Raw genomic sequence first — 101,441 nt, 5'->3', positions numbered from 1 at the left:
GGCGCCGCCCGCCGCCGCACCGCAGCGGCGCTTGCGCACGATCAAGGCCCTGGCTGAGGCGGGCGTACCGGTCGGGGTCAGCGTCTCGCCGCTGATCCCTTTTCTGAATGAACCGGAGCTGGAACGCATTCTGGAAGCCGCCGCTGAGGCCGGCGCGAGCAGCGCCTTCAGCATCCCGCTGCGCCTGCCCTGGGAGGTCAATCCGCTGTTCCAGGAATGGCTGCAGCGCCATTTCCCGGAGCGCGCCGCGCGCGTGATGGCGCGGCTGCACGACATGCGCGGCGGACGCGACAACGACGCCCGCTTCGGTACCCGCATGACCGGCGAAGGCCTGTGGGCCCAGCTGATGCAGCAGCGCCTGCGCAAGGCCTGCGAACGCCTGGGCCTGGGACGCGAGCGCCGCGTCGTGGATCTGAGCCAGTTCCGGCCGCCCGTGGACGGCCAGACGCAAGCTCAGCAGACGCTGTTCTGATTACTTGAACAGGTCCTTGACCCGGTCGGTCCAGCTCTTGGCATTGGGCGAGTGGCGCTCGCCGCCATCGCGCAGGCTCTTGTCCAGCTCCTTGAGCAGCTTGCGCTGGTGCTCGGTCAGCTTGACCGGTGTCTCCAGGCTGATGTGGCAGTACAGATCGCCCGGGTAGCTGGAGCGCACGCCCTTGATGCCCTTGCCGCGCAGGCGGAAGGTCTTGCCATGTTGCGTGCCCTCGGGCAGCTCGATCTCGGCCTTGCCGCCCAGGGTCGGCACCTCAATGCTGCCACCCAGCGCCGCCGTCGTGATCGCCACCGGCATCGTGCAATGCAGATCGTCGCCGTCGCGCTCGAAGATCTCGTGCTGCTTGATGCGGATCTCGATATAGAGATCGCCGGCCGGCCCGCCATTGACGCCCGGCTCGCCATTGCCGGCCGAGCGGATGCGCATGCCCTCGTTGATGCCGGCCGGGATCTTGACCTCGAGCGTCTTGCTCTTCTTGACCTTGCCCTGGCCGTTGCAGGCCGTGCAGGGGTCGGGAATGATCTTGCCGGTGCCGTGGCAATGCGGGCAGGTCTGCTGGATGCTGAAGAAGCCCTGGCGCATATGCACCGTGCCCGAGCCATTGCAGGAGCCGCAGCTCTTGGCGCTGGTGCCGGGCTTGGCGCCGGAGCCGCTGCAGGTCTCGCAGCCTTCCCAGCTGGGGATGCGGATCTGGGTTTCCTTGCCGCGCGCGGCCTCTTCCAGCGTGATCTCCATCGCGTAGGACAGATCGCTGCCGCGATAGACCTGCTGGCCGCCGCCCGCACGCCGGCCGCCACCCTGCTGGCCGCCGAAGATGTCGCCGAAGATGTCGCCAAAGGCCTCGGCGAAACCGCCGAAGCCTTCCGCACCGGGGCCGCCGCCGCGGTTGGGGTCGACACCGGCGTGGCCGTACTGGTCATAGGCCGCGCGCTTTTGCGCGTCCGACAGCATCTCGTAGGCTTCCTTGGCCTCCTTGAACTGCTCCTCGGCCTTCTTCGCACCCTCGCCCTGATTGCGGTCGGGATGGTGCTTCATGGCCAGCTTGCGGTAGGCCTTCTTGATCTCATCGTCGGTGGCGCTCTTGGCCACACCGAGGATTTCGTAATAGTCGCGCTTTGCCATGGGCGGGTTCCGGGCCAAAAATCACATTGCTTAAACAACAGCGCCGCGACGCGCTTTTGAGGCTGCGGCGCGGCGACAGCGCCGGACCCTGGTCCGGCGCACCCTGCTGGACTTACTTGCTGTCCTTGACTTCCTTGAACTCGGCGTCGACCACATTGTCGTCAGCCGCCGGCTTGGACGCCGAGGCTTGAGCGGCCTGCGGCTGCTCGGCCGCACCGTTCGCGGCGGCGGCCGCCGCTTCGGCGCCCTGGGCATCGGCGTACATCTTTTCGCCGAGCTTCTGGCTGGCCGTCATCAGGGTCTCGGTCTTGGCTTCGATCGCGGCCTTGTCGTCGCCCTTGATGGCTTCTTCAACGTCCTTGATCGCAGCCTCGATCTTCTCCTTGTCGGCGGCGTCGAGCTTGTCACCATGCTCGGCCAGCGACTTCTGCACGCTGTGCACCATGCCATCGGCCTGGTTCTTGGCCTGCACCAGCTCGACCTTCTTCTTGTCCTCGACCGCGTTGGCCTCGGCGTCCTTGACCATCTTTTCGATCTCGGCTTCCGACAGGCCCGAGTTCGCCTTGATGGTGATCTTGTTTTCCTTGCCGGTACCCTTGTCCTTGGCGCCGACATGCAGGATGCCGTTGGCATCGATGTCGAAGCTGACCTCGATCTGCGGCGTGCCGCGCGGTGCCGGCGGGATGCCTTCCAGATTGAACTCGCCCAGGCTCTTGTTGCCCGAGGCCAGCTCGCGCTCGCCCTGGAACACCTTGATGGTCACGGCCGGCTGGTTGTCGTCGGCGGTCGAGAAGGTCTGGCTGAACTTGGTCGGGATGGTCGTGTTCTTCGCGATCATCTTGGTCATCACGCCGCCCAGGGTCTCGATGCCCAGGCTCAGCGGCGTCACGTCCAGCAGCAGCACGTCCTTGCGCTCGCCGCCCAGCACCTGGCCCTGGATCGCGGCACCGACGGCCACGGCCTCATCGGGGTTGACGTCCTTGCGCGGCTCCTTGCCGAAGAACTCCTTGACCTTCTCCTGCACCTTGGGCATGCGGGTCATGCCGCCGACCAGGATCACATCGTCGATGGCGGACACGGCCACGCCGGCATCCTTGATCGCGGTGCGGCAGGGGGCGATCGTGCGCTCGATCAGCTCTTCCACCAGCGACTCCAGCTTGGCGCGGGTCAGCTTGATGTTCAGGTGCTTCGGGCCCGACGCATCGGCCGTGATGTAGGGCAGGTTGACATCGGTCTGCGAGGAGTTCGACAGCTCGATCTTGGCCTTCTCGGCGGCTTCCTTCAGGCGCTGCAGGGCCAGCACGTCCTTGGTCAGATCGACGCCCTGTTCCTTTTTGAACTCGGTGACGATGTAGTCGATGATGCGCTGGTCGAAGTCCTCGCCGCCCAGGAAGGTGTCGCCGTTGGTGGACAGCACCTCGAACTGCATCTCGCCGTCGACATCGGCGATCTCGATGATGGAGACGTCGAAGGTGCCACCGCCCAGGTCATAGACGGCGATCTTGCGGTCGCCCTTGCCATGCTTGTCCAGGCCGAAGGCCAGGGCCGCCGCAGTGGGCTCGTTGATGATGCGCTTGACGTCCAGACCGGCGATGCGGCCGGCGTCCTTGGTGGCCTGGCGCTGAGCGTCGTTGAAGTAGGCCGGCACCGTGATCACGGCCTCGGTCACTTCCTCGCCGAGATAGTCCTCGGCGGTCTTCTTCATCTTGCGCAGGATCTCGGCCGAGACCTGGGGCGGCGCCAGCTTCTTGCCGCGCACTTCCACCCAGGCGTCGCCGTTGTCGGCGGCCGCGATGGTGTAGGGCATCAAGTCGATGTCCTTCTGCACTTCCTTCTCGGTGAACTTGCGGCCGATCAGGCGCTTCACCGCATAGATGGTGTTCTTCGGGTTGGTGACGGCCTGGCGCTTGGCCGAGGCACCGACCAGGATCTCGCCATCTTCCTGGTAGGCAATGATGGACGGCGTGGTGCGGGCGCCTTCGGCGTTCTCGATCACACGCGTCGTGTTGCCTTCCATGACCGAGACGCACGAGTTCGTGGTGCCCAGGTCAATACCGATGATCTTTCCCATTTTTTAACTCCTGAAGCTTGTGTTTTTGAGTGACAGACCGCCCGAGCGGAGCGAGTAGCTCTGTCACCAACTGACTAAATCAAAATGTGGATAAGTCGCTGCTTTTCAAGGGCAGCGGCTTGTGAATTACTTGGGCGCTGCGACCGTGATCAGCGCCGGGCGCAGCACGCGCTCGGCAATCGAATAGCCTTTTTGCAGCACCATCACGACCGTGTTGGCTTCCTGCTCGGCCGGCACCATCGAGATGGCCTGGTGCTGGTGCGGATCGAACTTGCTGCCGGGGGCCGGATTGATCTCGATGACCTTGTTGCGCTCCAGCGCGGCGGCCAGCTGGCGGCGGGTGGCGTGCACGCCTTCGAGCACGGTCTCGACCTTGGCCTCGGGCATTGCGATGGCCGCTTCCATGCTGTCCATCACCGGCAGCATGGCTTCGGCAAAGCCTTCGACGGCGAACTTGCGCGCCTTGGCCATCTCGTCTTCCGAGCGGCGGCGGATGTTCTCGACCTCGGCCTTGGCGCGCAGATAGGCGTCCGACATCTCGGCCAGACGGGCTTCCAGTTCGGCCAGCTTGGCCTCGGGGCTGGGGGCCTCGGCCTGCTCGACCGGGACTTCTTGGGGGGTGGGGGCGTTGTCGGTAGTCATGGTGGCAAGAGAAGCAATCGCGCCCAAATGGGCGCTTTGTCCTGGATTTCAAGAGGGGGATTGTCGCCGGGATGCCCGGAGAAACCCGAATCAGTCCAGATCGGGGTCCTCGGCCGTGGCCGACCAGCGGTCCCAGTCAGCCAGACGGCGCCGGTCCAGCTTGGTCGGCCGGCCCTGGGCAATGGTCTGGGCCGGCTCCGGCGCGAGCCGGCGCGCCTCGGTCGCGCGCTCGCGCAGCAGCAGGCTTTCCGGTGTTTCTTCATAGAGGGCCTGGGCCTGCGGCGCCGGGCCGCGGATGTGGCTGAGCCCGCGCACCCAGACCTCGCGCTCGACCACGCCCTGGCGCAGCCGCACGCGGTCACCCAGCTTCAGCTCGCGCGAGGCCTTGGCGGCCTGGCCATTGATCTGGACCCGGCCCTTGCCGATCTCCTCGACCGCCAGCGCGCGGGTCTTGAAAAAGCGCGCCGCCCACAGCCATTTGTCCAAACGCAGGCCGGCAGCGGCCTGTTCCTGTTGTCTCATCGTGCGATTTTATCCAGCCGCGGCGCCGCTCAGCCGGCCAGCGGCAGCCGCACACGGGCATCCAGGCCGCTGACTTCCTGCCCATCGAGCCGGTTGTTCAGCTCGATGCTGCCGGCCAGCGACTGCACGATCTCATGGCAGATCGCCAGCCCCAGGCCCGAGCCCTTGCGCGGATCGCCGGCCGCAAAGGGCAGGAACAGCTGGGTCTGCTGGGCCGCGCTCAGCCCGGGGCCCGAATCGGCCACGGTCAGCACCGCGACCCGGGCGTCGACCAGCAGCCGGATATGCAGGCGCCCGCCGACCGGCGTGTGGTGGATGGCGTTGTGGATCAGGTTGCGGGTCAGCTCGCGCAGGGCCCACTCATGGCTGCGTATCGGCGCGGCCTGGGTCTCGATATCGAAGTCCAGCTGCTGCTCGGCGATCAGCGGCGCCACATCCAGCGCCACCGCCCGCGTCACCTCGGCCCAGTCCTGCACCGGCATGGCCTCGACCTGGTGGCGCAGCTGCTCGACCTTGGCCAGCGCCAGCATCTGGTTGGCGACCTGGGTGGCGCGCGCCACCGTGGTGTCGATCTCGGCCAGCGCCTGCAGCGGCTCGACATCGCCCTGGCGGGCGCTCTGCACCTGGGTCTTCAGCACCGCCAGCGGGGTCTTCAACTGGTGCGAGGCGTCGCGCACAAAGCGCTTCTGGTGCTCCAGCAAGGCCTTCAGCCGCGCCACCACCTGGTTGGTCGCATCGACCAGCGGCTGCCATTCGCGCGGCGCGTCGGGCGCATCGACCGGCGACAGATCGCCCTCGGTGCGCTCGCGCAGCTGGGCCGAGAGCCGCCGCACCGGCAGCGTGGCGCGCTGCACCACCAGCACGACGACGATCACGATCACCAGCACCAGCAGGGCCTGGCGCCACAGGGTCTCGGTCAGGATCTGCTGGGCCAGGGTGTGGCGCAGCTCCAGCGTCTCGGCCACCTGGATGGTCGCCATGCCCTGGCCGGCGATGCCGGCCACCGGCTGCAGCAGCACCGCGACGCGGATCGGCTCGCCGCGATAGTGGTCGTCGTAGAAGGAGACGAGCGCTGCGTAAGGACTCTTGGCCGGCAGCTTGCCGTGCCAGGCCGGCAGGTCCTCGAAGCCGGACACCATCTCGCCGTCGAAGCCGCTGACGCGGTAGAAGATGCGGCTGCGGTTGTCGGCCTCGAAGGGCTCCAGCGCCGAATACAGCACGGTGGCGCGCAGCTGGGCGCGGCTGCCGTCCGAGGTGACTTCCAGCAGCTCGCCGATCGATTTGGCCGAGGCCAGCAGGGTGCGGTCGTAGGCGGTGTCGGCGGCGCGCAAGGCCTGCTGGTACAGGCTCCAGCTGTTGAAGGCGATCAGCGCGACCACCGGCAGCAGAATGCCCAGGGTCAGGCGCCGCCGCAGCGAAGAGGGCCGGTGGGGCCGTCTCATGCGCCGGCCTTCAGCAGATAGCCCAGGCCGCGCAGCGTCACCAGCTGCGCGCCGGTATGGGCGATGCGCTTGCGCAGCCGGTAGGCCACCACCTCGATGGCCTCCAGCTGCACGTCCAGCTCACCCGGGAAGACCAGCTCGAACAGCCGCTCCTTGGCGATCGCATGGCCCGGCCGTGCCAGCAGCGCGCGCAGCAGCGCGCTCTCGCGCGGCGTCAGCTCCAGCACCTGGTCCTCGAAATAGACCGCGCCGCTGTCCCCGTCCAGCTGCATGCCGCAGAAGGCGGTCTGGCGCTGCGGCGCCGGACTGACCCCGCTGCGCCGGCCCAGCGCCTGGATGCGGGCCATCAGCTCGTCCAGATCGAAGGGCTTGGGCAGGTAGTCGTCGGCGCCGACGTTCAGGCCGAGGATGCGGTCGCCGACCGTGCCGCGGGCGGTCAGTATCAGCACCGGGGTCTTCTGTCCGTCGGCACGCGCGCGGGCCAGCACGTCCAGCCCGTCCAGCCCCGGCAGGCTGAGGTCCAGCACCACGACATCGGGCCGCCATTGTGCCCAGCGCTCCAGCGCCTTGAGCCCGTCGCCGACCGCCTGCACCTGCAGGCCGCGGCGCTCGAAGCTGCGCGTCAGGCTCAGCTGCATCGCCGGGTCGTCCTCTACCAGAAGCAGTTTCATGGGGCGCGAGCCTAGCATTTTCCCTAGGTCCCGCGACAGCGGACTGACAGCCTTGACAGCGAGGATCGCCACTGTTCACTCAAACCACAATAGGAGACAAGACCATGCGTCGTGACGTCTTTCTGAAGTCCCTGGCCGCCCTGGCCGCCGCCGGCGCGCTGCCGCTGTCGGCCCGCGCCAGCGCCAACCTGAAGATCATGGTGCCGGCCAACCCGGGTGGCGGCTGGGACAGCACCGGCCGTGCGCTGGGCAAGGCCTTGCAGGATGCCGGCGTGGCCTCCTCGGTCACCTTCGAGAACAAGGGCGGCGCGGCCGGCGCCATCGGCCTGGCCCAGTTCGTCAACGCCAGCAAGGGCGATCCGAACTCGCTGATGGTGATGGGCGCGGTGATGCTGGGCGGCCTGATCACCGGCAAGCCGCCGGTCAGCCTGAGCCAGGCGACACCGATCGCGCGCCTGACCAGCGAGTACAACGTGTTCGTGCTGCCGGCCAGCTCGCCGCTGAAGACCATGAAGGACGTGGTCGAGCAGATGAAGAAGGACCCGGCCAGCGTCAAGTGGGGCGGCGGTTCGCGCGGCGCCACCGAGCACATCGCGGCGGCCATGCTGGCGCGCGAGGCCGGCGTCGATGCGGCCAAGATCAACTATGTGCCCTTCCGTGGCGGTGGCGAGGCCACGGCCGCCATCCTGGGCGGCAATGTCACGGTGGGCGGCAGCGGCTACAGCGAATTCCAGCAGTACATCGAGAGCGGCAAGATGCGCGCGATCGCGGTGACCTCGGCCACCCGGCTCAAGGGCCTGGACATCCCGACCCTCAAGGAGATGGGCTACAACGTCGAGATCGGCAACTGGCGCGGCGTCTATGCGCCCCCGGGCATCACGCCCGAGCAGCGCAAGGCCCTGACCGATATGGTCATCAAGGCCACCAAGAGCAAGGCCTGGGCCGAGGCGCTGGAGAAGAACGGCTGGACGCCCGCCGTGATGGCCGGCAAGGAGTTCGAGGATTTCGTCGACCGTGAGTTCGCCAGCCTGCGCGCCACCATGGTCAAGTCCGGCATGATCTGAGCGGTCTGACCGCTGTCTGCGAGGGGCTGGCTGCCTGCGGCCGGCCCCCGTTTCATATGGAGTGGCCGATGGCTGACTCAGTCCAACACAAGTCCCTGCATCAAAGCCTGGTCGGCATCGGCGCCTTGCTGGTCGGTGCCGTGATGGCCTATGGCGCGACCTTCATCTCCTCGGACGCCGGCTATGCGGGCGTCGGCCCGAACGCCTTGCCCTGGGTGGTCGCGGTCGTGCTGCTGATCTGCGGCGCCTGGCTGATCTGGGAGGCCCAAAGCGGTGGCTACCGCCAGATGGACGAGCCCTCGGGTGCCGCGCGCGGCGACTGGCGCGCGGCCGCCTGGGTGGTGGCCGGCGTGATCGCCAATGCCAGCCTGATCACCAGCCTGGGCTTCATCCTGGCCTGCACGCTGTGCTTCATGCTGGCGGTGCGCGGCATGCGCATGTCCGAGGGCAAGGCCGGCGGCGGTGCGCGCCAGATCCTGGTCGATGGCGTGACCGGCATGCTGATCGCCGCGCCGGTGTTCTGGCTCTTCACCAAGCTGCTGGCCATCAATCTGCCCGGCCTGACGGCCAGCGGCTGGCTCTGAGGAGAGACCATGCTCGATCTCTGGAACAACCTGCTGGGCGGCTTCGCGACCGCCGGCACACCGATCAATCTGCTGTGGGCTTTTGTCGGCTGCGCGCTGGGCACGGCCATCGGCGTGCTGCCGGGCCTGGGCCCGGCGGTGACGGTGGCGATGCTGCTGCCGATCACCTCGCAGGTCGAGCCGACGGCCTCGATGATCTTCTTCGCCGGCATCTATTACGGCGCGATGTATGGCGGCTCGACCACCTCCATCCTGCTGAACACCCCGGGCGAGACCGGCACGATGGTGACGGCGCTGGAAGGCTTCAAGATGGCCAAGAGCGGCCGCGCCGGCGCTGCGCTGGCGACCGCCGCGATCGGCTCCTTCGTCGCGGGCACCATCGCCACCGTGCTGGTCACGCTGTTCGCGCCGGTGCTGGCCGACTTCGCCGTGCAGCTCGGCCCGCCGGAGTATTTCTGCCTGATGCTCTTGGCCTTCACCACCGTCAGCGCGGTGCTGGGCAAGAGCACCTTGCGCGGCATGACGGCGCTCTTCATCGGCCTGGCCATGGGCCTGATCGGGCTGGACCAGATCACCGCCCAGGTGCGCTACACCATGGGCATCCCCGAGTTCATGGACGGCATCGAGGTGGTGCTGGTCGCGGTGGGCCTGTTCGCGGTCGGCGAGACGCTCTACAACGCGCTGTATGAAGGCCGCAGCACCCAGGAGCTCAACAAGATGAGCTCGGTGCACATGACCAAGACCGAATGGCGCCGCTCCTGGCCGGCCTGGCTGCGCGGCACCTTCATCGGCTTCCCCTTCGGCACCATCCCGGCCGGCGGCTCGGAGATCCCGACCTTTCTGAGCTATGCGACCGAGCGCAAGCTCTCCAAGCACAAGGACGAGTTCGGCACGAGCGGCGCGATCGAAGGCGTGGCCGGCCCGGAGGCGGCCAACAACTCGGCCGTGACCGCCACCCTGGTGCCGCTGCTGACGCTGGGCATTCCGACCTCGGTGACCGCCGCCATCCTGCTGTCGGCGCTGCAGAACTACGGCATCCAGGCCGGCCCGCAGCTGTTCCAGACCTCGTCCACCCTGGTCTGGGCCTTGATCGCCTCGCTCTACATCGGCAATGTGATGCTGCTGGTGCTGAACCTGCCGATGGTGGGACTGTGGGTGAAGCTGCTGAAGATTCCCAAACCCCAGCTCTATGCCGGCATCCTGATCTTCGCGACGGTGGGCGTCTACGGCATGCGCCAGAGCGCGTTTGACCTCTACCTGATGCTGGCCATCGGCCTGCTGGGCGTGGTGATGCGGCGCTTCGACTTCCCGACCGCGCCGGTCGTGGTGGGCATGATTCTGGGCCCGCTGGCCGAGGCGCAGATGCGCAATGCGGTGTCGATCGGCGGTGGCAGCTGGAGCGTGTTCTGGGAGCGGCCGATGTCGCTGGGTCTGCTGATCCTGGTGGCCCTGATCCTGGTGCTGCCGCGGCTGCTGCGCTGGAGTCGCCGTCCCTGATTCCGGCTTCAGGCCTCGAACGATTGAGGGATGCATTGTGGCCGGCCGAGCGGATACTCGGCTGCCGTGAGCGTCGCTTCACGGCGCCTGAGGTCCGGTCATGCAGCATTGCCGTGTTCCCTCCACCCTGCGGCCCCTGGCGGTCGCAGCCCTCTTGGTCCTGGGGGCGCAGGCGCCGCTTCGGGCCGACATCACGACCCTCGGAACCGTCTCCACCGGCCCGCTCAATCTGCCTATAGGCCCCGGTGACACGGATCTGGGCAATAACGGGCTTTATGTGGGCAGCAGTGCCTACGGCCGCCTCGATGTCGGCGGTGGCAGCCTGCTGCGCACCGGCAGTCTGCTGCTAGGCCCTGGCGGCAACGGGGACGGCAGCGGCTGGGCCTATCTGGACGGAGCAGGCAGCCGCATCGAGCTGACCGGCGACGGCTTTTCCGACAGCGTGCTCAACCGCTTCGAGGTCGGCGCCTGGGGCCTGGGCGCGATGACCATCTCCGGCGGTGCCGTGCTGGACGGTCGTGCCAACGCCGCCGCCTGCCTGGGTGCGAACCACTACTGCAACAGTTTCATCGGCAATGCCGCCGGCTCCACCGGCCGCTTCACGGTCACCGGGGCCGGCTCCTCGGCCTCCTTCCTGCGCGGCTTCATCGTCGGTGGGCTGGCGGTGTTCCGTCCGCCGATCGACGGCTTCACCTTCGGCACGCCGGGCGCCAGCAGCAGCGGCACGGTCAAGGTGCTGGACGGTGCATCGCTGCTGACCGACAGCGCCACGCTGGGCGTGGGGCCGGGCGGCAGCAGCCCGCTGGGCAGCGAGCGCAGTTTTGCCGACGCGCTGATCGACGGCACCGGCTCGGTCTGGCGCATCAGCGGCGGCACCCTGGAGAACACCGGGGGCTTCTTCGCGCTGGGCACGCATCGCAACTCCTGGGCCTCGGTGGCCATCCGCAACGGCGGCCAGCTGCTGATCGAAGGGCGCGACGGCCTGTACAACTCGGTCGGGCTGAGCACCGGCGGTGGGCGCAGCGACATGATCGTCAGCGGCGCCGGCTCCAACATCCTGTTCACCGGCGATGCGGGCGTGCTGAACATCGGCCGCAGCGGCGCTTCCGGCAGCGGCAACCTTGTCATTGAGGCGGGCGGCCGGGCCAGCGGCATGTTCTATGTCGGTGTCGGCCGTGATGGGGCGCTGGGCCAGTTGAGCGTCCAGGGGGCAGGCTCTGAGCTGCTGGTCAACGGCAAGGCCTCGGCGGCCGCCAATGGCTCGGCGGCGCTCGCCAGCCTGGACATCGGCCGCAACGGCGGCTATGGCCAGGTCACGGTGGGGGCGGGCGGCCGCATCCATCTACTGGCCGCGCAGGGCCTGCCGGGCCTGAGCCTGAATCTGGGTCGCGATGCCAATTCGGCCGGCACGCTGAACATCCACGGGTCGGGCTCGGTGCTACTGATGGAATCGATCTCGGTGCTGCCCGGCGGAGGGCCGGGCGAGGCGCCGAATCCGGTGATGCGGGTGGGGCGCGACGGCAGCGGCACCCTGAATATCAGCGATGGCGGCAAGCTGCTGCTGCAGGGCGGGGCGGTCTCGACCCCGGCCGACCGGCGCAGCACCTCGCTGATCATCGGCGGCTTCAACGACAACACGCCGGGCGGCCACGGCATCGCCACGGTCAGCGGCGCCGGCTCGGAGATCCGGCTGAGCGGCACGGACACTTTCATCGGCGTCGGCATCGGCCCGCAGAGCAGCGGCCAGCTGAGCATCAACAACCAGGCCCTGGTCAGCGCGATCGGGCTGAGCGTGGGGCGCAGCGGCGGGGTCGGTGTACTGAAGCTCGATGGCGGGCAATTGCTGCTGTCGGGACAGCAGACCGCCGGCAATCTGTCCGGCGGCTTTCTGACCGTTGGCACCGGCGCCGGCATCGGCGTGGCCTCGGTCGACAAGGGCAGCCTGGTGACGCTGAGCAATATGGGCAGCGCCGGCGCGGGTCTGAGTCTGGGCGGCAGCGGGGCCTTCCCCGGCGGCGAGGGCAGTCTGGCCCTGGCGGGCGCTTCCCGCATTGTTGTCGAGGCGCAGCCCGGCCTGGGTGCCGTGACCATAGGCCGCGAGGGCAGCGGCTTCATGCGCATGCGCGGCGCCAGCGAGCTGGACAATGCGGGTGGCAACCTCTATCTCGGCCGCTTCGCCGGCAGCGATGGCACCTTGATCGTCTCTGAGGGCTCCAGCGTCACGGCCGGCTGGGTCGGGGTGGGGCGAAACAAGACCGCCACCGGTGATGCCGACGGCGGCACCGCCACCATGGTGCTGATCGACAGCACGCTGACGGCCCAGGACATCGTGATCGGCAGCAAGGGCTTTCTGTGCGGCACCGGCAGCATCAGCGGCAATGTCGTCAACCACGGCATCTTCTGCCCCGGCAACTCGCCGGGCACGCTGAAACTGAACGGCGACTTCAGCGCGATGTCCGGCAGCCGCATGATTCTCGAGGTCGAGGATGACGGCGCGGGCGGCTACCTGACCGATGTGGTGGTGTTCGGCGGCGCGGTGGCGCTGGGTGCGATGGCGGTCGAATTCCGCTTCCTCGGCGCGACCAATCCCGCCGCCTTCCAGAGCAGCGGCCGCTTCGACATCGACACCTTCCTCGGCCGCAGCGATGGCGCCGGCGGCATGGTGGCGCTGGCTGATCAGAGCTTTGCGGGCGTGCAGTTCAGCGCCCGGGCCGATGCCTATGTGATCAGCAACTTCAGCTTCAGCGCGGCCGACGGAGCCGCCTTCAGCGCACAGCCGGTGCCCGAGCCGCAGACCTGGGCCATGCTGCTGCTGGGGTTGCTGGGCCTAGTCCTTGGCACCCGCCGCCAGCGCGGCCTCGCGCTGCCGGGCTAGCACGTCGGCGTCGGCCGGCCGCCGGGTCGGCCAGCCTTGCAGATGCCGCTCGGCCAGATCGGCCAGCATGGACATGCCGGCCGGGCTGTCGTTGAGGCAGGGGATGTAGGCGAAGTCGCGGCCGCCGGCGCTCAGGAAGGCATCCCTTGCCTCCTGGGCGATTTCTTCCAGCGTCTCCAGGCAATCGGCGCTGAAACCGGGGCAGATCAGGTCCACCTTCTTGAGCCCGGCCGCAGCGCGCGCCTTCAGGGTCGGCTCGGTATAGGGCTCCAGCCACCGGGCCTTGCCGAAACGGCTCTGGAAGGTGACCAGGTACTGCTCCTGGCTCAGGCCCAGCGCCTCGGCCAGCAGGCGGCCGGTCTTCAGGCATTCGCAGTGGTAAGGGTCGCCCAGGGCCAGGGTGCGGGCCGGCATGCCGTGAAAGCTCATCATCAGCAGTTCGGGTCGGCCGTTGGCGGCCCAATGGGCTTTGACGCTGGCGGCCAGGGCCTGGATATAGCCGGGGTCGTCGTGGTAGCGATTGATGAAGCGCAGCTCGGGCAGATGGCGGGTCTGCAGCGACCAGCGCGCCACATCGTCGATCACGCTGGCCGTGGTCGCCGCGCAATACTGCGGGTAGGCCGGCAGCACCAGCACGCGGCTCACGCCCTCGCTGCGCAGTTCGCTGAGTACATCGGCGATCGCCGGCGTGCCGTAGCGCATCGCGTAGCGAACGCTGATGCTGTGGCCGCGCTCGCCGAGATAGCCCTGCAGCAGCTTGGCCTGGCGCTCTGTCCAGACCTTCAGCGGCGAGCCCTCGGGCATCCAGACGGTGGCGTACTTGGCCGCCGACTTGGCCGGGCGCACCCGCAGGATGATGCCGTGCAGTATCAGCTGCCAGACCAGCTTGGGGATCTCGACCACGCGCGGATCGCTGAGGAACTGCGCGAGATAGCGCCGCGTGGCCGCTGCGGTGGGAGCATCGGGGGTGCCCAGATTGCAGAACAGCAGCGCGGTCTTGGCCGCGCTGCCATGGCTGAAGCTCGCTTCGGCTCGATAGGGCATGGAGAAGGGGGGTCAGCCGATCGAACGCCGGCCGCCGCTGGCCAGGGGTTCGGTGTCGGCGAAGTGCAGGATCTCGAAACGTACCGAGGGGGACAGGGCGTCGACCGGCGGGCTGCCCAGGCCGATCACGCCGCTGCCATGCAGGGTACAGCTGCCGCGGCGCAGGCTCAGGGTCTCGCCGGCGCTGCCGAAGCGCACGAAGGTGCCGTTGTAGCTGAGATCGGTGAGAGAGAAGGAGCCGCCATGCCAGTCGATGCGCGCATGCGAGCGCGAGACCCGGCCGTCGGTGATGCAGTAGGTCGCCTGCACGCTGCGGCCGAGGATGACGGGCATGCTATCGATGTCGAAGACGCGGTCCAGATCCAGCCAGATCAGGCGGATGCCGTCGGGCTCGGTCGAGGCATGGATGACCTCGCCGAACTGGGTGGCCGCCATATCGCCCTGGGTCGGCTGGTCCAGCACATGGACATGGACCGGCTCGGCGCGGCCACGCACCGCGATCAGGTCCAGGCTGCGAAAGCGCAGCTTCTGCGCGCTGGGCAGGCCGGACAGGACCTCGGCGGTGATCAGGGTCTCGTTGTCGCCCGCATGGTCGAGCAGTCGGGCCGCGACATTGACGGCATCGCCGAAGCAGTCGCCGCTCATCTCCACCACTTCGCCGCGCGCCAGCGCCACCTGCATGCGCAGCGCCCGCAGGCCTGGCGACGCGCCGTGCTGCTTGCCGCGCGAGACCACGCGCTCCAGCAGCTCGTGCATGCGCATTGCCGACTTGACGCCATTGCGCGGCGAGTCGAAGACCGCCATCAGGCCGTCTCCCAGCGTCTTGATCAGATTGCCGCCGCACTCGTCGACCGCCTGCCCGATCAGGCTGACCGTGTGGGTGACCACCGAGGTCGCCTCGGCATTGCCCAGGGTCTCGAAAAGCGCCGTGCTGCCGCGCAAGTCGGCAAACAAAACGGTGCGTTCCCGGATATGGGTCATGTGTGCTGGCGGGGGAGCTGTGAATTAATTCTCAGTGTAGCCGCGCCCTGTTGCGCTTGATCGCCGCATAAACGCCGAGAAATCCCCAAGCGGTGCGAGGAGCGCAAAAAAAGGCCGGAGGGTGACTCCGGCCTTGGCTGCGGTGGCGGGATTGCCTCAGAGGTTGTCGAGGTAGGTGCGCAGCTTGTCCGAGCGGCTCGGGTGCTTGAGCTTGCGGATGGCCTTGGCCTCGATCTGGCGGATGCGCTCGCGGGTGACGTCGAACTGCTTGCCGACTTCTTCCAGCGTGTGGTCCGTGCTCATCTCGATGCCGAAGCGCATGCGCAGCACCTTGGCCTCGCGCGGGGTCAGCGAGTCGAGGATGTCCTTCACCACATCGCGCAGACCGGCCTGCATCGCGGCCTCGATCGGTGCGGTGTTGTTGGTGTCCTCGATGAAGTCGCCCAGGTGGGAGTCGTCGTCGTCGCCGATGGGCGTTTCCATCGAGATCGGCTCCTTGGCGATCTTCATGATCTTGCGGATCTTGTCCTCGGGGATCTCCATCTTCTCGGCCAGGGTCGGCGCATCCGGCTCGAAGCCGAATTCCTGCAGATGCTGGCGCGAGATGCGGTTCATCTTGTTGATGGTCTCGATCATGTGCACCGGGATGCGGATCGTGCGGGCTTGGTCGGCGATCGAGCGGGTGATGGCCTGGCGGATCCACCAGGTCGCGTAGGTCGAGAACTTGTAGCCACGGCGGTATTCGAACTTGTCCACCGCCTTCATCAGGCCGATATTGCCTTCCTGGATCAGGTCCAGGAACTGCAGGCCGCGGTTGGTGTACTTCTTCGCGATCGAGATCACCAGGCGCAGATTGGCCTCGATCATTTCCTTCTTGGCGTCGCGCGAGGCCTTCTCGCCCTCGTTCATCTTCTTGTTGATGTCCTTCAGGTCCTCGATGGGCACGACGGCCCGGGCCTGGATGTCGATCAACTTCTGCTGCAACTCCTGCACCGGCGGCAGATTGCGCGCCAGGATGGTGGAGTAGGGCTTGCCGGCGGCCACTTCCTTCTCGGCCCACTGCAGGTTCAGCGCATTGGGCGGGAAGGTCTTGATGAAGTGCTCCTGCGGCATGCCGCACTTGTCCACCACGATCTTGCGCAGCTCGCGCTCATAGCGGCGCACATCGTCGACCTGCGAACGCAGCAGATCGCACAGCTTCTCGATGGTCTTGACCGTGAAGCGGATGGTCATCAGCTCCTGGCTGATGGCCAGCTGGGCCTTGTTATAGGAGGCCGACTTGTAGCCGTCCTTCTCGAAGGCCTTGCGCATCTTGTCGAAGTTGCTCGACAGCGAGTCGAGCTTGACCAGGGCGGCGTTCTTCAGCTCTTCGAGCTTCTTGGTCAGGGCCTTGGAGCCGCCATTGCCGTCGTCATCGTCCTCTTCGTCGAATTCGTCGAAGTCTTCCTCGGCCACATAGTCGTCGGCCTCGTCGGCTGCGACGAAGCCGTCCACCACCTCGGAGATGGTCATCTCGCCGGCGCGGATCTTGGTGGAGAACTCCAGGATGTGGGCGATCGTGGTCGGCGAGGCCGAGATCGCCAGCATCATGGCCTGCAGGCCGCCTTCGATGCGCTTGGCGATCTCGATTTCGCCTTCACGGGTCAGCAGCTCGACCGTGCCCATCTCGCGCATATACATGCGCACCGGGTCGGTCGTGCGGCCGAATTCGGAGTCCACCGTCGACAGCGCCGCTTCGGCGGCTTCTTCGGCTTCTTCTTCGGTGGCGGTGCTGGTGGTGTTGCCGGAGATCAGCAGCGTGGCGGCGTCGGGTGCCTGCTCGTAGACCGCAATGCCCATGTCATTGAGCATGGAGATGATGGCCTCGAGGATTTCCTCGCTGACCAGCTTCTCGGGCAGGTGGTCGTTGATTTCCTGATGGGTCAGGAAGCCACGCGTCTTGCCCATCTTGATCAGGGTCTTCAGCTCATGGCGACGCTTGGCGACTTCTTCCTCGGTCAGCGCGGTTTCGTCCAGGCCGAATTCACGCATCAGCGCGCGCTCCTTGGCGCGGCTGACCTTCATGCGCAGCGGCTTGGCCTTGGGCTTGTCCTCGCCGGCCTCTTCGACCTCGGCCTCGGGCTCGCCCTCAAGATCGGCCTCGAGGTCGGACAGATCCACCTCCTCGACCTCGGCCGCAGCGGCCTTCTTGGTCTCGGTGGCGGCCTTGGGCTTGCGACCGCGCTTGGGCTTGTCGTCCGCGCCAGCGGCGGCCGTGGCTTTCACGGCCTTGGCTGCCTTGGCAGCGGGCTTCTTGATGTCTTCAGCCTCGGTGGCGCTAGCCTTGGTCGCGGTCTTCTTGGCAGTCATGCAAATCCTCGGGTCGATGTTGGGCGGAGCAATGCAGCGGCCGCCTGGGGCCCCGTACATTGCATTCAAGCAAAGCGTGGCCCAGGCGGCATTCAGGCGGTTCGGCCATCCTGCCTTGAGAGCAAGATGGGGGCGGACCGTGGCGCGTGCAAGCTGGCGTGAACGTTTGAGATTGCAGCTCTTGGCGGTAAAGGTGGCCTTGATACCTCGATGGGTGCCCATTTTCGATGGGTGGCCGGGACCGGAAGTGGCTGCCGTCACTCTTGACGCGCGCGAAAACCCTTAATTATAGGCTAAATCGGCGGAACATCTGCCGGGCTTCAGCCGGAGCTGACCAGCATGGCCTTCTTGAGCTGATCGATTTCCTGGCGCAGGCGGGCAATCTCGCGCAGCTGCTCGCCCTGCGGGTTGCTGGCGATCAAGGCCTGGATCTGCTTGGCGAGCGCGTCGATCTGGAGCTGGCGCAGCACATGCTGCAAATCCTCGAACTGCGGCTCTTCCTCGCCATACAGGCTGCTGGTGAGCCGCCGGGCCTGGTCCAGCGGGCCGTCCTCCGCCTGCAGCGTCGCCTCCAGCACCGACCAGGGCGCCGCGCCATGATTGACCAGGAATCGCTCCAGCCAGCTGACCAGCTCGCCCTGGCGGCCCGGCAGCTCATGCAGCAGCTGTTGCTGATCCAGGCTCAGCCGCTCCCACCAGTCGCTGCTGAGCAGCAGCATGCGCAGCGCGTGATCGGTCGGCGAGATTGGCTGGCGCCGCGGCGTGCCCATCGTTTCGTCAACCGGCTCGCCGCGGCGCTTCCAATCGCCCTTGCCCGACGGCTTCCAGTCTTTCTTCCATTCGCGCCGTGCCGGCTTGGGCGGGCTGGCCTGCTGTTCGTAGTCGGGCGGAGGCGCATCGTCGGGCGGGCCATCGAAGACGCGCTCGCTGCGACTCGGGCCTGGGCTGCCGCCACCGGCGTGCCACAAGCCCATCAGCTCCTGATCCGGAAGCTGGGCGCGGCGCGCCAGATCGCCCAGCAGCTGACGCTTCAGAAGGCCCTGGGGCAGGGCATTCCACAGCGGCCTGGCATTGGCCAGCAATCGGGCACGTCCCTCGGCGCTGCCCAGGTCGCAGCCTTCGGCCGCCGTCTCCAGCAGCTGGCGTGACAGTGGCACCGCCTCGGCCACGCACTGCTCGAAGGCCTCGGCGCCGAGATCACGCACATAGGAATCGGGATCGTGCTCGGTGGGCAGGAACAGGAACTTGACCGAGCGGGTGTCGGTGGCGTGGGGCAGGGCGGCCTCCAGCGCGCGGCCGGCGGCGCGCCGGCCGGCGGCGTCGCCGTCGAAGCTGAACACCACCGATTCGGTGAATCGGAACAGCTTTTGCACATGCTCGGCCGTGCAGGCCGTGCCCAGCGTGGCGACCGCATTGTTGAAACCATGCTGGGCCAGCGCCACCACATCCATATAGCCCTCGACCACCAGCGCATAGCCGCGCTGGCGCAGTCCGGTGCGGGCTTCGAACAGGCCGTAGAGCTCGCGGCCCTTGCTGAAGACCGGGGTTTCCGGCGAGTTCAGGTACTTGGGTTCGCCCTTGTCGAGGATGCGGCCGCCGAAGCCTATGGTCTCGCCCTGCACATTGCGGATCGGGAACATCACCCGATCGCGGAAGCGGTCGTAGCGTTTTTGCTCGCCGCCTTCTTCTCCGGAGCTGATCACCATGCCCGACTCGGCCAGCAGCGGGTCGTCATAGCTGGGGAAGGCGCTGGCCAGCGCACGCCAGCCCTCGGGCGCATAGCCCAGCGCGAACTGGGCGGCGATCTGGCCGGTCAGGCCGCGGCCCTTCAGATAGGTCACCGCGCGCGGGCTCTTCTTCAGCTGGGCGCGGTAATGATCGCTGGCCCGCTGCAGCACCTCGGTCAGGGTGGCCTGGCGGACTTTCTGTGCTGCGGCGCGCTCGCGCTCCTCGGGCGAGCGCTCGTCCTCGGGCACCTGCATGCCGGTCTGCTGGGCCAGGTCCTGCACCGCCTCGACAAAACCGGCGCCGGTGTGTTCCATCAGAAAACCGATGGCATTGCCATGCACGCCACAGCCGAAGCAGTGGTAGGTCTGGCGCGTCGGGCTGACGGTGAAACTGGGCGACTTCTCGCCGTGGAAGGGGCACAGCCCCTTGTGGTTGATGCCGGCCTTCTTGAGCTCGACATGGCGCCCCACCACCTCGACGATGTCGACGCGGGAGAGCAGGTCCTGAATAAAGCCGGGTGGTATCACCGGCGAGAGTCTAGTGCAGGCCTGGCACCGGCTCCTGCCGGCCGGCCAGCACCGGGCTCCGCTCGAAGCGCGCCACCCAGTCCGCCACCTGCTCGGCCGGCATCGGCAGCGCGATGCCATTGCCCTGGCCATGGTCGCAGCCCAGCGCCAGCAGCGCACGCGCATGCGAGGCGGTCTCGACCCCCTCGGCCACCACGCTGCAGCCGAAGGTGCGCGCCAGCCCGATCACGCCCTCGACCAGGGCCTTGTCCTGATCGTCGATCAGCATGTTCTGTACAAAGGAGCGGTCGATCTTCAGCGTGTCGACCGGCAGGTGCTTCAGATAGGTCAGGTTGGAATAGCCGGTGCCGAAATCGTCCAGCGCGAAGCGCACGCCGAAGGCGCGGCAGCGCCGGATCAGGGCCTGGGTGGCGTCGATATCGGCCAGCGCGGTCGACTCCAGCACCTCCAGCACCAGGTGCTCGGCCAGCGGCTCGCGGTGCCGGGCCAGCAATTCCTTCAGGCGCTGGGCGAAGTCGTCGGCCTGCAGATGACGGGCCGCGACGTTGACGCTGACGCGTAGATTCAGGCCGCCGGCCAGCCACTGGCTGGACTGCTTCAGCGCCTGCTCGATCACCCAGTCGCCGACCTGGACCGCCAGGCCGGTCTGCTCGACCACCGGCAGGAAATGGGCCGGCCCGAGCAGGCCGCGCTCCGGATGCTGCCAGCGCAGCAAGGCCTCGACGCCCAGCACCGTGCCGGCCCGCATATCGACCTTGGGTTGGTAGTAGAGCTGCAGCTCGTTGCCGTCCAGCGCCTGCTGCATGCGGCCCAGGGCCAGCACCCGGGCATCGCTGCGCAGGCGCTTCTCGGTGTCGAAGAACTGGTAGCCATTGCGCCCCGAGCGCTTGACGCGGTAGAGCGCATGGGCGGCATGGCGCTGCAGGGTTTCGCCGTCCGAGTGGTCCTGGGGGAAGACCGTGGCGCCGAGGCTGGCGCTGAGTTCCAGGGTCTGCCGGTGGCCGTCCAGGTGGTAGGGCGCACGAAGCACATTGAGCACCCGCTCGACCGCCAGCTGCGCCTCCTCCACGCTGCGGCAGCGCAGCAGCAGGCCGAATTCATCGCCGCCCAGGCGGGCGACCTCGTCCGACCACTCGCGGCCGCTGCGCAAGGCGGCCTGCAGCCGCGCCGCGACCTGTCTCAGCAGCTGGTCCCCGCCGTCCGCGCCCAGCCGCTCGTTGAAGGTTTTGAACTGGTCCAGATCCAGGCAGCACAGACACAGCAGGAAGCCCTCGCGGCGGCTGCTCTGCAGGGCCAGCTCGATGCGCTGCTTGAACTCGTTCTGATTCGGCAGGCCGGTCAGCCCGTCAAACCGGGTCTGGCGTGCCAGCAGGTCTTGCTGGCGACGCTGCTCGGTCTGGTCGGACACCGTGACGACATGAAAGCGCACCGGGCCGGCCGGTTCCGGAATCGTCGACACCGTGATCTGCAGGTGGCAGCTCTCGCCATTGCCGCGTCGGCATTGCAACAGGCCTTGCCAGTGGCCATCGCCGAGCAGCGCCTGGCGCAAGGCCTGCGGGTCGTGGCCGCTGCGGCGCAGGCTCTCGAACGTCAGCGGCGCGGCGATCTGGCCGCACAGGGCCTCGCGCGGCAGGTCCATCAGCCGGCAGTAGCTGGGGTTGGCATCCAGCACCCGATGCTCGGCATCGGTGACCAGCAGGCCCTCGTGCAGATGCTGGAACAGGCTCACGCTCATGCGCTGGCGCTCCTCGGCGCTGCGCTGCCACTCGGCGCGTTCGACCGCTATCGCCGCCAGAGCCGCCCGCCAGCGCCGGGTTTCGCGTCGCCGCAGGCCGGTCAGGGTGCCGAGCAACAAACAGACCGCCAGGGCCGTGAGGCCCAACCCCAGCAGCCAGTCGCTGGCCCGCGACGGCATCGGCAGGCTGAGCAGCAACACGATGCTCAGCGCCGCGCCTGCCGCGAACGGCACGCGGCCCTGCCACCAGCGGGGCGAGGCTTCGGCAGCAGCAATGGGAGGCGACTGGGGCATGGGCGCCTGCGGGAGAGGTAGTGATTCTGGCCGCGGGTGCAAACCCCCGGGCAAGGGCCGCGAGATGCTAGCAGTGCGGCGACCCGGCGGCCTTGAGTTTGCCCCCGCAAATAGATGGCTCGAAAACCCCGCCTCAAAACAAAAAAGGCTGCCTGAAGGCAGCCTTGGGTATTGCTGGCCGAGAATCTCGGCCGTGCCGCTAGGGCTCAGACGTTGAAATCTTCCAGCTTGGCGCCGCCGCCGATCGCCGCCTTCAGCCACTTGGGCTGCAAACCGCGACCGCTCCAGGTTTCCCCGGTGGCCTGGTTGCGATATTTGACCGCCACCTTGGAGGTCTTGCCCGCCTTCGGTACCCGCACGCTCAGATCGGCGACCGTCAGGCCATATTCGGACATCAAACTCTTGACCTTGGCAACGGCATCGGCGCGTTCGCGATCCTTGGTTTGGGCGATTTGTTCGTCGAGTGCGGCCCGTTGAGCCAACAGGTCTTTGAGTGATGCCATCTTTGCAAATCCTCGCTAGGTTTCAAGTTCAAGCATGGGGGACGCGCCGATTATAGGCATGGGCCCGCAAAACTCTCTAGCGACCTATTATGCGCAGATGCCGCGCCGCTCGCAATATTCGTTGAAATGGGCTGTTGTCGTGGTGCCGACATATTGACGCGGGGCCGCCACAAACCCGTGCGGGCGGCGACCCCGGCGCGCTTTACTTGAAGCCGACCTTGTCCAGCAGCTGCTGCACCTTGGGCAGATTCGCGCCCACCGAGGAAACCGGGATGGTTTCGCTCTTGAATTCACCCATCGCCTCGAGTGCCGGATTGGCCGGGCGCACACCGACCACCACCGGCCATTCGTTATTGCCGTTGGCGAAATAGATTTGTGCTTCCGGCGAACTCAGGTACTCGAGGAACTTGACCGCGTTGTCGCGATTCTTCGCATGCTTGGCCATCGCACCGCCGGCGATATTCATATGGGTGCCCCAGCTCTGCTGATTGGGGAAAACCACGCCCAGGCGCTCGACCACCGCGCGGTCTTCCGGCTTGCTGGAACGCATCATGCGGGCCAGGTAATAGCTGTTGGTCACGGCGATCTGGCATTCGCCGCTGGCGGCCGCCTTGATCTGGTCGGTATCGCCACCCTTGGGGGCGCGCGCCATATTGTCGACCACGCCCTTCAGCCAGGCCTCGGTACGCTCCGCTCCCATATGCTCATACATCGCACCGAACAAGGACAGGTTATAGGGGTGCGAGCCGCTGCGCAGGCAGACCTTGCCTTTGTTCTTCGGATCGGCCAATTCCTCGTAGGTATCGACGTCCTCTTTCTTGACGTTGATCTTGTTGTAGACGACGACGCGGGCGCGGGTCGACAAGCCAAACCAGGCCGAACCCTGGCCGCTGTCCTTGGCGCGCAGATGGGCGGGAATGCGCTGCTCCAGCACGGCCGACTTGACCGGTGCGAACAGGCCGTCGGTTTCGGCCAGCCACAGGCGTGCGGCGTCGACCAGCAGGATCACGTCGGCGGGGCTGGAGCTGCCCTCGCTTTTCAGGCGCGCGATCAGACCGGCGTCATCGGTGTCGACGCGGTTGATGCGGATGCCGGTGGCTTTCGTGAAATTCGCGTATAGCGCTTCGTCGGTCTGGTAGTGACGGGCCGAATACAGATTCAGCACCTGCTCCTGAGCCAGCGTGGCCGTGGCCACACCGGTCAGCAGGCCGGCGGCGAGGGCGGATTTGACGAGACGGGAAATTCGCATGGGGTCTCCAAGCCAAGTAAGGTGGCTGGGAGTTTACCCCGTGAACAAGAATAATTCTTGTTTGAGCTCAATCTCAGGCCGTCGGCGGCACATAGCCCGCCACCGCTTCGGCGCCGGCGCCGAAGAAGAATTGCTCCATCTGCCGGGCCAGGTATTGGCGGGCGCGCAGATCGGCCAGGTTCAGGCGGTTCTCGTTGACCAGCATCGTCTGATGCTTCATCCAGGCCGCCCAGGCCTCCTTGCAGACGTTTTGATAGATGCGCTTGCCCAGTTCGCCGGGATAGGGCGCGAAATCCAGGCCTTCGCCTTCTTTCTTCAGATAAACACATTGCACCATGCGTGCCATAACAACCTCTATTTGCTTGAGTGTGGAGGGGAGGCCTGGATTCAGGCCAGCTTCTTGACCAGCACTTGCGAGCGCCGGTCCCAGTTGTATTTGCGTTTGCGTTCTTCGGGCAGCCACTCGGGTTCGACCGGCGAAAAGCCGCGCTTGATGAACCAGTGCATCGTGCGTGTGGTCAGCACGAAGATGCTGCTCAGGCCCTGCGCCTTGGCGCGCTGTTCGATGCGCTTGAGGATGCGGTCGCCGTCGCCCTGGCCCTGCACCTCGCTGGAGACCGTCAGCGCCGCCATCTCGGCGGTGCGTGCCTCGACATAGGGGTACAGCGCCGCGCAGCCGAAGATCACGCCGTCGTGCTCGATCACCGTGTAGGCCTCGATATCGCGCTCGATCTCGTTGCGGTCGCGCTTGACCAGGGTGCCGTCGCGCTCGAAGGGCTCGATCAGCGCGACGATGCCGCCGACATCGTCCGGGCTGGCCTCGCGCAGGCTCTCCAGCTTCTCGTCGACCACCATGGTGCCGATCCCGTCATGGGTGTAGACCTCCTGCAAGAGCGCGCCATCCACCGCCAGCGGCAGGATGTGCGAGCGCTCGACGCCGGCCTGGCAGGCCTTGACGCAGTGCTGCAGATAAAAGGCCACATCGGTGGGCTGGGTCGGGCGCGGCAGGCTGGCCAGCATGCGCTTGGCGTCGGCCAGGGCCAGCTCGGTGTCGATGGCGCTGTCCGGGTCGTCCGGGTTCTCGCGCACGCCGGCCACCTCGGTCATGAACAGCAGCTTGTCGGCCTGCAGCGCGATTGCGGCGCTGGTCGCCACCTCTTCCATCGTCAGATTGAAGGCTTCGCCGGTCGGCGAGAAACCAAACGGCGACAGCAGCACGATGGCGCCGCTGTCGATGGCGCGCTGGATCGCCGCCGCATCGACCTTGCGCACCAGGCCACTGTGCTGGAAATCGACGCCGTCGACGATGCCCACCGGCCGCGCGGTCAGGAAATTGCCCGACACCACCCGCACCGTCGCATTGGCCATCGGCGTGTTCGGCAGACCTTGCGAGAACGCGGCCTCGATCTCGAAGCGCAGCTGGCCGGCCGCTTCTTGGGCGCAGTCCAGCGCCACCGCGTCGGTGACGCGCACGCCCTGGTGGAACTTCGGCGTCTGGCCCTTGGCTGCCAGCTGCTCGTTGACCTGGGGCCTGAAGCCGTGCACCAGCACGATCTTGATGCCCATCGCATGCAGGATGGACAGGTCCTGCACAAAGGCGTTCAGCTTGCCCGCCGCCACCAGCTCGCCCGGCATCCCGACCACAAAGGTCTCGCCGCGGTAGGCGTGGATATAGGGCGCGACCGAGCGGAACCAGGGCACGAAGGTGTGGGGAAAGACAAGGCTCATGTAGCGGGAGGGCGGTTGCGGCAGCAGGACGGGACGGAATGGGCCCCGATTGTGCCGCAGCGCCACCCGCTCGGAGTGCCGCAAGGGCACTCCGCGGCCAGGCCGCTCAGGCCTGCGGGCCGCGCCGGCGCCGCAGCTGCCAGCTCAGCAGGCCCAGACCCGCCAGCATCAGCGCGTAGCTCTCGGGTTCGGGCACGGCGCTGATGTCCAGGCGGACGCTGCCGTTGTCATAGAACAGCGCGCTGGTGTAGCCCGCGCCCAGGCCGCTGACCTGGACCGACGCGAACTGGCCCATGAAGTTGCCGGCGCTCATCAGCGTGAAGCTGGCCTTGCCGCTGAGCGAGAAGCTGTCCAGCAGGGTCAGCTGCAGGCTGCCGCCGAGAAAGGCCGTACCACCGATGGCCAGCAGATCGGTGCCGCCGGCGCCGATCTCCAGGTCCAGCCAGCCGCTCGGGAACTGGGCGAAGTTGCCCAGCACCGTCAGCGTGCCGATCGAATCCTCGCCGGGAGCGATATGGCCGGCCTCGTTGAGCAGATCGCCCAGGATGATGGCGTTGCCGGCCAGCGTGCCGCCGTGCACCGTCACGTCGCCACTGCCGAAGGCGCTGGCCGAGCGGCCGACCAGGGTGCCGCCGAACAGCTCGGTGCCGCCGGAATAGCTGTTGTCGCCCGCCAGCACCAGGGTGCCGGCACCGGACTTGGACAGGCTGCCCTCGTAGACACGGCCGTCGCGGGCTGCCTCCCGGGCCACACCCATCGCGTACTCGGTCTGCTCATCGGCGCTGGCGCTGCCGGGCAGGCCGTTGAGCCAGCCCTTGGCCGTCTTGGTGGCCTGCCAGCTGGCGGCCTCGGCCTGGTCCTCCAGCTTGCGCGCCTTGATGGCGGTGTCGGAGATGCTGTTGCTCCAGGTGTCATTCTGGCCCTGCGTGTTGACGGCGAACTTGCCGAGGAACTGGCCCGGTCCGTTCATCGCATGGCGCAGGCTCACCGTGCCCCAGCCGTTGCGCTCATCCGGCACCGCGGTCAGCTTGCCGGCATTCGGGTTGACGATGGCCGTACCCGAGGCATTGTTGATCGTGCCGTTCTGCACCGCGGTGGTCTTCATCACCTCCAGGGCCTGGGCATTCGTCATGTAGCCGTAGCGCTCCATGATGACGGCCAGGGCGCCCGAGGCATGCGGGGCGGCCATCGAGGTGCCCGACAGACTGGCATAGCCGGCCGTTGTGCCGGTTACCGAGCTGCCGTTGATGGCATTGCCGGGGGCCGTCACACAGGCCCATTTGGACAGGCCGCACTGGTTGTACAGCTGTGCACCCGGCACGTTGACCGAGCCGTCGCCGTTCAGCGACTGACCGGCTGCCACGCCGCCGACCACCAGGTTCTGACGGATCGCGGCCACGGCCAGCCAGCTGCCTTCCAGTTCCGGCATGAAATAGGCCATGCCCGAGCGGGCGCTGGCATTCGTGAAGCCGGTGTTGCCGGCGCTGAAGACCATCACCGTGCCGGTCTTGGCAGCATCGACGGCGCCCTTGATCCAGGTGTCGTCGCGCGACAAAAAGCCCCAGGATCCGATCAGGCCGGCCACGCCGGTGGGGCTGGGGCCTAGGGTGTTGTATTGCTCGCTATTGGGCTGGCTGCCCCAGCTGGTGCTGATGATGCGCACGCCCTGGGCGTTGACGCCGCGGTAGACATCGGCCACATGGGCCTGGTCGATGGTCTGGGCGGCGGTCTGCGTCACCTGCGGCATGCCGAACAGGGCGCCGTCGGTCTTGCCGGTGTTGCCGACGTAGACATTGGCATTGAAGGCCACGCCATGGAAGTTGTTGCTGCCGCCGATGCTGCCGTCGCGCGAGGCGCCGATGGTGCCGGAGACATGGGTGCCGTGTCTGTCGTTGTAGGCCGGGTTGTAGCTGCCGGCGATGCCGTTGACCGTCACCTGGTGGTAGCGATCGCTGCTCAGCTGCGGGTGCAGGTCGAAGAAGCCCGAATCGACCATGCCGACCTTGATGCCGGCGCCGCTGTAGCCGGCCGCATAGGCGTACTCGGCGCCGATGGACAGCAGGCCCCAGTCACGCCGGAACTCGGCGGTTCGCCAGCTGGCCGGATCACCGAGCATGCCGGGGTCGCCGTCGTAGGTGGTGATGGCGGCGGCCTGCTGGGCGGCCAGGCCTGCGAGCAGCAGGACGGCCAGGCGGGTGGGGCTCAGGTGAGACGGGGTGCGCTTCATCGGTCGATCTCCAAAGGGGTATGGATGACGAGATTGGTGACCGGCCGGGAAAGGGCGCAGAGGCAAGACCTGACCCGTCTGCCGATCAAGCGCCCGATGCTAGTGTTGCTGTTTCGTGGAGAAGTACCGGTTTTCCCGCGCTTCTGGCGATGGCGGGCGATAGGCGTTCCTTAGTTCTTGGGGGTGTGCGAACAGCGGTCCGACAAGGCCCGCCGCGCCGGACCTGCAAAGACACCGATAATCCTGGGTTCGTGAATCCATCGTCTTCCTCCCCCAGGCCGCCAAGGCCGCAGCAGTCGCCGAAGGCGAACACCGGCCGGCCCGCGCCGCCGCCCGCCAACCCGCTGCCGCCCATCAGCTTCCCCGAATCGCTGCCGGTCTCGAGCCGGCGCGAGGACATCGCGCGCGCGCTGGCCGAGCATCAGGTCATCATCGTCTGCGGCGAGACCGGTTCGGGCAAGACCACCCAGCTGCCCAAGATCGCGCTGGCGCTGGGCCGCGGCCGGGCCAATACCGGCAAGCTGATCGGCCACACGCAGCCGCGCCGCATCGCCGCGTCCAGCGTGGCCAAGCGCATCGCCGAGGAACTAAAGACGCCGCTGGGCGAGATCGTCGGCTACAAGGTGCGCTTCCAGGACCGGCTGCAACCGGGCGCCAGCGTCAAGCTGATGACCGACGGGATTCTGCTGGCCGAGACCCAGACCGATCCGTTGCTGAAGGCCTATGACACCATCATCATCGACGAGGCGCACGAGCGCTCGCTGAACATCGATTTCCTGCTCGGCTATCTGCGCGAGGTGCTGCCGCGCCGGCCGGACCTGAAGGTCATCGTCACCTCGGCCACCATCGACGCCGACCGCTTCGCCAAGCATTTCGAGTCCGCCAAGGGCCCGGCGCCGGTGCTGATGGTTTCGGGCCGGCTGTTCCCGGTCGAGCAGCGCTACCGGCCCTTCGAGGAATCGCGCGAGTACGACGTCAACAACGCCATCGTCGACGCGGTCGACGAACTGTGGCGCGAGGGCGGCGGCGATGTGCTGGTCTTCCTGCCCGGCGAGCGCGAGATCCGCGAGGCGGCCGAGGCGCTGCGCAAGCACCACCCGCCCGGCGTCGAGGTGCTGCCGCTGTTCGCACGCCTGTCGCAGCAGGAGCAGGACAAGGTCTTCGATCCGCATGGCCAGCGCCGCATCGTGCTGGCGACCAATGTGGCCGAGACCTCGCTGACCGTCCCGGGCATCCGCTATGTGATCGATCCGGGCCTCTCCCGGGTCAAGCGCTACAGCTACCGCAACAAGGTCGAGCAGCTGCAGATCGAGGCCATCAGCCAGTCCAGCGCCAACCAGCGTGCCGGCCGCTGCGGCCGCGTCAGCAACGGCATCTGCATCCGCCTCTACGACGAGAAGGACTTCCTCGCCCGCCCCAAGTTCACCGATCCGGAAATCCTGCGCAGCTCGCTGGCCGGCGTGATCCTGCGCATGAAGGCCTTGCATCTGGGCCAGGTCGACGAGTTCCCCTTCATCGAGCCGCCGCCGCGCAAGGCCGTGGCCGATGGCTACCAGCTGCTGGGCGAGCTGGGCGCGGTCGATGACTTGAACGAGCTGACGCCTATGGGTTGGGAGCTGGCCAAGCTGCCGCTGGACCCGCGGGTCGGCCGGATGATTCTGGAGGCCAGGAACCGCGAGGCGCTGACCGAGATCCTGATCATCGCCAGCGCGCTCAGCGGCCAGGACGTGCGCGACCGGCCGATGGAGGCGCAGCAGGCGGCCGATGAAAAGCACAAGAAGTTCGATGACGAGAAGTCAGAGTTCCTGGGCTACTTGAAGCTGTGGAAATGGCTGGAAGAGAGCAAGGGCGGCTCCGGGGAACACAAGCTCAGCCACCGCCGCTACGAAGCGCTGCTGCGTGAGAACTTCGTCAGCCCGCGCCGGGTGCGCGAATGGCGCGACATCTATTCGCAGCTGCACACCGTGGTCGCCGAGCATGGCTGGCGCATGAACGGCAGCCCGGCCACCTACGAACAGGTGCATCTGTCGATGCTGGCCGGCCTCTTGGGCAATATCGGCCTGAAGAGCGACGAGGACGAGTGGTATCTGGGGGCGCGCGGCATCAAGTTCTGGCGCCACCCCGGTGCGCATCTGAGCAAGAAGCCGGGCCGCTGGATCGTCGCGGCCGAGCTGGTGGACACGACCCGGCTGTTCGGCCGCGGCATCGCCGCGATCGAGCCGCAGTGGCTGCCCTCTATCGCCGGCCATCTCATCAAGACCCAGCTGATGGAGCCGCACTGGGAGAAGAAGGCGGCCGAGGTGATCGCGCTGGAGCGCGCAACGTTGTACGGCATCGTCATCTACAGCAACCGGCGCGTGAACTTCGGCAAGGTCGATGCGGCCGCCGCGCGCGAGATCTTCATCCGCGAGGCCCTGGTCAACGGCGAATGGGAGACCCGTCTGCCCTTCCTGGCCCACAACCAGAAGCAGATCGCCAAGGTCGAGGAGCTGGAGCACAAGTCACGGCGCCAGGATGTGCTGGTCGACGACGAGCTGATCTACGCCTTCTACGACGCCCAGCTGCCGGCCGAGGTGTGCTCGGGCGCGACGCTGGAGCGCTGGTACCGGCACGAATCCAAGGCCGAGCCCAAGCTCCTGCAGCTCAGCCGCGAGGAACTGATGCGCCACGAGGCGGCCGGCATCACCGGCAGCGCCTTCCCGAAAACGATCAGGCTGGGCGGGGTCGACTGCGCCGCCACCTACCTGCACGAGCCCGGCGATGCCCGCGATGGCCTCACCGTCACCGTGCCCATCTATGCGCTGAACCAGGTCAACGAGGAGCGCTGCGAATGGCTGGTGCCCGGCATGCTGGGCGCCAAGGTCACGGCCTTGCTGAAGAGCCTGCACCAGCGGCCGCGCTCGCGCCTGGTGCCGCTGCCGGACTTCGTCGCCGAGTTCATCGAGCTCAACCCCTTCGCCCAGGGCAGCCTGGTCGAGGTGCTGCTGAAGGCCGTCAAGGAGCGCAGCCAGATCGCGGTGCAGCGCAACGATTTCAAGCTCGAACAGCTGCAGGCCCATCTGTTCATGAACTTCCGCATCGTCGACGAGCACGGCCGCCAGCTGGGCCAGGGCCGCAATCTAGCGGCGCTGAAGGCCGAACTGGGCGGCCAGGCGCGCAGCGCCTTCCAGGCCCTGGCGGCGCTGAAGCTGCCTGCGGCGCATGCTTCGCCTATTGCCGAGCCGCCGCCGGTCGCGCCCGGGGGCATTCGGGCCGAGATCGTCAAGCCGGCCAGTGCACCGGTGCGCGAGGCGAGCAAGAGCTATACCGGCTGGACCTTCGGCGAGCTGCCCGAGCTGATGGAAGTCAGGCGCGGCGCCCAGACTCTGATCGGCTTCCCGGCGCTGATCGACCGGGTCAGCCATGTCGAGATCGAGGTGTTCGATGAGCCCGATGTCGCCGCCGCCAAGCACCGTCTGGGCCTGCGCCGCCTGGTGGCGCTGCAGCTCAAGGAGCCGCTGAAGTATCTGGAGAAGAACATCCCGGATCTGCAGAAGATGTCGGTGCTGTTCATGAGCCTGGGCACGGCCGAGGAGCTGCGCGACCAGATCATCGGCGTCGCGCTGGACCGCGCCTTCCTGGCCGATCCGCTGCCGGCCGACGAATTCGCCTTCAAGGCCCGCATCGAGGAGGGCCGTGCGCGGCTCAATCTGATCGCGCAGGAGGTGGCGCGCCAGACCGGGGTGGTGCTGATCGAGCTGGCGGCCGCGAGCCGCAAGCTCAAGGACGCGCGTGCGCCCAAGGAGGTGGGCGAGGACATCACGGCCCAGCTGCAGCGCCTGTGTCCTAAGCACTTCGTCACCGCCACGCCCTGGGCCCAGCTGCAGCACCTGCCGCGCTATCTGAAGGCCATCACCGCCCGGCTGGACAAGCAGCGTGCCGACCCGGCGCGCGACGCCAAGCTGCTGGCCGAGCTGAAGCCGCTGGAGCAGCGTTTCCTGCGCCGCCTGGCCGAGCTCAAGGGCACGACGGACGCCCGGCTGGTGGATTTCCGCTGGCAGCTGGAGGAGCTGCGCGTCAGCCTGTTTGCACAGGAGTTGCGCACGCCGCAGCCGGTCAGCGTCAAGCGGCTGGACAAGGTCTGGGCCCAGCTGAGCGCCTGAGTTGTCGCGCCCGCGCCGAATGCCCCGTGAATCGAGGCTTTATTGCCGCATCGCCAGGCGCACAATCTGGGTCAAATCACACTTTGTTTCATCAAACTCCAAGGTCCGCACGCATCGTGCCGAATGCTGAACCGACTGCCAGTCCGCCCGACGCTGGCGCCAAGACCGCCGCCGCCGTGCGGCGCTTTGGTCGTTTTGAACTCCGGGCGCTGCTGAACAAGAGCACGCGCAGCATGCTGTGGCTGGTGCTGGACACCCGCAGCCAGCAGGAGATGCTGATCTGCATGCCGCGGCTGGCGCCCAACAGCCCCGAGGCCTTGGCCCACTGGCTGAAGACCGCCAACGCCGGTGCCCGCATCCAGCACCCGAACCTGGCCCATGTGGTCGAGGTCGGCCAGGTCGAGCACTGGCCTTTCATCGCCTATGACCGGGCGCTGGGCGAGACCCTGGATGAGCGGCTGGCACGCCACAACGCGCCGCTGCCGCTGGATGTGGCGGCCTGGACCTGCCAGTACCTCGAAGGCCTGGCCTTCGCCCATGAGGCCGGCCATGCGCATCGCGATGTGCAGGCCGCCTCGATGCTGATCGACAGCCTGGGCCATGTGCGGGTGCTGGGCCTGGAGGTGGCGCAGGAGGTGTTTCCGGCCACTGTGGATTTCAATACCGTGACGCGGCGCGCGGTGCGCGAGGCGGCCCAGGACGATGTGCTGTGCGTCGGCCTGCTGATGCACCGCATGCTGACCGCCCGGCCGGTGCTCGACGAGGCCGATCTGCTGCTGGTGATGCAGCGCATGCAGCCGCAAGGCCATGAGTTGCTGCGCCTGGGCTGGGAGACGCCGCACCCGATTGCCGAACCGCTGCGCGCCATCGTCAACCGCGCCACCGACCGCCAGACCGGCCACCGCTACCATCTGGCGCGCAGCTTCTGGCGCGCGCTGGAGGGCTGGCGCAGCGCCGCCAATGACCAGGGCGGCGCGATCGCGCAGCTGATGGACAAGCTGCAGCGCGTCGGCCATCTGCCGATCGCCTCGCTGCGCCTGCAGCGCATCGCCCAGTCGTCCAGCATGGAGGGCCAGCACGCCAGCGAGCTCTCCGGCCTGGTGCTGCAGGACATGGCGCTGAGCCTGGAGATGCTGCGCCGTGTCAACAACGCGCTGAAGCAGCAAGGCATAACGGCCGGCGGCGGCGCCATCCTGAATATGCAGCGTGCCATCGCGATGCTGGGCCTGAACGGTGTGCAGCAGGCGGCCCGCGCGCTCAAGCCCTGGCCCGGCCCGCTGTCCGAAGCCAATGCCGCGACCTTGCGCAGCCTGATGGGCCGGGTGCAGCGCGCCGGCCAGGTGGCGCAGGCGCTGCGCCCGGCCGGTTACGACGCCGAGGTGGTCTATCTGATCACCGTGATGCAGAACCTCGGCCGCCTGCTGCTGCAGTACCACTTTCCCGATGATGCGCAGCAGATCCGCCAGCTGATGCGCCCGTCCGAGCCGACCGCCGACAACCCCAAGCCGGTCGGCATGAGCGAGCAGTCGGCCGCCTATGCGGTGCTGGGCTGCGATCTCGAAGCGCTGGGCACGGCGGTGGCGCGCTACTGGAGCCTGGGCGACGAACTGCTGCACATGATGCGGCGCCAGGCCATCGAGGCGCCGGTACGTGGCGGCGGCAGCGATGCCGAGCTGCTGCGCCTGACCTGCAGCCTGGCCAATGAAATCGTCGATGCGCTGGCCCTGCCCGAAGAGAAGCGCCAGGCCGGCGTCGAGACGGCCACGCGGCGCTATGCGCGGTCGCTGGGCCTGGGCCTGCGCGAGGTCTACGAGGCGCTGAATCCGGCCGCAGCTGCGGCAGCCCATGCCGACCATCCCGACCACGGCGCGCCGGCCGCAGCGCAGCCCCAGGCCTCGCCGCTGCGCTCGCGCTTGCGAGGCAAGACCGAGAGCGAAGACCCGGTCTCCCCGCCGCCCATAGCGCCGAGCGGCTGATTCGCCCGCTCGCCACGATTTCTAGAACAAGGTCCCCATGCTTCCCTCCACACCCACCGCACCGCAGATGCCGCCTGCGCTGGGGCGCTTTCGCCCCTTGCGCCGGCTCGGGCAGGGCGCGCAGGCGACGGTCTGGCTGGCGCATGACCCGCGGCTGGACCGCGAGGTGGCGCTGAAGGTCTTGCTGGCCGGCGCCACGCCGGCCAATGTCGAGGCCTGGCTGCACGAGGCCCGCGCCGTCAGCCGCCTGACGCATCCGAATATCGTGCCGGTGTTCGAGGCCGATATGCAGGGCGGCCAGGCCTATCTGGTGTTCGAGTATGTGGCCGGCCCGACGCTCAGCGAGCGCCTGCGCAGCGGCCCGGCGCTGCGCCCGCGCGACGCGGTGGAGCTGATGCTGGGCGTGCTCGACGGCCTGCAGGTCGCGCATGCCGCCGGCGTCGTGCACCGCGATCTGAAGCCCTCCAACATCCTGCTCGACGCCAAGGGCCGGGCGCGGGTGATGGACTTCGGCATCGCTGCACGGCTGACGGACGCCGGCAAGCCGCAAGGCATCGTCGGCACGCCCGGCTATATCTCGCCCGAGGCCGCGCGCGGCGAGGCGCCGAGCCCGCAGATGGATGTGTTCGCGGCCGCGGTGATGCTGGGCGAGCTGCTGTCGGGCCAGCGTCTGAACGCCGATCCCGATCCCTGGCGCGCGGTGCGCCGCGTCATCGAGCAAGACCTGGCCCTGCCGCCGGGGCTCAATGCCGAGGTCGACGATGCGCTGCGCGCCATCGTGCTGCGCGGCCTGGCGCGCGATGCGACGCGACGCTGGCCCACGGCCAAGGCCTTTCACGATGCCCTCAACGAATGGCTGCACCCGGCGGTGGCGCCCAGCAGCGAAGCGGGCGACACGGCGGCGCTGGAGTTCCTGCTGCGCCGCATGCGCCACAAGACCGACTTCCCGGCCATGTCCGATTCGGTCGGCCGCATCCAGCGCCTGACCCTGTCCGAGAACGAGAGCATCACCAGCCTCTCCAACGAGATCCTGAAGGACGTGGCGCTGACCCACAAGCTGCTGCGCCTGGTCAACACCGCCCAGTTCAGCCATGCCGGCGGCGGCAGCATCTCGACGGTCTCGCGTGCCGCCGCGCTGATCGGCTTTGCCGGCATCCGCAATCTGGCGCTGTCGCTGATCCTGCTCGAGCGCATGGAGAACAAGGCCCATGCCCAGCTCTTGCGCGAGGAGTTCCTGCGCTCGCTGATGGCCGGCTCGCTGGCCCGCGAGCTGTGCCTGGTGCAGCGCGAAAACGAGGAGAGTTTTCTCGCCGCGATGTTCCAGAATCTGGGCCGTTTGCTGACCGAGTTCTACTTTCCCGAGGAAGCCCAGCAGGTGCGCCGCATCACGCGGCCCGAGCGCCGCGCCGGTGGCGACACGGCCGGGCCCGCTGCGCCGGTCAGCGAGGCGCTGGCCTCGGCCCAGGTGCTGGGCCTGAGCTATGAGCAGCTGGGCCTGGGCGTGGCCAAGCAATGGGGGCTGCCGGACAGCCTGCAGCGCAGCATGCGCCGGCCCGACGGCGATGTGCCGACGCGGCTGCAGGACAACCCGGCCGAGCGCCAGCGCTGGCTGGCGCGGGCGGCCAACGAGATGTCCGACGCGATCCTGCAGACCGAGCCGGCCGAGACCCATGCCAAGCTCAAGGCGATGGCGCAGCGCTACTCGCGCGCGCTGGGGGTGCCGGTCGAGGCCTTCGATGCGGCCGCCGATCAGGCCCGCCAGCGCCTGGCCCAGCTGGCCCAGGCCATGGGCATCAGCCTGGCCAAGAACTCACCGGCCCAGCGTCTGCTGGCGCCGCTGACCCCCACCGTCGATGACAGCCTGTCGCCGCACGAGCTGCATGCGACCTTGCTGGCCGAGCCGACCCTGCAGCGCAGCGAGGCCGAGGTCTCGCGCGAGCAGGCCAGCGAGACCCTGGCCGCCGGCATCCAGGACATCACCAATGCGATGGTCGAGAACTTCAAGCTCAACGAAGTGCTGCGCATGATTCTGGAGACCATCTACCGCAGCCTCGGCTTCCGGCGTGTGGTGTTCTGCCTGCGCGACCCGAAGACCGAAACCCTGACCGGCCGCTTCGGCCTGGGCGAGGGGGTCGAGGCGGTGGCGCCGCTGTTCCGCGTGCCGCTGCGCGGCACGCCCGGGGTCACGGCCGATCTGTTCTCGGCGGTCTGCCAGAAGGGCGTCGACACGCTGATCGCCGACGCCTCGGTGCCCAAGATCGCCGAGCGCCTGCCGGCCTGGTTCCTCGGTGCGCCGAAGGCGGCCAGCTTCCTGATACTGCCGATGGCGGTCAAGGGCGCGCCGTTCGCGATGATCTATGCCGACAAGGCCCGGCCCGGCGGCATCGATCTGGGCGAGAAGGAGCTGTCGCTGCTGCGCACGCTGCGCAACCAGGCGGTGATGGCCTTCAGGCAGGCCAGCTGAGCCTGCCCTTCAGCTGAACACGCTGACCGCAGCGACCAGCTGCTGCGACTGCTGCTGCAGCGAGGTGGCGGCGGCCGAGGCCTCTTCCACCAGCGCGGCATTCTGCTGGGTGGCCTGATCCATCTGGGTGATGGCCTGGTGGATCTGCTCGATGCCGGCCGTCTGCTCGACGCTGGCGCTGCTGATCTCGCCGACGATGTCGGTGACCCGCTTCACGCTGGCGACGATCTGCTCCATCGTCGCGCCGGCCTGGCCGACCAGGGCGCTGCCGCTGTCGACCTTCTCGACCGAGTCGACGATCAGGCCCTTGATCTCCTTGGCCGCAGCCGCCGAGCGCTGGGCCAGGCCGCGCACCTCGGAGGCGACCACCGCGAAGCCGCGGCCCTGCTCGCCGGCCCGCGCCGCTTCGACCGCCGCGTTCAGCGCCAGGATATTGGTCTGGAAGGCGATGCCGTCGATCACACCGATGATGTCGACGATCTTCTTCGACGAGCCGCTGATCGAGTTCATGGTCTGCACCACCTGGCTGACCACCTCGCCGCCCTGCACGGCCACGGCCGAGGCCGACATCGCCAGCTGGTTGGCCTGGCGGGCGTTGTCGGCGTTCTGCTTGACCGTGGCGGTCAGCTCCTCCATCGAGGCCGCGGTCTGCTCGAGCGCGCTGGCCTGGGCTTCGGTGCGGCCCGACAGGTCCAGGTTGCCGGCGGCGATCTGGCCCGAGGCGGTGGCGATGGTGTCGGTGGAGTCGCGGATCTGGCGCACCGTGCCGGCCAGGCTTTGCTGCATCTGCTGCATCGCGGCCAGCAGGCTGTGCTGGTCGCCGGATCGCAGCAGCACCTTGACACCGAGGTCGCCGGCGCCGATGCGGCGCACGATATCGGCCGCGTAGTCGGGCTCGCCGCCGAGCTGGCGGTAGATATTGCCCATCATGCGCCAGCCCAGGCCGCCGACCACCAGCATCAGCACGCCGCCGACCGAGAGCAGCACGGTCGCGCTGCGCCAGAACGCGGTGTCGATGTCGTCGATGTAGTCGCCAAAGCCGATGATCCAGTCCCAGGGCTCGAACTTGATCACCGCGTAGAGCTTGTCCACCTTGCCCTCGGTGCCGGGCCGGGTGCCCGGTGCGATGACCGTGCCTATGGTCTGGCCGGCCAGGGCCTTGCGGTAGCGCTCGCCGGCCTCCTTGCCGCCCTTGGCGTCGACGATGCCGATGCGCTTGGGGTTGGGGTGCACATGGTTGATGTCATCCGAGTAGCCGCGGACGAAGAAATAGAGCTCGTCCTTGCGGAAGCTGCCGATGATGCGCTTGCCTTCCTTTTGCGCATCGGCCTTGGAGATCTCGCCGGCTTTTTCCTGGGCATGCAGCTTTTCCAGGGCCGAGTGCGCCAGCAGCACCAGGGTCGAGAGCTGGGCGGTGCGCTCCTTCATCATCGACTGCTTCAAGGTGGTCAGCGAGATCGCGGCCAGCAGCACCACGCCAAGCAGTGCGGTGCCGCAAAGCAGCAGGATTCGTGTGTTGAGCTTCATGCGAGACCAGACATCGGGAGGGAGGAAACTGGCCGAACGCGGTGCCGTACAGCCATGGCGGGCACCGCCGGGCGGCGGTGATGGCTGTTTATCGGCGCAAATCGGCCGAGCTTGAGCTGACGATATCTTGGGGAGCGGGCGCAGCGCCAGAATGGCGGCGCGAAGAGAGGGGGAAGAGGGAGGTTGACGAGCCTTACCCCCGGCACTGGTCACAACAGTTAGGGCTGCTTGGTTCCCCATCTGACCCGGTTGGCCGTGCTTCCATGCGAGGAGGCCCGTCAGCGAGCATTGTATGCGATGCGCGCCGGCCTTCTCTGAACATGGGGTGCGCCGACTACAGCCCCAGCGTGGCGGAGCGCGTCATCGAGGCGCCGATGGCATAGCCCAGCAGGGCCAGCGCACCGAGATAGGCGGGCAGGCGGTAGTCGCGGCTCACGACGGTCCAGTGGGCGCAGGCCGCATAGGCGCACAGCGCCAGCAGCTTGGCGGCCAGCCAGCTGTCACGCAGCAGGTCGTAGTGCAGCAGCCCCCACAGGCTCAGGCCGGAGACGGCCAGCAGAAAGTGCAGGCCGAAGGAGATCGCGCGCAGGCGGTCGTCATCACCCCATTCGGCCTTGACCTGGGCGGCCAGGCCGCGGGCAAAAAAAAGCACGAGGCTGGCCCAGGCCAGCAGCTCGTGCATTCGCAGCATCCCCGAGTAGAACCAATCCATCACCGCCCCCTGTTGGGGGCAAGCTTGGTCGGCGCCAGCGAGGCTGTCAAGCCCGGTCGGGGCTCAGCGCAGCTGCAGATCGTCGTCGCTGAAGCGGATGTTCAGCGGCTCGATCAGCAGCTGCTTCTCGCCTTCTTCCAGGCTGCCGGCCACCCAGGCCTCGATGCCGCAGGCCTTGGCCACCTCGACGGTGCGCTGGGCATCGGCGGCCGGCACGAAGATGGCAAAACCTGCCCCCATGTTCAGGGTCGAGTAGGCCTCGCGGTCGTCCTGCTTGGCCTGTTCCTGCATGAACTTCAGCACCGGCGTGACCGGCGGCACCGTGTGGATGCGGTAGCTGAATTGGGCCGGGTGGCGCAGCAGCTTGCGCCAGCCGTGACCGGTGATGTTGGCGCAGTAGTGGGGCTGGATGCCGGCCTTGAAGAGCGCCTCGGTAACCGGCGAATACAGCACGGTGGGGGCCAGCAGTGCGTCGCCGTAAGTGAGGCCTGGTTCGATCTCGGTCAGGTAGCCCTTTGGCAGACGCTCCACCAGCTTACGCGCCAGGCTCAGGCCGTTGGCGTGGATGCCGCTGGAGGCCAGGAGCACGATGGCATCACCGGCGGCCAGATCGTCGCCGACCGACAGCCGGCTCTTGGGATTGATCAGGCCTGTGCAGGAGGCAGCCAGGTCGATGCGACCGTCCTCGACGATGCCGGCCAGCGCGGGGGTCTCGCCGCCGCCCCAGGCCACGGCGCAGGTGTCGCAGGCCTTCTTCCAGCCCTCGACCAGGGCTTGCGCGCGGGCCTTGTCGCCGAACCAGTCCGAGCCGCCGGCGGCCCAGTAGGCCTGCACCACCAGCGGCGTGGCGCCGACGGTGATCAGGTCGTTGACGGCCATCGCGATGGTGTCCTGGGCGATGCCGGCGTAATAGCTGCTCTTGCCGGTCAGGCGCGCCATCTCGTCGGCCACCAGGGTCTTGGTGCCCAGGCATTCGACGATGGAGGCGATGTAGAAGGGCCCGACATCCACCACATAGGCCGACTCGCCGCGCGAGGCCGGCACCTCGCTGAAGCCATGGCCGCCCAGATGGGCGCCGGTGGCCGCCGCAGCGCGCTGGGCGGCGATCTTCAGCGGGTCGATCAGGTCGTAATTGACACCGGCCTGCTCGTAGCTGAGGGTGTCGGGAGAGGAGGGGGCATGCGTGCTCATGGGGCGGGATTATCGACCATGCGCCAGGCCTGTGGCGGGGCTGGGCGCGCCCGTAGAATGCGCCCCCATGAGTTACCAGGTCCTCGCCCGCAAATACCGCCCCCACAGTTTCGAGGAACTGCGGGGCCAAGAGCATGTGGTCCAGGCCCTGGCCAATGCGCTGACCCAGCAGCGCCTGCACCATGCCTATCTGTTCACCGGCACCCGCGGCGTCGGCAAGACCACGGTGTCGCGCATCCTGGCCAAGAGCCTGAACTGCACCGGCGCCGATGGGCAGGGCACGATCACGGCCCAGCCCTGCGGCGTCTGCGAGGCCTGCCGCGATATCGATGCCGGCCGCTTCGTCGACTATGTGGAGCTGGACGCGGCCTCGAACCGGGGCGTCGAGGAGATCTCGCAGCTGCTCGATCAGTCGGTCTATAAACCGGTGGTCGGGCGCTTCAAGGTCTACATGATCGACGAAGTCCATATGCTGTCGAACACCGCCTTCAACGCGATGCTGAAGACGCTGGAGGAGCCGCCGGACTATCTGAAATTCGTGCTGGCGACGACCGACCCGCAGAAGGTGCCGGTCACCGTGCTGTCGCGCTGCCTGCAGTTCAATCTGCGGCCGATGGCGCCGCAGACCGTGCTGTCGCACCTGAGCGCGGTGCTGGAGGCCGAACAGGTGGCGGCCGATGCCGGCGCGCTGCGCCTGCTGGCGCGCGCCGCGCGCGGCTCGATGCGCGATGCGCTGTCGCTGACCGACCAGGCGATCGCGTTTGGCGCCGGTGCCCTGGTCGAGGCCGGTGTGCGCCAGATGCTGGGCACGGTGGATCGTGGCCATGTGGTGGCCATCCTGGATGCGCTGGTGGCCGCCGACGGTGCGGCCGTCGTGGCCCAGGCCGATGGCTTGCGCAGCCTGGGCCTGTCGGCCGCCGGCACGCTGGAGGACCTGGCCAGCCTGCTGCAGCAGACGGCGGTGGCCCAGGCCGCGCCGAAGGCCGTGGACGATCAAGACCCCGACAGCGCCGAGGCCCGGCGCCTGGCCGGCCTGCTGCCGGCCGACGAGATCCAGCTGATGTACAGCATGGCCCTGCATGGCCGGCAGGAGCTGGGCCTGGCGCCGGACGAGTACGCCGGCCTGACCATGGTGCTGCTGCGCATGCTGGCCTTTCGGCCCGGCGGCATCGCGACGAACCCGGCACTGAACCAGGCAGCGGCCCCGCCGCGCAAGCCCGAGCCGGCTCCGGCACCTGCGAGTGCGCCCTTGCTGCGGCCAGCGGCGCCGAGCCTGGTGGTGCGTCCGCCCGAGCCCAAGCCGAGCCCGGTGCAGGAGTTTTCAAGCGTGCCTGCGAGCGAGCCCGCAACAGCGCCTGCCAGCGAGCCGCCGCCCAGCCCGGTGGCCGTCGAGGTGCGCGAACCTGCGCCGCCGCCGGTGGCGCAGCCCGCGCCGATGTCCCCGCGCGCCCAGGCCGAGGCCGGCAGCTTGAGTGCCCGGCTGCGTCCGCGCCCGGTGGTGATCGACGAGCGCGGCGAGGCCGACGAGCCGCCGCCCTGGCTGGATGCGCCGCCCGCCGATGAGGAGGGCGGCAGCCAGCTGGCGCAGGCCGGCGAGGATGGCCCGGCGGAGTCGGACAGCCCTGGCGGTGTCTACGCCTCGACCGCCGGCAGCGATGTGCAGCTGTCGCCGACGCCGCTGGGCGAGCGCTGGGCCGGCCTGGTCAAGCGCCTGAGCCTGGTGGCGCTGGCCCGCGAGCTGGCACTGCAGGCCGAGTGCATCGTCTTCGACGAGCAGGCCGAGACAGCGCTGATACGGCTGAAGGTCGAGCGCGAGTCGCTGCGCCAGCCGGCGCTGAAGGACAAGCTGCAGGCGGCACTGGCCGCGGTGCTGGAGCGCCCGGTGGCCATCGAGGTCGAGCCCGGCGTGGCACAGGACTCGCCGGCGCTGCGCGATGCCGCGGACGTCCAGGCACGCCAGCGCCAGACCGAACAATTCGTTTTCCAAGACCCGCTGGTCCAGCAACTGCTGGCCCAGTTCAAGACGGCGCGCATCGTGCCCGGGTCGATCAAACCCCACTGAACATCTTTAGGAGATACGCACATGATGAAGGGTCAACTCGCCGGCCTGATGAAGCAGGCCCAGGCCATGCAGGACAACCTCAAGAAGGCGCAGGACGAGCTGGGCAATATCGAGGTCGAGGGCCAGTCGGGTGCCGGCCTGGTCAAGGTCACGATGACCTGCAAGCATGAGGTCAAGCGCCTGACCATCGATCCCAGCCTGCTGGCCGATGACAAGGACATGCTGGAAGACCTGGTCGCCGCAGCCTTCAACGACGGCCTGCGCCGCGCCGAGGAAGTCAGCGCCGAAAAGATGGGCAAGCTGACCGCCGGCATGCCGCTGCCCCCGGGCATGAAGTTTCCGTTCTGAGCTTGAACACAGCTCTAGACGATTTGATCGAGGCGCTCAAGCGCCTGCCGGGCGTGGGCCAGAAGTCGGCCCAGCGCATGGCCTACCACCTGCTGCAGCACGACCGCGAGGGCGCCCGCCGCATGGCGGCCTCGCTCACCGCGGCGATGGCGCAGGTGGGCAATTGCCAGCGCTGCCACACCTTCAGCGAGGCGCCGGTCTGCGCGATCTGCGCCGATGCCCAGCGCGACGCGCGCCTGCTCTGCGTGGTCGAGAGTCCGGCCGACCAGGCCGCGCTGGAGCGCACCGGCTCCTACCGCGGCTATTACTTCGTGCTGCAGGGCCGGCTGAGCCCGCTGGACGGCCTGTCCACCCAGGCCATCGGTGCCGAGCAGCTGCTGCTGCGCGCGGCCGAGGCGGCGGTCGAGGAGGTGATCCTGGCCACCAGCTTCACCGCCGAGGGCGAGGCCACCGCCCATGTGCTGGCCGAGGCGCTGCGCTCGCGCGGCATCCGCGCCACGCGGCTGGCGCGCGGCGTGCCGGTGGGCAGCGAACTCGAGTATGTGGATCTGGGCACCATTGCCCATGCTTTGACCGATAGGCGCTGAGCGAATGACTGTTGCCAACTACTGCATCATCGCGGCCTGCGTGCTGCCCATCCTCTGCGCCGGCATGGCCAAGTCCAAGGGCTTCGGCAAGCCGCGCCGCGACGGCGGCTTCGACAACCACAACCCGCGCGCCTGGCTGGCCGGCCTGTCGGGCTGGCAGGCCCGTGCCAACGCGGCCCAGGCCAACAGCTTCGAGGCCTTGCCGCTGTTCATCGCGGGGGTGCTGGCGGCACAGCAGATGGGGGCGGTGCAGGAGCGCATCGACATGCTGGCCCTGTCCTTCATCACCTTCCGCCTGGCCTATATCGGCCTGTACCTGGCCGACCAGCCGAATCTGCGCTCGCTGGCATGGTTTGCCGCGCTGGGCAGCGCGGTGGCCTTGTTCTTCGCCTGATCGATCGGCGCTGTGATCAGCCCTGTGATCAGCGTTTAGCTGCCTTGCGCGCCGCCGAGGCCACCCGGGTGCTCTTCGCGGCCGGGCGGCCCGCCTTGACGGCCTTGGCCGTGCGCGCCGCTGCGGCCACGCGCTGGCTATTGGGCGTGTAGACCACCAGGGTCTGGCCGGGCTTGAAGGCGGTCTTGGCCGAGACCTTGTTCCACTGCGCGACCTGGCTGGCACTGACCTTGTAGCGCTGCGCGACGCTGGCGACGGTCTCACCCTTGCGTGCCTTGAAGCTGACACGGCGCAGCGCCGGCACATCGGGCGCGAGGCTGATGCTGGCGTTGTCGGCCAGATGTTCGGAGACATCCTGGTCGCGCTTGGCGCTGCGCTGCACCAGCAGGGTCGAGCCCTGGCGCACCAGCATGCGCGGCGGGATCTTGTTGATCTCGCGCAGCGCGGCCTCGCTCATGCCGACCTGCTGGGCGGCATCGGCCGGCTTCATCGTGCGCGGCACCACCCAGGCGGTCCAGCTTGCCATCGCGCCACGGTGGGCGGCCAGATTGCGGGCGAAGGCATCGGCGTTGTCGTAGGGCAGCAGCACCTGCTCGGTGGCCGCAGCCAGCATCACCGGCTTGTTGACCTGCGGGTTGAACTGCTTGAACTCATCGACCGTCATGCCGGCAAAGCGCGCGGCGACATCGACATCGATGTCGCGGTCGATATTGACGCTGAGGAAGTAGGGGTGGTTGGCGATCTCGGGCAGGGACAGCGCAAACGCGTCGGGGCGCAGCACGATGTTCTTGACCGCCTGCAGCTTGGGCACGTAGTAGCGCGTCTCGTCGGGCATGCGCAGGCTCTCGTAGTCGGTCGGCAGGCCGGCGCGCTCGTTGCGCTTGATGGCGCGCTGCACATTGCCCTGGCCCCAGTTGTAGGCCGCCAGTGCCAGATGCCAGTCGCCGAACATGGTGTGCAGACGGCCCAGGTAGTCGAGCGCGGCGCGGGTCGAAGCCAGCACATCGCGGCGGTCGTCGCGGAAGATGTTCTGGCGCAGCTCGAAATCGCGACCGGTGGCCGGCATGAACTGCCACATGCCCGAGGCCTTGGCGCTGGACATGGCTTGCGGATTGAAGGCGCTCTCGATGAAGGGCAGCAGGGCCAGCTCCATCGGCATGCCGCGCTTCTCGACCTCGACGACGATGTGATAGAGGTAGCGGCCGCCGCGCGTGGTCATGCGTGCCACATAGTCGGGGCGCTGGCTGTACCAGGCCTCGGCACGGCGCACCAGATCGTTCTCCAGCGTGGGCATTGCAAAGCCGCCGCGCACCCGCACCCACAGATCGGCCTTGGCCTTGGCGTCGTTGAGGTCGACCGTAACGCCGGGCTGCAGCGCGTCCTCGACCTGGGGCAGGGCGGCGAGGGTGCCGGGCGCCGGCAACTCGGCCACCGGCGCGGCAGGCGGCGCGGCGCTGAGTTGCGGTGCCGGGGCGGGAGACTCCATCGGCGGCAGCGGGGTGCTGGCGCAGGCGCCCAGCAGCAAGGCCAGCGCCAGCATGGAGAGTGTGGGCAGGGGGGTGTTGATCATCATCGGAAGTCGTTTTTCCATTGCCGCAGGGTGGCGAACACCGCGACGGAGTCGGTGTCCAGGGGCTGCGGCTGGTAGGCCAGGGCGGCGGCCCGCACGGCGGGCTGGTCGCAGCGCAGAAAAGGGTTGATGGCTTGTTCCTGGCCTATGGTCGAGGGCAGGGTCGGCAGATTGTCGTGGCGGCGGGTCTCGCACCAGGCCTGGTAGGCGAGCAGCGCCGGATTCGCGGGCTCTATGGTCCGCGCAAAACGCAGATTCGACAAGGTGTACTCATGCGCGCAGCAGACCCGGGTGTGGCCGGGCAGCGCGGCCAGCGCCTGCAGCGAGGCATGCAGCTGCGCCGGTGTGCCCTCGAACAGGCGGCCGCAGCCGCCGGAGAACAGCGTGTCGCCGCAGAACAGCAGGGGCGCGCTGGCATCGCCGGGCGCCTCGATCAGATAGGCGATATGGCCGGCCGTGTGGCCGGGTACATCGATCACGCGGATTTGCTGGCCCAGCAGCTCGAAGCACTGGCCGCCGCTGCAGGCCTGCACAGGCCCGGGAATGGCCTCGCGCGCCGGGCCGAAGACGGGTCCTTGCAGGTGAGGGCGCAGGCCGGCCAGGCCGCCGACATGGTCGCCGTGATGGTGGGTCACTAGAATGCCGGCCAGGCGCAGCGAGTAGTGGTCCAGCGCGCGCAGCACGGGTTCCGCCTCGCCAGGATCCACCACCAGGGCTTGAGCACCGTCGTGCAGCATCCAGATGTAGTTATCGGTAAAGGCGGGCAGTGCGACCAAATCCATGCAGCGAGTTCTTGTGACGCGTGAAGCCTCGATTGTAGAGTTGGCCGCCTGGCTGCAGACACCGCCCGGCCGCTATCTGCTGGCCTGGGAGCAGGCCCAGCTCGATGCGGCCGTGGTCGACCTGTTCGGCTTCCATGCCCTGCAGCTCGGCCTGCCCGAGCTGCAGGGGCTGCGTGCCAACCGCATGCCGCACCGCTGGCTGGCGCTGGACAATCTGGCGCAGAACGCGGCGGACTGGCATGCCAGCGTGCCGGCCGATGAGGAGGCGCAGGCCGGTTTCAGCCAGTTCGGCCTCGACACCCAGCTCGCCGACCGGGGCGTGGCGCTGTTCGGCGAGTTCGATGCGCTGCCCTTCGAGGCCAACAGCCTGGACCTGGTGCTGCTGCCCCACACGCTGGAGCTGGCGCCGGATCCGCACCGCACGCTGCGCGAGGTCGAGCGGGTGCTGCGGCCCGAGGGGCGGCTCGTGATCTCGGGCATCAATCCGGCCAGCGCCTGGGGGCTGCGGCAGAATCTGGGCCGGCTGGTGAACCGCCTGCCCGGCAGCGGCGAGCGGCTTTATCTGCCGCGCGCTGGCGACTTCATCGGCTACTGGCGGCTGCGCGACTGGCTGCGCCTCTTGAGCTTCGAGGTCGAGGGCGCACAGTTCGGCGGCTATTGCCCGCCGCTGCGCAGCGACAAATGGCTCAAGCGCTGGGACTGGCTGGAGGGCGTGGGCTCGCGCTGGTGGCCGGTGCTGGGCGCGGTTTATTTCCTCACTGCGGTCAAGCGCGTGCACGGCATGCGCCTGATCGGCCTGGCCCGCCAGCCGGCCCGGCCCGCCAAGGCGCGCGCGGCCGTGGCCTTGCATCAACATCACAAGCACCGAGAAACGAACGAATGACGACAGAGAACAAGCCCGCCGCCACCATCCAGAAGCCGGTGGTGACGATTTACACCGACGGGGCTTGCAAGGGTAATCCCGGGCGCGGCGGCTGGGGCGCCTGGCTGAGCTCGGGCGGCCACGACAAGGAGATGTTCGGCGGCGAAGCCAACACCACCAACAACCGCATGGAACTGACCGCGGTGATCGAGGCGCTGGCCTCGCTCAAGCGCAGCTGCAAGATCACGATCTACACCGACAGCGAGTACGTGCGCAAGGGCATGACCGAGTGGATCAGCGGCTGGCAGCGTCGCGGCTGGAAGACCGCCGACGGCAAGCCGGTCAAGAACGTCGAGCTCTGGCAGCGCCTGGACGCGCTGCGCAAGCTGCATGAGGTGGAGTGGCGCTGGGTCAAGGGTCATGCCGGCGACCCGGGCAACGAGCGCGCCGATGCGCTGGCCAACCGGGGCGCTGCCAGCATCTGAATGCCTGCCGGCGGCGTGCGCTGTGCGCCCGGCGGGTGCGGTTGACGCCTCTGCCGCCGTGTTTCAGTGCCGTAATGCCGCAGCGCCGACTGCAACAACATGTGTTCGCCGCTACAGTGCGCGGTCGGAGAAAAATGCATGAGCTTCAAGAAACTACATAGCGTCGTTGCGGTTGTTGCGTTGGTCGGGCTCAGTGCGCTGGCCTATTGGTGGCAGCACCAGCCGGGCAAGGCCCAGGCGGCGGCCAAGTCCGGCCCGCCCGCGCAGCCGGGCGGGCGCGGCCCGCTCAGTGTCGAGGCCGGCCGGGTCCAGGTGCAGAGCCTGGCCGACGACGCGCAGGCGGTCGGTGCGCTGCGGGCGCGCCAGTCGGTGATGCTGCGGCCCGAGGTCAGCGGCCGCATCACCAAGCTCGGTTTCACCGACGGCCAGCGCGTGCGCCAGGGTCAGCTGCTGGTGCAGCTGGACGAGGCCTTGCAGGCGGCGCAGCTGCAGCAGGCCGAGGCCCAGGCCGGCATTGCCCGCACCCAGCTGCAGCGCAACCGTGAGCTGCTGGCCCAGAGTTTCGTCTCGCCCAGCGTGGTCGACCAGGCGGAGGCGACCCTGAAGGTGGCCGAGGCCCAGGTATCGCTGGCCCGGGCCCAGCTGGCGCGGTTGCAGGTGCGCGCGCCCTTTGACGGCGTGATGGGCATCCGGCTGATCAATCTGGGTGACTATGTGAAGGACGGCGCCGATCTGGTCAGCGTCGAGGATGCCTCGTCGATGTGGGTGGATTTCCGCCTGCCCGAACGTTTCGTGCCCCAGCTGCGCCTGGGCCAGGATGTGTCGCTGGGCCTGGATGCCTTGCCGGGCCGCGAGTTCAAGGCCCGCATCGAGGCGCTGGACAGCCAGCTGGACACGGCGGGGCGGTCGATGCTGGTGCGCGCGCGCCTGCTGGGCGACACCAGCATGCTGCGCTCGGGGCTGTTCGCCCGCGTGCGGGTGGTGTTCGCGCTGCGCGAGCAGGCCCTGGTCGTGCCCGAGGAGGCGCTGGTTCCGATGGGCGGCAAGCAGTTTGTCGTCAAGCTGGTCGAGGGCGCCGATGGGCGCTTGATGACGCAGCGCGTCGAGGCGCAGCTGGGCATGCGGGTGCCGGGCAAGGTGGAGCTGCTGGGCGGCGTCAAGGCCGGCGACCGGGTTGTCACCGCGGGGCAGGGGCCGCTGATGCGCGGCGAGTCGCAAGCGGTCAAACTGGTGGACCTGGACAAGCCGGCCGCCGCTCGCGCGCCCGCGCCGGCCGCCTCGGCCGCCAGCCGCTAAGGAGGGTTGCCTCATGCGCATCTCTGAAACCTCGATACGCCGTCCGGTCTTCGCGACCGTGATGTCGCTGCTGCTGCTGCTGGTGGGCATCGTGTCCTTCGACAAGCTCTCGCTGCGCGAATACCCGCGCATCGACGAGCCGGTCGTGACGGTCAGCACCCGGCTGGTGGGCGCGTCGTCGGAGGTGATCGAAACCCAGGTCACCAAGCCGATGGAGGACTCGATCGCCGGCATCGACGGCGTCGACATCCTGACCTCGATCTCGCGCTCCGAGCAGAGCCAGATCACGGTGCGCTTCAAGCTGGAGAAGAATCCCGACGATGCCGCCGCCGATGTGCGCGACCGCGTCTCGCGGGTGCGCGGCCGCCTGCCCGATGCGGTGGACGAGCCCATCGTCGCCAAGGTCGAGGCCGATGCGACGCCGACGATCTGGCTGGCCTTCACCAGCGAGACCCTGGACCCGCTGCAGATCACCGATCTGGTCAACCGCGTCGTCAAGCCGCGGCTGCAGACCGTGCCGGGCGTGGCCGATGTGCAGATCGGCGGTGATCGCAAGTATTCGATGCGCATCTGGCTGGACCCGGACCGGCTGGCCGCCTACAAGCTGACGGTGCAGGATGTCGAGGACGCACTGCGCCGCCAGAACCTGGAGGTGCCGGCCGGCCGCATCGAGAGCCAGCAGCGCGAGTTCAATGTCACCGCGCGCACCGACCTGAACACGGTGGCGCAGTTCGCCGAGGTGGCGCTGAAGCAGGCCAGCGGCTTCACGGTGCGGCTCAAGGATGTGGCGCGCATCGAGGAGGCCGCCGCCAGCGAGCGCTCGCGGGTGCGGCTGAACGGGGTGCCCTCGGTGTCGCTGGGCGTGATCCGCCAGGCCACGGCCAATCCGCTGGATGTGTCGGCCGGCGTGCAGGCCATGCTGCCGCGCATCCAGCAGGACCTGCCGGATACCGTGACGGTGCGGCCGGCCAATGACAACTCGGTCTTCATCGACCGCTCGATCAAGTCGGTCTACACCACCATCGCCGAGGCGGTGGTTCTGGTGGCCCTGGTGGTGTTCGTGTTCCTGCGCACCTTGCGGGCCTCCATCATCCCGCTGGTGACGATCCCGATCAGCCTGATCGGCTCGTTCGCGCTGATGGCGGCCGCCGGCTTCACGATCAACACGCTGACCCTGCTGGCCCTGGTGCTGGCGATCGGCCTGGTGGTGGACGATGCCATCGTCGTGCTGGAGAACATCTTCCGCCATATCGAGGAAGGGCTGGAGCCCTTCCAGGCGGCGTTGAAAGGGGCCAAGGAGATCGGCTTCGCGGTGGTCGCGATGACGCTGACCCTGGTGGCGGTGTTCGCGCCGCTGGCCTTCACGCCGGGGCGCACCGGGCGGCTGTTCGTCGAGTTCGCGCTGACGCTGGCCGGCGCCGTCGTGGTGTCGGGCTTTGTTGCGCTGACGCTCACGCCGATGATGTGCAGCAAGCTGCTGCGCCACAACAGCAAACCGACGCGCTTCGACACCGGCATGGAGCGGGTGCTGGTCTGGATCAGCGATCGCTATGCGGGTGCACTGCGCTTCGCGCTGCGCACCCGCTGGCTGGTGGTGGCGGTGATGGTGGCCTCGGGCGCCTATAGCTGGTGGCTGTTCAGCCATGCCAAGAGCGAGCTGGCGCCGCTGGAGGACCGGGGCGTGATCTTCATGCCGATCAGCGCGCCGGATGGCTCGACCCTGGAGTTCACCGCGCGCTATCTGGATGCGATCGACCGGGTCGCGGCCGGCTATCCGGAGTTCGACCGTCGCTTCATGTTTGTCGGCGGCGCGACCGTGGCCCAGGCCACCGGCATCCTGCGCACGGTCGACTGGGTGGACCGCGATGTCAGCACCCAGGAGCTGGCGCGCCGGCTGCAGCCGCAGCTGGCCGGGCTGCCGGGCGTCAGCGTGTTCGCGGTGACGCCGCCCAGCCTGGGTCAGGGCTTTCGCGAGCGTTCGATCAACTATGTGGTCCTGACCAGCGACAGCTACGCCAATCTGGCCGGCGTGACCCAGCAGTTCATGGCCGCGCTGGCCAAGAATCCCGGCTTCGTGCAGCCCGACAACGATCTGCGCCTGAACAAGCCCGAGGTGTTTCTGGAGGTGGACCGCGAGCGCGCGGCCGATCTGGGCGTCAATGTCGACCAGGTGGCGCGCACCGTCGAGACCATGTTGGGCGGCCGCAATGTGACCCGCTACAAGCGCGACGCCGAGCAGTACGACGTGATCGTGCAGACCGATGCGGTGGGTCGCACCACGCCCGACCATATCGAGAAGCTGTTCGTGCGCGGCCGTGGCGACGCGATGATTCCGCTGGCCAGTCTGGTCAAGGTGCGCGAGGCGGTCAGCCCGCGCGAGCTGAACCACTTCAACCAGCGCCGCTCGGTGGCCATCACGGCCAATCTGGCGCCGGGCTATGCATTGGGCGAGGCGCTGGAGTTCATGGACGCGACCGCGCGCGAGATCCTGCCGATGGGCTATGCGACCGAGCTCAACGGTGTCTCGCGCGAGTTCCGCTCGTCCAGCGGCGCGCTGGGCCTGGTCTTCGTGCTGGCCCTGCTCTTCATCTTCCTGGTGCTGGCGGCGCAGTTCGAGAGCTTCATCGATCCCTTTGTGATCATGCTGGCGGTGCCGCTGTCCATGGTCGGTGCGCTGGCGGCGTTGCAATGGTCGGGTGGCACGCTCAATGTCTACTCGCAGATCGGCCTGATCACGCTGGTGGGGCTGATCACCAAGCACGGCATCCTGATCGTCGAGTTCAGCAACCAGCTGCGCCAGCAGGGCAAGGACGTGATGGAGGCGGTGATCGAGGCCTCGGCACTGCGCCTGCGCCCCATCCTGATGACCACCGGCGCGATGGTGCTGGGCGCGATCCCGCTGGCGCTGGCCAGTGGCGCCGGCGCCGAGAGCCGTCAGCAGATCGGCTGGGTCATCGTCGGCGGCATGAGCTTCGGCACCTTGCTGACCATCTTCGTCGTGCCGACCATGTATACGCTGTTTGCGCGCAAGAGCACGCCCGGCGAGATCACGACGCCGGCGCTGGCGTCCTGACCGATCAGCTGGGCGGGCTGGCGTAGTCGCGCAGGCCGGCCAGGCTCAGCACCTCGATGCCGCGCCGGCTGATGCCCAGCAGGCCGGCGGCCTCCAGGCGCTGCAGCGCGGCATTGGCGCGCTGGCGCGAGATGCCGGCCAGCTGGGCGACCTCGACCTGGCGCAGGTCCAGGAACAGGCCCGGCTCCGGGTAGAGCTCGGGGTTGTAGAGCGCGGCCAGGCTGCGCGCGACCCGCGCCGTGCAGTCCAGCAGGCGCTGGTTGCACAGCTGGGCGATGAAGCTGCCCATGCGGGCATTCATCAGGTGTTGCAGATAGTGGTTGAAGGGCAGGCTGGTGGCGCGCAGCCACTCGAAGGTCTCGCGCGGCAGCAAGGCCAGGTGCGAGTCGCGCAGGGCCACGCCCTCGTACTGCCAGCGGCCGCGCTTGATCAGCGTGCCTTCACCGAACCAGCCGCCGGGCGCGGTGCCGATCAAGGTGGTCTCGCGGCCGTCGGGGCTGGAAACGCTCATCTTGCCGAAGCCGCTGATCAGCCCGACCCAATGCTCGGCCGGCTCGCCCATGCGCACCATCGCCTGGCCGGCCGCCACCCGGCGCTCGCGGCACTCCGCTTGCACGCGCTGCATTTCGGCGGGGCTGAGGTTGCGGCCCCAGATCGACTTGTCCAGCATCTCTTGCAAGCTCATGCGGCGATTCTAGGAGGCGGCCCGGTACAGTTCGGCTCAGCCTCCAACATCACCGCAGCTATGACGAAGAATCAGCCCCTGATCCGATGGCACTCCATGTTCATGGGCGTGGCCCTGCTGGCCGCCGCGCGCTCCAAGGACGAGCGCAAGCGCAACGGCGCCTGCATCGTCAGCGCCGACAACAAGATCCTGGGCGTCGGCTACAACGGCCTGCCGCGCGGCTGCTCGGACGAGGATGCCGGCTACTGGGCCGATGACGATTCGGATCCCTATCAATCGCGCCACAGCTACATCGTCCATGCGGAGGTCAACTCCATCCTGAACTGCGTCGTGCTGCCGCTGACCGGCAGCACGATTTATGCAACCCAGTTTCCCTGCCCGCGCTGCGTGCAATCGATCATCCAGGTCGGCATCCGCCAGGTGATCTATCTGGAGAAGAAGCTGCATCACTCGCGGGCCAACGAGGCCGCCAACAAGATGCTGGCCGATGCCGGGGTTCATATCCATTCGCTCGAAGCGTTGGAGCCGCCGTCGGCGCAGTGGTCCGAGGCCTTGGCGGGCTTCATCACGCAGCAGGCGCTGGTTGATGGCGCGACTAAGGGCGCGACTTGAGCCGAATCAGCGGGTGAAGCGCCGGCTTTTTCTCGCTTAAGTTGTGCCGGCTCCCGGCATCATCCGAGCCATCAACCCGCCGGTTCGAGGAGTTCGACGATGATGATCCCGCTGCACCTGATTCCCGCCCAGAGCCGCCCATCGCTGGAATTTTTCGATGCCGGCGTCGCCGAGGTGCCTGATCTGGGCCTGTCGATTGCCGGCCCGGTGGACGGCGCCCAGCTGCAGGCCTTCCAGATCCTGATGCAGCAGGCAGGGTTGCGCCTGCAGCCGACCCGCATGCTCTACGACCGGCTTTACGCCTTCGAGCGCCTGGCCGACGCCCATGCGAGCGGCAGTCAGGCCTTGCGCGAACTCGCGATGCAGTTGTTCGACAGCTACCAGCGTGCCGGCGAATGGATCGCGTTGATGCACTGAAGCGCCTGCCGCGTTTCGCCGAACTCACAGAGCGCCCCGCGAGGGCGCTTTCTCATTGGCGAGTTGAGGGTTCAGAGTGCGGTCAACCAGTCGCAGCGCAGCCGTCCGAGGCGATGCAGGCGCCGGCGTGCCCAGGCATACAGGGTCGGCAGCAGAAAGGCCGCCAGACTCAGCGGCAAGGCCAGCCAGACCTCCAGCAGCAGCAGGCCCGGCACGCTGATCCAGCCCAGCACCCAACAGGTCAGAACGAGGTCCCAGGCCTGCGATTCCACCGGGTGGCGGCCGCCATGCAGGATCAGCCAGTGCTTGACTTGGGTCAGTTGCTGCAGAGTCATGATCAAACTCCTTGCGCCAAGTTGTCAGCTTCGCGTCAGCTTGTTTATCGCTCAACTGCGACTGAAAAGCCAGCGCTTTGAAGCGTTCAGGCCGGCAAGGGCCTGGCCCGCCAGCAAAGCCGGGCGCGCATCGCCGCTGTTGTTTTTGCGTGCATCGGCGCACGGCCTCAGTGCATGTCATCTGGCCTACATATCGCGTCGCCAAACTGTCATACGGATAACTTGATCGAACTGTGCTCATGGGCTGCCCTGCACGGGCGCCGATGGGGGCGGTTCCGGGCCTCGCTGGCACCGTCTTTGCTAAACGAATTCGGGTAGATGAGGCACGAGCGTGGTGCTTTGCATCGCAATGGTGCAAGTTCGCTCGGCGAGGTGGGCGGGCGAGGCGGGGCAGCACAAACAGCAGCTTCTTTCAAGCCGTAGTTCCTCGGTGTGGGAAAACCGCGATCCCAAACGTTTGCGGTTACCCCGGGTGCTACATTTTTTTACGGTGGGCGCTGGCATGCGCCGGTGTGGGAAGTCTTTGAGGAGTCACAGCATGAGTAGCAATCGTTGGAGTTTTACGAGGACCGCGCTGAGCGCGGCGGTCGCCATCGTGGCCGCAGCGCCCGTCATGGCGCAGAACACGACAGCCGCCGTGAGCGGGCGTGTCACGGGCACGGACGGCAAGGCTATTGCGGGCGCAAACGTTAGCGTTTTGCATCGCGAGTCGGGTTCGGCCAGCAATCTGGTGACCGATGCCGATGGCCGTTATTCGGTCCGCGGCTTGCGCGTTGGTGGCCCCTATGTGATCACCGTGGTCAAGGGTGCGGACAAGGAAGTTCGTGAGGACATCTACCTGGCTCTGGCCGAGAGCCTGAGCCTGGATGTCAGCCTGGGTGCGAGCAAGCTCGAGACCGTGGTGCTGACGGGTTCCAGCACCGGCGGCAAGTTCAATAGCGGATCGATGGGCGCCGGCACCAGCATGGGCCGCCAGGAGCTCGATGCCTATGCCTCTGCCGCACGCAGCCTGCAGGATTACGCACGTACCGATCCGCGCCTGGCGCAGACCGACAAGGACCGCGGCGAGATTTCCGCCCTGGGCCAGAACTCGCGTTTCAATGCGATCACGGTCGACGGCGTTCGCATCAACGACACCTTCGGGCTCGAGGGCAACAATCTGCCGACCATCAAGCAGCCGATCTCGATCGACGCGATCCAGGCGGTGCAGGTCAATATCTCGAACTACGATGTCACGCAGCAGGGCTATACCGGCGCCAACATCAATGCCGTGACCAAGTCCGGCACGAATGACATCAAGGGCAGTGTGTACTTTGTGTACCGCGACAGCAGCCTGGGCGGTCAACGCTATGACAATGTGCGCGACACCTACTCCAATCCGCCCAATTTCCACGAAACGACCAAGGGCGTCACGCTCGGTGGTCCGATCATCAAGGACAAGCTGTTCTTCTTCGCCAGCTATGAAGAGTTGCGCAGCGACCGCGATGTGCCGCAGTTCGGCCCGGTGGGCAGCAGCCTGATCAATGTCAACATCACGCCCGCGCAGATCGCTGCCGTCCAGCAAGTCGCCAAGACCAAGTACGGCATCGACATCGGCGGCATCCCCGGCCCCGAGGAGCTGCTCGTCAAGGACACGCTGCTGAAGCTGGACTGGAACATCAACGACAACCATCGTGCCAGCCTCCGCTACTCGAAGACCGAGCAGTCGCAGCCGATCGCTCCGGGCTTCTCGGCCACCTCCTTGTCGCTCGACTCGCGTTTCTACACGACCGAGAAGACCATTGACTCGCTGGTCGGTCAGTGGTTCGCCGACTGGACCGATGTGTTCTCGACCGAGCTCAAGCTGTCCAAGCGCGACTATCTGAGCGTGCCGCTGAACAAGTCGGACATGCCCGAGGTGGTGTTGACCTTCACGGCCCCCAATGCCAGTGATCGCATGCTGCGTTTCGGTACGGAAGAGACCCGCCACTTCAACCGCCTCGAGACCGAGACTACCAATGCCTACCTGGCCGGCAATCTCTTGCTCGACAACCATGAGCTGAAGTTCGGTCTGGACGCCGAGCGCAACGAAATTTTCAACGCCTTTGTGCGTCGTGCGAAGGGTCAATACACCTTCACCGATGCCGATCCGATCGCTCGATTCCTGGCAGGCACGCCCACGGCCTTCCGTATCCAGACGCCGCTGCCGGGCAAGACCTTCAACGATGCTGCGGCCGATATGAGCTTCAGCAATCTGGGCCTGTTCCTGCAGGACACCTGGACCATCAGCAAGAGGCTGTCGGTCACTGCCGGTGTGCGTCTGGACCGTATCAGTGTCGGCAACAACCCGCTGGCCAATCCCGGTGTTGCACAGCCGGTGACGTTCGCGGCGGCGACCGGCCGCCAGACCGGCGGTTTCGGCTACGACAACTCGCGCACCATCGATGGCGAGAAACTGGTGCAGCCGCGTCTGGGCTTCAACTACGCCTTCGAGTCGGCAGACAAGCGCAAGTCGCAGCTGCGTGGCGGCATGGGCCTGTTCCAGGGCGCGGCCGCCAGCGTCTGGCTGGCCAATCCCTACCAGAACACCGGCATGGTGGTGTCTGACACCTCCTGCAGCAACACCGGCACGCCTTGCAACACGCTCACCTACAACCCGGACCCCAATAAGCAACCGACGCTCGTGGGTGCCGCCGCTCCGAACATCGACATCATCGCGCCCGGCGTGACCCAGCCCTCGGTCTGGAAGTTCAATCTGGCCTATGACACCGAGCTGCCCTGGTTCGGTCTGGTCGCTGGTGCCGAGTGGGTGCACACCAAGGTCAAGGATGGCTTGTTCTACCAGCATCTGAACCTGGGTCCGGCGACCGCGACCAGTGCGCTGGACGGCCGCCAGATGTTTTGGAATGCCGCAGGCCGGAGTCCGAATTGCTGGACGGCCGGTGGTTCGAGCGTGACCGATGGCTGCGGTGCAAGCGCCAAGGATCTGCGCAATCGCAGCTACGGCGACGTCACCCTGGTCGAGTCCACCAGCAAGGGCGGCGGCAACACGCTGACCTTGTCGCTGGGTCGTCCGGTGCGCACCGGCTTCGGCTGGTCGGTGGCCTATACCCGCACCAGCGCGACCGAAGTCAGCCCGCTGACCTCGTCGACCGCCTTCTCGAACTTCGCCAACCGCGCGGTTTTCAATCCCAATGAAGAGGTGAATGCCAACTCGGCCTATCTCGTCCGTGATCGCTTCAATGCATCGCTGAACTGGTCCAAGGCCTTCATCGGCAAGTACAAGACCACGGTGGGTCTGTTCTATGAAGGCCGCGAGGGCAAGCCCTTCAGCTGGACCTATGGCAATGACATGAACGGTGACGGCATCAGCGGTAATGACCTGATGTACATCCCCAAGGCGCCGGGATCTGGCGAGGTGCTGTTCCGTCTGCCGGGTCAGACCGTCGCGGCATCGGGCTCGGCTGCCGAAGCCAAGTTCTGGAGCATCGTCGACGCCAGCAGCGCGCTCAGCGCTGCCAAGGGACGCGTGGTGTCGCGCAACAGCGCGTTCTCCAAGTTCAGCAACAGCTTCGATCTGCGCATCAGCCAGGAAGTGCCCGGTCTCTTCGCCGGTCACAAGGGCGTGGTGTCGCTGGACCTGATGAATGTCGGCAACTTCCTGAACAAGCGCTGGGGCCGCATCGACGAGATCAGCTTCCGCGACGGCTCGGGCGGCAATGTGCGTCGCTTCGCCAACTTCGCCGGTATCGATCCCGCGACCGGCAAGATGATCTATTCGGTTGCCGATCCGGATACCTATACCGTCAAGCAGAACAAGGGCGAGTCGCAATGGGCTGCCCAGATCACCGCTCGCTACGAGTTCTGATCTGAGCAAGTCCGGCGCCTGAGCGCCTCCAGAAACCGCCGCATGACTCGCTCATGCGGCGGTTTTTTCATTGGGTGGCCGAGGTCACAGCCCCTTGAACAAATGCGCAAACATGCGGCTGACCGCCAGCCGCTCCGGCCGTTCGCGCAGATGCAGGCTCAGCCTGCCGGCCTCGTCGCGCACCGCGCGGGTGATTGCCTCGGTGCGCACCACGACGCTGCGGTGCACCTGCCAGAACTGTTGCACGTCGAGCTGGGGCAGCAGCTCGCGCAGCGAGGCGCGTACCAGATGCTCCTTGTCGGCGGTGACGACGCGGACATACTTGTCCGCCGCCTCGAAATAGATCACCTCGCTGACCGGCACCATATGGATGGTCTGGCCGACGCTGACCTGCAGCAGGCGCAGCGGCTGGGCCGCAGCCCCCGGCAGCCCCAGCGCCTCGGGCACGCCGGGCGCTGACAGCAGTTGGCGCAGCTGGGCCACGGTCGCCATCGCGCCGCTGTCGGCCGGGCGCTGTGGTGCCGACGATGCGGCCTCGCGTTGCTGCAGGGCCATCTGCAAACGGCCGCAGGTCTGCGCCAGGCGCTCGCGCTGCACCGGCTTGAGCACATAGTCCAGCGCGGCCTGCTCGAAGGCTTTCAGCGCGTACTGGTCGTAGGCGGTCACGAAGACCAGCAGCGGGAAGGGCGTGCAGTTCTGATCGCCGTCGGGCCAGTCCTCGGCCAGCGCCTGCGCCACTTCCATCCCCGTCATGCCCGGCATGCGGATGTCCAGGAACAGCACCTGGGGGCGCAGCCGCAGCGCGGCCTCCAGCGCGGCCTCGCCATGAGCGGCTATCGCAACAATCCGCAGCTCGGGCCATAGCACGGCCAGGTCGGCGCGCAGGCTCTCAGCCAGCAGCAGTTCGTCTTCGGCAATCAGGGCGGTGCAGGCGCTGTTCATGGCGTGGTGTCGGTGAGGGGCGGGGTGAGGGGCAGGGTGATGCTGACCAGGGTGCCGCCGCGAGCATCGTTGGCCGGCTCGATACGCAGCGTGGCGGCGCTGCCGTACTGGGCCGCCAGCCGAGCACGCACCTGCTCAAGGCCGAAGCCGGTGCCCGTCGACGGGGCGGCCTGGCCCAGACCGGCGCCGGTGTCCCGCACCTGCAGCAAGAGCTGACCCCGCCCGGCTCTTGCCGCGCTGATGATCAGCTCGCCACCCTCGATATGGGGCTCCAGCCCGTGCTGGATGGCGTTCTCGACCAGGGGCTGCAGCAGCAGCGGCGGGACGGGCAGCCCCGCCAGCGCCTCGGGCAGTATCAGCTGCGGCCGCAGCCGCGCGCCCATGCGCACCTGCATCAGCGCCAGATAGTCGGCCAGCCGGGCGAATTCCTCGCGCAGCGGGTGGGCGCCGCTGCGCGAGGCGTTCAGTGTGGCGCGCAGAAAGGCGATCAGCTGGTCCAGCATGGCCTGGGCGCGCGTTGCGTCCAGCGCGATCAGCACGCGCAGATTGGCCAGGGTGTTGAACAGCATATGCGGCTCCAACTGCGACTCCAGCAGGCGCAGCTGCATCTCGGCGGCCTGGCGGCGCGCCTGTTCGGCCTCCACCTGGCTGGCATGGAGGCGACCGCGGGCGTAGAAGAATCCGGTGGCCACGATGGAGGCCAGCAAGGAGACCAGCAGCAGGCCGGCGATCTCGCGCCACTGGCTGTTCCACAGGCTGCGCGTGCGGTAGCCCAGGAGCTGGTCGGCCAGCCCGCTGCCCAGGCTGTAGGCCAGCGGCACGCTGAGCGCCACGCAGCCCAGCATCGCCGGCCAGCCGGGCCAGTCATGCCGATGCGCCTCGCAGCCGGGCCGCAGCCGCCGCATCACGGCCGCGCTGAGGGCCCGCGAGGCATCGATCAGTGCCCAGCACATCAGGCCTATCGTGATCGAGTAGACGAGGCTGGCCAGCAGCTTGTTGCGCGTGAAGCCGTAGACCAGCAGGCCGATGCCGGCCGAGAACAAGGTCGTGATGCCGGCCATGCGCAGCGGGTAGGGCAGGCGGCTTGAGAGTCTGTGTATCAAGGGAGGCAGCGGCATGGTGGCCATTGTCGAGCAGGCGAGGCCGGCCACGGCCAGCGCTGCGACGACGCGCATGGACAGGGCGCGAGCCGCACCGGGCGGGCGCGAGTGGCTCGGCGCCTCACGCACAATGCCGCCCATGCAAGCCTTTGTCCTGACCCCGCCCAGCGCCCCGGCGATCCCGCTGATCATCGACTCGCCGCACAGCGGCCAGCACTATCCGGCCGACTTCGGCAGCCGCCAGCCGCTGAGCGTCTTGCGCGAGGGCGAGGACGCCTTTGTCGAGCGGCTCTACGACGGCGCGCACAGCCTCGGCGCCACGCTGCTGGCCGCGCAGTTCCCGCGTGCCTATATCGACCCGAACCGGGGTCTGGACGATATCGACCCGGCCATGCTGGACGCCGACTGGCCCGGCGCCGTCTCGGCCAGCCGCAAGACCGAGCTGGGCATCGGCCTGATCTGGCGCACGATGGGCCAGGGCCGCGAGATCTATGACCGCCGCCTGACCGTGGCCGAGGTGCAGGCCCGCATCCGCGACTGCTACCGGCCCTACCATCTGGCGCTGCGGCGCCTGCTCGACGACGCCTTGGCACGGCATGGCCGGCGCTGGCATTTGAATGTGCATTCGATGCCCGACGATTCCTATGCCCAGCTGGGTCTGCCGGAGCGTCAACTGGCCGACTTCGTGCTGGGCAATCTGGACGGTGCCAGCAGCGATGCCGCGACCCTGCTGGTGCTGGCCGAGCCGCTGCGTGCGGCCGGCTATAGCGTGGCCTTCAACGAGCCCTTCAAGGGCGTGACCCTGATCCAGCGCTCCGGTAACCCGGCCGCGCTGTGCCACTCGGTGCAGATCGAGATCAAGCGTTCGCTCTATATGGATGTGGCCAGCCATCAGCCCAACGAAGGCTTTGCGCGCGCCCAGGCCGCGATCCAGGCCATGCTGGCGGCGCTGGCGCGGCACATCAGCGCGTAGGCGGGGCTTCGAGGGCCGGGTGCTCGCGCAGCGCCTCGCCCAGATAGTCGATGAACAGGCGCAGCGGTGCCGGCATCTGGCGACGCTCGCGCCAGCAGGCGAAGAACTCGAGCGGCTCGGCCACCGCCTGGGCCTCGTCCTCGGCCAGGAACAGCGGCAGCAGCAGGCCCTGGCGCAGCGGCTCCCGGGCGACAAAGCTGCCGAGCCGGGCGATGCCCATGCCGCCGATGGCCAGCGCGGCCAGCGCGTCGATATCGTTGGCCAGGCAGCTGATCTTCAGCTCGGGCACGATGCGCTCGCCCTCGCGCGTGATGAACGCCCAGGGCAGCAGCCGGCCGTCCACCGGCAGGCGAAAGCCCAGGCAGTCATGCTCTTGCAGCTGCTCCGGCCGGGTCGGCCGCCCGGCGCGCGCCAGGTAGTCGGGCGAGGCGCAGAACAGCATCGGCGCGGTCGCGATGCGCCGCGCGATCAGGCCCGGCTCCAGCTGGGCCCGGAAGCGGATGCTGAGGTCGAACTCCTCGCGCACATGGTCGACGCTGCGGTCGGCCAGCGTCAGCTCCAGCTGGATGCGCGGATGGGCGCGGGCAAAGGCCGGCAGCAGCGGCGCGATCAGGTGCCGACCGAAGGCCACCGAGGCAGCGATGCGAAGCCGGCCACGCGGCTCGCCGCTGAAGGCGGTGACATCGGCGCGCGCCTGCTCCAGCTGCGCCTGCAGATCGCGCACGCGCTGGAAATAGAGCTCGCCGGCTTCGGTCAGCGCCAGTGCCCGCGTGCTGCGGGTCAGCAGCCTTGTGCCCAGCGAGGCCTCCAGCCTGGCGATGGCCTGGCCGGCCGAGGCCGGCGTGATGCCCAGCTGCCGGGCGCTGGCGGCGATGCTGCCGGCCTCCACGGCCTTGACGAAGGCGGCAATGCCGCTGAGGGTGTCCATGCGCCAGATTATGTTGGATAGTGGCTATTGGCGGAGGTTGATTCGATGCTTTTGACATCGAGTGAGCAGGGCGCCGATGGGCTTATCAGCCAGGCCCTGCGTGCCTACAGTGGCGTCAATCCCATTCCATTCATGCCCACCTGAGCACTATGAATCAGCCCACCCTGTCCAAGCCCACGGCCGCACGCGGCCTGCCCAAGCGCTTCACGCCGGCGGTATTCGCCTTCTATATGGCCGGCATCATGGCGATGCTGATGTGCCTGGTCATCGTCGGCGTCAACACCGGGCTCGGCCCGGGGTATCTGAGCCGGGTGCTGGGCACTTATGCGCTGGCCTTTCCGGTGGCGTTCTGCTGCGTGATGTTGGTGCGGCCGCTGGTGCTGAGGCTGGTCGCCGCGACGGTGGCCGACTGAGCTCAGCGGCGCTTCTTCGTGCCGCCGCCCAGGATGCTGCCCAGCACGCCGCGGATGATCTCGCGGCCCACCGTCGAGCCCATGGTGCGCAGCGCCGACTTGGCCGCTGTCTCGGCCAGGCCCTCGCGACGCCCGCCGCGCGGGCCGGTGGAGCCGAACAGGATGTCCTTGAGTCCGCCCATCAGGCCGCCGTCTTCGGCCGCCTGCCCGGCCTTGCCCTGGTTCGTCGCGGCTGTTGCCTCATCGGCCATCGTCGCCTCGGTGCGACCCTTGAGTTTCTCGTAGGCCGATTCGCGGTCCACCAGCTTCTCGTAGACGCCGGCCACCAGCGAGCCCTTGAGCAGGGCGGCGCGCTGTTCGGCCGTGATCGGCCCGATCTGGCTGCCCGGCGGCAGCACGAAGACCCGCTCGGTGATGCCGGGCCGGCCTTTCTCGTCCAGCAGGCTGACCAGGGCCTCGCCGACCGCCAGCTCGGTGATGGCCGCGGCTATGTCCAGCCCTGGCTTGGGCCGCATCGTCTCGGCGGCCGACTTGACGGCCTTCTGGTCGCGCGGCGTGAAGGCGCGCAGCGCATGCTGGACCCGGTTGCCCAGCTGGCCCAGCACCGTGTCCGGGATGTCCAGCGGGTTCTGGGTCACGAAATAGACGCCGACGCCTTTGGAGCGCACCAGGCGCACCACCAGCTCGATGCGTTCGACCAGCGCGTCCGGCGCCTCCTTGAACAGCAGATGCGCCTCGTCGAAGAAGAACACCAGCTTGGGCTTCTCCAGGTCGCCGACCTCGGGCAGGGTCTCGAACAGCTCGGACAGCATCCACAGCAAAAAGGTCGCGTACAGCCGCGGCGCGTTCATCAGCTGGTCGGCCGCCAGGATGTTGATCACGCCCTGGCCGGCCTCGGTCTGCATGAAGTCGGCGATATTGAGCATCGGCTCGCCGAAGAACTTGTCGCCGCCCTGGGCCTCGATCTGCAGCAGGCCGCGCTGGATCGCGCCGACGCTGGCGGCCGAGACATTGCCGTACTCGGTGGTGAACTGCGCGGCGTTGTCGCCGACATGCTGCAGCATCGCGCGCAAATCCTTCAGGTCCAGCAAGAGCAGGCCGGCGTCGTCGGCGATCTTGAAGACCATCTGCAGCACGCCCTGCTGGGTCTCGTTGAGCGCCAGCATGCGGGCCAGCAGCAGCGGGCCCATGTCGGAGACGGTGGCGCGCACCGGATGGCCCTGCTCGCCGAACACATCCCACAAGGTGGTCGGGCAGGCGGCGGGGGCGGGCGGCTCGATGCCGCGGTCCTTCAGCGTGGCCAGCAGCTTCTCGCTGGGCTTGCCGGTCTGCGAGATGCCGGTCAGGTCGCCCTTGACGTCGGCCAGAAAGACCGGCACGCCGAGCTTGGAGAAGTTCTCGGCCAGCGACTGCAGGCTGATGGTCTTGCCGGTGCCGGTGGCGCCGGTGATCAGGCCGTGGCGGTTCGCCAGCGCGGGCAAGAGCTGGCATTCGGTGGCCGCGTTGCGAGCCAGCAGAATCGGGTCGGCCATTGGGGTTCTCCAGGAGATATGGTGGCGGCGGCTAAAATCGCAGTCTATCCAACAAAACATGGAGCCGCCCCCGGCATGCGAAGGGGTGCGCTCGCCAGGAGAAGCAGGCAATGGCAGGGCATTCCAAATGGGCCAATATTCAGCACCGCAAAGGTCGTCAGGACGAGAAGCGCGGCAAGATCTGGACCCGCATCATCCGTGAAATCACCGTCGCGGCCCGCCAGGGCGGCGGTGATGTCAAGGAGAACCCGCGCCTGCGCCTGGCCGTGGACAAGGCCAAGGCCGCGAACATGCCGGCCGACCGCATCAAGTACAACATCGACAAGGCCTCCGGCGCCCTCGAAGGCGTGAACTACGAGGAAATCCGCTACGAAGGCTACGGCTTCGGCGGCGCGGCCATCATCATCGACACGATGACCGACAACCGGGTCCGCACCGTGGCCGAGGTGCGCCACGCTTTCAGCAAGTACGGCGGCAGCATGGGCACCGAGGGCGCGGTGGCCTTCCAGTTCAAGCACTGCGGCCAGCTGATCTTTGCCCCGGGCAGTTCGGAGGACAAGATCATGGAGGTGGCGCTGGAAGCCGGCGCCGACGATGTGCTCACCGACGACGATGGCGCCATCGAGGTGCTGACGCCGGCACCGGCCTTCGAGGCCGTCAAGAACGCGCTCGAGGCCGCCGGCCTGAACCCCGAGGTGGCCGAGGTGACGATGCGGCCGGACAACACGATTGAACTGACGGGCGAGGACGCCGAACGCATGCAAAAACTGCTGGATGTGCTGGAAGACCTGGACGATGTCCAGGATGTGTTCCACAACGCAAGCATCGAGGCCGCATGAAAGTTCTCGTGCTTGGCAACGGCGGCCGTGAACATGCCTTGGCCTGGAAGCTGGCCCAGGGTGAACGGGTCAGCCAGGTCTTTGTCGCTCCGGGCAATGGCGGCACCGCCCGCGACCCGCAGCTGAAGAACATCACTATCACCGATGTGAAGGCGCTGGCCGACTTCGCCGAGGCCGAGAAGATCGCGCTGACCGTGGTCGGCCCCGAGGCCTATCTGGCCGCCGGCGTCGTCGACGAGTTCCGCGCCCGCGGCCTGCGCATCTTCGGCCCGACCAAGGCGGCCGCGCAGCTGGAGAGCTCCAAGGCCTTCGCCAAGGACTTCATGAAGCGCCACGGCATCCCGACGGCGGCCTATGAGGTCTTCAGCGACGCGGCGGCGGCCCATGCCTATGTCGAGGCGCAGGGCGCCCCCATCGTCATCAAGGCCGATGGCCTGGCCGCCGGCAAGGGCGTGGTCGTCGCGACCAGTCTTGAGCAGGCGCACGAGGCGATCGACTGGATCCTGGCCACGGATGAAAAAGGCGGCAAACTGGGCGTCGTGCACAACGAAGGCGGCGCGCGCGTCGTCATCGAGCAGTTCCTGAGCGGCGAGGAAGCCAGCTTCATCGTGCTGTGCGACGGCAAGAACGTCGTCTCGCTGGCCACCAGCCAGGATCACAAGCGCTTGCTGGACGGCGACGAAGGCCCCAACACCGGCGGCATGGGCGCCTACTCGCCGGCCCCGGTGGTGACGCCCAATGTGCATGCGAAGGCGATGCACGAGATCATCATGCCCACCATCCAGGGCATGGCGCGCGACGGCATCCCCTTCACCGGTTTCCTGTATGCCGGGCTGATGATCGACGAGCAGGGCCAGCCGCGCACGGTCGAGTTCAACACCCGCATGGGCGACCCGGAGACGCAGCCCATCATGATGCGGCTCAAGAGCGATCTGCTGGAGGTGCTGCTGCAGGCCACCGACGGCACGCTGGACCAGGTCGAGCTGCAGTGGGACCGCCGTGTGGCGCTGGGTGTGGTGATGGCCGCCCACGGCTATCCGCTGTCGCCACGCAAGGGCGATGCGATCACCGGCCTGCCGGCCGACGCGGAAGATGCGATGGTCTTCCACGCCGGCACGGCCGAGGTCGACGGCCAGCTGCAGACCTCGGGCGGCCGCGTGCTGTGCGTGACGGCGCTGGGCGAGTCGGTGCGCAAGGCCCAGCAACTGGCCTATGACAGCCTGGTCAATATCCAGTTCGAGGGCAAGCAGTTCCGCCGCGACATCGGCCACCGGGCGGTGAAGCGTTGAGCGCGAGCTTTCCGGCCGGGCCGCAAGCCATCTCCGGCGCGATGCCGGTGCAGCCGCGAGGCCATGCGCTGGCTCGCTCGCTGCTGCGCCTGGCCGGCTGGCGCTTGCTGTTCGACGGGCTGCCGGGGCCGCAGGGCGTGATCCTGGTCTATCCGCACACCTCGAACTGGGACTTTGTGCTGGGCCTGATGTCCAAATGGGCCTTGGGGCTGGAGCTGCGTTTCTGGGTCAAGAACAGCCTGTTCGGCCTGCCACTGTTTGGCCGCTGGCTGCGCTGGCTGGGCGGCGTCGCGGTGGAGCGGCGCAGCAAGCAGGGCCTGGTCGGCGGCACGGTGGCGCAGCTGCAGGCGGCGCGCGCCGAGGGGCGCTGCTTCTGGCTGGCCGCCGCGCCCGAGGGCACGCGCTCGCTGAGCGCTGGCTGGCGCTCCGGCGCCTACCAGGTGGCGGTGCAGGCCGGCGTGCCGGTGGGTCTGGCCTATTTCGATTTCGCCAGCAAGACCGTGGGCCTGACCCAGTTCGTGCAACTCAGTGGCAATGCCGAGGCGGATTTCGCGCTGATGGCGCAGTATCTGGCCGGCAAGCGTGGCAAACGGCCCGAGCTGGCCAGTCCGGTGAGGCTCAATCCATGATGAATACCTTGGCGGTCCGCGAGTATTTGCTGGGTCTGCAGCAGACCATCGTCTCCAGCTTTGAGGCGGCCGATGGCCAGCCCTTTCTCAGCGATGGCTGGGAGCGCGAGCCCGGCGGCCGGCTGGAGGGCGATGGCCTGACCCAGCTGATCGAGAACGGCGCGCTGCTGGAGCGCGGCGGCTGCAATTTCTCGCATGTGCGGGGTCGGGTCTTGCCACCCTCGGCCACCCAGCACCGGCCCGAGCTGGCCGGTTCGCCCTTCGAGGCCATGGGCGTCTCGCTGGTGATGCACCCGCACAACCCCTTTGTGCCGACCGTGCATATGAATGTGCGCATGTTCGCGGCGCTGCCGGCGGACCGTGCGCCGGTGGTCTGGTTCGGCGGCGGCATGGACCTGACGCCCTACTACGGCTTCGAGCGCGATGCGCAGCATTTCCACCGCAGTTGCGAGGCGGCCTTGAAGCCGCATGGCGAGCAGCTCTATCCGCGTTTCAAGACCTGGTGCGATGAGTATTTCTTCCTGAAGCACCGCAACGAGCCGCGTGGCATCGGCGGCATCTTCTTCGATGACTATGCGGACGGCGGTTTCGAGGCCGCGTTCGCGATGCTGCGCTCGGTCGGTGACGCCTTTTTGCCGGCCTATATGCCCATCGTCGAACGCCGTCAGGGCTTGCCCTATACCGAGCGCGAGCGCGACTTCCAGGCCTACCGGCGCGGCCGCTATGTCGAGTTCAATCTGGTGTTCGACCGTGGCACCTTGTTCGGCCTGCAGTCGGGCGGGCGCACCGAGTCGATCCTGATGTCGATGCCGCCCATCGTCAAATGGCGCTATCAGTACGCGCCCGAGCCCGGCACCCTGGAGGCCAAGCTGTACACGGACTTCCTGCGTCCGCGCGACTGGGCCCATGAGCAGGCCGGGCATCTATGGCTCTGAAGACCGGGCTGTTCGGCGGCAGCTTCGACCCGGTCCATCTGGCCCATCTGAGCCTGGCGCGCTGCGCGCTGGAGCAACTGGGCCTGGACCGGCTGCTGTGGCTGCCGGCCGGCCGGCCCTGGCAGAAATTGCAGCAGGGGGCGGGGCGGGGCCTGGCCTCGCCCGCACACCGGCGCGCGATGGTCGCGCTGATGGTGGCGGGTGAGCCGCGTTTCGCTGTGGACGACAGCGAGCTGGAGCGCGACGGCGCCAGCTACACGATAGACACGGTGCGCGCGCGGCTGGCGGCCCGGCCCGATGAGCAGCTCTTCCTGCTGATCGGTCAGGACCAGTATGCGCGGCTGCACACCTGGCGCGAGTGGCGCGAGTTGCTGGGCCTGGTCACCCTGGCGGTGGCGGCGCGCGACGGCCAGGCTATCCAGGCCTCGGCCGAGCTGCAGGGCCAGCCGCACCGGATGCTGAGGCTGGCGATGCCGGCCCTGGCTTATTCATCAACCCAAGTGCGCGACATGGCGTCGCGTGGCGAGGACATACGCCCCATGGTGGGCGAGGCGGTAGCGGGTTATATTGCCCTCCATCGTCTTTACGAGGCTGCGGCCCAAAGAAGCGAGAACTGAATGGACATTCGTAAACTGCAACGTGCCATCGTCGATGGTCTGGAAGACGTGAAGGCCCAGAACATCGTGGTCTTCAACACCGAGCATCTGTCACCGCTGTTTGAGCGCGTGATCATCGCCTCGGGCACCAGCAACCGCCAGACCAAGGCCCTCGCGTCCAGCGTGCGCGTGACGGTCAAGGAACGCGGCATGGACGTGATGCGCATGGAAGGCGAGGAGAACGGCGAGTGGATCATCGTCGACTGCGGCGCCGCCGTCGTCCATGTGATGCAGCCCGCGATCCGCGACTACTACCACCTCGAAGAGATCTGGGGCGACAAGCCGGTCAAGCTCAAGCTCGGCGACAGCGAGACCAAGCTGGTCAAGGCCTCCGAAGACGAGGCCCCGGCCAAGAAGCCGGCCGCGAAGAAGACCAGCACCAAGGCTGCGCCTGCGGCCGTCAAGAAGCCTGCCGCGAAGAAGACCTCGGCGACTGCCAAGCCTGCTGCCAAGAAGGCTGTGCCGGCGAAGAAGGGCGTGACCCGAACCGTGGGCGTCAAGACCGCAGTCAAGGCGCCGGCCGTCAAGACCATCAAGGTCGGCACGCCCAAGCCTGCCGCCAAGAAGACCGCGGCGGCTAAGCCGGCTGCCCGCCCGGCAGCAAAGAAGGCCGCCCCGGTGAAGGCTGCGGCCAAGAAGGTCGCCCGCGCCTGATGCGGCTGCTGCTGGTGGCCGTGGGCCAGCGCCAGCCGGCCTGGGCCGACACGGCTTACGAGGACTTCGCCAAGCGCTTCCCGCCCGAGATGCGCCTGGAACTGAAGGCCGTCAAGGCCGAGCCGCGCAGCGCCGGCAAGAGCACCGAGCAGCTGATGGCGGCCGAAGCCCAGCGTTTGGAGGCCGCGCTGCCCAAGAGCGTGCGCCGCGTCATCCTCGATGAACGCGGCGACCGTGTCACCACCGTGCAGCTGGCGCAGCGCCTCGAGCGCTGGAAGGGCGATGGCCGCGATGTGGCCATCTTCATCGGCGGTCCCGACGGCCTCGACCCGGCGCTGAAGGCCACGGCCGACGAGACGCTGCGCCTGTCCGACCTGACCCTGCCGCACGCTTTTGTGCGCGTGCTGCTGGCCGAGGCGCTGTACCGCGCCTGGTCGGTGATGGCCGGCCATCCTTATCACCGTGAGTGAGCGCGCCCCGATGATCTACCTCGCTTCGCAAAGCCCGCGCCGCCGCCAGTTGCTCGATCAGCTGGGCGTCGCCCATGAGCTGCTGCTGCCCGGCGCCGACGAGGATGCCGAGGCGCTGGAGGCCGAGCAGGCCGGCGAACTGCCCGAGGCCTATGTGCGGCGCGCGACGCAGAACAAGCTCGACGCTGCGGTGCTGCGGCGCGCCGCGCGGGGTCTGCCCGCAGCGCCCATCCTCTGCTCGGACACCACGGTGGCGCTGGGCACGGTCATCCTCGGCAAGCCGGCCGACGCCGAGCATGCGCTGGCCATGCTCAAGCGCCTGTCCGGCCACACGCATCGCGTGCTGACGGCGGTGGCGCTGGCCTGGGGCGATGGTCAGCGGGCGCTGAGTGTCAGTGTCTCCCATGTGCGCTTTGCCGCCGTGCCCGACGCGCTGCTGCAGCGCTATGTGGCCAGCGGCGAGCCGATGGGCAAGGCCGGGGCCTATGCGATCCAGAGCCAGATAGCAGGATGGATCGAACACATCGACGGCTCATATTCAGGCATCATGGGTCTGCCCTTGTTCGAGACCGCCCAGCTCTTGCGCGGCGCCGGTTTCGAGCTCTGAGGACCGAGTCTTGTCGCCAGGCCGCGCGCCTGCCGACAGTGCTTGACCGGGGACACAGAGCCCCGGTTATGGAGACACGAGCTATGGAAGATATTCTGATCAACTGGTCTCCGCAGGAGACCCGGGTGGCCGTGGTCGAAAACGGCTCGGTGCAGGAACTGCACATCGAACGCACGCTGGAGCGCGGCCTGGTGGGCAATGTCTACTCGGGCAAGGTCGCCCGGGTGCTGCCGGGCATGCAGTCGGCCTTCATCGACATCGGCCTGGAGCGGGCGGCCTTTCTGCATGTGGCCGATCTGCATGTCGCCGGTGTCAGCCCGCGCAGCCATCATGCCGAGGCGGGCACGGCGGTGCCGATCGAGCGCCTGGTGTTCGAGGGTCAGGCCTTGACCGTGCAGGTGATCAAGGACCCGATCGGCACCAAGGGCGCGCGGCTGTCGACCCAGATCAGCATCGCCGGCCGCATGCTGGTCCATCTGCCGCAGGACGACCATATCGGCATCTCGCAGAAGATCGGCTCGCCCGAGGCGCGCGAGGCTTTGCGTGCGCGCATGCAGGCCCTGGTCGGCACGCCGGCCGACAACGGCGGCGGCAGCGGTGGCGGCGGCTTCATCCTGCGCACCAATGCCGAGGACGCCTCCGACGAGGAGCTGGCCACCGACATCGCCTATCTGCGCAAGACCTGGGCGCTGATACGCGAGCGCGCGCACCGCTCGCCGCCCGGCACCTTGCTGCACCAGGACCTGAGCCTGGTCGAGCGGGTGCTGCGCGATCTGGTCAGCGAGCGTACCGGCTCGATCCGCATCGATTCGAAGATGCAGTACGAGGTGCTGCATGCCTTCGGCGAGCTCTATATGCCGGCGGCCACCGCCAAGCTCGAGCATTACCGCGGCGAGCGGCCGATCTTCGATCTGAACAATATCGATGCCGAGCTGGTGCGGGCGCTGGCGCGCCGCGTCGATCTGAAGTCGGGCGGCTATCTGATCGTCGACCAGACCGAGGCGATGACCACGGTGGATGTCAACACCGGCGGCTTCGTCGGCGCGCGTAATTTCGACGACACCATCTTCAAGACCAATCTTGAGGCGGCCGGCGCGATCGCCCGCCAGCTGCGTCTGCGCAATCTGGGCGGCATCATCATCGTCGACTTCATCGACATGACGCGCGAGGAGCACAAGAGCGCGGTGCTCAGCGAGTTCCGCAAGCAGCTCAGCAAGGACCGCACCAAGGTCACGGTGGGTGGCTTCACCCAGCTGGGCCTGGTCGAGATGACGCGCAAGCGCACCCGCGAATCGCTGGCCCGCATGCTGTGCGAACCCTGCCCGACCTGCGAGGGCCGCGGCCAGATCAAGACCGCGCGCAGCGTCTGCTACGACATCATGCGCGAGATCCTGCGCGAGGCGCGTCAGTTCTCACCCAAGGAATTCCGCGTCGTCGCCGCCGCCAATGTGGTCGAGATGCTGCTGGACGAGGAGAGCCAGCATCTGGCCGGCCTGTCGGACTTCATCGGCAAGCCCATCTCGCTGACTGCCGAGCCGGCCAACCAGACCGAGCATTACGACATCGTGCTGCTCTGAGCATCGGGCGATGCGACTGAAGGCCATCGAGGTATTCAACGCGGTGATGCTGACCGGCACGGTCAGCGGCGCCGCACGCCTGCTGCATGTGACCCAGCCGGCGGTCACGCAGGCGCTGCAGCATGCCGAGCAGCAGCTGGGCTATGTGCTGTTCACCCGCCAGCGCCAGCGCCTCGTGCCCACGCGCGAAGCCCTGGCGCTGTATCCCGAGGTGCAGCGCCTGATGTCGCAGCTGGAGTCGGTGCGCCGGCTGGCGGTGGCGCTGGGCGGCGGGGCCGACAGCGAGCTGCGCGTGCTGGTCGTGCCTTCGCTGGCGGTGCGGGCCTTGCCCGATGCCTTGCAGCGTTTCCGGGCCCGCTATCCGGACATGCCGGTGTCTATACGCAGCCTGCACTCCAATGAGATCGCCCGCGCAATCGCGCTGCAGGAGGGCGATGTGGGCATCGTCTACGGCAGCCCGGGCCATGCGGCCGTGCACGAGGAGCTGGTGGCCACCGGCCGCCTGGTCTGCGTCTCGCGGGTCGGCGGTGCCGGCACCGACAAGCGCGCGACCGTGACGATGGAGGAGGTCTTGCGCGCGCCGTTGATACGCATTGACGAGCGCGATCCGCTGGGCGCGATGCTGGCCGATCAATGGGCGCGGCTGGAGATGGCGCCGCAGGCCGGCATCACGGTGCAGACCCACCATATCGCGATGGTGCTCGCCGAGCAGGGCTTTGGCCCGGCCATCATCGACTCCTTCACCGCCCAGGCCAGCCAGAGCGACACGCTGCATGTGCGCGCCTTGCTGCCCGAGGTGCCGGTCGAGGTGCGGGCGCTGCTGCCGCAGGGCCTGCGCTCGCCGCAGCCGGTGGCGGACTTTATTGCGGCATTTCGTGAAGTGACGGACGCTGGCTCAAGGACCAGCTGACCGCGCGGCGCGCCAGCGCGGCCGTGGCATCGATCACCGGCACCGGCGCGTTCGCGGGGGTCAAGACCAGCGGAATCTCGGTGCAGCCGAGCACCAGGGCCGACGCCCCCCTGCGCTGCAGCGCTGCTGCCGCGCGCAGCAGCAGCGCGTATGCTTCGTCCAGTCGCCCCGCCTTGACCGCCTGGATGCCCGGCATCACCCAGTCCAGCATCTCGCTGGCCGTGGGCAGCAGCCATTGCACCTGCTGCGAGGCCGGGCGGTTCAGGTAGAGGCCCGAGGCCAGGGTCGCGTCGGTGGCCAGCAAGCCGATGCGCGCGCTGAGCCCGGCGCTGGCCACCGCGTCTTCCAGCGCCGCATCGACCAGATGCAGCATCGGCAGGCCCAGCGCGGCCTGCAGCTCATCGAACCACAGATGGGCGGTGTTGCAGGGCATCACGACCAGGCCGGCGCCGGCATCGCGCAGACGCCGGCCGCTGGCCAGCATGGCCGCCAGCGGCGAGTCGCCCTCGCCGCGAAAGGCCTCGGTGCGGTCCGGCACCTGGGGGATGGAGCTCAGCACCACCGGCACATGCTCCTGGTCGCGTGCGGCCGGCGTGGCCGCCAGCATCTTGTGCATGAAGTCCAGCGAGGCCAGCGGCCCCATGCCGCCCAGCACACCCACCACATCGGTATCTACAACTGCAAGCATCGGGGTTCTCAGAGCGCCGGTTTGTCCGACAAGGCCTTCAGGTTGTCCTGCAATTCCTGGCTCATCGGCGCGTTCAGGTTGATGCCCTTGGGCGGGATCGGCGACTGGAACCACTTCTTGTAGAGCGCCTCGAACTCGCCACTCTTCATCAGGCCGGCCAGCGTGTCGTCGACCAGCTTCTTGAAGGCCGGATCATCGCGGCGCAGCATGATGGCGTAGGGCTCGACCTGCAGCGCCTCGCCGACCACGGCCAGCTCGGCTGGGTTCTGTGCGCTGGCGCGCAGGCCGTAGAGCAGGATGTCGTCCATGCCGAAGGCATCGGCGCGCTGCTGCTGCACCAGCAGGGCCGATTCGGCATGGTCCTTAGCGGCCATCAGCTCGAAGCCCAGGTTCTGTTCGGCATTGAGCTTGCGCAGCACCTGGTAGTTGGTCGTGCCGGTGGTCGAGACCACCTTCCTTCCCTTCAGATCGGCCGTGCTCTTGATAGGCGAGCCGGTCCTCACCAGCAGCCGGGTGCCGGTGTAGAAGTAGTTGGTCGCGAAGGCCACCTGCTTGGCGCGCTCGCTGTTGTTCGTGGTCGAGCCGCACTCGATGTCTATCGTGCCGTTTTGCAGCAGCGGGATGCGGTTTTGCGAGGTCACGGCCTGGGTGGCGACCTTCAGGTCGGCGCGGCCGGTCGCCTTTTTCACCTGCTCGACGATCTTGCCGCAGATCTCCCAGCCGAAACCGACCGGCTGGCCCTCGCCGCCAAGGTAGGAGAAGGGAATCGACGATTCCCGGTAAGCCACGGTCATAGCGCCGCTGGCCTTGATCTTGTCCAAGGTGGCCGGCGTTTGCGCCAGGGCTGCGCCGCAGGCGCCGAGCAGGGTCAGGACGGTGAGGGTCGAAAGACGCATGCTGAAATCCTTGTTGGGGGCTGACGAAGAGCCCCCATGCTATGGATTGCAGCGCCCGGCGTTCATCGCGTTTATACCGGGGGTCATAAGTTCAACTAATGACCGGGCCTCAGGGTTTGGCGGGGCGGGGCAGGCGGCCCAGTAGGTAGAACTCGTCGTTGGGCCGCAGCGAGATGGTGTTGGCCAGGCGGTTGGACAGTCCGAACAGCGCGGTGATCGAGGTGATGTCCCAGATGTCCTCGTCGTCGAAGCCACGGGCGTGCAGGGCGCTGTAGTCGTCCTCGCCGACCTCGGCCGAGTGCAGGCAGACCTTCAGCGCGAAGTCCAGCATCGCGCGCTGGCGCGGCGTGATATCGGCCTTGCGGTAGTTGGTCGCGAGCTGGTCGGCCAGGCGCGGCGCCTTCTCGTAGACGCGCAGGATGGCGCCGTGCGCGACCACGCAGTACAGGCATTGGTTGGCGCCGCTGGTGGCGACGATGATCATCTCGCGCTCACCCTTGCTCAGACCCGACTCACGCAGCAGCAGTGCGTCGTGATAGGCCAGGAAGGCCCGGAACTCGTCGGGGCGGCGCGCCAGTGCGAGGAACACATTCGGCACGAAGCCGGCCTTCTCCTGCACCTCCAGAATGCGCTGGCGCACATCGTCGGGCAGGGCGCCGAGATCGGCCGGGTCCGGGGTGGGGTAGCGGCACGGGGGCTGGGAATTTGTCTCGCTCATGGGGGCCTCTTGTTACTGTTTGCAGCATGATAGCCAGCGGCCTCAGCGGGCCTTCAGCCGGCTCAGGCAAAATACGGGGCTGCATTGAATGGCAGCGTCCGTCGTGGGCGCTCACGCTCAGCGAGTCGAATGTCCGCACACAAGCTATCCCGTCCCCCCATCGATCTGATGCGCCGCAGCCTGCTGGGCTCGGCCGCCGCGCTCAGCCTGCCGGCCCTGGCCCAGTTCCGGGTGGAGATCGCCGGCGTCGGCGCGACGCAGATGCCGATCGCCATTCCCGAGTTCCGCGATGAGGCCCGCAGCGGCCAGCCGGTGTCGGCCATCATCCGCAGCGATCTGGAGCGCAGCGGCCAGTTCCGCCTGATCGAGGCGCTGGCGGGGCCGACCGAGAACAGTGCTCCCGACTGGTCCGAATGGCGCGGCCGCCAGGCCGATGCGCTGGCCGCCGGTTCGGTGACGCGGCTGGCCGATGGCCGCTTCGATGTGCGCCACAAGCTCTGGGACGTGGTCAAGGGCCAGGACCTCGGTGGCGAGGCCCATGCGGTGGCGCCCGACGATGTGCGTCTGGCCGCGCACCGCATCGCCGACTCGATCTACCAGAAGCTGACCGGCGAGCGCGGCGTGTTCGCGACCCGCATGGCTTATGTGACCAAGGCCGGCGGCCGCTATTCGCTGCGCATCACCGATGCCGACGGCGAGGGCGGTCAGGTGGCGCTCGGCAGCCCCGATCCGATCATTTCGCCGACCTGGTCGCCCGACGGTCGCGAGCTGGCCTATGTCTCCTTCGAGAGTCGCAAGGCGGTGGTCTGGGTCCAGGACCTGTCGACCGGCAAGCGCCGTGTGCTGGCCGATTTCCGCGGCAGCAACAGCGCGCCGGCCTTCTCGCCGGATGGCCAGCAGCTGGCGCTGACCCTGTCGCGCGAGGGCGGCTCCCAGCTATTCATGATGAACCGCAATGGCTCGGGGTTGCGCCGGCTGACGCAGAGCTCGGCGATCGACACCGAGCCGGTGTTCGCGCCGGACGGCCAGACGCTGTTCTTCGTCAGCGACCGTGGTGGCAGCCCGCAGATCTACCGCATGCCGGTGGCCGGTGGCGCGCCCGCGCGCGTCAGCTTCAACGGCAGCTACAACATCAGCCCGGCCATCAGCCCGGACGGCAAGACCCTGGCCTACATCACCCGCAGCGGCGGCGCGTTCCGCCTCAGCGTGATGGACCTGGCCAGCGGCGCGGTGCAGCAGATCAGCGATACCAGCGACGACGAGAGCCCGAGCTTCGCGCCGAACGGGCGTCTGCTGGTCTACGCGACCCGCGTCGGCGGCAAGGACGTGCTGATGACGACGACGCTGGACGGCCGCATCAAGGCCAAGCTGGTGTCGACCGCGGCCGATGTGCGCGAGCCGACCTGGGGCCCGTTCGGGCGCTGAGGGCAACGATTGAATTTCATGCCGCTTTGCGAGGGCAAGGCGATTTCCTTAGGAGTGATAGTGATGAAGATGAACAAGCTGGCCCTTTCCGTTCTGGCCGCCGCCGCCCTGGTGGGTTGCAGCTCCACCAAGCTGGACGAGCCCGCACCGGTCGAATCCCGCCCGGTGACGGCCGCGCCGTCGGGCAACACCGGCGCCAACACCGCGCCGACCTCGGAATCCAAGGTCGCCACCGTCGACCTGGCCGCCCAGGCCGCCGCCGCCGTGTCCAGCCTGCGCGTGGTCTATTTCGACTACGACAGCTTTGTCGTCAAGTCCGATTTCCAGAACGTCATCGACGGCCATGCCAAGCGCATGAATGTCGACACCAAGGTGGCCCTGCGTCTGGAAGGCCATACCGATGAGCGCGGTGGCAGCGAGTACAACCTGGCCCTGGGCCAGAAGCGCGCCGAGGCCGTGGCTAAGTCGCTGGGTCTGCTGGGTGTGCCGGCCGCGCGCGTCGAGCCGGTCAGCTTCGGCAAGGAGCGCCCGGCCGTGCAAGGCAGCGACGAGGCCGCCTGGGCCAAGAACCGTCGCGTCGAGCTGAAGGACAAGTGAGATGAGGGCACTGAGATCCGGCCTCGGCGCGCTGGCGCTGGCGGCCCTGAGCTTGTGCAGCCAGCCGGCCTTCGCGCTGTTCGAGGACGACGAGGCACGCAAGGCCATTCTGGACCTGCGCACGCGGCTGCAGCAAAGCGAGGAGGCGCAACGCAAGGCCTCCGAGCAGCAGGCGCAGGAGCAGATCGCGCCGTTGCGCCGCAGCCTCTTGGATCTCAATGCCCAGATCGAGGCCTTGCGCAGCGAGGTCGCCAAGCTGCGCGGCCAGAACGAGCAACTGGCACGCGATCTGGCCGAGACCCAGCGCAAGCAGGCCGACCAGTCGCAGTCGCTGGAGACGCGTCTGCGCCCGCTGGAGCCGCAGAAGGTGGTGCTGGACGGTCGTGAGTTCCAGGCCTCGCCGGACGAGAAGAGCCAGTACGAGGCCGCGATGGCCCTGGTGCGGCGCGGCGACTTCGCCGAGGCCGCCACGGCGCTGGCGGCCTTCCAGCGCCGCTTTCCGTCCAGCGGCTATGGCGATTCGGTGCGCTTCTGGCTCGGCAATGCTCTGTACGGCAAACGCGACTACAAGGAAGCGATTGCGACCTTCAAGGCCTTCGTGGCCGCGAATCCTGCCCATCCGCGCGCGGCCGAAGCCATGCTGGCCATGGCCAACTGCCAGATCGAGCTGAAGGAAGTCAAGGGCGCGCGCCGCAGCCTGGAGGACTTGTTGAAGGCCTATCCGGGCACCGAAGCGGCGCAGGCGGCAAAAGAGCGCTTGGCCTCGCTGAAGTAAGTCTCGTCAATCAAGACCTGGCCCCACCGGTTCCGGCCCGTGGGGCTTTTTCATTGCCGCCTAGAATCCCGCCCCATGCAAGAACTCGATATCAACGCCCTGGGCCAGCAGGTGCTGTGGGCCGCCTTCGGCCTCGCCTTCGTCTTTGGCGCACTGGCCCAGCGCACCCATTTCTGCACGATGGGAGCGGTGGCCGACATCGTCAATATGGGCGATTGGGCGCGCATGCGCATGTGGGTGCTGGCGATCGCGGTGGCCATGCTGGGCTTCAACACCATGGCCTTCCTTGGTTGGATCGACGCCGGCAAGACGATTTACGCGGCGCCGCGCCTGCTGTGGCTGTCGAACGCCGTGGGCGGGCTGATGTTCGGCTTCGGCATGGTGCTGGCCTCGGGCTGCGGCAGCAAGACCCTGGTGCGTATAGGTGCCGGCAATCTGAAGTCCCTGGTGGTGTTCGTGGTGATGGGCGTGGCCGCGTTCGCGACGCTCAAGGGCATCACGGCGGTGCTGCGCGTGGCCACGGTCGACAGCGTCGCCGTCACGCTGGCCGGCGGTCAGGACCTGCCGTCGCTGCTCGCGCCCGGCCTAGGTTTGGCCAAGCAGCAGCTGGCGCTGATGCTGGGCCTGGTGGTCGGCGGCGGCCTGCTGGTCTGGGCGCTGATGCGTGCCGAGGGCCGCAGCGCCGATGTGCTGCTGGGCGGCCTGGGCAGCGGTGCGGTGATCGTCGGCATCTGGTGGGTGTCGGGCGTGCTGGGCCATGTGGCCGAGGACCCGAACACGCTGGAAGAGGTCTTCGTGCGCAGCACCAGCGGCGCGCGCATGGAGGCGCTGAGCTTTGTCTCGCCAATGGCCTACACGCTGGACTGGCTGATGTTCTTCAGCGATACCAGCAAGCTGCTGACGATTGCCATCGTCAGCACGGTGGGGGTGGTTGCCGGCTCCGGCGTCTACGCGCTGGCGACGCGCAGCTTCCGCTGGGAGGCCTTCCGTGGCGTCGAGGACACCAGCAACCACATCGTCGGTGCGCTGCTGATGGGCGTGGGCGGCGTGGTCGCGCTGGGTTGCACGATAGGCCAGGGCCTGTCGGGTGTTTCGACCCTGAGCCTGGGCAGCTTCATCGCGCTGGCCGCCATCATCGCCGGCGCGGTGCTGGCGCTGCGCTATCAGATGTGGCGCCTCGGATGAGCCTGTCCGACGACGCCGATCTGGAGCGCCGCTTCGGTGGCCTGCGCCGCCTGTATGGCGACGCCGACTATCAGCGCCTGCGCGGCGCGCGGCTGGCCGTGGTCGGCCTCGGGGGCGTGGGCTCCTGGGCCGTCGAGGCGCTGGCGCGCACGGGGGTGTCAGGTCTTGTGCTGATCGATCTGGACCAGGTGGCCGAGTCCAATATCAACCGCCAGGTGCAGGCGCTCGGGTCGACCGTGGGCATGGCCAAGGCCGAGGCGCTGCGCCGCCGCATTGCCGACATCCACCCGGGCTGCGAAGTCACGGTCATCGAGGAGTTCGTCGATGAGCAGAACTGGCCGGCCCTGCTCGGCGATGTTCAGATTGACGGCCTGATCGACGCCTGCGACCAGGTGCGTGCCAAGGCGGCGCTGGCGGCCTGGGCGCGCGGGCAGGGCAGGGCCTTCGTCACGGTGGGTGCGGCCGGTGGCAAGCGCCAGCCGCATGCGCTGCAGGTCGAAGACCTGGGCCTGGTCACGCATGACCCGCTGCTGGCCTCGCTGCGCCAGCGCCTGCGCAAATTCCACGCCGCGCCACGGGCCGGCAAGATGGGCGTGGCCTGCGTGTTCTCGCGTGAGGCGGTGCTGCGGCCGGCCGATGCCGGTTGCGCCATCGATGAGCAAAGCGACAGTAGCCTGAACTGCCATGGCTATGGCTCCAGCGTCGCGGTCACGGCCAGTTTCGGCATGGCCGCCGCCGCCGAATTGCTGAAACATTTTTTGGAAAGCTCTTGCGCCAAGCGTTTGGCGCCGCCTATAATGTGAGGCTCTGCTGAAGAGCAGAACAACTAGATTGTTGGGTTGTTAGCTCAGTTGGTAGAGCACCGGACTTTTAATCCGATGGTCGCAGGTTCGAGTCCCGCACAACCCACCATCACCGGTTGATCGTTATTGCAGTTTCGGGGGCTCTTAGCTCAGTTGGTAGAGCAGCGGACTCTTAATCCGTAGGTCGAGTGTTCGAGTCACTCAGGGCCCACCAAACAAGCAATGACGACGTAGTACAGGCAATACAAATTTCAGGGCTCTTAGCTCAGTTGGTAGAGCAGCGGACTCTTAATCCGTAGGTCGAGTGTTCGAGTCACTCAGGGCCCACCAGAAAAGCAAGCGGGACCGGTCGAGAGGCCGGTCCCGTTTTGTTTTTTGCTCCTGCCTTCATCATGACCGAGCCATCCCCCCGTATTCTGATCAGTGCCTGTCTGCTGGGCCAGCCGGTACGCTATGACGGGCGCGGGCTGCACATCGAACATGAGCTGCTGGCGCAATGGCGGGCGCGCGGCTGGCTGGTGCCGATCTGCCCCGAGGTGGCCGGCGGCCTGCCGACGCCACGACCGCCGGCCGAGATCGTCCGGCAGCCCGGCGGGGTCCGCGTGCTGACCGCCGCCGGCGAGGACTGCAGCGAGGCCTTCGAGCGCGGCGCGCAGGCCGCGCTGGCCTTGGCCCGCCGCATGGGCTGCCGCTATGCGGTGCTGACCGAGCGCAGCCCGTCCTGCGGCTCGACCCAGGTCTATGACGGCGGCTTCGCCGGCCGCCTGATCGACGGCCAAGGGTTGACCGCCGCGCTGCTGCGCCGCGAGGGCGTGCAGGTCTTCAGCCAACACCAGCTGGATGCCTTGAATGACATGCTGCTGAGACAATGGCCTGCTTCGTATCCCTGGCCCCGTGATGAAACGCCGTGATCTGCTGACCCTGGCCGTCGCTGCCACGCTGCCCGCCGCCGCCGAGGCGCTGCGTCGCCCATGGCCCAAGGGCCAGGCCACGCCACCTTTGACGCTGCCCGGCTTCGAGGGCCCCGCCTGGAGCCTGGCCGAGGCCAAGGGGCGACCGGTGCTGCTGAACTTCTGGGCCAGCTGGTGCGAGCCCTGCCGTGCCGAGATGCCCTCGCTGGAACTGCTGGCTCAGCGCCATGAGGCCGACGGCCTGCTGGTGCTGGCCGTCAACCACCGCGAGACCGATGCCGCGATCCGCCGCTTTCTGCAGACCATGCCCATCAGCCTGCCCATCCTGCGCGACGGCGACGGTGCCACCAGCCGCAGTTTCGGCGTGCGCATCTTTCCGACCAGCGTGCTGATCGCCCGCGACGGCCGCGCCGCCTTTTCCGTCATCGGGGAACTCGATTGGACCGGCGCCCAGGCCCGCCAATGGATCGCCCCGCTGCTCTGAAACCCTAGCTTTCCAGGAACCCGCCATGACCCTGTCCCGCCGCCACCTGATCCACGCCGGATGTGCCGCCGCGCTGCCGCTGCCCGCTATGTCGCAGACCCAGGCGCCGCGCCGTTTCGAGCCTCAGATCGGACCCTGGCGCAGCTTCGAGATGACGATGGATATTGCGGTGGCCGACCACCAGGGCACGACCAAGCTCTGGCTGCCTCTGCCCGATGTCGAGACCGACTACCAGCGCAGCTTGGGCCACAGCTGGAGCGGCAACGCCAGCGAGATGCGGCTGGTGGCCGATGCGCCGCGCGGCGCGCGCATGCTCTATGCCGAGTTTCCTGCGAGCGTGAAGACGCCGACCCTGCAACTGGTCAGCCGGCTGCAGACCCGCAGCCGCGCGGTCGACTGGAGCAAGCCTGTCCGTGCCAGCGAAGACCCAGCGGTGCTGCGCGCCAACCTGGCGCCTACCGAGCTGATCCCGGTCGATGGCATTGTGCGCAAGACCGCCTTGGCCGCCACCCAGGGGGCCGGCACCGACCTGGACAAGACCCGTGCGATCTACCGCTGGCTGGTGGCCAATGCCCACCGCGAGCCCAAGGTGCGCGGCTGCGGCACCGGCGATGTGCGCACCATGCTGGAGACCGGCAATCTGGGCGGCAAGTGTGCCGACCTGAACGCGGTCTTCGTCGGCCTGTGCCGCGCGGTGGGTGTGCCAGCGCGCGATGTCTACGGCCTGCGCCTGGTGCCCTCGGCCTTCGGCTACCGCGAGCTCGGCGCCAACCCGGCCGGGCTCAAGGGCGCCCAGCACTGCCGCGCCGAGGTGTTTCTGAAGCAGTACGGCTGGGTCGCGATGGACCCGGCCGATGTGCTGAAGGTGATGCGCCAGGAGACCCAGGAGTGGATCAAGGACCCGGCGCATCCGCTGGTGGCGCCGGTCAACGCGGGCTTGTTCGGCGGCTGGGAAGGCAACTGGGTGGCCTACAACACCGCGCACGATCTGCGGCTGCCCGGCAGCGCCGGCAAGGCCAGCCTGCCTTTCCTGATGTACCCGCAGGGCGAGAACGCCAGCGGCCGCTTCGATGAGTTGGCGCCCGACAGCTTCAGGTACGCGATCAGCGCCAAGGAGCTGGTGCCGGCATGAGCGGCCACGACAAGCCCCAGGCCCTGGCCCTGCAGGCCCTGCTGTCGCGCTACTCGGTCGGCCCCAAGCATCTGGTGGAGCCCGGCCCCAGCGAGGAGGAGCTGAGCCTGATGGTGCAGGCCGCGCTGCGCGCGCCGGACCATGGCGAGCTGCTGCCCTGGCGCTTCAAGATCGTGCGTGGCGCGGCGCGCCAGCGCATGGCCGATCTGTTTGCCGCGGCGGCCCGGGCGGCCGGCAAGGACGAGGCGGGCGCCCGGCTCGATGCCGAGCGCGCGCTGCGGCCGCCGGTCACGGTGGCCGTGCTGGCCCGCATCGATCTCGGCCACCCGCAGGTGCCGGCCCACGAGCAATGGGCGGCGGTGGGCGGTGCACTGGCGCAGTTCCTCGCGGCGGCCCATCTGCTGGGCTATGGAGGCAAGATGCTCAGCGGTGCGAAGGTGCGCGATCCGCAGATCGCGGCCGCCTTCAGCGAGCCGGGCGAGACCTTGCTGGGCTGGATCGCGCTGGGCACGCCGACGCGTCGTGCCCAGGGACCATCGAGAAAAGGCGGCGTCGACGCGGCCATGACGATCTGGGGCTGAGCGGGGCTGTTGTGCCGCCGCAGTGGACGTTGCGGGCCCGTCCCGGCACACTGCGGCCCACCCTCATGAGCCGCCTCCTGCCCTCACTCCAGACCGCCGGTACTGCGTCCGCGGCGGTCGCGTTGCAACCGCTTACGCCGCTCGCGCCCTCGCGCATGGAGCAATGCCTGCTGCTGGCGGTGCTGCTGCACATCCTGCTGGTGCTGGTGCTGGGCAACACGCCCGGCGGCACGGCCCGGCGCGGCGAAGGGGTCTGGGGGGCGCTCAACATCACGCTGCGCAGCGATGCGCTGAATGCGCCGCGCCCCGGGCCGGGCGCCGGCCTGCCGGCCCCGCCGGAGCAGCACAGCGGCCCGACCGGCGAGGCCAGGCAGCGGCGCTATGGCGGGGCCGTGCGAGCCGCCCCAGCGCCCGCCGAAGCCGAGCCCGGTGCGGCCCGGCTCGGCCAGTGGCAGCAGCACACGGCCGAGCCTTCGGCAGCGCCGCCGGCGCTACAGCCGCTGGGCTCGCCCTCGCTGGCAACGCCGGAGCCGGCACCTGCTGTGCCTACCGTGCCGCTGGCATTGCCCGAGCCCACCCCGCTGGCCCGCCCCACGCCCAGCGCCGCACTGGGCCAGGCACCGGTCCTGCAAGCCGAGCCTGAGGCCTTGCCCTCTTTGCCGGCTATACCGGCTTTGGGCGCCCGGCCTCGCGCCGCCGTGCGTCCGCCCAGCGTCAGCGGTGCTGCGGTGGCGGCCCCCGAGGCGCTGCCGGCTTTGCCGGCTTTCGAGGCGCCGCCCTTGCCCCCGGTCGCGCTGCCGGCGCTGCCCGAGCCGAGTCCGGCCACCCCGGCCCAGGCCCTGCCTCAGCTGAGCCCCAGCTCGCGACTGGAGGTGCCGGATCTGCCGGCCGCACCGAGCGCACCGACGGTGCCCCAGCCCGAACGCCCGTCGGCGCCTGCCGCCCAGCCGGTCACGGTCGCTCCGTCAACACCTGACCCTGGCTCTCGCACGAGCCCGGCGCCGTCCGGCACAGCCGCAGCGCCGCCCGCCGGCAGCCCTGATGCCGGTGCCCGCCTGGGTCATGATGTGGCCACGCCGGCTTCGACTCCACCGAACGCGCCGCGGCTGAATCTGAACCTGCCGCTGACCCGCGGCGGCGAAGTCTCGAGCCGGGGCTCGCGCGGCGTGCTGCCGCTGGTGCCGCATCCGCCCGAGCTCAAGTCCAAGCTCAGCGAGAGCATCGAGAAGGCCGCCAAGTCCGACTGCCGCCAGGCCTACCAGGAGATGGGGCTGCTGGCGGCGCTGCCGCTGGCCGCCGATGCGGCCAGGAACAAGGGCTGCCGCTGGTAGTGGCGGCGCGCTTGACGATCTTGTCGAGCTCAGGCGGCGGGCTGGGCCAGATCGCGCAAGTGGGTCGGGCCGGCCTGGCGTTCGATCTCGGCCAGCATCGAGCGGCCCCAGCCGAGCATGAACAAGGCCTCGCCGACGACGAACATCGGCCCGACCAGCAGGCCCACCAGGTCGTCGACGAAGGCGGGCTTCTTGCCTTCGTAGTAGTGACCGACGAACTGGATGATCCAGCCCAGCACAAACATGCCGAGGCCCCAGCCCAGCCAGGCGGCGGTCGAACCGGTGGCCAGCGGCTCGGCCAGCGCCATCAGCACTGCATTGACCAGCGCGGTGGCTGCGCCCAGCACCAGATTGCCACGGCTCAGATACCAGGCGGTGCTGGCCGCCCACAGCAGCCATGCCGCGCTGAGCTGGACATCGCCGAGCTGGAACTGCGCGCGCGCCAGCAGGATGCCGATCGCGAACACGATCAGCGGAATGCCGACGAAGTGGGTGGCGATATTGCGGCGGTCGCGGTGGTAGCGGGCGTACTGCACCATCAGATCGAGCGCGGGACGAAAGGGGCTGGCGGCCATGGCGATGTCTCCTGTTTGCTTATGGCTGGATGCTAGTGCAGCACGCTGCCGGCCGACTGTCAAAATGCCGACACCGGGACTCGCCGTTTTCCCTATGTTGCTTGATTTGCTGACCCCGGCGCGGCGGGCCGCGCTCTTGATCGGCCTGTGGCTGGCCGGCTGTGCCGCGCCGCCGATCGAGCCCGTGCCGCCGGCCCAGGACCTGGAGCCGCGCCTTGCCGCGCTGCAGGCCGGGCAGGGCGGGCGGCTCTACCGCATCGAGGCGGCCGACTCGGCTGTGCGCATCTATGTGTTCCGTGCCGGCCGGGCCGCGCGGCTGGGGCATAACCATGTGCTGGCGGCGCCGCGCTTCGAGGCCTGGCTGCTGCGGCCCGACTCGCTGGCCGAGGCCCGCTTCGAGCTGCGCCTGCGCCTGGCGGACTTGCAGCTCGACGACCCGGCGCTGCGCGCGGCCACCGGCGGCGGCTTTGCCAGCCCGCTGAGCGCCGAGGCGGTGGCGGCCACCCGCGCCAATATGCTCGGCGAGCGCGGGCTGGACGCCGCGCGCCACCCCGAGCTGGGGCTGCGCCTGCTGGCGCTGGCCGGCGAGCCTCCGAAGCTGGCGGCCCGCATCGAGATCGCGCTGGCCGGGCGCCGCCATGTGCTGAGCCTGCCGCTGACGCTGAGCGAGCAGGACGGCAGCCTGCGCATTGACGGCGCATTCGTGCTGCGGCACAGCGATCTGGGCCTGCAGCCCTTCAGCGTCGCCGGCGGGCTGCTGGCGGTGCAGGACGAGCTGGTGATCGAGTTCAGCCTGCTGGCACGGCCGGCGTGAAGGCCCCGGGCTGCAACTGCTCCCCGGCCTGCCGATAGGCGTCCCACAGACGCTGCTCAAGTTCGGGTGTGGCCTGGTGCAGCGGCGCGCGCAGCTCGTTGTGCAGCCGGCCCAGCCGTGCCAGCGCGGACTTGATCGGTGCCGGATTGCTCTCGGCGAAGCTGAGGTTGATCAGCCGGGTCAGCGCCTGCCACAGCTGTCGGGCGGTCTCGGTCTGCTCATCGCGCAGGGCCTGCACCAGGCGCACGAAATGGGCGGTGTGCAGATGCGCGCTGGCCGCGATCGCGCCGGCGCCGCCCAGGGCCAGGGTCGGGAAGATGTTGTGGTCCTCACCGGCCAGCACGGCCAGGCGGCCATCGGCGATCAGCGCCTGGGTGGCTTGCAGCGAGCCACCGCAATCCTTCAGCGCCTCGATGTTCGGATGCGCGGCCAGGGTCAACAGCGTGGGCAGTTCGATCTTGACACCGGTGCGGTAGGGAATGTCGTAGAGCACCAGCGGCGCCGGCGCGACATCGGCGATGCCGCCGAAAAAGTTCAGCAGCCCCTGCTGGCTGGGCCGGATATAGCTGGGCGCCGGCAGCAGGAAGGCACAGACCGGAAAGCGCTTGGCGATCGCCAGCATGCGCGCGGCCACCTGGCCGGGGCGCGGGCCCGAGACGCCCATCATCACCGGCGTGCCGCCGGCCGCCTCGCAGACCGTCTCCAGCACCGCATCCTGCTCATGCTCATCGAGCAGGGCCGCCTCGCCGGTGCTGCCGCAGGCGACGAAGCCATTGACCCCCTGCGCCTTGAGATGCAGCACCAGCTGCGACAAGGCGGCGTGATCGACCGCATCGTGGTGGAAGGGGGTCACCAGGGGAATCCACAGACCGCTGTAGTTGTTGTCAGACACGATGGTCCTCCAGTATTGACCTGGGAGGCCGTGCCAAGACGAGCGGGACCGGACCGTGGCGATGCCAGGGCTGCCGCCGCTCATCTGAGCGCGGCAGCAGTGCCGGTCAGATGAGCGACTGCTTTTTCTTGCTTTTCTTCAAACCTGCGGGCGCGGCACCGCCCAAGCCCTGGGCTGGGGCGTGAGTCGGGGTGTGGCGCTGCAGCATGCCGCGACTATAACCAGGGCCGGTGCCGGGGCTCAAGCGGGCTGCTGGCGTTTTTCGGCATACATGCCGAGATCGCTGCGCAGCAGCAGGCTGTCCAGGCTGTCGTCGCCGCGCGAGCGGGTCAGGCCCAGGCTGATGCTGACACACAGGCCGGTGGCCAGCATGCCCCAGGGATAGGCGGCCACGGCGCGCTTGAGACGCTCGCCGACGGCGGCCGCCTGCTCGTCGTCCGGGGCCCAGAAGGCCAGCACGAACTCGTCGCCGCCCCAGCGCGCGGCCAGGTCCTGGCCGCGCAGCGACTGCTGGAACAGCTCGGCCAGCACGCGCAGCACCTGGTCGCCGACCTGATGGGAGTAGCGGTCGTTGACCGACTTGAAGCGGTCCACATCGACCACCGACAGATACAGTGCGCTGCCGTCCTCGGGCCGTCCGGCCAGCGCCTCGGCCAGCAGCAGCTCCATGCCGCGCCGGTTCAGCAGGCCGGTCAGCGCGTCTTCCATCGACAGGCGCTGCAGCTGCAGCGCATTGCTCTTTAGATGCTGCACCTCCCGCTTGTGCTGGCGCAACTCGAAGTGCAGGGCCGCCACGCTGCGGCGGTGGTGCATGCTGACCTGGCGGATCTGGTGTTCGCCGCGCTGCAGCAGGCGCAAACAGGCCAGCGCCTCGCCGGCCTGGCCCTGCCGCTCATGCAGCTCGCTGCTCAGCAGCAGCGCGATGCGCTGCAAGGGCTGGTGCTCGATGCGCACGCAGGAGGCATGCATGCGCTGCGCCGCCTGCAGCGCCGCGGGCGCCGCATCGCTGAGCAGGGCCATCTCGCAGCGCAGCCAGGGCTGCATGGCCTGCAGCAGACGCGCCTCGGGCATGCGCGCGGCCAGCGCCTCGCTGGCCTGCACCAGCGGCTCGGCCGCCGCCGCGCCATGCTGCCAGCCCTCGGCCAGCGCGCGCAGCCACTGCAGCACGCCTTGCTGCATCAGCGAGGCCGGTGCGCCGGCCGTGCCCAGGGCCTCGGCGCCGGCATCGAAATCGTCGAGCAGGCGGCGCAGCCGGCCGGCATCGGGTCGCTGTCGCTCCAGCTGGCGCAGCGTGACGGCGCGGTAGGCCTCGTTGAGACAGCGGTTCACATGCGGCTGCCAGACCACGCCGGGCCGGCCGTGGCGCAGCGCATCGTCATAGGCCTGGGTCAGCACCGCCTCGGCGCCGTCATGGCTGCCGTTCCACAGCAGCGCCACGCCCAGGTAGTTCAGCACCATCAGGCTGACCAGCGGGGCCTGGCCGGCGTCGGCCAGCTGGGTGGCCAGCATCGCGGTCTCGATGGCCTCCTCGTTATGGCCCAGATTGCCCGCCGCATAGGAGAGCAGGGCCAGGGCCTGGGCCTCGCTGGCCAGATGGCCGGCCTCATGCGCCTGCTGGCTGGCGCGCATGAACAAGGCATAGGCCTGGCGGTAGGCGGCGACGATGATCAGCTGGCGCCCCTCATGCAGCAGCGCCTGGGTGTCCGGCGGCACCTCGTCGCTGGACAGCGTGGCCAGCCAGGATGGCGAGCGCAGCTCCTGTGTCATGCCTGTGTCGCAGGCCTCCCGCCCGCTCCCTTCGCTGTTCATTGTTCTGAATGCCTGTCACTTGTATTGGGTACAAATGTAACAAGTTGCAGGCGTGGCGGGCCCCGGTGTTGGCCCTGAGATCGCGCGCGCGCTGTGCGCCTGTCGCCCGCGCTGGCGGGTCGGCATGGATGCCACAATCTGTCCATGAGCAGCCCGAACCCGCCCCGCGTCAGCATCCAGACCGCCGATTTCGACCTCTCGGCCGAGACCCTGGCCTTGCGCGCTGCCGATGGGGGCATCGGCGCGGTGGTCAGCTTTGTCGGCACCGTCCGGGATGCCAGTCATGGCCAGAGCGTGCGCCTGATGGAGCTGGAGCATTACCCCGGCATGACCGAGGCGGCGATCGAGGCGATGATCGACGAGACCCAGCGGCGCTTTGATATCCGGGCCGCCCGGGTGATTCACCGCGTCGGTGCGCTGGCGGCGCGCGAGCAGATCGTGCTGGTGCTGGTGGCTTCGGCGCATCGCGGCCAGGCCTTTCAGGCCTGCGAATTCCTGATGGACTATCTGAAGACCCAGGCACCGTTCTGGAAGAAGGAGCACACGCCCGAGGGCGCCTACTGGGTGGACGCGCGGGTGGCGGACGATGCGGCCTTGCAGCGCTGGGGCATCGAGGCCGGGAACGCGGCATGAGCGCCGCGACGGGCCGCCCCGAGCAAGCTCGCTCCCGCTTGGCGGGACAGGCCGGAGGCCGGAGGGTGCATCAATGAGTGCCCTGGCCGTGGCCTTGGGGGCGGCGCTGGGGGCATTGGCGCGCTGGCGCGCCGGGCTCTGGCTCAACGCCAGCTGGCAGGGCTTTCCACTGGGCACCTTGCTGGTTAATCTGGTTGGCGGGCTGCTGATTGGCATGGCGCTGGAATGGTTCGGCCGCCAGCCCGATGAGCTGCTGAAGCTGCTGCTGGTGACCGGATTTCTGGGCGGGCTGACCACCTTCTCGGCCTTTTCGGGCGAGTCGCTGGCCCTGCTGCAGCGCGGCGCGTTCGGCCTGGCGCTGGCACACACGGCGGTCCATGTGCTGGGCTCGCTGGGCGCGGCGGCGCTGGGTCTGAAACTGATGCAGGCGCTGCTGCGGACTTGATCTGGCGCAAGGCCGCCGCGCCTTGAAAAGCGGACGCTGGGTCCCATCTGCCGGGCAACGGAGGTTTTATCCCATGCGTGTCGACAAACTCACCACCCGCTTTCAGGAAGCCCTGGCCGAGGCCCAGAGCCTGGCCGTGACGACCGACAACCCCTATATCGAGCCGGCCCATCTGCTGGGCGCGATGCTGGCCCAGCCCGACGGTCCGCGTGCGTTGCTGGAGCGCGCCGGCGTCAAGCTGCCGGCGCTGAAGACCGCGCTGGACACGGTGCTGGCCGGCTATCCGCAGGTGCAGGGCGAGGGCCAGCAGGTCCAGCCCAGCCGCGATCTGATGAGCCTGATGCAGGCCGCCGAGAAGGAGGCCAGCAAGCGCGGCGACCAGTTCATCGCCAGCGAGATGTTCTTGTTGGCGCTGGCCGATGCCAAGACCGATCTGGCCGGCATCGCGCGCGGCCATGGCCTGACGCGCAAGGCGTTGGAAGGCGCGATCGAGGCGGTGCGTGGCGGCCAGAAGGTCGACAGCCCCGAGGCCGAGGGTCAGCGCGAGGCGCTGAAGAAATACACGCTGGACCTGACCGAGCGCGCCCGCGAGGGCAAGCTGGACCCGGTGATCGGCCGCGACGACGAGATCCGCCGTGCGATCCAGGTCTTGCAGCGCCGCAGCAAGAACAACCCGGTGCTGATCGGCGAGCCCGGCGTGGGCAAGACCGCCATCGTCGAGGGCCTGGCCCAGCGCATCGTCAACGGCGAGGTGCCGGAGTCGCTGAAGAACAAGCGCGTGCTGGTGCTGGACATGGCGGGCCTGCTGGCCGGTGCCAAGTACCGCGGTGACTTCGAGGAGCGGCTCAAGGCCGTGCTGAAGGAAGTGGCGCTGGACGAGGGCCGCATCATTCTCTTCATCGACGAGCTGCACACCATGGTCGGCGCCGGCAAGGCCGAGGGCGCGATGGACGCCGGCAATATGCTCAAGCCCGCGCTGGCGCGTGGCGAGCTGCATTGCATCGGCGCGACCACCTTGGACGAGTACCGCAAGTATGTGGAGAAGGACGCGGCGCTGGAACGGCGCTTCCAGAAGGTGCTGGTCGACGAGCCCAGCGTCGAGGCGACGATCGCGATCCTGCGTGGGCTGCAGGAGAAGTACGAGGTCCACCATGGCGTCGAGATCACCGACCCGGCCATCATCGCTGCGGCCGAGCTGAGCCATCGCTACATCACCGACCGCTTCCTGCCTGACAAGGCCATCGACCTGATCGACGAGGCCGCGGCCAAGATCAAGATCGAGATCGACTCCAAGCCCGAGGTGATGGACAAGCTCGATCGCCGCATGATCCAGCTGAAGATCGAGCGCGAGGCGGTGCGCCGCGAGAAGGACGAAGGCTCGCAAAAGCGCTTCGCGCTGATCGAGGAAGAGCTGCTGAAGCTGCAGCGCGAGTACAACGACCTGGAAGAGATCTGGACCTCCGAGAAGGCCCAGGCCCAGGGCAGCGCCCATGTCAAGGAAGAGATCGATCGCATCAAGCAGCAGATCGAGGAGCTCAAGCGCAAGGGTGACTTCAACAAGGTGGCTGAGCTGCAGTACGGCAAGCTGCCGGGGCTGGAGGCCAAGCTCAAGGACGCGCAGGCCAAGGAGGCTGGCAAGAGCGGCACCGGTCCGGCCAACCAGCTGCTGCGCACCCTGGTCGGCGCCGAGGAGATCGCCGAGGTGGTGGCGCGGGCCACCGGCATCCCGGTCGCCAAGCTGATGCAGGGCGAGCGCGACAAGCTGCTGCAGATGGAAGAGAAACTGCACCAGCGCGTGGTCGGCCAGGAGCAGGCCATCGTCGCGGTGGCCGATGCGATCCGCCGCTCGCGTGCCGGCCTGTCCGACCCGAACCGGCCGCTGGGTTCCTTCCTCTTCCTCGGCCCCACCGGCGTCGGCAAGACCGAGCTGTGCAAGGCCCTGGCTGGCTTCCTGTTCGACAGCGAGGACCATCTGGTGCGCATCGACATGAGCGAGTTCATGGAGAAGCACTCGGTCAGCCGTCTGATCGGCGCGCCCCCGGGCTATGTCGGCTACGAGGAGGGTGGCACGCTGACCGAGGCGGTGCGCCGCAAGCCCTATTCGGTGCTGCTGCTCGACGAGGTCGAGAAGGCGCATCCGGACGTCTTCAACGTGCTGCTGCAGGTGCTCGACGACGGTCGCCTGACCGACGGCCAGGGCCGCACGGTGGACTTCAAGAACACCGTGATCGTGATGACCAGCAACCTCGGCTCGCAGCACATCATGAACCTGGTCGGCGAGTCCGACGAGGTGATACGCGACGCGGTCTGGGGCGAGGTCAAGGCCCACTTCCGGCCCGAGTTCCTGAACCGCATCGACGAGACCGTGGTCTTCCACGCGCTGGATCAGAAGCACATCCAGGACATCGCCCGCATCCAGCTGCAGATACTGGAGCAGCGGCTGGAGAAGATGGAGATGAAGCTGGACGTCAGCCCGGCGGCCCTGAGCGAGCTGGCCAAGGTCGGCTTCGATCCGGTGTTCGGCGCGCGCCCGCTCAAGCGCGCGATCCAGCAGCGCATCGAGAACCCGCTGTCCAAGCTGATCCTGCAGGGCCGCTTCGGACCCAAGGATGTGATCCCGGTCGATGTGGCCGATGGGGAATTCCAGTTCGGGCGGGTCGTGCATTGATGAGGACTAGACTCGGGCGATCCTGGCCTTGAAGGGGACCGCCATGCCCGCCGAGCTTGCTGCCGATCTGGCCACCCGCCTGCGCTCGCTGGCCGCGCAGGGCGTGGTCGAGCCGCTGTCCTTCCTCGTGACGCTGGCGCCGGGGGCGGCGGCGCTGCCGTTCACGGTGGAGACCGCTGTCGAGGCGATACGGATGGCGGCCGGCCGCATGAGCGCGGCCCAGGCCCTGGCGCTGGCCCAGCGAGACGATATCGAGCGCATCGAGCTGGACGGGCAGATGCAGGCGCTGGACGCGCTGCTCAAGCCTTAGTCTTTGGCGATATCGAGCCGTCCCTGCTTGCTGCGAACCAGGCGGCGGTAGGCGCTGCGGTCCTGGCGGTGGGTGACGAACCAGCGCAGCAAGTCGTTGCGCAGGGTCTGCGCGGCGGCGCTGTCGGCCGGCAGCGCCGGTGCTTCGGCGCGACGGCTGTCGCGGGCGACGAACAAGACCTGGGCAATGATCTGGCCGGCGCTGATGTGCAGCGCGCCGGTGGCGGGCCGGCGAACGACCAGATTGACCGGGTGGGCGTACCAATCGCTCTCGATCAGGCCGCTCAGCAACGCCAGCGGTGCCGGCCGGTTCAGTGGCGGGCCATAGAGGCTGTCGATGCCGTCCGGCGTGCGCAGCAGCCAGGGCAGGTGCAGCTTGAACAGCCCGGCCTGGTCGGCGCGCTCGAAGAAGCTCAGCCCTGGCTGCACCGGCCGCAGCTCGGCGCGTTCGCCGCGCTCGTCGTCGAAGGGCAGGGGATCAAAGCTGTAGGCATTGGCGCGAAAGCGGCTGCTGGGCCGGTCGCGCACATAGAACAGCCGCTGATCCTCGGTCGCGGCATCGCGTGGCCCCGGTGCGCGAAAGCCCTGCACGCCGGCCGGCAGCTCGGCCGGCAGGCACAGGCCGAAGTCGAACGGGGCCGGCACCAGCAGGCCCAGCGCACAGGCCGCCGTGAACGGCAGGCATTGCTCCTGCACGCCGTAGCCGGGTGGCACGGCCGGCCGCGTCGAGGCCGGCGCGCGCTGCGGCAGCGGCGCGTCGGGCACCAGGCTCAGCAGGCGCAGCTCCACCGGCCGGTCCGCAGGCTCAGGGCTTGAAGGCCACGGCCGGGGCCGGCACCATGGCCAGCGCCGCCTGGTCCACATCGACCCGGCCATAGCCGTACAGCGGGTCCCATCCCGGCGGGCCGAGCGCGTCGGCGGTGCTGGCCAGCAGGTTCCAGATCTGCGTGTTGCTCGCGAAGCGGTGCGCGCCCCAGACCACGGCGGCCGCGCCGGCCACATGGGGGCAGGCCATGCTGGTGCCGCTCTTCTGGCCGTAGCCGCCGCCCGGCACGGTGGACAGCACCTGCACGCCCGGCGCGGCGATCTCGATCTCGGGGCCGCGGCTGCTGAAGGACGCGATCACATTGCTGTTGTCGATGGCCGAGACCGCGATCACCCGCTTGTACTTGCCGGGGTAGCCCACCGTGCCCATGCCCGGGCCGGCATTGCCGGCCGCCGCGATCAGCAGCACGCCGGCGTTGTAGGCGGCGTCGCAGATCGCCTCCAGCGCGGCCGGTGCACCGCCGCCGCCCAGGCTCATGCTGACGATCTGCATCTTGTTCTGGATCGCCCAGTTGATGCCGGCAATGATCCAGCTGTACTGGCCGCTGCCGTTGTTGGCCAGCACCTTGACGCCGTACAGCGAGGCCTCGGGCGCGACGCCGACCACGCCGGCGCCGTTGATCGCCGCGCCTATGGTGCCGGCGCAATGGGTGCCGTGGCTGTTGCCGTCCATCGCGGTCTCGCCGGGCACGAAGCTGACCGCGCCTTTGACATTGGCCTTCAGGTCGGGATGGTTCCAGTCGATGCCGGTGTCCAGCACCGCGACCTTGATGCCGCGCCCGCGCGAGCAGCCCCAGGCCGGCGGCGCCTTGATCTGCGAGACACCCACCGGCACGGTCTCGGCCTGCACCGAGGGCTGGCCCTCGAACACCAGGGTCTCCATCGGCAGCGCATAGGCCCAGCCATCGGTCTCGACGGCGGCGACATCGGGGTTGCCCTTCAGTGCCTTGATCTCGGCATCGCTGAGCGTCAGCGTCAGGATCGGGGCCTCGAACAGATTGATGTCGAAGCCCATGTGATCGCTGTCCAGGCCGCCCGGCAGGCCGGGCGAGCCTATCGTGAAGGCCGAGGCGCTGCCGACGTCGAAGAACTCGAGGCTTTCACTGCGCGGGCAGCTGCTGGCCAGCAGTTCGAGCTTGTCGGCCTTTTTGTTCTTGCGCTTGTCCTTGGGTTTGAAAGTGACGATCACCGACTTGCGGGCGGTGGCGTCAGGGGCACCGGTGCTCTTTCTTGCTGTGGCCATGAGGATCTCCTAGAACTGCTCGGGCGGCACGACGGCGCCGCTGGCAAGGACTCTAGGCAGCGGCGCCCCGGCTTGCATCCTTCGGGCTAGGGAGCTTGCGAAACAAGGCGATGTTCGCGGCCGGGCATTGCAGTGCCCAGCCCCAGCGCCGGGCGATCCAGTCCAGCGTGGCGCGCTCGTAAAAGCACACATGGGTCGGGTCATGGACATAGCGCCAGGCCGCGAAGTCGCGCTCCGGCTGGCGCCACTGCGTCATCAGTCCCAGCCAGCCACCGGGACGCAGCAGCGCGTCCAGCCGTGCGAACTCGGCCGCCGGGTCGTGGAAATGCTCGGCCACCTCGGTGCAAGTGATGAAGTCGTAGCGGCGCTGCAGCAACTCGGTGTTCGACGCATAGATGGGGTCGTAGGCGGCGGTGGGGAAGCCGCGCTCGCTAAGCATGGCCGCCAAGGCCGGGCCGGGGCCGCAGCCATAGTCCAGACCCTCATCGCCGGGCCGCAGCCGCTCGGCCAGCGGCAGGGCCAGGCGGTCGAGGAAGGCCCGATAGTGGCTGTCCCCGGGCTCGTTGCGGTGCCGGTCATAGGCCTGCTTCTCGGCGCTCGGGCTCGGGCGGTCGGCCGGCTGCATGAAGCTGAGCCGGCAGCGCGGGCACTGCCGGTAGGCGCGCTCGCGCACGGCAGGCAGGGTCAGCAGATCGAGGCCGCCGCACAAGGGGCAGGCGATGCGGGGCAGAGCGCTCATGCATCGGATTATCCGGACCGCGATCGCTACTTAGAATCAGCGCTTCCTTGTTTGATGACGCCACGCAGCTGGCGGCCGCCTGAATGACTGCAGCAGCTCCCGTGGTGATCGTCGGTGCCGGCCTGGCCGGTTTGACCGTGGCCTTGCATCTGGCCGATGCGGTGCCTGTCGTCGTGCTGGCCAAGCGCGACCTGACCGAGGCGGCCACCGCCTGGGCCCAGGGCGGCATCGTCGGCGTGCTGGGGCGCGACGACAGCATCGAGAGCCATGTTCGCGACACCCAGGATGCCGGCGCCGGCCTGGTCGACGAGGCCACCGCCCGTTTCATCGCCGAGCGCAGCGCCCAGGCGGTCGAATGGCTGGTGCAGCAGGGCGTGCCTTTCACGCCGGACGACGATGGCCCGCTGGGCCTGCACCTGACCCGCGAGGGCGGCCATGCGGTGCGCCGCATCGCCCATGCGGCCGACGCCACTGGCAAGGCCATCCACGACCAGCTGCTCGCCGCCGCCCATGCCCACCCCAATATCACGCTGCGCGAGCGCTGGATGGCGCTGGATCTGATCACCTCGCGCCATGTGCAGCGCGAGGAGCAGCCGCGCTGCTACGGCATCTACGCGCTGGACATCGACAGCCGCCGCGTCGAGACCCTGGCCGCGCGCGCGGTCGTGATGGCCACCGGCGGCGCCGGCAAGGTTTACCGCTACACGACCAACCCCGACACCTCGACCGGCGACGGCATCGCGATGGCCTGGCGGGCTGGCTGCCGGGTCGCGAACATGGAGTTCATCCAGTTCCACCCGACCTGCCTCTACCACCCGCAGGAGCGCAGTTTCCTGATCACCGAGGCGCTGCGCGGCGAGGGCGGTCATCTGAAATTGCCCGACGGCACTCGCTTCATGGCCGCTCACGACGAGCGCATGGAACTGGCGCCGCGCGACATCGTCGCCCGCGCGATCGACTTCGAGATGAAGAAGCACGGCCTGGACCATGTGTGGCTGGACGCCACGCACCTGGGCGAGGCCTTCCTGAAGGAACATTTCCCGACCATCCATGCGCGCTGCCTGAGTCTGGGCATCGATATCGCGCGCCAGGCGATCCCGGTCGTGCCGGCCGTGCATTTCACCTGCGGCGGTGTCGTCACCGACCTGAAGGGCTGCAGCGATCTGCCGGGGCTTTATGCGGTCGGGGAGACCAGCTATACCGGCCTGCACGGCGCGAACCGCCTGGCCAGCAATTCGCTGCTGGAATGCGTGGTGCTCGGTCAGACCTGCGCGGCCGACATCCTGGGCCTGGCAACACCGGACCCCGCCCCGCTGCCGGCCTGGGACGAAAGCCAGGTCGAGGACGCCGACGAGCAGGTCGTGATCGCCCACAACTGGGACGAGTTGCGCCTTTTGATGTGGAACTATGTGGGCATCGTGCGCACCACCAAGCGGCTGGAGCGGGCCTTGCACCGCATCGATCTGCTGCGCGGCGAGATCGATGACTACTACGCCAACTTCCGCGTCACTCGCGATCTGCTGGAGCTGCGCAATCTGGTCGATTGCGCCGAGCTGATCGTGCGCTCGGCTCTGTTGCGCCACGAGAGCCGCGGCCTGCACTTCAGTCGCGACTATCCGCGCACGCTGCCGGTCAGCTTCCCGACCGTGCTGATCGCCGAGCGGGGGCTGCGCGGCGGCTGAGGACTGCTAGCGCCGCGCGCGCAGCGCGGTGCGCGCCTGCACGAAGTTGAAGGCATAGGTCACCGCCTCGCTGATCGCGGCATCGATCTCCAGCCGCTCATGCTCGGTCAGGTAGAAGGAGAAATCCACCTCGTGGCGGATGTAGCGCGGCGGCAGGCGGTTCAGCGCCACGCAGGCCACGTCGACCAGCAGGTCGTTGCTGCTGATGGCCGGAAACTGCGGGGCCACCGTCGCGACGGCGTTGAACACCTCGCGTTCGTGGTGGTTGTAGAGCGAGCTGAAGTCGGTCATGAGGCGTCTCGTCTTTCTGTGGATCGCGCAAGCGTATTCGCTTTATAGCGCTCCCTGCCGGCGAAAAACGGGCGCCATCCCCCCCTATTCAGGCTGCGCCTATGCCGGTCTTCATGCCGGCCGTGCGGGCTTTCAGTGCCGCCGTGAAGTCCAGCATGCGTTCGATGCAGCCCAGCGCCTTGACACGCACCGGCTCGTCGATATGGATTTCGCCCTGGCCCTGCTCCAGGCAGGCTATCACGCCCTGCAGTCCGTTCATCGCCATCCAGGGGCAGTGCGCGCAGCTCTTGCAGGTGGCGCTGTTGCCGGCGGTGGGCGCCTCGATCAGGGTCTTGCCGGGCGCCAGCTGGCGCATGCGGTGCAGGATGCCGTTGTCGGTGGCGACGATGTATTCCTGCGCCTTGCCCTCGACGACGGCCTTGATCAGCGCCGAGGTGGAACCCACGACGTGGGCCTTGTCGACCACGCTCTTGGGCGACTCGGGGTGGACCAGGATCATCGCGTCCGGATGCTGCTCGCTCAGCAGGTCCAGCTCCAGGCCCTTGAACTCGTCGTGCACGATGCAGGCGCCGTTCCACATCAGCATGTCGGCGCCGGTCTGCTCCTGGATGTAGCGGCCCAGATGGCGATCCGGCGCCCACAGGATCTTCTCGCCCTTGGCCTTCAGCTCGGCCACGATCTCGAGCGCGCAGGAGCTGGTGACCATCCAGTCGGCGCGCGCCTTCACGGCCGCGCTGGTATTGGCGTAGACCACCACCTTGCGGTCCGGATGGGCGTCGCAGAAGGCCGCGAATTCATCGGCCGGGCAACCCAGGTCCAGCGAGCAGGTGGCGTCCAGATCGGGCATCAGCACACGCTTCTCGGGCGACAGGATCTTGGCGCTCTCGCCCATGAAACGCACGCCGGCGACGATCAGGGTCTGGGCTTGGTGGTCGCGGCCGAAGCGGGCCATCTCCAGCGAGTCGGAGACGATGCCGCCGGTCTCCAGCGCCAGATCCTGCAGATCGCCGTCCACGTAGTAATGCGCCACCAGCACCGCGTTGCGGGCCTTCAGCAGCGCTGCGGCGCGGGCTTTCAGCGTGGCACGCTGGCTGGGCGTCAGGGGCGCCGGCACCTTGGCCCAGGCATGGGCGGTGCAGCTGGCGCCTTCGGCGTCCTGGCGGGTGTAATCGAATAAAACCTGTTCCATGCGGAAATGGTATCCCAGCGTCAGCGACCGGGACGGCGCAGGGGCATGCATGCCCTAGACTGCGGCCTCATGCGAGGTGGATGGAGAAGAAAGACAGCCGGGCTTGTGGCCGGCCTGCTGCTCGGTGCGTCGGTGGCGCGGGCCGCGCCGCCCGAGCCCGTAGCCGTGCCGGTGCTGCGCTTTGCGCTGGGCCAGGCCTGGGCCATGCCGTTCGCGCATGTCGTGGGTGGACGGCTGCAGGGCGGCATTCTGTTCGAGATGATGAAGCAGATCGCAGCCAATGCCGGCGCCGAGGCGCGCATCACGATCCTGCCGCCCAAGCGTGTCGATGCGGCGCTGGATACCGGTCTGGTCGATCTGCACTGCCTGCTCGCGCCCGTCTGGCTCGACAAACCGGTGGCAGCCGAGCGCTGGAGCGTGCCGCTGCTGGTGCTGGACGATCTGCTGCTGGCCGGACCTGGCTCCAGGGCGCTTGCCCCGATCGATCTGGACAGCGCCAGGGGTCTGAGCGTCGGCCTGGTGATCAGCTATCGCTATCCCGCGCTGGATGCCGGCTTGCGCGGCGGCCGCCTGCTGCGCGACGACGGCCCCAGCCAGCAGCGGGTGCTGGAGAAACTGGCGCTGGGCCGGACCGATCTGGCCGCCGCCAACAGCCTGATGGTCGACTGGTTCAACAAGAGCCAGCCGATGGCGCAGCGGCTCAAGCCCCTGCAGACCCTGCATTCGGTGACGACGCATTGCCTGCTCTCGGCCAAGCCGGCGATGGCGCCGGCGCGCATCCATGCCGCTGTGCGCCAGCTGGTCCAGAGCGGCCAGCTCAAGACCATCCTGGCTCGCTACCGCTGATTGGCCTCCAGGCCTTGTCGGCGGCTTCAGGCTTCGGCGAAGAAGCGGCTCGGCGGCATGCCCACGGTGCGCGTCACCATCGCGGTGAAGGCGCTGGCGCTGGCATAGCCGAGCTCGGCGGCGATATGGCTCATCGGCTTTTGCCGCGCCGCCATCGACAGCGCATGGGCCAGCAGCACCTGGCTGCGCCACTGGCCGTAGCCGCTGCCCAGCTGTTCGCGGAACAGACGCGAGATCGTGCGCTCGCTGGCGCCGACCTCGGCGGCCCAGTCGGCCAGACTGCTGTGGCGGCCCGGCTCTTCGATGATGGCCTGGCACAGCCGCAGCAGGCGCTTGTCCTGCGGCAGGGCCACGCCCAGGCGCAGGCTGCGCGCCCGGACCAGTTCGTCGACGATCAGATGGGTGATGCAGCGCTCGCGCTCGGCCGGGGTGTCGGGTTGGGCGTCGGGATCGGTGGGCAGCTGCAGCACCAGCTCGCGCAGCAGTGGCGAGACCTCGAGCACCCGGCATTGCGCCCAGGCCGGGGCACGCGTCAGGCTCTCATGCAAATAGAGCGTGCGCAGATCGGCCCGCTCGATCGCCGAGACCGCATGGACGACGCGCGGCGCGATCCAGACCGCACGCGAGGGCGGCACGATGAAGGTGCTCGCGCTGGTGCTGACGCGCACCGCCCCGCCGACCGAGAACACCAGCTGGCCCCAGTCGTGCTGGTGCGGCTGGATGTCCATCTGATGCTCCATCAGCCGTGCCTTGCCGCGCAGCGGCCGCTCCGCGCTCGGGGCGTAGCGGCTGGGGTCGGCGGGCGGCAGGCTGCGGCGGGTAGAGGCCATTGGCGGAATTTCGATAAAGCTTGGCGATCTATCGTAACCCGGCCGCACCGCTGGCGCCTACATTGGCGCCATGACGACGCATACCGCCTCCCTCACCCTCGACGGCCGTGCCCAGGCCCGGCGCGACTACGGCACGATCAGCCTGATCGGCCTGGCCCATGGCACCTCGCATTTTTTCCACATGCTGCTGCCGCCGCTGTTCCCGGCCTTCATCAAGGACTTCGGGCTCAGCTATTCGGAGCTGGGCCTCCTGGTCACGACCTTCTTCGTGATCTCGGGCATCGGCCAGGCGCTGGCCGGCTTTCTGGTCGACAAGCGCGGCGCGCGGCCGGTGCTGTTCGCGGCGCTGGCCTGCTTTGTGCTCGCCTCGATCGCGGCCGGCATGGCCACCGGCTTTGCCGGCCTGATGCTGGCGGCGGCGCTGGCGGGCCTGGGCAACTCGCCCTTCCATCCGGTGGACTTCACGATACTGAACAAGCGCGTTTCGCAGCCGCGCCTGGGTCATGCTTTCTCGGTGCATGGCATCACCGGCAATCTGGGCTGGGCGCTGGCGCCGGTGTTCTCGATCGGCATCGCCGAGGCCACTGGCAACTGGCGCTATGCCTATCTGGGCACCGGCCTGGTGGCGCTGGCGGTGATCGCGCTGCTGTTCTTCAAGCGCGCGGCCATCGACGACAGCCAGGGCTCCTGGGGCCATGCCAAGCCGGCCGCCGGCGTCAAGCAAGAGCATCCGATGGCCTTTCTGCGCCTGCCCTCGGTCTGGCTGTGCTTCTCCTTCTTCTTCTTCACGACCGCCGCGCTGAGCGCGATCCAGAGCTTTGCCAGCCCGGCCCTGGGCCAGATGTACGGCCTGCCGCTGAGCCTGACCGCCTATGTGGTGACCGGCTATATGCTGTGCGGCGCACTGGGCATGGTGATCGGCGGTTTCCTGGTCGCCAAGGTGCAGCGCCTGGAGCGCACGATCGCGCTGGCGATGGCGCTGGCCGCCGGCCTGCTGCTGCTGGTCGCGGCCGGCTGGCTGCCGCCGCTGGTGGCGGCTGCGGCCACGGCGCTGGCCGGTTTCGGCACCGGCCTGGCCGGGCCCTCGCGCGATATGTTGATCAAGCGCGCCGCGCCGCCGGGTGCCACCGGCCGGGTCTACGGCACGGTGTACTCGGGCCTGGATGTCGGCTTCGCGCTGGCTGCGCCGGTGTTCGGCGCCTTGCTGGACGGCGGCCATCCGGCCGGCGTGTTCGCCGGCTCGGCCGCGGCCCTGGGCCTGGGCATCGCCTCGGCCGGCCTGGTCGGTCTGCGCATCGCCCGCACGCGGCTGGCCACCGCATAAGCGCTGATGTGCGCCGGCCCTGGCCGGCGCTACATTCGGCCCATGCAAGCAAGCCCCGCCCCCACTTCATCACGACTGGCCGGCCACCTGCTGGTCGAGGCCCTGATCGCCCAGGGTGTCGATACCGTCTTCGGCGTGCCCGGCGAGAGCTATCTGGCGGTGCTGGACGGCTTCCACGAGCACCGCGACAAGATCCGTTTCATCGCCTGCCGGCAGGAGGGCGGCGCGGCCTTCATGGCCGAGGCCCAGGGCAAGCTGACGGGCCGGCCCGGTATCTGCTTCGTGACCCGCGGGCCCGGCGCCACCAATGCCAGCATCGGCCTGCACACCGCCTTCCAGGACAGCACGCCGATGATTCTCTTCATCGGCCAGGTGGCCAGCGAGCAGCGCGACCGCGAGGCGTTTCAGGAGCTCGACTACCGCCAGATGTTCGGCCCCGGCACGCTGGGTTTCGCCAAATGGGTCGGCGAGGTGCAGGACGCCGACCGTCTGCCCGAGTACATCGCCCGTGCCTTTCACACCGCGCTGCAGGGCCGGCCCGGCCCAGTCGTGCTGGTGCTGCCCGAGGACATGCTGACCGAGATGACGGCGGCGCCGGTGCTGCCGCGCGCAGCCCCGGCCCAGGCCTGGCCGGCGCCGGCCGCGCTGGCCGATCTGCGCTCGCGGCTGCTGGCGGCCCAGCGGCCGCTGGTGATCGTCGGCGGCGGCGGCTGGACGCCTGACAGCTGCGCGGCGCTGCAGCGCTTTGCCGAGGCCTGGCAGCTGCCGGTGGGCTGTGCCTTCCGCTTCCAGGATCTGTTCGACAACCGCCATCCGCTTTATGCCGGCGATGTCGGCATCGGCATCAATCCGAAGCTGGCGCGGCGTGTCAAGGACGCCGACCTGATCCTGGCGGTCGGCCCGCGCCTGGGCGAGATGACCACCGGCGGCTACACCTTGCTGCAGGCACCGCGCCCCAGCCAGCAACTGGTGCACATCCATGCCGGCGCTGAGGAGCTGGGCCGGGTCTATGCGGCCGATCTGATGATCAATGCCAGCATGAGCTGCGCGGCCCAGGCGCTGCAGAGCCTGGCGGCGCCGGACAGCGTCGCCTGGACCGAATGGGCGCATCAGGCCCAGGCCGACTACCAAGCGAATCTGCTCCCCCAGCCGGTCAGCCCGCTGGACATGGCCGAGGTCGTCAAGACCCTGAGCCGTGCCATGCCCGAGGGGACGATCTTCACCAATGGCGCCGGCAACTACAGCGGCTGGCTGCACCGCTTCCATCCATACCCGGCGCTGCACCAGCATGGCCGTACCCAGCTGGCCCCGACCTCGGGCGCGATGGGTTACGGCGTGCCGGCGGCCGTGGCGGCCAGCCTGCTCGATCCGGAGCGCTGGGTCGTCAATATCGCCGGCGATGGCGACTTCCTGATGACCGGCCAGGAGCTGGCCACCGCCACCGGCTATGGCGCCAAGCGCCTGATCTCGGTGGTGGTCGACAACGGCACTTACGGCACGATCAGGATGCATCAGGAGCGCGAGTACCCGGGCCGGGTCTCGGGCAGCGATCTGTTCAATCCCGACTTCGTGCAGCTGGCCCAGGCCTATGGCTGGGCCGCCCAGCGTGTCGACCACACCGAGGACTTCGCC

At 68.2% G+C, this 101,441-nt stretch carries 89 protein-coding genes, 3 tRNA genes and 1 other RNA gene (1 of these 93 cut by a window edge); 53 read left to right on the top strand and 40 right to left on the bottom strand.

Going from position 1 to position 101,441, the window contains the following annotated elements; translation table 11 throughout:
• Positions 1-472 (top strand): SPL family radical SAM protein (locus ABGI63_RS15715; protein ID WP_432767426.1); only part of this gene is annotated, 472 nt, incomplete at its 5' end.
• Here the strand turns inward: ABGI63_RS15715 and dnaJ are convergent.
• The 6 genes from dnaJ to ABGI63_RS15685 all read right to left on the bottom strand — a co-directional run bounded on the left by dnaJ (position 473) and on the right by ABGI63_RS15685 (position 6,963).
• A complete protein-coding gene (gene dnaJ, locus ABGI63_RS15710; RefSeq protein WP_349743315.1) occupies positions 473-1,615 on the bottom strand; it encodes a molecular chaperone DnaJ in 1,143 nt (380 codons plus the stop codon).
• A 112-nt stretch (positions 1,616-1,727) separates the two neighbouring features.
• Positions 1,728-3,686, bottom strand: a complete 1,959-nt coding sequence (gene dnaK / locus ABGI63_RS15705) for a molecular chaperone DnaK (protein WP_349743314.1) — start codon at positions 3,684-3,686, stop codon at positions 1,728-1,730.
• Positions 3,687-3,812: 126 nt separating this feature from the next.
• Positions 3,813-4,328 carry a nucleotide exchange factor GrpE gene (gene grpE / locus ABGI63_RS15700; protein ID WP_137941793.1) on the bottom strand — a complete coding sequence of 172 codons (516 nt, stop codon included), beginning with the start codon at positions 4,326-4,328 and terminating at the stop codon, positions 3,813-3,815.
• A 90-nt stretch (positions 4,329-4,418) separates the two neighbouring features.
• Positions 4,419-4,850 (bottom strand): RNA-binding S4 domain-containing protein, encoded by a 432-nt coding sequence (locus tag ABGI63_RS15695; RefSeq protein ID WP_349743313.1) that lies wholly within the window; start codon positions 4,848-4,850, stop codon positions 4,419-4,421.
• A gap of 29 nt (positions 4,851-4,879) precedes the next feature.
• Positions 4,880-6,292, bottom strand: a complete 1,413-nt coding sequence (locus ABGI63_RS15690; RefSeq protein ID WP_262969528.1) for a sensor histidine kinase — start codon at positions 6,290-6,292, stop codon at positions 4,880-4,882.
• Complete coding sequence (locus ABGI63_RS15685; RefSeq protein WP_262969527.1) at positions 6,289-6,963, bottom strand: response regulator transcription factor; 675 nt, start codon at positions 6,961-6,963, stop codon at positions 6,289-6,291. Before ABGI63_RS15685 ends, ABGI63_RS15690 begins: the two co-directional genes overlap by 4 nt.
• 104 nt (positions 6,964-7,067) lie before the next feature.
• Between ABGI63_RS15685 and ABGI63_RS15680 the strand changes: the two genes are divergently transcribed.
• The 4 genes from ABGI63_RS15680 to ABGI63_RS15665 all read left to right on the top strand — a co-directional run bounded on the left by ABGI63_RS15680 (position 7,068) and on the right by ABGI63_RS15665 (position 12,983).
• Positions 7,068-8,027, top strand: a complete 960-nt coding sequence (locus ABGI63_RS15680; RefSeq protein ID WP_349743312.1) for a Bug family tripartite tricarboxylate transporter substrate binding protein — start codon at positions 7,068-7,070, stop codon at positions 8,025-8,027.
• A 68-nt stretch (positions 8,028-8,095) separates the two neighbouring features.
• A complete protein-coding gene (locus ABGI63_RS15675) occupies positions 8,096-8,611 on the top strand; it encodes a tripartite tricarboxylate transporter TctB family protein (RefSeq protein ID WP_349743311.1) in 516 nt (171 codons plus the stop codon).
• Positions 8,612-8,620: 9 nt separating this feature from the next.
• The gene (locus tag ABGI63_RS15670) at positions 8,621-10,108 is read left to right on the top strand and encodes a tripartite tricarboxylate transporter permease (RefSeq protein WP_349743310.1); all 1,488 of its coding nucleotides are present in this window, start codon (positions 8,621-8,623) and stop codon (positions 10,106-10,108) included.
• A gap of 100 nt (positions 10,109-10,208) precedes the next feature.
• The gene (locus ABGI63_RS15665; protein WP_349743309.1) at positions 10,209-12,983 is read left to right on the top strand and encodes a PEP-CTERM sorting domain-containing protein; all 2,775 of its coding nucleotides are present in this window, start codon (positions 10,209-10,211) and stop codon (positions 12,981-12,983) included.
• Here the strand turns inward: ABGI63_RS15665 and hemH are convergent.
• From hemH to ABGI63_RS15615, 10 genes are all read right to left on the bottom strand, one after another.
• Positions 12,936-14,027 (bottom strand): ferrochelatase, encoded by a 1,092-nt coding sequence (hemH, locus tag ABGI63_RS15660; protein ID WP_349743308.1) that lies wholly within the window; start codon positions 14,025-14,027, stop codon positions 12,936-12,938. The genes ABGI63_RS15665 and hemH overlap by 48 nt on opposite strands.
• 12 nt (positions 14,028-14,039) lie before the next feature.
• Positions 14,040-15,008: an adenylate/guanylate cyclase domain-containing protein gene (locus tag ABGI63_RS15655; protein WP_137941802.1), complete on the bottom strand. Its 969-nt coding sequence runs from the start codon at positions 15,006-15,008 to the stop codon at positions 14,040-14,042.
• A gap of 156 nt (positions 15,009-15,164) precedes the next feature.
• A complete protein-coding gene (rpoD, locus tag ABGI63_RS15650) occupies positions 15,165-17,357 on the bottom strand; it encodes an RNA polymerase sigma factor RpoD (protein WP_349743307.1) in 2,193 nt (730 codons plus the stop codon).
• Positions 17,358-17,677: 320 nt separating this feature from the next.
• The gene (gene dnaG / locus ABGI63_RS15645; protein ID WP_349743306.1) at positions 17,678-19,612 is read right to left on the bottom strand and encodes a DNA primase; all 1,935 of its coding nucleotides are present in this window, start codon (positions 19,610-19,612) and stop codon (positions 17,678-17,680) included.
• Between the two features lie 10 nt (positions 19,613-19,622).
• Positions 19,623-21,641: a putative bifunctional diguanylate cyclase/phosphodiesterase gene (locus ABGI63_RS15640; protein ID WP_349743305.1), complete on the bottom strand. Its 2,019-nt coding sequence runs from the start codon at positions 21,639-21,641 to the stop codon at positions 19,623-19,625.
• Between the two features lie 206 nt (positions 21,642-21,847).
• Positions 21,848-22,144, bottom strand: coding sequence for an H-NS histone family protein (locus tag ABGI63_RS15635; RefSeq protein WP_272645506.1), 297 nt, complete (start codon positions 22,142-22,144; stop codon positions 21,848-21,850).
• Positions 22,145-22,346: 202 nt separating this feature from the next.
• A complete protein-coding gene (locus ABGI63_RS15630) occupies positions 22,347-23,393 on the bottom strand; it encodes a Fe(3+) ABC transporter substrate-binding protein (protein ID WP_432767425.1) in 1,047 nt (348 codons plus the stop codon).
• A 73-nt stretch (positions 23,394-23,466) separates the two neighbouring features.
• Complete coding sequence (locus ABGI63_RS15625; RefSeq protein ID WP_349743304.1) at positions 23,467-23,739, bottom strand: oxidative damage protection protein; 273 nt, start codon at positions 23,737-23,739, stop codon at positions 23,467-23,469.
• Between the two features lie 41 nt (positions 23,740-23,780).
• Entirely contained in the window at positions 23,781-25,121 is a 1,341-nt protein-coding gene (gene argA / locus ABGI63_RS15620; protein WP_266005877.1) for an amino-acid N-acetyltransferase, read from the bottom strand.
• Positions 25,122-25,227: 106 nt separating this feature from the next.
• The gene (locus tag ABGI63_RS15615) at positions 25,228-27,348 is read right to left on the bottom strand and encodes a S8 family peptidase (protein ID WP_349743303.1); all 2,121 of its coding nucleotides are present in this window, start codon (positions 27,346-27,348) and stop codon (positions 25,228-25,230) included.
• A gap of 149 nt (positions 27,349-27,497) precedes the next feature.
• Between ABGI63_RS15615 and hrpA the strand changes: the two genes are divergently transcribed.
• From hrpA to ABGI63_RS15600, 3 genes are all read left to right on the top strand, one after another.
• Complete coding sequence (gene hrpA, locus ABGI63_RS15610) at positions 27,498-31,490, top strand: ATP-dependent RNA helicase HrpA (RefSeq protein ID WP_432767424.1); 3,993 nt, start codon at positions 27,498-27,500, stop codon at positions 31,488-31,490.
• A 116-nt stretch (positions 31,491-31,606) separates the two neighbouring features.
• Positions 31,607-33,466, top strand: a complete 1,860-nt coding sequence (locus tag ABGI63_RS15605) for a serine/threonine protein kinase (protein WP_349743301.1) — start codon at positions 31,607-31,609, stop codon at positions 33,464-33,466.
• A gap of 37 nt (positions 33,467-33,503) precedes the next feature.
• Entirely contained in the window at positions 33,504-35,930 is a 2,427-nt protein-coding gene (locus tag ABGI63_RS15600) for a protein kinase domain-containing protein (protein WP_349743300.1), read from the top strand.
• A 9-nt stretch (positions 35,931-35,939) separates the two neighbouring features.
• Here ABGI63_RS15600 and ABGI63_RS15595 read toward each other — a convergent pair whose 3' ends face one another.
• From ABGI63_RS15595 to ABGI63_RS15580, 4 genes are all read right to left on the bottom strand, one after another.
• Entirely contained in the window at positions 35,940-37,457 is a 1,518-nt protein-coding gene (locus tag ABGI63_RS15595) for a methyl-accepting chemotaxis protein (protein WP_349743299.1), read from the bottom strand.
• Between the two features lie 182 nt (positions 37,458-37,639).
• Positions 37,640-37,737: signal recognition particle sRNA small type (gene ffs, locus ABGI63_RS15590), an RNA gene on the bottom strand.
• 54 nt (positions 37,738-37,791) lie between these two features.
• Positions 37,792-38,169: a SirB2 family protein gene (locus ABGI63_RS15585; RefSeq protein WP_349743298.1), complete on the bottom strand. Its 378-nt coding sequence runs from the start codon at positions 38,167-38,169 to the stop codon at positions 37,792-37,794.
• Positions 38,170-38,232: 63 nt separating this feature from the next.
• Positions 38,233-39,360: an AIR synthase-related protein gene (locus ABGI63_RS15580; protein ID WP_262969515.1), complete on the bottom strand. Its 1,128-nt coding sequence runs from the start codon at positions 39,358-39,360 to the stop codon at positions 38,233-38,235.
• Between the two features lie 67 nt (positions 39,361-39,427).
• On the opposite strand from ABGI63_RS15580, the gene dnaX reads away from it, so the two are divergent.
• Genes dnaX through ABGI63_RS15560 form a run of 4 tightly spaced genes read left to right on the top strand, consistent with a single transcriptional unit; the run spans position 39,428 to position 42,751 of the window.
• Positions 39,428-41,422, top strand: a complete 1,995-nt coding sequence (gene dnaX, locus ABGI63_RS15575) for a DNA polymerase III subunit gamma/tau (RefSeq protein ID WP_349743297.1) — start codon at positions 39,428-39,430, stop codon at positions 41,420-41,422.
• A gap of 21 nt (positions 41,423-41,443) precedes the next feature.
• Entirely contained in the window at positions 41,444-41,770 is a 327-nt protein-coding gene (locus ABGI63_RS15570) for a YbaB/EbfC family nucleoid-associated protein (protein WP_137941818.1), read from the top strand.
• Positions 41,767-42,357 (top strand): recombination mediator RecR, encoded by a 591-nt coding sequence (recR, locus tag ABGI63_RS15565; protein ID WP_349743423.1) that lies wholly within the window; start codon positions 41,767-41,769, stop codon positions 42,355-42,357. Before ABGI63_RS15570 ends, recR begins: the two co-directional genes overlap by 4 nt.
• A gap of 4 nt (positions 42,358-42,361) precedes the next feature.
• A complete protein-coding gene (locus ABGI63_RS15560; RefSeq protein ID WP_137941820.1) occupies positions 42,362-42,751 on the top strand; it encodes an MAPEG family protein in 390 nt (129 codons plus the stop codon).
• Positions 42,752-42,779: 28 nt separating this feature from the next.
• On the opposite strand, the gene ABGI63_RS15555 is transcribed toward ABGI63_RS15560, so the two are convergent.
• Both ABGI63_RS15555 and gloB read right to left on the bottom strand, forming a co-directional pair.
• Positions 42,780-44,324, bottom strand: coding sequence for a transglycosylase SLT domain-containing protein (locus tag ABGI63_RS15555; RefSeq protein ID WP_349743296.1), 1,545 nt, complete (start codon positions 44,322-44,324; stop codon positions 42,780-42,782).
• A complete protein-coding gene (gene gloB, locus ABGI63_RS15550; RefSeq protein ID WP_349743295.1) occupies positions 44,321-45,103 on the bottom strand; it encodes a hydroxyacylglutathione hydrolase in 783 nt (260 codons plus the stop codon). The genes ABGI63_RS15555 and gloB overlap by 4 nt, the downstream gene beginning before the upstream one ends.
• 40 nt (positions 45,104-45,143) lie before the next feature.
• Between gloB and ABGI63_RS15545 the strand changes: the two genes are divergently transcribed.
• The 4 genes from ABGI63_RS15545 (at position 45,144) to ABGI63_RS15530 (ending at position 50,819) form a co-directional block, all read left to right on the top strand.
• Positions 45,144-45,986: a class I SAM-dependent methyltransferase gene (locus ABGI63_RS15545; RefSeq protein WP_432767423.1), complete on the top strand. Its 843-nt coding sequence runs from the start codon at positions 45,144-45,146 to the stop codon at positions 45,984-45,986.
• Positions 45,983-46,450: a ribonuclease HI gene (rnhA, locus tag ABGI63_RS15540; protein ID WP_349743293.1), complete on the top strand. Its 468-nt coding sequence runs from the start codon at positions 45,983-45,985 to the stop codon at positions 46,448-46,450. The genes ABGI63_RS15545 and rnhA overlap by 4 nt, the downstream gene beginning before the upstream one ends.
• 138 nt (positions 46,451-46,588) lie before the next feature.
• On the top strand, positions 46,589-47,746 hold the full coding sequence (locus ABGI63_RS15535; RefSeq protein WP_349743292.1) for an efflux RND transporter periplasmic adaptor subunit: 1,158 nt from the start codon (positions 46,589-46,591) through the stop codon (positions 47,744-47,746).
• 13 nt (positions 47,747-47,759) lie between these two features.
• Positions 47,760-50,819: an efflux RND transporter permease subunit gene (locus tag ABGI63_RS15530; protein WP_349743291.1), complete on the top strand. Its 3,060-nt coding sequence runs from the start codon at positions 47,760-47,762 to the stop codon at positions 50,817-50,819.
• A gap of 4 nt (positions 50,820-50,823) precedes the next feature.
• Here ABGI63_RS15530 and ABGI63_RS15525 read toward each other — a convergent pair whose 3' ends face one another.
• Entirely contained in the window at positions 50,824-51,504 is a 681-nt protein-coding gene (locus ABGI63_RS15525) for a Crp/Fnr family transcriptional regulator (RefSeq protein ID WP_349743290.1), read from the bottom strand.
• A 60-nt stretch (positions 51,505-51,564) separates the two neighbouring features.
• Between ABGI63_RS15525 and ABGI63_RS15520 the strand changes: the two genes are divergently transcribed.
• On the top strand, positions 51,565-52,116 hold the full coding sequence (locus ABGI63_RS15520) for a deoxycytidylate deaminase (protein WP_349743289.1): 552 nt from the start codon (positions 51,565-51,567) through the stop codon (positions 52,114-52,116).
• A gap of 99 nt (positions 52,117-52,215) precedes the next feature.
• A complete protein-coding gene (locus ABGI63_RS15515; RefSeq protein ID WP_349743288.1) occupies positions 52,216-52,533 on the top strand; it encodes a hypothetical protein in 318 nt (105 codons plus the stop codon).
• 71 nt (positions 52,534-52,604) lie between these two features.
• On the opposite strand, the gene ABGI63_RS15510 is transcribed toward ABGI63_RS15515, so the two are convergent.
• Positions 52,605-52,868: a hypothetical protein gene (locus ABGI63_RS15510; protein WP_349743287.1), complete on the bottom strand. Its 264-nt coding sequence runs from the start codon at positions 52,866-52,868 to the stop codon at positions 52,605-52,607.
• A 538-nt stretch (positions 52,869-53,406) separates the two neighbouring features.
• Here ABGI63_RS15510 and ABGI63_RS15505 point away from each other — a divergent pair.
• Positions 53,407-56,715, top strand: a complete 3,309-nt coding sequence (locus ABGI63_RS15505; protein ID WP_349743286.1) for a TonB-dependent receptor — start codon at positions 53,407-53,409, stop codon at positions 56,713-56,715.
• 84 nt (positions 56,716-56,799) lie between these two features.
• On the opposite strand, the gene ABGI63_RS15500 is transcribed toward ABGI63_RS15505, so the two are convergent.
• Together ABGI63_RS15500 and ABGI63_RS15495 are read right to left on the bottom strand one after the other, a co-directional pair.
• On the bottom strand, positions 56,800-57,657 hold the full coding sequence (locus tag ABGI63_RS15500; RefSeq protein ID WP_349743285.1) for a LytR/AlgR family response regulator transcription factor: 858 nt from the start codon (positions 57,655-57,657) through the stop codon (positions 56,800-56,802).
• Positions 57,654-58,832: a sensor histidine kinase gene (locus tag ABGI63_RS15495; protein WP_349743284.1), complete on the bottom strand. Its 1,179-nt coding sequence runs from the start codon at positions 58,830-58,832 to the stop codon at positions 57,654-57,656. Before ABGI63_RS15495 ends, ABGI63_RS15500 begins: the two co-directional genes overlap by 4 nt.
• A 64-nt stretch (positions 58,833-58,896) precedes the next feature.
• On the opposite strand from ABGI63_RS15495, the gene ABGI63_RS15490 reads away from it, so the two are divergent.
• Positions 58,897-59,730 carry an N-formylglutamate amidohydrolase gene (locus ABGI63_RS15490; protein WP_349743283.1) on the top strand — a complete coding sequence of 278 codons (834 nt, stop codon included), beginning with the start codon at positions 58,897-58,899 and terminating at the stop codon, positions 59,728-59,730.
• Here ABGI63_RS15490 and ABGI63_RS15485 read toward each other — a convergent pair.
• Positions 59,720-60,658 carry a LysR family transcriptional regulator gene (locus tag ABGI63_RS15485; protein ID WP_349743282.1) on the bottom strand — a complete coding sequence of 313 codons (939 nt, stop codon included), beginning with the start codon at positions 60,656-60,658 and terminating at the stop codon, positions 59,720-59,722. The genes ABGI63_RS15490 and ABGI63_RS15485 overlap by 11 nt on opposite strands.
• A gap of 149 nt (positions 60,659-60,807) precedes the next feature.
• Between ABGI63_RS15485 and ABGI63_RS15480 the strand changes: the two genes are divergently transcribed.
• Positions 60,808-61,071 (top strand): DUF2798 domain-containing protein, encoded by a 264-nt coding sequence (locus tag ABGI63_RS15480; protein ID WP_349743281.1) that lies wholly within the window; start codon positions 60,808-60,810, stop codon positions 61,069-61,071.
• Between the two features lie 2 nt (positions 61,072-61,073).
• Here the strand turns inward: ABGI63_RS15480 and ABGI63_RS15475 are convergent, their stop codons facing one another.
• The gene (locus tag ABGI63_RS15475) at positions 61,074-62,603 is read right to left on the bottom strand and encodes a helicase HerA-like domain-containing protein (RefSeq protein WP_349743280.1); all 1,530 of its coding nucleotides are present in this window, start codon (positions 62,601-62,603) and stop codon (positions 61,074-61,076) included.
• A 110-nt stretch (positions 62,604-62,713) separates the two neighbouring features.
• Between ABGI63_RS15475 and ABGI63_RS15470 the strand changes: the two genes are divergently transcribed.
• From ABGI63_RS15470 to ABGI63_RS15425, 10 genes are all read left to right on the top strand, one after another.
• Complete coding sequence (locus ABGI63_RS15470) at positions 62,714-63,442, top strand: YebC/PmpR family DNA-binding transcriptional regulator (RefSeq protein ID WP_349743279.1); 729 nt, start codon at positions 62,714-62,716, stop codon at positions 63,440-63,442.
• Positions 63,439-64,731: a phosphoribosylamine--glycine ligase gene (gene purD, locus ABGI63_RS15465; protein ID WP_349743278.1), complete on the top strand. Its 1,293-nt coding sequence runs from the start codon at positions 63,439-63,441 to the stop codon at positions 64,729-64,731. The genes ABGI63_RS15470 and purD overlap by 4 nt, the downstream gene beginning before the upstream one ends.
• On the top strand, positions 64,728-65,360 hold the full coding sequence (locus ABGI63_RS15460) for a 1-acyl-sn-glycerol-3-phosphate acyltransferase (RefSeq protein ID WP_349743277.1): 633 nt from the start codon (positions 64,728-64,730) through the stop codon (positions 65,358-65,360). The genes purD and ABGI63_RS15460 overlap by 4 nt, the downstream gene beginning before the upstream one ends.
• Positions 65,360-66,295 carry an oxygen-dependent coproporphyrinogen oxidase gene (gene hemF, locus ABGI63_RS15455; RefSeq protein WP_349743421.1) on the top strand — a complete coding sequence of 312 codons (936 nt, stop codon included), beginning with the start codon at positions 65,360-65,362 and terminating at the stop codon, positions 66,293-66,295. Before ABGI63_RS15460 ends, hemF begins: the two co-directional genes overlap by 1 nt.
• Positions 66,286-66,912, top strand: a complete 627-nt coding sequence (gene nadD, locus ABGI63_RS15450; RefSeq protein WP_349743276.1) for a nicotinate-nucleotide adenylyltransferase — start codon at positions 66,286-66,288, stop codon at positions 66,910-66,912. Before hemF ends, nadD begins: the two co-directional genes overlap by 10 nt.
• Positions 66,913-67,605, top strand: a complete 693-nt coding sequence (gene rsfS / locus ABGI63_RS15445) for a ribosome silencing factor (protein ID WP_349743275.1) — start codon at positions 66,913-66,915, stop codon at positions 67,603-67,605.
• On the top strand, positions 67,605-68,075 hold the full coding sequence (gene rlmH, locus ABGI63_RS15440; protein ID WP_349743274.1) for a 23S rRNA (pseudouridine(1915)-N(3))-methyltransferase RlmH: 471 nt from the start codon (positions 67,605-67,607) through the stop codon (positions 68,073-68,075). Before rsfS ends, rlmH begins: the two co-directional genes overlap by 1 nt.
• A gap of 10 nt (positions 68,076-68,085) precedes the next feature.
• Complete coding sequence (locus tag ABGI63_RS15435; protein ID WP_349743419.1) at positions 68,086-68,682, top strand: Maf family protein; 597 nt, start codon at positions 68,086-68,088, stop codon at positions 68,680-68,682.
• Between the two features lie 83 nt (positions 68,683-68,765).
• The gene (gene rng, locus ABGI63_RS15430; RefSeq protein WP_137941842.1) at positions 68,766-70,259 is read left to right on the top strand and encodes a ribonuclease G; all 1,494 of its coding nucleotides are present in this window, start codon (positions 68,766-68,768) and stop codon (positions 70,257-70,259) included.
• Between the two features lie 10 nt (positions 70,260-70,269).
• A complete protein-coding gene (locus tag ABGI63_RS15425; protein WP_349743273.1) occupies positions 70,270-71,169 on the top strand; it encodes a LysR family transcriptional regulator in 900 nt (299 codons plus the stop codon).
• On the opposite strand, the gene cuyB is transcribed toward ABGI63_RS15425, so the two are convergent.
• The 3 genes from cuyB to ABGI63_RS15410 all read right to left on the bottom strand — a co-directional run bounded on the left by cuyB (position 71,120) and on the right by ABGI63_RS15410 (position 73,471).
• Entirely contained in the window at positions 71,120-71,857 is a 738-nt protein-coding gene (gene cuyB, locus ABGI63_RS15420) for a cysteate racemase (protein WP_349743272.1), read from the bottom strand. The two genes, ABGI63_RS15425 and cuyB, sit on opposite strands and share 50 nt — an antisense overlap.
• 8 nt (positions 71,858-71,865) lie before the next feature.
• The gene (locus ABGI63_RS15415) at positions 71,866-72,753 is read right to left on the bottom strand and encodes an amino acid ABC transporter substrate-binding protein (protein WP_349743271.1); all 888 of its coding nucleotides are present in this window, start codon (positions 72,751-72,753) and stop codon (positions 71,866-71,868) included.
• Between the two features lie 109 nt (positions 72,754-72,862).
• Positions 72,863-73,471 carry a peroxidase-related enzyme gene (locus ABGI63_RS15410; protein WP_349743270.1) on the bottom strand — a complete coding sequence of 203 codons (609 nt, stop codon included), beginning with the start codon at positions 73,469-73,471 and terminating at the stop codon, positions 72,863-72,865.
• Between the two features lie 168 nt (positions 73,472-73,639).
• Between ABGI63_RS15410 and tolB the strand changes: the two genes are divergently transcribed.
• The 13 genes from tolB to ABGI63_RS15345 all read left to right on the top strand — a co-directional run bounded on the left by tolB (position 73,640) and on the right by ABGI63_RS15345 (position 82,695).
• A complete protein-coding gene (gene tolB, locus ABGI63_RS15405; RefSeq protein WP_349743269.1) occupies positions 73,640-74,896 on the top strand; it encodes a Tol-Pal system beta propeller repeat protein TolB in 1,257 nt (418 codons plus the stop codon).
• 63 nt (positions 74,897-74,959) lie between these two features.
• Positions 74,960-75,493: a peptidoglycan-associated lipoprotein Pal gene (pal, locus tag ABGI63_RS15400; RefSeq protein WP_349743268.1), complete on the top strand. Its 534-nt coding sequence runs from the start codon at positions 74,960-74,962 to the stop codon at positions 75,491-75,493.
• A gap of 1 nt (position 75,494) precedes the next feature.
• Positions 75,495-76,268 (top strand): tol-pal system protein YbgF, encoded by a 774-nt coding sequence (ybgF, locus tag ABGI63_RS15395; RefSeq protein WP_229550770.1) that lies wholly within the window; start codon positions 75,495-75,497, stop codon positions 76,266-76,268.
• A gap of 75 nt (positions 76,269-76,343) precedes the next feature.
• The gene (locus ABGI63_RS15390; protein ID WP_349743267.1) at positions 76,344-77,453 is read left to right on the top strand and encodes a YeeE/YedE family protein; all 1,110 of its coding nucleotides are present in this window, start codon (positions 76,344-76,346) and stop codon (positions 77,451-77,453) included.
• Positions 77,450-78,256, top strand: coding sequence for a tRNA threonylcarbamoyladenosine dehydratase (locus tag ABGI63_RS15385; RefSeq protein ID WP_349743266.1), 807 nt, complete (start codon positions 77,450-77,452; stop codon positions 78,254-78,256). Before ABGI63_RS15390 ends, ABGI63_RS15385 begins: the two co-directional genes overlap by 4 nt.
• Before the next feature lie 33 nt (positions 78,257-78,289).
• Positions 78,290-78,365 (top strand) — tRNA-Lys (locus ABGI63_RS15380).
• 29 nt (positions 78,366-78,394) lie between these two features.
• Positions 78,395-78,470 (top strand) — tRNA-Lys (locus ABGI63_RS15375).
• Between the two features lie 40 nt (positions 78,471-78,510).
• A tRNA-Lys gene (locus tag ABGI63_RS15370) sits at positions 78,511-78,586 on the top strand.
• A 62-nt stretch (positions 78,587-78,648) separates the two neighbouring features.
• On the top strand, positions 78,649-79,167 hold the full coding sequence (locus ABGI63_RS15365; protein ID WP_349743265.1) for a 2-thiouracil desulfurase family protein: 519 nt from the start codon (positions 78,649-78,651) through the stop codon (positions 79,165-79,167).
• Positions 79,154-79,651, top strand: a complete 498-nt coding sequence (locus ABGI63_RS15360; protein ID WP_349743264.1) for a TlpA family protein disulfide reductase — start codon at positions 79,154-79,156, stop codon at positions 79,649-79,651. The genes ABGI63_RS15365 and ABGI63_RS15360 overlap by 14 nt, the downstream gene beginning before the upstream one ends.
• Before the next feature lie 25 nt (positions 79,652-79,676).
• Positions 79,677-80,783 (top strand): transglutaminase-like domain-containing protein, encoded by a 1,107-nt coding sequence (locus ABGI63_RS15355; RefSeq protein WP_349743263.1) that lies wholly within the window; start codon positions 79,677-79,679, stop codon positions 80,781-80,783.
• Positions 80,780-81,364, top strand: coding sequence for a nitroreductase family protein (locus tag ABGI63_RS15350; protein ID WP_349743262.1), 585 nt, complete (start codon positions 80,780-80,782; stop codon positions 81,362-81,364). The genes ABGI63_RS15355 and ABGI63_RS15350 overlap by 4 nt, the downstream gene beginning before the upstream one ends.
• A 155-nt stretch (positions 81,365-81,519) precedes the next feature.
• Entirely contained in the window at positions 81,520-82,695 is a 1,176-nt protein-coding gene (locus tag ABGI63_RS15345; RefSeq protein WP_349743260.1) for a hypothetical protein, read from the top strand.
• 29 nt (positions 82,696-82,724) lie between these two features.
• Here the strand turns inward: ABGI63_RS15345 and ABGI63_RS15340 are convergent, their stop codons facing one another.
• Entirely contained in the window at positions 82,725-83,270 is a 546-nt protein-coding gene (locus tag ABGI63_RS15340; RefSeq protein ID WP_229550762.1) for an Mpo1 family 2-hydroxy fatty acid dioxygenase, read from the bottom strand.
• Between the two features lie 94 nt (positions 83,271-83,364).
• Here ABGI63_RS15340 and ABGI63_RS15335 point away from each other — a divergent pair, with 94 nt between their 5' ends.
• Entirely contained in the window at positions 83,365-84,084 is a 720-nt protein-coding gene (locus tag ABGI63_RS15335) for a hypothetical protein (RefSeq protein WP_349743259.1), read from the top strand.
• On the opposite strand, the gene dapA is transcribed toward ABGI63_RS15335, so the two are convergent.
• Complete coding sequence (dapA, locus tag ABGI63_RS15330) at positions 84,059-84,976, bottom strand: 4-hydroxy-tetrahydrodipicolinate synthase (RefSeq protein ID WP_349743258.1); 918 nt, start codon at positions 84,974-84,976, stop codon at positions 84,059-84,061. The genes ABGI63_RS15335 and dapA overlap by 26 nt on opposite strands.
• A gap of 240 nt (positions 84,977-85,216) precedes the next feature.
• On the bottom strand, positions 85,217-86,743 hold the full coding sequence (locus tag ABGI63_RS15325; RefSeq protein WP_349743257.1) for a diguanylate cyclase: 1,527 nt from the start codon (positions 86,741-86,743) through the stop codon (positions 85,217-85,219).
• 186 nt (positions 86,744-86,929) lie between these two features.
• Between ABGI63_RS15325 and ABGI63_RS15320 the strand changes: the two genes are divergently transcribed.
• The 4 genes from ABGI63_RS15320 to ABGI63_RS15305 all read left to right on the top strand — a co-directional run bounded on the left by ABGI63_RS15320 (position 86,930) and on the right by ABGI63_RS15305 (position 90,841).
• Positions 86,930-87,418, top strand: coding sequence for a molybdenum cofactor biosynthesis protein MoaE (locus ABGI63_RS15320; RefSeq protein WP_349743256.1), 489 nt, complete (start codon positions 86,930-86,932; stop codon positions 87,416-87,418).
• Positions 87,419-87,491: 73 nt separating this feature from the next.
• Positions 87,492-87,863, top strand: a complete 372-nt coding sequence (gene crcB, locus ABGI63_RS15315; protein WP_349743255.1) for a fluoride efflux transporter CrcB — start codon at positions 87,492-87,494, stop codon at positions 87,861-87,863.
• 73 nt (positions 87,864-87,936) lie between these two features.
• Positions 87,937-90,531, top strand: a complete 2,595-nt coding sequence (gene clpB / locus ABGI63_RS15310; RefSeq protein ID WP_349743254.1) for an ATP-dependent chaperone ClpB — start codon at positions 87,937-87,939, stop codon at positions 90,529-90,531.
• Positions 90,532-90,574: 43 nt separating this feature from the next.
• Entirely contained in the window at positions 90,575-90,841 is a 267-nt protein-coding gene (locus tag ABGI63_RS15305) for a hypothetical protein (protein ID WP_349743253.1), read from the top strand.
• Here the strand turns inward: ABGI63_RS15305 and ABGI63_RS15300 are convergent.
• Genes ABGI63_RS15300 through ABGI63_RS15290 form a run of 3 tightly spaced genes read right to left on the bottom strand, consistent with a single transcriptional unit; the run spans position 90,838 to position 93,647 of the window.
• A complete protein-coding gene (locus ABGI63_RS15300; RefSeq protein ID WP_349743251.1) occupies positions 90,838-91,629 on the bottom strand; it encodes a hypothetical protein in 792 nt (263 codons plus the stop codon). The two genes, ABGI63_RS15305 and ABGI63_RS15300, sit on opposite strands and share 4 nt — an antisense overlap.
• Positions 91,630-91,645: 16 nt before the next feature.
• Positions 91,646-92,908, bottom strand: a complete 1,263-nt coding sequence (locus ABGI63_RS15295; RefSeq protein WP_269840493.1) for a S8 family peptidase — start codon at positions 92,906-92,908, stop codon at positions 91,646-91,648.
• Between the two features lie 52 nt (positions 92,909-92,960).
• A complete protein-coding gene (locus ABGI63_RS15290) occupies positions 92,961-93,647 on the bottom strand; it encodes a class I SAM-dependent methyltransferase (RefSeq protein ID WP_349743250.1) in 687 nt (228 codons plus the stop codon).
• A gap of 83 nt (positions 93,648-93,730) precedes the next feature.
• On the opposite strand from ABGI63_RS15290, the gene nadB reads away from it, so the two are divergent.
• Positions 93,731-95,329 carry an L-aspartate oxidase gene (nadB, locus tag ABGI63_RS15285; RefSeq protein WP_349743248.1) on the top strand — a complete coding sequence of 533 codons (1,599 nt, stop codon included), beginning with the start codon at positions 93,731-93,733 and terminating at the stop codon, positions 95,327-95,329.
• 6 nt (positions 95,330-95,335) lie between these two features.
• On the opposite strand, the gene ABGI63_RS15280 is transcribed toward nadB, so the two are convergent.
• Positions 95,336-95,620 (bottom strand): late competence development ComFB family protein, encoded by a 285-nt coding sequence (locus tag ABGI63_RS15280; protein WP_137941867.1) that lies wholly within the window; start codon positions 95,618-95,620, stop codon positions 95,336-95,338.
• Between the two features lie 88 nt (positions 95,621-95,708).
• Positions 95,709-96,809, bottom strand: coding sequence for a quinolinate synthase NadA (gene nadA / locus ABGI63_RS15275; RefSeq protein WP_349743246.1), 1,101 nt, complete (start codon positions 96,807-96,809; stop codon positions 95,709-95,711).
• Between the two features lie 105 nt (positions 96,810-96,914).
• Here nadA and ABGI63_RS15270 point away from each other — a divergent pair, with 105 nt between their 5' ends.
• The gene (locus ABGI63_RS15270) at positions 96,915-97,655 is read left to right on the top strand and encodes a hypothetical protein (RefSeq protein WP_349743245.1); all 741 of its coding nucleotides are present in this window, start codon (positions 96,915-96,917) and stop codon (positions 97,653-97,655) included.
• 26 nt (positions 97,656-97,681) lie between these two features.
• On the opposite strand, the gene ABGI63_RS15265 is transcribed toward ABGI63_RS15270, so the two are convergent.
• The gene (locus ABGI63_RS15265) at positions 97,682-98,485 is read right to left on the bottom strand and encodes an AraC family transcriptional regulator (RefSeq protein WP_349743244.1); all 804 of its coding nucleotides are present in this window, start codon (positions 98,483-98,485) and stop codon (positions 97,682-97,684) included.
• Between the two features lie 70 nt (positions 98,486-98,555).
• Between ABGI63_RS15265 and ABGI63_RS15260 the strand changes: the two genes are divergently transcribed.
• On the top strand, positions 98,556-99,809 hold the full coding sequence (locus tag ABGI63_RS15260) for an MFS transporter (protein WP_349743243.1): 1,254 nt from the start codon (positions 98,556-98,558) through the stop codon (positions 99,807-99,809).
• A gap of 42 nt (positions 99,810-99,851) precedes the next feature.
• On the top strand, positions 99,852-101,441 hold the 5' portion of the coding sequence (locus ABGI63_RS15255; RefSeq protein ID WP_349743242.1) for a thiamine pyrophosphate-binding protein. It continues 132 nt past the right edge of the window; only the first 1,590 of its 1,722 coding nucleotides appear in the window; its start codon is at positions 99,852-99,854; the stop codon falls past the right edge of the window.

Origin of the sequence: Roseateles cavernae, assembly GCF_040187885.1 — a bacterium.
GTDB classification, from domain to species: Bacteria; Pseudomonadota; Gammaproteobacteria; order Burkholderiales; family Burkholderiaceae_C; genus Roseateles_E; species Roseateles_E cavernae.
Note: the sequence above shows the minus strand (reverse complement) of the source record. Positions and strands in the feature narration are given on the sequence as shown.

What these genes read in the sequence shown, in the direction of transcription:
- ABGI63_RS15320 (WP_349743256.1), top strand. Translation starts at nt 86,930, where the DNA reads ATGAGCAGCCCGAACCCGCCCCGCGTCAGCATCCAGACCGCCGATTTC.
- ABGI63_RS15695 (WP_349743313.1), bottom strand. Translation starts at nt 4,850, where the DNA reads ATGAGACAACAGGAACAGGCCGCTGCCGGCCTGCGTTTGGACAAATGG.
- rsfS (WP_349743275.1), top strand. Translation starts at nt 66,913, where the DNA reads ATGGACATTCGTAAACTGCAACGTGCCATCGTCGATGGTCTGGAAGAC.
- rlmH (WP_349743274.1), top strand. Translation starts at nt 67,605, where the DNA reads ATGCGGCTGCTGCTGGTGGCCGTGGGCCAGCGCCAGCCGGCCTGGGCC.
- ABGI63_RS15625 (WP_349743304.1), bottom strand. Translation starts at nt 23,739, where the DNA reads ATGGCACGCATGGTGCAATGTGTTTATCTGAAGAAAGAAGGCGAAGGC.
- ABGI63_RS15325 (WP_349743257.1), bottom strand. Translation starts at nt 86,743, where the DNA reads ATGACACAGGAGCTGCGCTCGCCATCCTGGCTGGCCACGCTGTCCAGC.
- ABGI63_RS15415 (WP_349743271.1), bottom strand. Translation starts at nt 72,753, where the DNA reads ATGCGTCTTTCGACCCTCACCGTCCTGACCCTGCTCGGCGCCTGCGGC.
- grpE (WP_137941793.1), bottom strand. Translation starts at nt 4,328, where the DNA reads ATGACTACCGACAACGCCCCCACCCCCCAAGAAGTCCCGGTCGAGCAG.
- ABGI63_RS15680 (WP_349743312.1), top strand. Translation starts at nt 7,068, where the DNA reads ATGCGTCGTGACGTCTTTCTGAAGTCCCTGGCCGCCCTGGCCGCCGCC.
- crcB (WP_349743255.1), top strand. Translation starts at nt 87,492, where the DNA reads ATGAGTGCCCTGGCCGTGGCCTTGGGGGCGGCGCTGGGGGCATTGGCG.
- rnhA (WP_349743293.1), top strand. Translation starts at nt 45,983, where the DNA reads ATGACGACAGAGAACAAGCCCGCCGCCACCATCCAGAAGCCGGTGGTG.
- hemH (WP_349743308.1), bottom strand. Translation starts at nt 14,027, where the DNA reads ATGCCCTATCGAGCCGAAGCGAGCTTCAGCCATGGCAGCGCGGCCAAG.
- ABGI63_RS15280 (WP_137941867.1), bottom strand. Translation starts at nt 95,620, where the DNA reads ATGACCGACTTCAGCTCGCTCTACAACCACCACGAACGCGAGGTGTTC.
- rng (WP_137941842.1), top strand. Translation starts at nt 68,766, where the DNA reads ATGGAAGATATTCTGATCAACTGGTCTCCGCAGGAGACCCGGGTGGCC.
- ABGI63_RS15260 (WP_349743243.1), top strand. Translation starts at nt 98,556, where the DNA reads ATGACGACGCATACCGCCTCCCTCACCCTCGACGGCCGTGCCCAGGCC.
- ABGI63_RS15690 (WP_262969528.1), bottom strand. Translation starts at nt 6,292, where the DNA reads ATGAGACGGCCCCACCGGCCCTCTTCGCTGCGGCGGCGCCTGACCCTG.
- ABGI63_RS15290 (WP_349743250.1), bottom strand. Translation starts at nt 93,647, where the DNA reads ATGAGCGCTCTGCCCCGCATCGCCTGCCCCTTGTGCGGCGGCCTCGAT.
- cuyB (WP_349743272.1), bottom strand. Translation starts at nt 71,857, where the DNA reads ATGCTTGCAGTTGTAGATACCGATGTGGTGGGTGTGCTGGGCGGCATG.
- ABGI63_RS15385 (WP_349743266.1), top strand. Translation starts at nt 77,450, where the DNA reads ATGAGCCTGTCCGACGACGCCGATCTGGAGCGCCGCTTCGGTGGCCTG.
- ybgF (WP_229550770.1), top strand. Translation starts at nt 75,495, where the DNA reads ATGAGGGCACTGAGATCCGGCCTCGGCGCGCTGGCGCTGGCGGCCCTG.
- ABGI63_RS15480 (WP_349743281.1), top strand. Translation starts at nt 60,808, where the DNA reads ATGAATCAGCCCACCCTGTCCAAGCCCACGGCCGCACGCGGCCTGCCC.
- ABGI63_RS15475 (WP_349743280.1), bottom strand. Translation starts at nt 62,603, where the DNA reads ATGGCCGACCCGATTCTGCTGGCTCGCAACGCGGCCACCGAATGCCAG.
- ABGI63_RS15470 (WP_349743279.1), top strand. Translation starts at nt 62,714, where the DNA reads ATGGCAGGGCATTCCAAATGGGCCAATATTCAGCACCGCAAAGGTCGT.
- gloB (WP_349743295.1), bottom strand. Translation starts at nt 45,103, where the DNA reads ATGGATTTGGTCGCACTGCCCGCCTTTACCGATAACTACATCTGGATG.
- ABGI63_RS15490 (WP_349743283.1), top strand. Translation starts at nt 58,897, where the DNA reads ATGCAAGCCTTTGTCCTGACCCCGCCCAGCGCCCCGGCGATCCCGCTG.
- hrpA (WP_432767424.1), top strand. Translation starts at nt 27,498, where the DNA reads ATGGCGGGCGATAGGCGTTCCTTAGTTCTTGGGGGTGTGCGAACAGCG.
- ABGI63_RS15640 (WP_349743305.1), bottom strand. Translation starts at nt 21,641, where the DNA reads ATGCCCCAGTCGCCTCCCATTGCTGCTGCCGAAGCCTCGCCCCGCTGG.
- ABGI63_RS15425 (WP_349743273.1), top strand. Translation starts at nt 70,270, where the DNA reads ATGCGACTGAAGGCCATCGAGGTATTCAACGCGGTGATGCTGACCGGC.
- ABGI63_RS15355 (WP_349743263.1), top strand. Translation starts at nt 79,677, where the DNA reads ATGACCCTGTCCCGCCGCCACCTGATCCACGCCGGATGTGCCGCCGCG.
- ABGI63_RS15515 (WP_349743288.1), top strand. Translation starts at nt 52,216, where the DNA reads ATGATGATCCCGCTGCACCTGATTCCCGCCCAGAGCCGCCCATCGCTG.
- ABGI63_RS15530 (WP_349743291.1), top strand. Translation starts at nt 47,760, where the DNA reads ATGCGCATCTCTGAAACCTCGATACGCCGTCCGGTCTTCGCGACCGTG.
- ABGI63_RS15635 (WP_272645506.1), bottom strand. Translation starts at nt 22,144, where the DNA reads ATGGCATCACTCAAAGACCTGTTGGCTCAACGGGCCGCACTCGACGAA.
- ABGI63_RS15505 (WP_349743286.1), top strand. Translation starts at nt 53,407, where the DNA reads ATGAGTAGCAATCGTTGGAGTTTTACGAGGACCGCGCTGAGCGCGGCG.
- ABGI63_RS15390 (WP_349743267.1), top strand. Translation starts at nt 76,344, where the DNA reads ATGCAAGAACTCGATATCAACGCCCTGGGCCAGCAGGTGCTGTGGGCC.
- ABGI63_RS15630 (WP_432767425.1), bottom strand. Translation starts at nt 23,393, where the DNA reads ATGCGAATTTCCCGTCTCGTCAAATCCGCCCTCGCCGCCGGCCTGCTG.
- ABGI63_RS15585 (WP_349743298.1), bottom strand. Translation starts at nt 38,169, where the DNA reads ATGGATTGGTTCTACTCGGGGATGCTGCGAATGCACGAGCTGCTGGCC.
- ABGI63_RS15665 (WP_349743309.1), top strand. Translation starts at nt 10,209, where the DNA reads ATGCAGCATTGCCGTGTTCCCTCCACCCTGCGGCCCCTGGCGGTCGCA.
- ABGI63_RS15655 (WP_137941802.1), bottom strand. Translation starts at nt 15,008, where the DNA reads ATGACCCATATCCGGGAACGCACCGTTTTGTTTGCCGACTTGCGCGGC.
- hemF (WP_349743421.1), top strand. Translation starts at nt 65,360, where the DNA reads ATGAATACCTTGGCGGTCCGCGAGTATTTGCTGGGTCTGCAGCAGACC.
- purD (WP_349743278.1), top strand. Translation starts at nt 63,439, where the DNA reads ATGAAAGTTCTCGTGCTTGGCAACGGCGGCCGTGAACATGCCTTGGCC.
- ABGI63_RS15345 (WP_349743260.1), top strand. Translation starts at nt 81,520, where the DNA reads ATGGAGCAATGCCTGCTGCTGGCGGTGCTGCTGCACATCCTGCTGGTG.
- nadD (WP_349743276.1), top strand. Translation starts at nt 66,286, where the DNA reads ATGGCTCTGAAGACCGGGCTGTTCGGCGGCAGCTTCGACCCGGTCCAT.
- rpoD (WP_349743307.1), bottom strand. Translation starts at nt 17,357, where the DNA reads ATGACTGCCAAGAAGACCGCGACCAAGGCTAGCGCCACCGAGGCTGAA.
- ABGI63_RS15360 (WP_349743264.1), top strand. Translation starts at nt 79,154, where the DNA reads ATGAAACGCCGTGATCTGCTGACCCTGGCCGTCGCTGCCACGCTGCCC.
- ABGI63_RS15685 (WP_262969527.1), bottom strand. Translation starts at nt 6,963, where the DNA reads ATGAAACTGCTTCTGGTAGAGGACGACCCGGCGATGCAGCTGAGCCTG.
- ABGI63_RS15670 (WP_349743310.1), top strand. Translation starts at nt 8,621, where the DNA reads ATGCTCGATCTCTGGAACAACCTGCTGGGCGGCTTCGCGACCGCCGGC.
- ABGI63_RS15510 (WP_349743287.1), bottom strand. Translation starts at nt 52,868, where the DNA reads ATGACTCTGCAGCAACTGACCCAAGTCAAGCACTGGCTGATCCTGCAT.
- ABGI63_RS15675 (WP_349743311.1), top strand. Translation starts at nt 8,096, where the DNA reads ATGGCTGACTCAGTCCAACACAAGTCCCTGCATCAAAGCCTGGTCGGC.
- ABGI63_RS15350 (WP_349743262.1), top strand. Translation starts at nt 80,780, where the DNA reads ATGAGCGGCCACGACAAGCCCCAGGCCCTGGCCCTGCAGGCCCTGCTG.
- ABGI63_RS15265 (WP_349743244.1), bottom strand. Translation starts at nt 98,485, where the DNA reads ATGGCCTCTACCCGCCGCAGCCTGCCGCCCGCCGACCCCAGCCGCTAC.
- nadB (WP_349743248.1), top strand. Translation starts at nt 93,731, where the DNA reads ATGACTGCAGCAGCTCCCGTGGTGATCGTCGGTGCCGGCCTGGCCGGT.
- ABGI63_RS15615 (WP_349743303.1), bottom strand. Translation starts at nt 27,348, where the DNA reads ATGAAGCGCACCCCGTCTCACCTGAGCCCCACCCGCCTGGCCGTCCTG.
- ABGI63_RS15535 (WP_349743292.1), top strand. Translation starts at nt 46,589, where the DNA reads ATGAGCTTCAAGAAACTACATAGCGTCGTTGCGGTTGTTGCGTTGGTC.
- ABGI63_RS15340 (WP_229550762.1), bottom strand. Translation starts at nt 83,270, where the DNA reads ATGGCCGCCAGCCCCTTTCGTCCCGCGCTCGATCTGATGGTGCAGTAC.
- nadA (WP_349743246.1), bottom strand. Translation starts at nt 96,809, where the DNA reads ATGGAACAGGTTTTATTCGATTACACCCGCCAGGACGCCGAAGGCGCC.
- dnaJ (WP_349743315.1), bottom strand. Translation starts at nt 1,615, where the DNA reads ATGGCAAAGCGCGACTATTACGAAATCCTCGGTGTGGCCAAGAGCGCC.
- argA (WP_266005877.1), bottom strand. Translation starts at nt 25,121, where the DNA reads ATGAGCCTTGTCTTTCCCCACACCTTCGTGCCCTGGTTCCGCTCGGTC.
- ABGI63_RS15500 (WP_349743285.1), bottom strand. Translation starts at nt 57,657, where the DNA reads ATGAACAGCGCCTGCACCGCCCTGATTGCCGAAGACGAACTGCTGCTG.
- ABGI63_RS15485 (WP_349743282.1), bottom strand. Translation starts at nt 60,658, where the DNA reads ATGGACACCCTCAGCGGCATTGCCGCCTTCGTCAAGGCCGTGGAGGCC.
- ABGI63_RS15305 (WP_349743253.1), top strand. Translation starts at nt 90,575, where the DNA reads ATGCCCGCCGAGCTTGCTGCCGATCTGGCCACCCGCCTGCGCTCGCTG.
- ABGI63_RS15525 (WP_349743290.1), bottom strand. Translation starts at nt 51,504, where the DNA reads ATGAGCTTGCAAGAGATGCTGGACAAGTCGATCTGGGGCCGCAACCTC.
- ABGI63_RS15495 (WP_349743284.1), bottom strand. Translation starts at nt 58,832, where the DNA reads ATGCGCGTCGTCGCAGCGCTGGCCGTGGCCGGCCTCGCCTGCTCGACA.
- ABGI63_RS15570 (WP_137941818.1), top strand. Translation starts at nt 41,444, where the DNA reads ATGATGAAGGGTCAACTCGCCGGCCTGATGAAGCAGGCCCAGGCCATG.
- ABGI63_RS15600 (WP_349743300.1), top strand. Translation starts at nt 33,504, where the DNA reads ATGCTTCCCTCCACACCCACCGCACCGCAGATGCCGCCTGCGCTGGGG.
- pal (WP_349743268.1), top strand. Translation starts at nt 74,960, where the DNA reads ATGAAGATGAACAAGCTGGCCCTTTCCGTTCTGGCCGCCGCCGCCCTG.
- ABGI63_RS15295 (WP_269840493.1), bottom strand. Translation starts at nt 92,908, where the DNA reads ATGGCCACAGCAAGAAAGAGCACCGGTGCCCCTGACGCCACCGCCCGC.
- ABGI63_RS15555 (WP_349743296.1), bottom strand. Translation starts at nt 44,324, where the DNA reads ATGATGATCAACACCCCCCTGCCCACACTCTCCATGCTGGCGCTGGCC.
- ABGI63_RS15365 (WP_349743265.1), top strand. Translation starts at nt 78,649, where the DNA reads ATGACCGAGCCATCCCCCCGTATTCTGATCAGTGCCTGTCTGCTGGGC.
- dnaK (WP_349743314.1), bottom strand. Translation starts at nt 3,686, where the DNA reads ATGGGAAAGATCATCGGTATTGACCTGGGCACCACGAACTCGTGCGTC.
- dnaX (WP_349743297.1), top strand. Translation starts at nt 39,428, where the DNA reads ATGAGTTACCAGGTCCTCGCCCGCAAATACCGCCCCCACAGTTTCGAG.
- ABGI63_RS15595 (WP_349743299.1), bottom strand. Translation starts at nt 37,457, where the DNA reads ATGAAGCTCAACACACGAATCCTGCTGCTTTGCGGCACCGCACTGCTT.
- ABGI63_RS15520 (WP_349743289.1), top strand. Translation starts at nt 51,565, where the DNA reads ATGACGAAGAATCAGCCCCTGATCCGATGGCACTCCATGTTCATGGGC.
- ABGI63_RS15580 (WP_262969515.1), bottom strand. Translation starts at nt 39,360, where the DNA reads ATGAGCACGCATGCCCCCTCCTCTCCCGACACCCTCAGCTACGAGCAG.
- ABGI63_RS15435 (WP_349743419.1), top strand. Translation starts at nt 68,086, where the DNA reads ATGATCTACCTCGCTTCGCAAAGCCCGCGCCGCCGCCAGTTGCTCGAT.
- tolB (WP_349743269.1), top strand. Translation starts at nt 73,640, where the DNA reads ATGCGCCGCAGCCTGCTGGGCTCGGCCGCCGCGCTCAGCCTGCCGGCC.
- ABGI63_RS15560 (WP_137941820.1), top strand. Translation starts at nt 42,362, where the DNA reads ATGACTGTTGCCAACTACTGCATCATCGCGGCCTGCGTGCTGCCCATC.
- ABGI63_RS15410 (WP_349743270.1), bottom strand. Translation starts at nt 73,471, where the DNA reads ATGAGCGAGACAAATTCCCAGCCCCCGTGCCGCTACCCCACCCCGGAC.
- ABGI63_RS15335 (WP_349743259.1), top strand. Translation starts at nt 83,365, where the DNA reads ATGTTGCTTGATTTGCTGACCCCGGCGCGGCGGGCCGCGCTCTTGATC.
- clpB (WP_349743254.1), top strand. Translation starts at nt 87,937, where the DNA reads ATGCGTGTCGACAAACTCACCACCCGCTTTCAGGAAGCCCTGGCCGAG.